This is a genomic window from Paenibacillus sp. FSL R5-0914, assembly GCF_038004525.1.
In the GTDB taxonomy this organism is placed as follows: Bacteria; Bacillota; Bacilli; order Paenibacillales; family Paenibacillaceae; genus Paenibacillus_AQ.
Genome location: NZ_JBBORH010000002.1, coordinates 1268616 through 1383958, shown reverse-complemented (window position 1 = coordinate 1383958; position 115343 = coordinate 1268616). Strand labels below are relative to the sequence as shown.

Here is a 115343-nt window from a genome sequence, read left to right as displayed (position 1 = left end):
TAAGTACATTATCACTATTAACAAATTATAGGAAGTGTGGACATGATCCTATGCGATCTACCATACGGCACAACGCAGAGCCCTTGGGATTCTATCCTGCCGTTTGATCAGCTATGGAAGGCATATGAACGGATCATTAAGGATAACGGGGCAATCGTCTTATTTGCTAAAGCCCCATTTGATAAGGCACTCGCAGCCAGCAATATGAAATTATTTAAATATGAATGGATATGGGAAAAGAACAAGGCAACAGGACACTTAAACAAAGGTCATGCCGCTGCAAGCTCATGAAAACATACTAGTCTTTTATAAAAGGCTGCCGATCTATAATGCTCAAATGAGTTAGGGACATAAACCAATGAATGCAGCGACTAACAACCATAAATCATCTGTTTATGGTGATGAAATTCCGTGGTCAAACGAGGCTGGGAAGACTGAGAGATTGCCGCGCAGTGTCTTGTACTATCCGGTAGTTAACAACGATGATCCTGAACTAATCCATCCAAATCAAAAACCAGTGGAGTTGTGCGAATACCTCATACGCACCTACACCAACCCTGGGGAAACCGTCCTAGACAATTGTGCTGGAAGTTGTACAACGGCTGTGGCTGCATCAAGGACTGGAAGAAAATATATCGCTATAGGGCGTAATGAACGACATGCTGCAGACGGAATGGAACGGTTGAAGAATATGCAATTAACGTTGTTCTAAGGGGCGAAGGCGATCGTCCGATAGCATAAACCCAGCAACAAGGGGGCCGCACCAGATCATTAAGGGAGTAGGAGTATCCCTCCTCTCCCAAAGGTACAGTAGACGCATACTGCGACATAAAAAAAGATAAAAGTGATTATGCACCCTTATCTTTTTCAAGCAATTCTATTATTCTGTCTAATTTTTTCTCTATGCTAGCATTTTTATCTGAAACCTTGTTTTTAGTAAGATAATCTCTTTTTAACAGTAAAACCAAGGGAATCGCCCAAATAAATGCCAATGGTATTAAAAAAATATATTGCAAGATAACACCTCATTAATAGTTATTGTTTTATTATAACAAACTAAAACTAAAAAAAAGAACTTATTTGAAGTTATTTACTGCGCAGTACGAAGATACATGACATTAAGGGATAGAGGAGGTTACAGCACTCCTCACCCAAAGTTTATGACGCAGTAGACGCATACTGTGAAGCAAAAGTATTTACAACTTAGATTTCTCTTTATACTTTGACCAATTTATCCAAGATAAACTTATAAAACCTAACGCCATAAGCAGAATTTGTATTGGATCTCGATAAATATCGAATATAATTCCGATGCCAACAGAGAGAGGTATTAATATAAGACAAATAATAGAAAGCCATTTATTAATATTTTGATTTTCCTTCTTTATGTTATTCATGTTTATCCCCTTTCAAATAAATGATAATTATTTACAAATGTATTATATCATGCCAACTTAGGTTGATGTCCACATGCTGCACAGTACGAAAATACTGGGACAGAGATGGGTTAATAGCCCTCCTCTCCCACAAGGAGGATATAAATGATGGAATTGGCTGTACTGAACTTATAAGGGGGCTGAGACACATGGATAAGCATGACATTGTATACGTTTTGATTAACACGCTGCATGGAAAGGTAGAAATGGCAACGCAAAACGATTCTGAGGCATGGGCATTTTATCGGGATATGAAGGGAATTCGAATACAAGTGTTCATGAACATGAATCTGATTGCAAGTATAGAGCCTACAGTATCAGCGCTGGATTAATTTAGGGGGCTGAGACCCCAATCAAAGGAGACGATACACGATGAATACTTATGAAGTATGGGTCCAGTGGAACGAATGGGATGATCCTTGGTGCAGACGAACAGTACAAGGTGAAACTGCTGGGAAGACTAAGTATTCATTTTGGGAATACCTTCAGGATGGATTGTGGGAAGAGAAATTCGGTACAGTAGTCAAGAAATTGCGCTGCCGGAAGATCGGCGGTATCAAGGTCAGTGACTTGTTCACCAATCCAGCGACCTTCCGGGAGATTTGCGAGCGCCGTGCAATTGACTTCACATATCAAGGAATGAAGATCGAGGTTGACGGGCAATGTGGCGTGATGGTGGGTGGCAATCACTCGGGAAATATTGACGTTTGCTTCGAGGGGAAATACTACGCTGAGAACTGCCATCCCTGGTGGCGTACTAAATACTTTGATCGTAAAGGAAATTTGATTAAAGAATTCTTGGACTAATAGAGGTATAAGGGGGAGAAAAGTATGAAAGAAGTAAATGCAGATTTGTACCATGTGCTCAATGAAAACGAAACTGGCCTATATACTCAGGAATTTCATAAGAACAAAACGGTATATGCCTACGTTCATATTGATTTTTCAGACTTGGAGGACTTCGCAGAAGCCGTAGGTACCTATCCGTTTGAAGAGGGCGGCATGAAAGTCACGATGTTTGAGAGAACAATTTGCATTGACTTGAATGACATCATAGAAGGGTAAGGACATAGCTTGAGTAGTTATAAAAAATGCTTCGAAGAAGACACTTGGGACAGGTACAAAGAGCAGATCGAAGAGATGGAACTTGACTATTAGGCCGAAGGCCATCGAATCAGATCGAATAATTCCAGTAAAATGGGGCCCGGGTAATCATAGATCTTAACCATTAAAGATATACCAAAGTAATCCATAAGCGATTCCGAAGTAAGCAATCACACCCAGTAAAGAGATGGACAAAAGAATAATGATAACTTTCTTACCGTTCATAAAATTCACCTCTTATTTAATATAGCACGGGTTGAGAGAGGAACAAGAGACTTTGATAATCCGAAAGCGAGGAAATCATAATAAGCGATTGGTACTCAGGAATCAAAAGCAAGGAGATTGAATCTACAGGCGGTGGGCAAGGAAAGATTAAGAGATCACAACTCACGGAGGAAGAGAGAGCAAACCTAGATTCGAAATATCCCAAACCTATTGGTAAGGCTGCTGAGCGTCCATTTGTGATAAAGAGATCCGTAGAATGAGATACAAGGACACTCAAAAAGCATTGTCGGACGGGCATAGACAGTTTATCTTTACTGAAAGCCCAAGAAAACCTGTAGAAGTGCTGAAGTGGGGACCGAGTTGGGTTAGATTCAAAGATGCATACAACACATATCCTATCAGTACAATCATGAAGATGTTCTCTGATGGTGGAATGTATTTATACAGAAAAAAGCCCTGATGCGTCAGGCCAATAGCAGCTTTTATCCTCGACCAAATTGTACCACAAAGGGGAATGAGGATGAACATCGCCAATAGCAAGGCTCCTGCAGTAAAGGTAACGGACTTAGCTCCAGCAATTGCCCTAAACTATCGACTCTCCCTTAAAGGCGCGGAGCGAGCATATAGGAAGGCTGATGCTGAAGATAAAAAGGTGATTTCTGGAATGAATCTGACTGTGAGTTTGTCATTGAGTGGCTGAATTCAGGACTGAGACCAGGGAATAAGCGTGGGATAGAAAGGCGAGCAGTATATCAGCGTGAGATACTGATGGACCCTATTCGAATGCAATCATTTATCCAACAAAGTAATGCAGGGAGTCCAAGTAATTTATCAGAGTGGCAAAGATTTCAGATTGAAGATGCATTATCAACATTGAGTCCTCGCGAAAAGGAATGTTATGTATTAGCTTTTGGCAATTGCTACTCGCGTATTCAAATTGCTTATCTTCTTGGAATGAAAAAGGAGAGTGTTAACGAGTATATTGCCCGAGGGCAGGTGGAAGTTGGAAAATCACTTCAAAATAGTTTGTTTTTATGTGATTAAATTGACAACATCTCTTTTGTAACCGATGTATAATTAAGGAATAATTTTCCTATATTTGAATTGATTTCTTCTAGATCTATTTCTATGAACATCATTGCGAGCGCTCGCCTTCAAATGATAGAAATAGAACCTCATCATGAGATTTGATGAAATGGGTATTACTTACTTTTTATCAAAGGAGGCGACAACATTCTAATCGTCTATAATGGAGTTTAATTGGGAGAGGTTGAAATCTGACTAAATGAAAATTAAAGGAGTGGACTTATCTTATGAAACGGTTACTCAATAGGAAATGGTTGATAGCGATTCTGGCACTTGTATTTATTGGATCCGCAGCATCTGCTGCATTTACTCAGACGATGCATGCTGCTGGAACGAACCCTAAAGTCATTATAAATGTAAATAGCAATAAAGCATTGGGAGTCAGTGGATGGGATAAACAAGCGGATGGGGCGCTTATCATACAATGGCACTTTAATTGGAATTCCATTGTTAATGATCAAAAATGGTATTTCGAAGATCTAGGAGACGGCTATTATCACATCAGAAACGTAGAAAGCGGAGATTTACTGGAAGTCAGCGAATCGTCTACATCCGATGGTGCTAATGTGATTCAATGGCCGGATAATGGCGGATGGAACCAGCAATGGAAAGTTGTTCCAACCAATCTGGATAGAGGTGACTCGTCGTATATTATCAACCGAGGTAGCGGCAAGTATTTGGATATATCGGGACAATCGACATCCGATGGAGGACAGGCTATCCAGTGGGATTATAATCGCGGCGCCAATCAACGCTGGTTCATTCCGCCTGCATCGTAACACATATGAAGCTAATGCCACGCCGTTTCTACACATAGAAACGGCGTGGTTTTTTAGATAGAGAAATTCAAGTTGAACATCCGACACGTATAGATAATTATAGATTCGGAATACAAGTGGCGAATACAGTTTTTGAAGACACTCTTTGTTAAATTTCATATCCTCTCTTTATTTGGAATATCGATGTCCGAAGTATAGTCCAGCAAATGCAGCACCGAATGCTCTTGCGCTGTTATATAAGGTGTCAAATTAATGTTCATAAATATCCTCCTTATCTAGTGTTGGTGAATCAAATCTATAACAAAGAAATCAATAAAAACAATGAGATTTTTAATTATTTTGAAAGTTGTCACCCGATAGCCACCTATATATAGGAGGAACCTATTAATTATTCGACTCTTATAATGAATGCTGTGTGAAAAACCCACGCCAGCCGATGAGCTCACGGTTAATTGAGCTCGACAATGATATAATAAAGATGTGGTGACCATAGCTGAATATTATTAAACAAAAAACGGAAAGCATCCTCTTAGGTGTGCTGTTCGTTTTTTTTGTTTATGTTATTTCATTAGCAACGACTTTTACATTCAGCTTCAGCAGCATTAACAGCTAATTTGCAAGCTGCTACCGCAATGGGATTACTTAGATTATTGCAAGCATCTCTACCGGCGTTAGCAGCTGCGGAACATAGATCCTCATAGGCTCCCATCAAGCCTACATCAGAAAAAGTAACTTCGACAATATCGCTAATTATTTGGAGATCAGATGGAGATACCTTTTGTTTAACAATGGAATTGTTTAAAGCTGGATTGTTAATGGTCATTATTTTTCATTCTCTTTAAAGTGTTTTGTATATTTCAGGATTAAGATGCACTTTGTTTGAAGGGATAATACGCAATTTAAATGTGGATAATTTGTGAGGTTATAAAATACTCTTTAAAATTTTCTTATAACCCCATAATCTAAACCCAAAAAGCTGCAGAGGTGACGGTGAAGTAAGGTACATGGGTAAAGATCCTGAATTGTCGGGGGTGGTGATAATGTAATGCCAAGAGCACGTGATCCAAACCGGGACCGCGCACTAGAGATATGGCGTGAGCACGGTGGGGAAATAACAAACAGGCAGATATCCGAGCAACTGCATATTGATGAAAAGAAGGTAGCCGTCTGAAAGCAGCGTGATAAATGGAGTGTTGTACAACAATCATCAAATAATGTTGTACAACAGCCAAAGAAAAAAAGAGTGTTGTACAACAAAAGAAGCCGAAATCCAATAAACAGAAAAAAGAAGTGGCTCGGGGTGATCCACCTGAAGTAGAAGCTGAGCTAACTGACAAGCAAAGAATGTTTGTCCTTGAATATATGCGAGACTTCAACGCAACTAGAGCGGCCTTAGCTGCCGGTGATTCAAAGAGGGCTGCCTATTCCATAGGATGGAAAACCTGAGGAAACCTGAAATACAGGCAGAAATCACAAGGTTGAAGGATCAGATGGTTGGTGAGATCGGGTTGAGCGTTCATCGGGTTATAGCCGAGTATCTTAAAATCGTATTTGCTGATACTTCTGATTATGTGGAATTCAGGTCCCAAGAAGAAACAGTTATGAGTGAATATGGTCCAGTGTTAGATAACGAAGGTGATCCAATTACTAGACCAGTAAGCTATATGTGTTTTAAATCCTCAGAAGAGGTCGACGGAACGTTAGTGAGTGAGGTAAAGCAGGGACGTGAAGGTCTTAGGATCAAGTTTTATGACAAGCTCAAGGCACTGGATAAGCTGGAAAAGTATCTAGGCTACATGGATGAAGAAACTAAGCTTCGCGTTCAGAAACTACAACTTGAAATTAAGGGTATGACTCCTCCAGACGCTAATGATTTGCCAGACGCTGGCTTCATTGAGGCTCTCAAGTCTCAAGCGAGAGGAGTGTGGTCAGATGAAAGTGAAGCGTAAGGATGCAATCTTTAAATAGAAACCATTCTCTAGTAAGCAGATTCAGGTTCTTACTTGGTGGATGTAAGGTGAAAGCCCTCACGCAGATAAAGATGCTTTAATTTTTGATGGTGCAGTCCGCTTTGGTAAAACATCTTCAATGTCCTTTTCATTTATTGTTTGGGCTACTGAAACCTTCAACGGCGAGAACCTGGGGATGGCGGGAAAGACTATAGGTGCTCTTCGACGGAACCTTATAGGGCCGTTGAAGCAAATGCTTAAATCCAGAGGATACACTGTAGTGGATCATAGGGCAGAGAACTATCTTACTATCAGCAGGAGGCCGGTAAGTAAAGACTTCTACTTGTTTGGGGGTAAGGATGAACGAAGTCAAGATTTGATACATGGGATCACGCTTATAGGAATGTTTTTGATGAAGTGGCCTTGATGCCGCGCTCATTTGTAGAACAAGCGACTGCTCGATGTTCTGTAGATGGGGCAAAGTATTGGTTTAACTGTAACCTGTTAAGACAGAGGATCGCCGCTACAGCAAATATCATATATCTCTTGTGACTACAGCACCCAAAACCCGATGACGTTCGGGCTGTCGGGGCTTTTTTCTGGTGTCTGGTACAAGGTGAAAGAATACCACTATGACGGTCGCCAGCAGAGCCAACAGAAGACGGATAAAGAGTACTATCATGATTTGGTTGAATTCGTTGGGGATATATCGCTTCAAAGTCTTATCATTGACCCTTCCGCAGCAAGCTTTATAGCTACTGTAAGAAAATACGGAAAGTTTATAGTGAAAAAGGCAAAAAACGATGTGTTAGAAGGCATCCGCAATGTATCCTCAGCACTGAATACCGGAAAGATTCTCTATAATGATTGCTGCAAGGAAACCTTTCGCGAGTTATCGTCCTACATATGGGATGAAAAGGCAGCTGATTGCGGGGAAGAGAAGCCCATTAAGCAACATGACCACCAGATGCACGGTGACCGCTATTTTGTGAACACCATTGTTATGCGTCCAGCTTCGTTCTCATTTGATTAATAGGAGAGGAGGAAACTAATTGAGCACAACAGAAGAGGTTAACCGGATCATTGAAAAAGGTGCGGCATCCGCTATGACAGACGAGGAGATCGTTAAGCAAGAAATAGATGATTGGTTATCATCCCAGGAACGTAAGGAAAAACTTGCTGGTGAACGCTACTACCGGAATAAGGCTGATATCTTAAAACGTAAGCGAATGACCATTGGAGCAGGTGGGGCGCTGGTAGAAGCTACAAACCTCGCTAATAATAAGATCGTTCACGGATTCTTGCGAAAGCTCGTTGATCAGAAAGCCGGTTATCTGCTGAGTAAGGAAATGAGCATCCAGACAAAGAACAAAGTTTATGATGAACTGTTGACAGGGATTTTTGATAAAGGATTTAAAAGACTATTAAAAAACCTGTTGAAGGAGAGCGTTAAAAAGGGGTGCGCATGGTTGCATGTTTATTTAAGAAGGGAGTGCCCTTTCAGCGATGGCTGTTGAGGCACTCCCTTCTTTTTGAGGATATTCTTGAGCAATAACAAACTTCATTAATTTAGTCGTCTGAATAGGCTTATAGGTTCGCATACAAGGTTGCTATCGGACCTATCGGACCGCGATGCAGTTATTGGCCTGAAAAGTACCCAATTATGCTCTAAAGAAGCAACAAGGTTACTGGAGTCCGAAACCCTGCACAAAAGACGATTATTTTGTAAATAACGTCATCTGAGTCCAAAACTCGAAGAAGAGGACTCTCTCCGTTAGTGGAGAAACTAAGTAGACACCAGAAGGGCTGCAATACCAATCGCCACAAGAAATAGCACCTGAGCACATACCCATGATTCCTCGATTATGTGCATTCTCGTCATACATCATTTTAACTTTTCCAATTAGTAGTGCAGAATAATGTTAGAATATCTTATATATAGATATACAATACTTTCCTGGGAGGAGCACTAATATGCGCATTTTCATATATATAGGACTGGCTTTTTTTGTGATCTCTGGTATATGTGTTGGCGGATTTACGACAGGTACTCAGCAAAGAGGGAATTTTTATTCAGAATCCAAAGAAGACCGTAAAATTAAAAACAAAGTAGCGAATTGGTCTGCTTTAGGAGGGGTTCTTTCCTTGGCTATAGCTGGACTAGTATATTTGTTGTGATATTTACCACACTCAAATTCAAGAGTGGTAAAGAGTGCAATACATGACTTTTTACTAGAACCTTTAGACCCTTGATGTCGTTGCCGTTGATGTTTTTTATATTTATAGTTCTAGTAAAATGGAATTTAATATAACAGTCACAATTATTCTTATCATCTGACATTATTTTATATTTTTCTTGCAAAGGTATATCTTTCATAGGATAATATGGGTATATTTTCCTAGCAAAAGTTGGAAGTGGATATTATCTGAGAGGAAGTAGAATATTGAAAACAAAGAAACCTTTTTTTAAAAAATGGTGGTTTTGGCTTATTATTGTTTTTGTTGTAATAGGGGTGATTGGATCACAGGGGAATGATAGTGAACCTACAGTATCAAAATCAGAACCAGCAGTGGCAAAGGTAGATGATACTGCAGCAACAGAGAAACCGGTCGAAAAGGAAAAGCCTACCAGCAAGCCTACAGAAGAGCCAAAGGAAACGATGATAACTGAAGTTGGACAAACCATCACAACTAAGAATTTTAAGCTTACAGTTGAATCTCTGGAAAAGCCTAAGGGAAATGATTATGTACAACCATCAGAGGGTAATGAGTTTGTAGAAATCGGAATTATACTTGAGAATATTTCCAGTAAAGATTATATGGTAAGCTCTATGCTAATGTTCAATGCATACCAAGACAGCTTCTCCATAAATGAAGATCTCTTGGCTCATACTTTGGATAGTCAAGTAGGAACAATGGACGGCGCTTTAGCTGCAGGAAAGAAAATTCGTGGCAAACTAGCTTACCAGCTTCCTAAGGATTGGAAAGAACTTGAAATCAATACTGATTTTACGGTTTTAAGTTTTAGTTCAGATGGAGAAATCAAAATCGTTCTTCAAAATAAATAGGATATTTCACATATAAGAGTCTCGCCAAAGCTGGCGGGGCTTTTTTTATTATTAAACCTGATAATCTGCATTTACATAAAGTACCAAACCGATTATATTGAAAGAAAAGCGTAATGGATGAGGGGTGTTATATTTGGCGAAGATTTTTAATGAAAATACAGTTTCATTTAAACAAAAGTTATCTCCGATCCCTGAGTTTGCTTGGCATACGAGTGAGAGGTTAGCTGAGATCGCAAATTCTAAACATCTTGTCTTCGACATAAGATCGCTTGATCCAGATAAGTATTCCTTTCCTTATCATTTTCATAGAAACGCTGAAGAAATATTTGTGATTTTGACGGGAAAAGCGATGTTAAGAACTCCCGAGGGTTTTAGTGAGGTTTCTGAAGGTGATGTACTATTTTTTGAAATAGGACCTGAAGGAGCGCATCAACTTTATAATCATACGGATGCCCCTTGCAAGTATCTTGATCTCCGAACGAACCAGGGCATAGATGTTTGCGAATATCCGGACTCAGGTAAAATCAACATTCTCCCCTATCAAGAAATTTATCAGGCGGATCAACAAGCGGACTATTATAAAGGAGAAGAGCAGGTAAGGGAGAAATGGAACGGAATGGAGGATCACACTTGATTCAAGATCGATGGTTCACAGTCACGAAAATTGATCCAATTACTTATGCAATCAGTGAATATGGACATTGGGAAAAGGTGCACTCTTTTTTGTTGTTAGGGAAAGAACAAGCGGTGTTGATTGATACGGGATTAGGCATCGATAATATAAAAAGAATAACGGATCAGTTAACGGATTTACCTATCGCTGTCATCACTACGCATGTGCATGCAGACCATATAGGCAGTCATGGACAATTTGAGACGATCTATGTTCATAAAGAGGATGAGGATTGGCTAATTAATGGAATACGAGGTTTGACCCTTGCCCAGATCAGAAAAGATATGAGCCGAGATATTACTCTTCCTGTTCCTGAGACATTTGATCCTAATAGGTATACGCCTTATCAAGGGAAACCAACAGCTCTATTGCGAGAGGGAGATGTGCTTAATTTAGGCGGGCGTAGATTAGTAATTTACCACACACCGGGTCATTCGCCAGGTCATATTAGCATCTTTGATCATGCCAACGGGTATCTGTTTACAGGGGATTTGTTGTATGATGTTACGCCAATTTATGCTTTTTATCCCTCTACTAGTCCGGCAGATTTAGTGGCTTCTTTAGAAAAGATTGCGCAAATTCCAAATGTATCTCAAGTATTCGGCTCTCATAATACGTTGGGTCTAGATCCAGCTATTTTGCAAGAGGTTATGAAGGCAGTTCGTGAACTACGTGAACGGGATCTTGTCGCTCATGGTACGGGCATTCACCGATTTAACGGATTTAGTGTGCAATTTTAAAATGAATGTTGGATGCAGCGAAAACGGCCCTCTCAAAAGGACCGTTTTTTTGTCTTTCCTTAAGGTTTTCAAAATTTCTAATTGGGAAAGGTAAAGTGAAGTAATAATAGGCGGAAGGGGGGCATTCATTCGGATACGATCGACCTGAAGAAAGCATGTAATTGTTGGACTTGGGAGTAAGCTTCTTTGTATTGATTATCGGATTGTTGAATGGGCAATAAGCCTGGCAAGAAGGAAATACTATACACAGGTATTTCATTGCTGTTCATGTATATTTTAAGCGTAAGTTCCTCAATAACATCAGCCTCTTCGTCAAAGCTATTAACCACATTAATATCCGCACTTGAAGCAGTTGATTTGCTGTTTTGTTGTCGTTTAGATACTTTTGAAAGGGTTAGTGCGTTAACAACAATCTCTGATCCCATTATATTGTCGAACGAGTATAGCTTTGCTATTGCTTTTTTGCTTGTTTTCGGATTGCTGGTACCTATTGCTATTTTTTTATAAGGTTCATTAAGGGCGATCAAGTGAGATTGATTGGGCGGAATGAATGTTTTGGTGAATATAATATTAAAAGATGAGGTTGCGTTTAACAGCTTAGAAAGTTCAGAAGAAGTAGATAGTTTTTTTAATTCTATAATAACGGCACTTAGAATTAAGACTCCTCCTACAATGGCAAACATATACATTAAGAAAATCAGCATGTAATCACACCTCCAATGATCTCAGTAGAGCAAGATTTATTGCTTATTGAAAGATATGCCTGAATTCTCTCTACTAGTATCTGTTAAGAGCGAAAATCGTGGGAATTTAGGAAACGACTACTGATTAGAAAAGAGAAAGCACCCAGAGATCTGCCGATTTTGCAAGCTGAGTGCAAAATTGGGGCAACTGCTGGAGTGCTTTGTTGAGAGCTTTTTAAAATAAATATGTCAAGATCATAAGAAATTGAAGGCTGTGATTTGATCAGTATAAACAATTAGCTGTTTGTATTCGATCGGAGATTCATAGTGAGTATAGGGTCTTACAGAAACATCATTAAGGACTACAAAGTTATAGCTGAAATTTTTATCGGGATGTTCCGCACCTAAATAAGATATGTATTCATCTACAATGACATCATCCATTAGAGATTTTAAGTCAAAAACATCCTCTTTATTGGAGGTGGAAGGGGAGATGGTCCCTTGAATACTGCCGAATGAGGTGAGTAAATTTACTTTTTTTCCACCCGCTTGATCGTTATTTAACAATAAGCCAGAGAGTTTAACAAGTGCATCGACTTTAAAATCGACGAGGGTTCTAATTTTTGAGTTGTTCAAAACGAGACACTTCCTTTCAATTTGAAATCCTGTTAACATTATTCGACATATAACCACATAATTCCTATTAGGTCATCAAAAATACATAAATACAAACACGCCCCCTCCATTGAACCATGAGTGAGGCGTGTTTATCTATAGAGATAGATTTAATTCCTGATCGTTACTCGTGTTCCAATCGGTACAATCGCAGCTAGTGCTAACACATCTTCATTGTACATACGAATACAACCGTGGGATACTTCGTGCCCTATGGATGAGGGATCATTATTTCCATGTATCCCATAGTGAGGCTTAGATAGCCCCATCCAAAAGACCCCAAATGGACCACCTGGATCGGGTTGTTTGTTGATGATTGTGAATTCACCGAGTGGTGATTGAGTTAACATTTTACCGATTCCGACTGGGAAGCCCCTGATCACAATGTCGTTATCAAGAAGATAAAGCATACGCTGCGTCAGATCAACTATAATCCGGTAATTTGGCATTGTGCAACACTCCTTTCTAATTAAGATATGAGGAGGATGCCTAAACGGTTATTCATTAAAAATGGTCATTTTAGCCTATGAGAACAAATGTTCTGTAATTGATAAATGGAGTTTGATAACAATAAAAAAGCTATTCTGCATTTGCAGAACAGCTTTTTTAAAAAAATAAAAGAAAGTATATATTTTTACGATATACCCTATCCTTATACTTCTCGTAGAAACGGATACCGTCCTTTAGGACGGTATCCGTTTTCGCTAGGTAGGAGTGCAAACTTAGTGGATATCTCGAAATAATCCGATAACTCTGCCGAGAATGGTTACGCGATTAAGGCGAAGAGGCTCGTACGCCGGATTCTCCGGCTGAAGACGTATATGATCACGTTCTTTATAAAAAGTCTTAACGGTTGCTTCATCTTCTTCGGTCATAGCTACAACGATATCTCCGTTATCAGCCGTTTGTTGTTGACGAACAATAACATAGTCGCCATTCATAATCCCAGCTTCGACCATACTGTCACCTTGAACCGATAACATAAATACTTTGTTATCTCCAACATAGTGAGTTGGAAGCGGGAAGTAGTCTTCAATATTCTCAGTAGCAGTGATAGGAACCCCGGCGGTAACCTTACCTACGACAGGAATGCGAGCGACGGTTTGCGCGAAATGATGGACATTCTCGGAATCCTCTTGGCCAAGCAATTCTATCGCACGAGGCTTCGTTGGATCTCGACGGATAAGTCCCTTCTTCTCTAGCCGATCTAAATGACCGTGAACTGTGGAGCTGGAAGCAAGACCAACAGCTTCTCCAATCTCCCGGACGGAAGGAGGATAACCCTTGCTGCGGACTTCGCTACGTATAAATTCCAGGATCGCCAGCTGGCGACTTGAAATCTTTGACATTGGAATCAACCCCATATAGTAATGTTTGGGAAAATTATAACATAGAACTACCGTTCGCACAAACATAAGTTCTAACTATTATAAATATTAATTCGAAAGAGTTAATAAATGGTAGTCTTGTATTGATTGCGTTTCCTTCATCTAAACGATAAGAGTGATTCTTTATATGAAGAATATGGTAAATATTAACCTCTGAAAAAAAGAGAACAATTGTTCTAAAATAGTATTGAAGAAAACACATGTTCGTGTTATTATAATTTCAAAAGTAAGAACAAGTGTTTGGAGGATGATATTCATGTTAAAATACAGTACATACCGTAGCATCTACGATAAAGCCCCAGTGGTTGAATCTTTAGGACATAATCCTATTACCCGTTATTCAGCTCAGATTAAAGAGATTACAGAGTTTTTGCTTGAAGGCTTGATGCGTTTGTTCCGTAGAGATTTTGTTATTAAACTGACATTGATCATCGTGCTCGTACTATCAGGACTTACAGTAGTAGGTAATGTATTTGCAGGATCTACTACTTTAATGAAGGATGAGAAGCGCGTAGTGGTTGAACGTGGAGATACACTTTGGAGTATTGCTCTTGAGAATAAACCTTCTGATATGAAAACGGCTGTATATATAGAAGGAATTAAAAAATCCAATGGCATTAAAGGTAGTCAGATTAATGCTGGAGATATTCTCACTTTACCTATATATTAATATTCTAAGAACATAATAAGAGGACATGAAGAGCTTGCAGGGAGTAAACCTTGACAAGCTCTTTTTCTCATGGCAGAGTTAGAATTAATTTATAAGGGGAGGGAAAGTTTTGAATATTGATGAGTTGGTCGCGCGTATTAACGAATTGGCACGCAAACAGAAGAGCGTAGGCCTTAATCAAGAGGAAACGGCGGAACGCGCCAAGCTTCGTGAAATTTATTTGGGGAATATTCGCAATAACTTCCGAGCACAATTGAATACGATTGAATTGGTTGATAATGATGAGCATGAACAAGGTAACAAGGGGCGTAAGCATTAACACCCTGTTCCTTTTCATAGATATTACTGGATGACTAGGGGGAACGCATATGGCCCGTTCTTGGGAAAGAATGGTTCAACGCAACACGCAGCAAATTAATAAGCAAAGAAAGAAACAGGGGAAGGAAACGATTTACGCATCTAAATCTAAATCTCCTGGTAAGAACAGTGAAACCTTTAAAGGCCGTAACATTGCATTTCCATTAGTGTTATTAGTGCTTGGTACTATGTTTTGGATGGTTGGTTCAGTGGACCAGGCCAAAGGTAATGGTATGCTTATGAACTGGCTAGGAGTCGTTTTGTACTACTTACTAGCGGCACTTCTGTTCTTCCGACGTCCGTACTTGAAGGTAGAGAATGCTAGACTATCTACTATAAAATTCAACCGCGAACGTTATCTGCCAGCTTCTGATATTGAGAAAATCATCCTTTCGCGTGGAGCTGTTGTAATTAAGCATAAAGGCAAACGCACGAAATGGATTTTTACCAGACTTATGAATCGTTATGATACCAATGCAATGGGGACTCGACTGGAAGCATTCGCAAAAGCTCACCAAATTGAAGTAGTTCACGAATAGAAATTAACCAGCCATGGGAGAGGGAGACCTGTAATGCCAATTTCCGCCGTACTATTTGACCTTGATGATACACTGCTCTGGGATGATCGGAGCGTTAATGAAGCATTTCGTTCTGCATGTGAAGCCGCTGGGGATACGATTGATCCACAAGAACTGGAACTTGCGGTGCGTAAAGAAGCCATTGGACTATATGAATCCTACGAAACGAACCCGTTTACAAAGATGATTGGGATTAATCCGTTTGAAGCACTTTGGGGGAACTTTACTGCAGGTGAACAGCCGGAATTCCGTCAATTGGAGCAGCTTGCACCGGGATATCGTAAAGAGGCATGGCGTCGTGGTCTTGCAGCACTTGGTGTAGAGGACGAAGCTCTTGCTGAGACATTAGCAGCCAAATTCGCAGCAGAGCGTAGAAATCGACCTTACATCTATGAAGAAACGATTCAGGTGCTTGAAGAACTGAAGGGGAAAGTGAAGCTATTGCTTCTGACTAATGGATGCCCTGCATTGCAACAAGAGAAACTAGATGGCGTACCTGAAATCGTTCCTTTCTTTGATCACATCGTGATTTCTGGAAGCTTCGGCAAAGGAAAGCCGAATAAGGAAATTTTTCTGCATGCCCTAGAACTTTTAGATATTGCACCTGAGCAAGGAGTTATGGTCGGAGATAAGCTTACAACGGATATTCGTGGTGGGCTGGCAACAGGTTTGACTACAGTTTGGATTAACAGAAAAGGCAAACAGCCAGATCCGGAAATTCAGCCGGATTATGAAATCAAACATCTTGGAGAGCTTCTTTCATTGGTCCAATCTTTATAAAATTGAGTAGAAGAGGCTTTCATTCATTTAAGCTTTAAGAAGGCAGTGAGTTCCTAGGTATCTAGGAGACTTACTGTCTTTTTTATATCTACATCATATTTAGTATGTTAGATGAGATTTACTAGTATATGATTTAAGTCACAAGAGTTTAGCTGAATTGATGCGAAATACTGAAAAACCAATAATAATGTGTATAATAGATGGAGAATGTATAACATGAATTGGTAGATTCTTAGTAATCAATTTGACTGGGAGGAATCTAAATGAAGATTTCAAGAACAATAGTTCCTTTATTATTAGGTGCAACACTTTTAGTATTGGGAGGATGTTCATCAGACCAAACCAAACAATCTGGAATACATAATATGAATATGAACATGGACATGTCTATGGAGCCTATCAAGGTCGAGTTACATTGGAGTCCTGAAGAGGTTGTTGTAAATCAGAAGGTGACCTTTGAGGCTGTGGTGACGCAAGAAAACTTAGCTGTGGATGATGCGAAAGAGGTTTTATTTGAAATTGTGAGGAAAGATGATGAGGAACAGAAAATTGAGCTTAAAGGGAAGCTAGTCGGTGATGGAATCTATCAAGCAGAAGGAACACTTGCGAAAGAAGGACAATATATTGTTACATCGCATGTAACTGCTAGAACTCAGCATTCTATGCCTAATAAAGAACTCTCTGTGAAACCATAATTAAAAAGAATAGCAATTATAACCTGTAATTACAGATAATGCAGAGTGGAAAGGAAGGCTTTCCGAAATTCCTTTATTCTGCTAAACTTACTCTAATGTTTTACTGGGGGGACTATACGTTGGCTAAATATACACTTGAGGAAAGCTTACAACAAAGAATATTAATTCTAGATGGTGCAATGGGCACAATGATCCAACAGGTGCCTCTGACAGGTGAGGATTTTGGTGGGGAAGAATTAGACGGCTGTAATGAAATGCTAGTATTAACTCGTCCAGAAGTAATTCAGACGATTCATGAGCAGTATCTTGAAGCAGGTGCTGATCTCATTGAAACGAATACATTTGGTGCAACGTCTGTTGTACTTGCTGAATATGATATTCCGCAGCGGGCTCGTGAAATTAATCTGGTTGCAGCAAAGCTAGCCCGTAATGCCGTTGATAAATATGATACACCAGATCGTCCCCGCTATGTTGTAGGTGCGATGGGTCCTACAACAAAGACACTCTCTGTTACGGGAGGCGTGACTTTCCAAGAGCTCGTTGATAGCTACGAGGAACAGGCAGTGGCATTGATTGATGGTCAAGTAGATGCGTTATTGCTAGAGACCTCTCAGGATACTTTGAACGTGAAGGCTGGAAGTATAGGTATTCGAAATGCATTTGAGAAGACGGGTATCAAATTGCCAGTGATGATTTCGGGAACAATAGAGCCGATGGGTACAACACTTGCCGGTCAGAATATTGAAGCATTCTATATTTCATTAGAACATCTGAAGCCAATCTCTATTGGTCTAAACTGTGCAACGGGTCCTGAGTTCATGCGTGATCATATTCGTTCGCTTTCTGCAATCTCTTCAGCAGCTGTGAGTTGTTATCCGAACGCTGGGCTGCCAGATGAGAATGGACATTATCATGAATCTCCAGATTCTCTTGCACGTAAAATTGCTGCGTTTGCGGAAAAGGGATGGCTTAATATTGCTGGGGGTTGCTGCGGAACGACACCGGAACATATCCGTGCTATGTCGGAGGCACTTTCACAATTCCCACCACGTCCGCTTGCAGGTAATCATCCACCGGCTCTTTCGGGGATTGAACCAATCTACATTGAGAACGACAACCGTCCATACATGGTTGGTGAACGTACGAATGTATTAGGGTCGCGTAAGTTTAAACGTCTTATCGTCGAAGGTAAATATGAGGAAGCCTCAGAAATTGCCCGTGCACAGGTGAAGAGTGGTGCTCAAGTTATCGACGTCTGCGTGCAAGATCCGGACCGTGATGAGATTGAAGATATTAAGCTGTTTCTAGAATTAGTTGTAAAAAAGGTTAAAGTTCCTCTGATGATCGATACTACCGATCCTAAGGTTATTGATCTGGCGTTACAATACTGTCAAGGTAAGGCTATAATTAACTCCATTAACCTTGAAGATGGTGAAGAAAAATTCGAACTGGTCACTCCTTTGATTCATAAGTATGGCGCAGCTATCGTTGTAGGTACGATTGATGAGACAGGACAAGCAATCAAGGCTACGGACAAACTGGAAGTTGCCAAACGCTCCTACGACTTACTCGTGAATAAATACGGATTAGCCGGAGAAGATCTTATTTTCGATACGTTGGTATTCCCTGTAGGAACCGGGGATGAGCAATATATTGGCTCTGCCAAAGAAACCATTGATGGAATTCGTCTAATCAAAGAAGCTCTGCCAGGTGTTCATACGATCTTGGGAATCAGTAACGTCTCCTTTGGATTACCGGAAGCGGGGCGTGAAGTACTGAACTCAGTATTCCTCTATGAGTGCACTAAGGCTGGATTGGATTATGCGATCGTAAATACCGAGAAGGTAGAACGTTATGCTTCTATTCCTGCTGAAGATCGTCGTCTTGCTGAGGAATTGATTTATAATACGAATGACGACACACTTGCTGCTTTTGTAGCCGCCTTCCGTGGGAAGAAGATTGAGAAAAAAGAGAAAATTTCTAACCTGTCGCTAGAAGAGCGTCTCGCTTCATATGTGGTTGAAGGCACCAAAGAAGGGCTTATTCCAGACCTTAATGAGGCGCTTACCAAATCAGGACCTTTGGAGATTATCAATGGCCCGCTAATGGCCGGGATGTCAGAGGTTGGACGGCTGTTTAATAACAATGAGTTGATTGTAGCTGAGGTACTGCAAAGCGCTGAAGTGATGAAGGCTTCGGTTGGTCATTTGGAGCAGTTTATGAAGAAGGATGAGACAGCGGTAAAAGGCAAGATCATGCTGGCAACTGTAAAAGGCGACGTGCATGATATAGGTAAGAATCTGGTGGAGATCATCTTATCCAATAATGGTTATCAGATCATTAATTTGGGTATAAAAGTACCACCTGAGACCATTATCGAAGCGTTTCGTCGTGAAAAAGCCGATGCGATCGGATTGTCTGGACTACTCGTAAAATCGGCACAGCAGATGGTGCTGACTGCGCAAGACCTACGCACGGCTGGGATTGATGTGCCTATTATGGTAGGTGGTGCTGCCTTGACTCGCAAGTTCACCAAAACACGTATCCGGCCGGAATATGATGGGCTGGTATTATATGCTAAGGATGCTATGGATGGACTCGATATTGCTAATCGGCTTATGAATCCTGTTGAACGGGAGAAAATTGCCGAGGAAATTCGAGTGGAAGCAGAATCCGCAGTGGCAGTTGCTCCTAAGCAAGAGCTTCCTACGCTGACTAGAGCTGTACGCTCCAAAATATCTCCAGATGCACCTGTATTTGTTCCACCGGATTTAGAGCGCCATGTCATTCGTAATTATCCATTGGGGCATATTATCCCTTATGTGAACATGCAAATGCTGCTCGGTCACCATCTGGGACTACGAGGTTCTGTAGAGGCGCAATTAGCTGCTGGTGATGAGCGGACTGTGGAGTTGAAAGGTACTGTCGATGACATTCTACATCAAGCGATGCTGGAAGGTACGATTACTCCTCATGCGATGTATCAATTCTTTCCGGCACAATCAAGTGGTAACGATATTATCGTTTATAATCCACAGAATACAGCCGAGATTCTGCATACCTTTACTTTCCCAAGACAAGGTGTTGAGCCTTATCTCTGTCTAGCGGACTTTTTGAAGTCGGTCGACAGTGGAATGATGGACTATGTTGGATTCCTCGTGGTAACTGCGGGACACGGTGTTCGTGAGCTCTCTACAGCCCTTAAGGATAATGGAGATTATTTACGCTCACATGCGTTACAATCTGTAGCGCTGGAAGTAGCAGAAGGATTAGCGGAGCGTGTTCATCACATGATGCGTGATACATGGGGCTTCCCAGATCCTGCAGATATGACCATGAAACAAAGACATGGGGCAAGATATCAAGGGATTCGTGTATCCTTTGGTTATCCTGCATGCCCAGATCTGGAAGATCAGGGACCACTATTTAAACTGTTATCCCCAGAGGATATCGGTGTTCACCTTACAGAAGGCTTTATGATGGAGCCTGAGGCTTCCGTTTCGGCGATGGTATTCGCTCATCCAGAAGCGCAGTATTTTAATGTAGAGAAGCTGTAATTCTTTCATTTATACACCCGGTCTGTAGGGGGATTGTATCCCTTTCAGCGGAACCTCCCGTAACTGGGGGGTTTTTTGCTGGAAGAAGGACGTTTAGAATAGATAAGAGATAGTTCAGTCAATAAGAAGAAGGGAGGAAGAGGGATGGAATTATATTTTTTAGGTACGAATGCAGGGGTACCAACTATACAACGCAATGTAACGTCGATTGCATTAAGACTTCTGGAAGAACGCCGTAGCATTTGGATGTTCGATTGCGGGGAAGGGACTCAGCATCAGGTTCTTCGCTCACCGATTCGCCTAGGGAAGCTGGAAAAGCTATTTATTACACATTTACACGGAGATCATCTATTTGGTCTTCCGGGTTTATTATCTAGTCGTGGTTATCAGGGAGGGACATCTCCTTTAACGGTTTATGGTCCCCCTGGATTGAAGGCATACTTAGATATATCCTTAGCTGTGAGCCAATCCCGAATTCCATACAAGATTGAGATTGTCGAGCATACAGGAGGAACGGTATTTGAGGATGATGGTTTTAAAGTGGAGGCAGCATTATTAGAGCATCGTATTGATAGCTATGGTTACCGGGTAACGGAAAAGGATAGTCCCGGGAGCCTCAATACGGAATTACTAAAGAGTTATGGCTTAAAGCCTGGACCGTTATATGGAAAATTAAAAAAAGGTGAAGATGTTATAACGGATGACGGTGTTCGTATCTGCGCTGCTGATGTTGTTAGAGAACCTAAAAGAGGGCGTATTGTTACGATCTTGGGAGACACAAGACCTTGTTCAGGAGCTTTAGAACTCTCACTTCATGCAGACCTTATCGTTCATGAAGCAACCTTTGCTCATGATCTGGCAGAAATGGCGTATCAATACCATCACAGTACAGCACGTCAAGCTGCAGAGCTAGCAAAGGAAGCCAATGCAGCCCAACTATTGTTGACTCATTTCAGCTCTCGTTACAGTTCGTCTGAAGAGTTGATTCCTTTGCTGGAAGAAGCTGAGCTCATTTTTCCAGAGACATTATTAGCGGAGGAATTCGGCACATATCCAATTTATCGAAGACAAAACGGGCAATTGGGGAAATGATTATTTTCCGGGAAAGCGCAGGAAATGACAGTGCTATGCTAAAAAATGCTGGAAGAGTCTCTCGTTCGATTTCATTCGACGAAGTGTGTTAGATTCAAAGTAATTACAGCGTGAAAGAGGTACGAATGGCTGGAAATCTTGCCGAAAATAAACGGACAATACCACCAAACAAAAAGTATTATTAATCATTCTAAATCCAAGCTGGGCTTAGGTTGAATGTTTATTAATACCATTATTAATTTATCACATTAATTAATTTTTTTATGGAAATAGAGGGATTTATAATGGAACAGATTAAAGGATTATTGATTGACTTAGATGGTACGTTATACCATGGGCATAAAATGATTCCTGGTGCTGATTTACTGATTAAAGGTCTGCGTGAAGCGGGCATTCCTTTTTTATTTGTTACCAACAATTCATCGCGTACAGCGGCTAATGTGGCTGCACATTTATGTAGAATGGGAATCGATGCGAAAGCTGAGGAGGTATGTACCTCATCAATGGCGGCCGCACGTTACATAGCTGAGGAATCACCTGGGGCTACAGTGGCGATACTTGGAGAAGAGGGTTTGCATGTGGCTTGTACCGAAGCTGGGCTCCGCATCGTCACAGACTCACCCGATTATGTACTGCAAGGCATCGATCGCTCCTTCAACTATACGTCGCTCTCGCAAGCTTCGCGCTGGATTCTGGGAGGAGCAAAGTTTGTACTCACTAACCCAGACTTAATGCTGCCATCAGATGATGGCATTATGCCTGGCGCAGGTACGATCGGAGCAGCCATCGAGGCTGCTAGTGGAGTGAGTCCGGTAGTGATTGGCAAGCCGGAATCCCATTTAATCAAATTTGCGACAGATCTTCTTGGTATAGAGCCTGAACATGCAGTGGTTGTCGGTGATAATATGCGTACAGATATAGCAGCTGGAGTAAATGCGGGCTGTCGTACAGTTCTTGTATTTACCGGATTAACCAACGCAGAAAATCTTGACCACTATAAAAACCTTACCGGAATCTCACCGGATGAAATTTGTGCCGATTTAACTGAACTTAAAACGTTTCTCGGTGTATAATAGCTAGGATCTTATTACTTCACCAACCTAGAAGGGACGATGAGCTATGCCGGAATTGCCGGAAATGGAGAATTATAGAAAGCTGCTTAGTCAGCATATTATAAATGTGCCAATATCTGATGTAATCGTGAACAGAGAAAAATCAATTAATATGGAAACAGAAGCTTTTAGAAATGCATTGATCGGTGCGCGTGTTGTTTTTGTTGAGCGGCGTGCCAAGTATATTTTGTTTCATCTTCATGATGGACGAAGACTACTTTTACATTTAATGCTTGGTGGAATACTTTTTTATGGCACGGAGGAAGAACGGCCGGATCGTAACACACAAGTCGAAATCGCATTTGGAGATCATATCCTTTACTTTATTGGACTTCGCTTAGGCTATATACATTTGCTGTCGGTGAAGGAAAGCGAAGCCACAATGGGTAAGCTTGGACCTGAGCTGCTGGATCGTCGGATGACGCTGGAAAGATTCACTGCATTATTAAAGGGACGGAGAGGTGCGCTCAAAAGCCTGTTAGTAAATCAGCATGTGATGGCTGGAGTTGGGAATTGCTACGCCGATGAGATTGCTTTTGAAGCTAGGCTTTTACCTTCTGCACTAGTACAGAATTTAACAACTGAATCTATAGCCCGTCTTTATGAGAGCATCCAAAAAGTACTGACTGAGGCCACTGAAATTGGTGGGTACATGGAAATGCCGTTTATGACTGGGGATACTGTTACAGGTTCATATAATAATCAATGTAAAGTGTATGATCGTGAAGGCGAGTTTTGTCTTCGTGATGGGGGAACAATTATCAAAACAGAGCTATCTGGACGCAAAGTGTTTTATTGCCCAGACTGTCAGCATGACCAATAGTCTTCAAATAGGGGCTCATGTCAGCATTCGTGGCGGATATGGGAGAGCTGCCCGATTCGCTTGGGAGAGCGGTGCAACATGTTTTCAATATTTTCCTAAAAATCCGCGTAGTTTGAAACTTAAACAGGTAGATGTACGAGATACGAGGGATTGTGCGCTCTTTTGCCAAGACAAAGGGATTACTTCGATTGCTCACACACCCTATGGGATTAACATGGCGGCTGGTGTAGATGATCTTACTCCGCGAAAGGTTTATGTAGATTCTCTCTTAAATGATCTAGAGATTGCAGAAGCTTGTGGTTCATTAGGCATCGTTGTTCATTTTGGACATTTTGGTGGAATGGAGCCGTTACAAGGCTATCAAAATATTATACAATGTATGAATGATGTGCTTCAGTCCTGGGATGGTCGTACTAAGCTGCTTATAGAGAATCAAGCGGGCAACCATGGAAATGAAGGGATTACACTTGAAGAACTCGTGAAAGTTCGAGAGCTTAGCCAATTTCCGGAGAAAATAGGATTTTGTTTGGACACCTGTCACGCTTACGCAGCTGGTATCTGGAACCCTGAGCGAACGGAAGACTTCCTTGAACGAGGAGAGCGACTTGGATTTTGGCCACATCTTGTTGCTGTTCATTTAAATGATTCTAAGTTTCCTTTCGACTCAAGACGCGACAGACATGCTGGAATCGGACAAGGACATATTGGAGAGCAGGGGCTGAAAAGCTTATTGTCCTCCGAGCTTTTACGAATCTCAGCTGTTGTCATGGAAACTGAGAAGGGTGCGGATGGCAGTCACCGAAAAGAAATTGCTACTGTGCGTGGTTGGTTTGAAGCGGAGGCGTAATTGTGATTCATATCTATATGGATGATCTTCGAAAGGTACCTAAAGGGTTCGCTCTGGCTCGTTCGACGGAAGAATGTCTTCTAATGCTGCGTGAGTGTGAGGTGGATATTTTATCACTGGATTACGATATGGGGCCGGGTGATTATTCGGGTGGAGAAGTTGCCAGACGGATCGTACTGGAAGGACTGTTCCCCCGAGAAATCTATTTGCACACTTCCAGTCTGTGGGGGCGAAAAGAAATGTATGAGATCTTATATACTGCTAAACCTGAGGGGATGCTTTTGGTAAATGGTCCCCTGAGTTCTGATAAGCTTCGCGATATCGCCGAGGAGACGAACTTGAAATGAAGGTAATGAATGAAGTGGAATTACTGGAGGCGCTCAAGAGTTCAGGAGAACCGCTTGTAGTATTCTTACACACTCCACTGTGCGGTACTTGTAAGGCTGCTGAACGGATGTTAGAGGTGGCGGCTCATCTATTGCCTGCTGAACTTCAAATGGTTGCAGGCAATGTGAACATGCTGCCGAATTTGGTACAACAATATCGTATTACGAGCGTTCCTGCACTACTTGTAGCTTCTGCAGAACGGGAAAATGATCCGAAAGTTTATTATTCCATGGTTTCAGTTGAGCGAGTGCTGGAATACATAAGGAGTGTTATATCATAATCATTTCATTACAACATTTATCTCTCCGCAGGGAAGAAAGCTTAATCTTGGACGATGTGTCGCTAGAAGTTAAAGAAGGTGAGAACTGGGTCATTTTGGGACGGAATGGCTCTGGTAAAACCACAATTTTAGAGATGATGACTGGTTATTTGTTTCCTAGCAAAGGGACTGTAGAAGTGCTGGGTTATAAATATGGACAATGTGATATACGTGAGGTTCGTAAAGAAATTGGCTATATCGGGCCTTCCTTGATGGAAAAGATGTCATTAAATGATCCGGTGTGGGAGGTCGTAGCAACAGGTGCTTACGCTTATTTGCGTTTCTACGAGACGATCCCCTCCGAAGTACAAGAGAAAGCAATCAGCATGCTGGAAGATATGAATCTAGGCAATATGGCATTTCATCCTTTTGGGACCTTGTCACAGGGGGAACGTAAAAAAGCTATGCTGGCAAGATGTCTTATGGCTGACCCTAAGCTATTAATTATGGACGAGCCATGTGCCGGCCTTGATCTATATGAAAGGGAAAAAATGCTGGCTGAAATAGACAAGCTGAGACAGCGTAATGTTTCTGTAGTATACGTAACTCACCATGTGGAAGAAATTGTCCCGCTTTTCACGCATGTTGCATTAATTCGTGAGGGTAAGCTAGCTGGATCTGGACCGAAAGAAGAAGTATTAACGAAAGAAATGATCTTGGCCACTTATGATATTCCTGTTGATGTTGAATGGGATAGCGGTCGTCCCTGGATTAAAATTAGACCTGGAGGCAAAACGATTTGAACGATTTAAGACAAGATACCGAAGAGCAGAACATTGCTCCGGAAGAAGAAGTGTATTCCCGATATATTTGTACAGCTAATCACGGATTTGCGCCTTATGCGCAAGAAGAGCTTCGCCGTTTATTCGGTGCTGTGAAGAGTACCTTGTTACTACCAGGAGAAATCTTTCTGGCTACATTGCAATCTGAACCAGAGGAAGTAACGCGCCTACTCACACAGAATCTTCCCATTTTCCTGCGTCATATACAACCTGTTCAGTTTCAGGATGAAGGAACCATGGAAGCTCTACAGCGTTTGGCAATGTATTTAAGTCGCCACACTGAGCTTGAGGGTGAGAAGGTATCCCTGAACGTTCGTAAAGGTGATCCTTCCTTCTGGCAGGACAGTCCAGGAGAACTTCGTGAATGGCTCCAAGAGCAATTGCAGAGCTTAGGCGCAGAATTTACTGTGCAAGATCCAGCCTGGGTTATTTCAGTCTACGCAGACGGGAATGCCTTATATGCAGGTGTGTCCAGACCAGAAGCGAATTTATCTGGATGGAATGGCGGTGCCATCCGTTTCCGTAAGGAAGATGGACAAATCTCACGTGCCAAGTTCAAACTAATGGAAGCCGAGAAGGAGTTTGATATTCCTTTTTACAGTTTCCGTAATGCGTTAGATATTGGTGCTTCTCCAGGTGGGTGGACTTCTTTCTTACTGGAACGTGGAATGAAGGTTACAGCTGTTGACCCTGCGTTAATGCATGAGTCCCTACGTAATTATCCGGGTTTGAAAATCCTTCGTAAAAACGCTGGAGAAGTGAAATTCCGCGATAATGAATTTGATCTAATCGTATGCGATATGAGCTGGAGTCCTAAGCTGATGGCGAAGCTAGTAACCGGGTTACTACACAGTCTGTCACCGGGTGGGACAGCCATTGTGACCGTAAAACTGATGCATAAGAAACCACTTGCGATGATCAAAGAAATTATTGCGATGTTTGAAGGGGAGCGCATGCAGATTCAGCGTGCAAAGCAGCTATTCCATAATCGTGATGAGATCACACTTTATATGATTAAATACTAATCAAACAAATTTTGAATTTCTAAGGGAAAGCATCCCGTTATTAACGTGACCGTACTTTGCGGTAAGAATGTTAATGGCGGAAGCTTTCTCTTTTTTTTATTGCGAAAAGGAGGAGTTAAATTGCATTTTGAGACGAAGCTTAAGATTGGACAGGTTATTGATGACAGATACAAAATTTCGGGACTGATTGGATCAGGTGGGATGAGTATTGTTTATCTGGCGGATGATTTGCGTCTAAAGGGTAAACGATGGGCTGTAAAAGAAAGCTTATGCTTAGATGAGCTGCATTCGGACATCCAGGCGGAAGCTGATATGTTAATTACACTAGACCACCCACGATTGCCGCGTATTGTCGATTTCTATCTTCCAGATCGAGAAGGGTATTCCTATTTAATCATGGACTATATTGAAGGTGTGAGCTTGAGTCAGCTAATGAAGGATAATCCCGGACCTTTGCCAAGTGACTTCATCATTCAGGCGGCTAAACAGCTTTTAGAAGTCCTTCAATATCTGCATAGTCATCAACCACCGATTATCTATCGTGATCTAAAGCCTTCAAATATCATGTTGACACTGCAAAAAGAACTGATGTTAATTGACTTTGGGATCGCACGAAGCTACAAACACGGTATCTCTGAAGATACGGTTAAGCTTGGTACGGTTGGCTTCGCGGCACCTGAGCAATATGGAAGTGGGCAGAGTCAGCCGGTATCCGATTTATATGGACTAGGAGCATTAATTCTCTATATGGCAACTGGAGGGCAATGTAGTCAATGGGAGTTTGGGATGGAGAATAGGCTTTATAACCATATGCCATCTGGCATTATTCCAATCATAAGACGCTTATTACGACATCACGCTGAGGAGCGTTATCAGAATGCAGAAGCAGTTCTACAGGCACTAATTCGTATGGAATCTGAAATGGATAGAGGAAATGATTTTACTATTTTAGTCCCACATTCTCTAGAAAAGCGAAAAGCGATGGTCATTGCCATACTCGGAGTTGCTTCAGGTCTTGGAACAACACATACTTCATTCGCAGTGAGTAGCTTACTTGTACAGAAGGGGACAACTGCATGGGTTGATTTTTCTCCTGATTCATCGGTTTATGAACGCATTCGCAGCATGTTATACACACAGATTACAACTGTCGCAGCCAAGGATGAGAAATCTGCTTTTTCATGGAAAGGGGTACATTATTGGAAACGTCCTATTCGCGGAAAAATGGCTGATTTGATGAGAGGGGATTATCAATTTGTAGTGTTGGATCTTGGCGTTGGGGAATATGAAGGGGCGCTTGATGAGTTCAAATATAGCGATATGCCGATTCTAATTACTTCTGGTGCAGATTGGCGACTCGAAGATTTACTAGTGTGGCTTAGGCGTAAAAGGTTACAGCCTGAAACGAATTGGAGGGTGGGGTTACCACTCGCAGAACCCTCAACTGTAAAACTGTTGCAAACCGCTATAGGTACAGATAAGATTTATGGACTACCTTTTCAGCAAGATCCATTCAAGCCTAAGGGGAAGTTGGTAGAAGTGATCAATGAAATGTTTGAGGGAATATTAGATGTACCCAGTAAGGGGAAAAGCCGTAGTTTTTTTCAAAAGAAAGGCTGAATAAAGCGGTTCTCTATGCTTCCTCTTTTCACTCAACTAACTTTTAGTTCAGTGTTGCATTAAAGTGTGTTAAAATATATATTTATACGTGTTTTGAAAAATATAAGAAAGTATAAGTTTTACACTATACTTTATCTTTATATTTCTTGCATGAACGCTTACCGTCCTATAGGGACGCCGAAGACGTTTCTGCTTGAAATATAAGAAAGTATAAGCTTCACACTATACTTTATCCTTATATTTTTACGAGAAACGTTTGTCGTCTTTAAAAGACCACAACGTCGTTTCTTCTTATTACGCATTATTTAAGTATAGACAGGAGCTTGCGGAGAATTTATGAGTTTACTTAGTGTAGAAGACGTTTCCCACAATTTTGGGGATCGGACGTTGTTTAAAAATGTTTCTTTCCGGTTGTTACCGGGTGAGCATGTAGGAATCGTAGGAGCAAATGGCGTAGGAAAATCGACGCTTATGAATATTTTGACTGGAAAACTGTTGAAGGATAGTGGAAAAGTAGAGTGGACGCCTCGCGTCCGTTACGGTTACTTGGATCAGCATACGATCTTAACGCCAGGGAAAACCATCCGTGATGTATTGAAGGACGCTTTCTTGCCACTTTTAGAGCTGGAACAGGAAATGCTAACTATAACTGAAAAGATGGGCGACGCTTCTCCTGAAGAGTTAGAGATGTTACTCGAGCAAATGGGGGACATTCAGGAACAGCTGGACATCGGAGATTTTTATCTTATTGATGTAAAAGTGGAGGAAATGGCGAATGGTCTTGGCCTATCCGTTATTGGACTTGACCGTGATGTCGCTTCACTAAGTGGGGGTCAGCGCACAAAGGTTCTGTTGGCGAAGCTTCTACTTGAGAAACCGAATGTACTATTGCTGGATGAGCCTACTAACTATTTGGATGTTGAGCATATTGACTGGTTAACTAACTATTTGAAGCAATATCCATATGCATTTATATTGATCTCTCATGATACGGAATTCATGAATAAAGTCGTAAATGTGGTCTATCACCTGGAGTTCGGCAAACTTACTCGATACACTGCGAACTACGAGAAATTCCTGAATATGGCCGAGATGAATAAGATCCAACACATAGATGCTTATGAGAAACAACAGGATTTTATTAAGAAACAAGAGGATTTCATTCAGCGTAACAAAGCTCGTGCCTCCACATCTGGACGGGCGAAGAGCCGTGAGAAACAGCTGGATCGTATGGATCGAATTGATCGACCAGAAGAAGCTGCAAAACCTACCTTTAAGTTTAAAGAAAGTCGGGCCAGCGGGAAAACAGTCTTCGAAGGCATTGATTTCGAGATTGGTTACGACCGTCCGTTGCTTCCTATGCTGAACATGACCATTGAACGTGGAGAGAAGATCGCTATAACTGGTTGCAATGGTGTCGGTAAATCGACGCTACTGAAGACTATTCTTGGCGTGATTCCTACGTATAGCGGTAAAACCTATCTAGGAGATTATCTGAACTCAGCGTATTTCCAACAAGAAGTGAAAGCAGCTAATCTTACACCTATTGAGGATGTCTGGAATGAATTTTCTAGTCTAACTCAGAATGAAGTGCGTGGACATCTAGCTCGATGTGGTCTGAAAAATGAGCATATTACCCGACCGCTTAGCATGCTGAGTGGTGGCGAACAAGCTAAGGTCCGTCTCTGTAAGCTGTTGATGCGTGAGAGCAACTGGGTTCTGTTCGATGAACCTACCAATCACCTTGATGTTATTGCCAAGGCAGAGCTGAAGCGGGCATTACAAGAATATAAAGGCACAGTCCTGCTCGTCTCCCATGAACCTGATTTCTATGAAGATTGGGTTACGAAAATTTGGGATGTTGAACAGTGGTCAGCAGTACAAGTATAGAATCATCATACTCCCGGGGAATAGCAGACGATCTGCTGTTCTCCGGTTTTTGGATACGGGGAGGGAAACCGAGTGATTCATACAGATGGTCGTGAAGATCGTTATTCTCGTCAGGTGCGATTTGCGCCATTTGGAGCAGAGGGACAAGAAGGGCTCGCGCAGTCTAGTGTTTTAGTAGTGGGAGCAGGTGCGCTTGGTACAGGGATTGCAGAGACGCTGGTACGCTGCGGGGTAGGCAAAATTATTTTAGCTGACCGTGATTATGTAGAGTGGAGTAACCTTCAGAGGCAACAGCTCTATACTGAGGTAGATGCTATTGAACGTATGCCTAAGGCTGCTGCTGCGCAGCGCAGACTTCAACAGATTAATTCTGAGGTCGTTATTGAAGCCTATGTTATAGATGTTCGTGCCGAAGAGTTGGAAGGGCTTGTTTCAGGGGTTGATCTGATCATGGATGGTACAGACAATTTTGATACTCGGCTCATTATTAATGATATGGCGCAAAAGCACGGTATTCCTTGGATCTATGGTGCATGTGTAGGCAGTTATGGAATAACCTATACGATTTTGCCAGGAGAAACTCCATGTCTCCATTGTCTTCTAGGTACAGTACCGCTAGGAGGTGATACCTGTGATACCGCAGGTATACTTCCGCAAGCAGTACAACTAGTTACGGCAAATGCAACGGCAGAGGCTCTGAAACTACTAGGTCAGCGTAAAGATCAATTAAGAAACAAACTGTTAACGTTTGATGTGTGGCGGAATGAATACCATGAAATTGGAGTGAAAGCTGCCAAAAAGAAAAACTGCCCTTCTTGTGGGAGTCATCCGATCTACCCCTATCTAATGGCAGCGAATACCGAACGAGGCGATGTTCTTTGTGGAAGGGATACAGTACAAATTCGACCTGCGAGACCACAGAAGCTTAACTTGCAGGAAACTGCGGATCGTTTGTCTCGTTTAGGAAGCGGAAGCGTGGACAGCAACGTTTATCTGGTTTCTTTTATAGAAGGGCCTTATCGGTTAGTAATTTTTGCTGATGGTAGAGCGTTGATTCATGGAACAAAAGATATTGCTGCTGCTCGAGGCTTTTATCATCGATATTTTGGATAAAGAAGCTGTAAATAGGTGTTCAGGCCATTTCTTAGGAATGGTCTTTTTGTTTTCCGGGAATTCTATACGTACCGCAGTGATGCTGGTGCAAGTCATATGGATATGGGGGAACTTTGTGATTGAGCAAATAATATGGTATATGGCTGATAGCAGTAGTAGAGAAGAAGATCGAACCGTTATAGAAAGTGTGCTACAAGATATTGGACTTGAAGCAACAAAAAGCGAAGATCCCGAGGATCTCCGCTTATCCATATCAAAAGTAGAACCGGTACTGCTGCTTGCTGAGTTATGCGAGGTGGGGACTTGGGAAGGCTGGGACATAATTTCCGCTGTAAGAGCTGAGGGGATGATACTACCGGTAATGGTGATTTCCGGTGAACAATCTGAATCTGGAACTGGGGCAGTTTCGGCGTTCTCAGCCGGGGGTAATGAATATATGACAAAGCCTTTACATACCGGTGAATTCAAACACAGAATTCTAAATTTGTTAACCCTTACTGGACGGCGTCGAAATTTAAATCAAATACTGAGAGTCGATGGTTTAATGCTCGATCCCAGCCGCAGGTTTGTAAGTCGCGACGGGATCGAGTTAAAAATGACACCCAAAGAATTTGATCTATTGTATTATCTCGCTGCGAACCAAGGAATGATATGCTCTCGCATCGAGATACTTAAGGAAGTATGGGGTTACCAATTTCACGCAGATACCAATGTTGTAGATGTTTACATCAGACATATCCGTTTGAAAATGGATAAAGGTCACCGGAACAAGTTGATTCACACCGTTCGCGGAACAGGATATGTAATGAGGGCGCCCGAAGGCGGCACCACATCCTGAGACTATTTCTCTATTATAGTTAGAACTCTACTACAGAGTCGTTGTTTACAGTACGCGGCGAGCCTTTAAATATGTTTTTTTCCAAGTACCGGAGTTAAGATCGGAAATCGTAACACCAGGTTTGCCGTAAGTGTGCAGAATTTTACCATTGCCGGCATAAACAGCAACGTGAGTTACGTTTTTACCAGTTGCTCTGCTACCGCTGGAGAAGAATACGAGATCGCCTACACGAAGATTCGCTTTAGATACGGCTGTTCCTACTTTTGATTGCGCTGCAGCCGTACGAGGCAGTGTTACGTTATATTGTTTAAAGATGTATTTTGTAAAAGAAGAGCAGTCAAAAACTTTAGTAGTAGAAGTGGATGCACCGAACTTGTAAGGCACTCCCATATATTTCTTCCCGAGATTCACTACGCTTTGACCTTTAGATACGGAAGCTGCTTCAACTTTCGTTGCGCCTACGCCTGTTGCCATCATTGTACCCAAGCCCATTGTAGTAACCATACCTATAACAATCGCTTTTTTAATCCATTGTTGTTTATTCATGTTGTATTACCTCCAAGGTGTTAGTCTTTGTTGTTGTGTTTGTCTGTCTTGCTTGCCTGATTCGTAGTATAGCAGGTTATCTATGACATAAAAATTGGAAGAGGTGCAATAAAGTGAGGCTGGGTATGGGTTGTAAGCGTTTTATTAAAAATTCATTAAAAGTTACAAAAAATTAATAATTTGATGTAATAGGATCTTAAAAAAGCCGGAAAACCCTTGGTACAAAAGGGTTTTTACGGCTTTTTCGAATTTGAGATAAAAGTTACAATGATGTTTCTAAACTATAAAAAAGTAGCATTTTTACGTTAAACATGATCTCTATGTATCTAGTCTTTACTCTGAATGATCAGCAACAATCCACTTCGAATGGTAACCGTCCCTGAGGATGAAACCAGTTTGTTACTCACACCAAGTGATTGTCCAAGCTTTAGTGTAGCGTTAGTCAATGGATATTGAAATCCTTCTAAGGTAATACCCGATACTTCTGGGGTTAAAGGCAGTAAAGAAACGTAGGTATAGCCTAAATCGTTGATAACTGCTTGGGATCCTGTAAGGGTTATATAGTTATGCGTGTCCATGACGTAGCAGTTGATTTGACGTTGTAGGGCTCTTGTCATCATTTGAATGCTAGCCAGGGAGTGGTCAATTCGAGTACCTGTAACACCTAATAGTAGAATAGAATCGGGTTGCTGATCCATCGCAATATCTAGCGCCATCTCACTATCTGTCAAATCTTTGTTCACGGCATCACAGGTGATAGTCTTCTTGCTTTTGGATTCAATATCTTGAAGCGCTTCAGGCGAAACGGAATCAAAATCACCTACTGCTATATCTGGTGTATATCCGTGTGAAATGAGAAATAGCGCTCCCTGATCCGCACCGATAATAAAATCATCTTCATCTAATAGGTTGAAATATTCTGGAGACAGTTCTCCACCTGCAAAAATTACGACTCGTTTGGATGACATAACATCCATTCCTCCTCTTAAACCTCTTGTTGAGTATCCTGTCCAGTATAATGCAGATCGAAAGGTTGCACAATTGACCTCGAGAACGCTAAAATGAGAGTGTGCGATCTTTTGAGTATAAATTCACATATAATTAGGTTTAACAACGGGAGGTGAACAAAATCGTAAGAGTACTGTTTGTATGTCTGGGTAATATTTGTCGATCACCAATGGCGGAGGCTGTTCTGCGGCATAAGATTAATGAACGAGAACTATCTGATAAGATTCTTGTAGACTCAGCGGGAACTGGAGATTGGCATATAGGAAAAGAGCCGCATGAAGGAACAAGACGTATCCTTGATCAGAACGACATTAGCTATGAGAACATGTTAGCGCGGCTAGTCGACAGTGAAGATTTTCAAAAATTTGACTATATCGTCTGCATGGACAAGTCTAATGGAGAGAATGTTCGAAAGATTCCAGGTGGGAAAGACGCCGAGCTAATGTTCTTCATGGATTTATTGCCTGAGGAGGAGCTGCGCGAAGTGCCGGATCCGTATTTTACAGGTAATTTTGAACAGGTATATGATTTGATCAACGCGGGCTGTGACATATTGCTGGAAAGAATGATAAGAGAAAAGCTGTAACCCATTCGGATTACAGCTCTCTCTGTATGATTCATATGGTAAATCGAGGGAAATTGCTGAATTTAACTGTAAGCGCAATCAAGTAATCTACATACTGTTCTTTAGATGTTCACTATTTACTACTATCAATAGGTCATTATGCGTTTAAGAAATAGAGTAGAGATTCTGGTAGCTCTTTCTGCCAGAAGCCCCAGAGATGAAGTCCGTCTTTCTCTCGGTAGGATACGGTTGCTCCGCGTAATTCAAGCAATGTTTTTGTTTCTCGATTCATCTGAACAAAATCATAAATGCCAGTATCCGTTTTGTAGTCTGTTTCCTGCAGACCAACGACCATATTAATGTTGAGCCAGGAGAGATCCTCTTCTTTAGCCAGCATGTCGCGGGATTCAGGATAGAATGCACCGGAAAGGCTGATGATACGTGTGAAGATCGCAGGATAAGCAAGTGCAAGATGGAGCGATACACTGCCCCCAAGGGAGTCACCTGCTAAGATTCGTTCGTCCGGAGTACGGCGCACAGGATATTTTTGTTCAATGAAGGGAATAATCTCTTCGGAAAAGCAAGATAAGTACTGCTTGAATCTGTTGCCAAAAGGAGCGTATTCTTGAGTGCGAACAGCGACGTCTACTTCGACACCAACAATGATGAAGGGCTCTACGTCTTCTTCTATAATAAGACGTCCAGCGAGTGTAGCGATACGGCCAAAGTTAAAGAACTCTTCGCCGTCTTGGCAGTACACCACTGGGTAGCTCAAGACTTCGTTGTAGCCGGGAGGAAGATAGATGCGTAATTTACGTTCCTCCTGCAGATGTTTACTCCAAAGCGTTTCTTTTACAATTGTGCGTTTCAGAAAAACAGAATCGCTCATAGTTGCCACGTCACCTTTCTTGTCGAATTTTGCAATACACAACGGTTTGCTCTAAAATGAATAGCTGAGTAACTGTGTGATTAATCATTTACTTGTTCCAAAAGCTTTAAACTGTTATATAAAAATAAATCACCTGTTATACATACAAAATTTAAAGGAATATAAATTTTATAAGTATTTCTTTGACGAAAGTAACCAAACAGGTGTATAATAATATTATAACAGAGGCAGCTGATATTCAAATTTTTTTATTGAGGTGAAGATAATGAGTAAAGTTCCTTATGAAGTGTATACAGAGGACGTCGAGGCTCTAACGGTACTTTCCCCGGATGGAGAAATTATCAACAAGGATAAAATGCCTGATTTAACCGACGATCAACTGAAAGAAATTATGTATCGTATGGTATTTACCCGTACTTGGGATGATCGTGCAGTAAATCTTGGTCGTCAAGGCCGTCTTGGTTTCTACGCACCGGTATCCGGTCAAGAAGCTACTATGATTGGTAGCGAGTACGCTTTGGAGAAAGAAGACTTCTTATGCCCAGGCTACCGTGATATTCCGCAGCTAGTATGGCACGGACTTCCATTGTACCAAGCATTCTTATATTCCCGTGGACACCAACATGGTGGAGCTATTCCTGATGGCGTTAATGTATTGATGCCACAAATTATCATCGGCGCGCAAATCTTGCACGCTACAGGAATTGCAATGGGCTTTAAATTGAAGAAACAAAAGAGTGTTGCAATTACTTACACTGGTGATGGCGGTTCTTCTGAAGGCGACTTCTATGAAGGCTTGAACTTTGCTGGTCGCTTTAAACTGCCTGTTATCTTCTTTGTTCAAAACAACGGTTACGCGATTACGACTCCATTCGCAAAACAAACAGCTTCCAAATCGATCGCCCACAAAGCGGTTGCAGCTGGTATCCCGGGAATTAAAGTTGACGGCATGGACATCTTTGCAGTAATCAGTGCTGTTCGTGACGCTGCTGAGCGTGCACGTAATGGCGAAGGTGCTACATTGATCGAAGCTGTAACTTACCGTTTCCGTCCACACTCCCTTTCTGACGATGCAAGTAAATATCGTTCGAAAGAAGAAGAAGGACAATGGAGCGAAAAGGATCCAATCAACCGTCTTGCCAAGTATTTGGAGAAGAAAGGTCTTTGGACTGAAGAAGATACGCTGCGCGTGAAAGACGAAGCGAAAGCTACTGTTAACGAGCAGATTAAAAAAGCTGAACAAACCGAAAAAATGACTATACCTGGCTTGATCGACAGCATGTTCGAAGTAACACCTAAACATCTGGAAGAGCAAAAAGCCGATTTTGAATAAGGGGGATATCAGGCAATGGCACAAATGAATATGAAAGAAGCGATCCGCGACGCGATGCGCGTTGAACTGAATCGTGACCCTAACGTTCTTATCTTCGGAGAGGATGTTGGTAATGTAGGTGGCGTTTTCCGTGTAACGGAAGGGCTGCAAAAGGAATTTGGCGAAGATCGTATTTTTGATACTCCACTAGCTGAGTCCGCTATCGGTGGTCTGGCATTTGGTCTTGGTGTACAAGGCTTCCGCCCAATTGCAGAAATTCAATTCGTTGGTTTTATCTTTGAAGCACTTGATCAGATCGTTGTTCAAGCGGCACGTCTGCGCTGGCGTTCTGGCGGTAAATATAATGCTCCGATCGTATTCCGTACTCCTTTTGGTGGCGGAGTTAAGGCTGCTGAGCTTCATACAGATTCACTCGAAGGTTTGATTGCACAAAGCCCGGGTATTAAAGTAGTAATTCCTTCAAACCCATATGATGCTAAGGGACTTCTTATCGCGTCTATCCGCGACAATGACCCTGTATTCTTCATGGAGCATTTGAACCTTTACCATGCATTCCGTGCTGAAGTGCCAGAAGGTGAATACACTGTTGAACTTGGCAAAGCTAACGTAGTACGTGAAGGTGCTGATGTATCTATCATTACTTACGGGCTGATGGTACATACAGCTACCAAAGCAGCCGAGCAACTCGAAAAAGAAGGCATTAACGTTGAAATTATTGACCTTCGTACTGTAAGTCCAATCGACATCGACACTATTGTAGCGTCTGTGAAGAAGACTAACCGTGCTATCGTAGTACAAGAAGCTCAAAAGAGCTCCGGTGTTGCTGCTGAGGTTATTGCGCAAATTAACGAAAAAGCATTGCTGCACTTGGAAGCACCTGTTCTTCGGATCGCAGGTCCGGACACAATATATCCATTCGCACAAATTGAAGATACATGGCTTCCAAACCCTGCGCGTATTATTGCAGGCGTGAAGAAAGTTTTGGATTTCTAAAATATTTTTTCTATGAGAAACGGTTGTCATCCTTTATGGATGACAACGTCGTTTCTTCTTCTGAATTCTAACCATAAGGTCAGTCCCAATTTCACAAGGAGGTTTTCAAAGTGGCAAAGTTTGAATACCGATTCCCTGAACTAGGTGAAGGTTTGCATGAAGGTGAAATCATCAAAATGCATATCAAAGCCGGTGACAAGGTAACGGATGATGATATCGTAATGGAAGTTCAAAATGATAAGGCGGTAGTTGAGGTGCCTTGTCCAGTGAACGGTACCGTGTTGGAAGTTTTGACTAAAGATGGCCAAGTTTGCCGTGTTGGCGAAGTTGTAGCTATTATCGAAGCTGAGGGCGACGTGCCTGAGCAAGAAGGTCATGCTGCTGAAGAAGCTCCAGCTGCACCTACACCTGCTGCACCAGCTCCTGCGAATGCTAAATCTGCGAACTTTGAATATCGGTTCCCAGAACTGGGTGAAGGTCTGCATGAAGGTGAAATCATCAAAATGCATATCAAAGCCGGTGACAAAGTAACCGATGATGATATCATCATGGAAGTTCAAAATGACAAGGCAGTAGTTGAAGTTCCTTGTCCAGTGAACGGTACTGTGTTGGAAGTTCTGACTAAAGATGGTCAAGTATGCCGTGTTGGCGATGTTGTAGCTATCATTGCTGCAGAAGGTGACGTTCCTGAACAAGCAGGTCATGCTTCCGCAGAAGCAGATGCAGCAAAAGGAAGTGCAAATACCACTTCTTCCCCTGCAGCAACTAGCCCATCTGATGCTAAACAAGGTGGATCTGTTAGTGCAGCACCAGCGCCTGATCGTGATGTGTTGGCTACACCAAGCGTTCGTAAATTTGCTCGTGAGCAAAAAGTGGATATCTCTAAAGTGAACGGAACTGGAAAAGGCGGCAAAATCACTCGTGAAGACGTTGAAGCATTCTTGAAAGGTGGTTCAGCACCTGCGGCAGCGGCAACACCTGCAGCGGCAGCTTCTGAAGCTCCTAAGGCTGCTAAAACTGAAGCTAAAGCAACATCTGCTGCAGCGAGCGGTAATGTTAGTCTTGAAGAAGAACGTGTACCTTACAAGGGCATTCGTAAAGCGATCGCCAATGCAATGGTTAAATCGGCTTACACTGCACCTCACGTTACAATTATGGACGAAGTAGATGTTACTGAACTGGTAGCATTCCGTACACGTATGAAGCCAATCGCTGAGAAAAAAGGCGTTAAGGTTACTTACCTTCCGTTCATTGTTAAAGCATTGGTTGCAGCTTCCCGTCAATTCCCAGCGCTTAACGCTATGATTGATGAAGAAGCAGGCGAGATTGTTTACAAGAAATACTACAACATCGGTATCGCTACTGATACACCAAACGGCTTGATCGTTCCAGTTATCAAAGATGCTGACCGTAAGAGCATCTGGATGATCGCTAGCAGCATCACTGACCTTGCAGTTCGTGGTCGTGACGGTAAATTGTCTGCTAACGAAATGAAGGGCAGCACGATCTCCATCAGTAACATTGGTTCTGCTGGCGGTATGTTCTTTACTCCAATCATTAACTTCCCTGAAGTGGCTATCCTCGGAACTGGCCGTATCAGTGAAAAAGCAGTAGTTAAGAATGGTGAAATCGTAGTTGCTCCTGTAATGGCGTTGTCACTCAGCTTTGACCACCGTATTATCGATGGTGCGACTGCTCAAAACTTTATGAACTACATTAAATCGCTGCTCAATAATCCTGAGCTGCTGGTTATGGAGGTATAATTATGGTAGTAGGAGACGCTTCTCTAGATATTGACACATTGGTCATTGGTGCAGGTCCTGGTGGGTATGTGGCGGCAATTCGTGCCGCTCAGCTCGGCCAAAAAGTCCTCATCGTGGATAAATCGGAACTCGGCGGTGTATGTTTGAACCGTGGATGTATTCCTTCTAAAGCACTGATTGCTGCTGCACATCAGTTCGAATCTGCTAAGCATGGTGAAGTTTTCGGTGTCACTGCTGAGAACGTTAAAGTGGATTTTGCCAAAACTCAAGAGTTCAAAAACGGCGTAGTTAAGAAAATGACTAGCGGCGTGACTAGCTTGATGAAAGGCAACAAAATTGAAGTATTTAACGGCGAATGCATGTTTATCAGCGACACAGAAGCACGTGTGTTCAATGATCATGAATCCCCACGTTACCGCTTCAAACACTGTATCATTGCAACAGGTTCCCGTCCGATTGAACTGAAACCTTTCCCATTCGGTGGACGCATTCTGTCTTCGACTGAAGCTCTTGAGCTTCCAGAAATTCCGAAGAGCATGATCGTAATCGGTGGTGGTTACATCGGCGCTGAGCTTGGCCAAATGTACTCCAAATTCGGTACTAAAGTAACAATCATCGAAGGTTTGGATACTGTACTTCCAGGCTTTGATAAAGATATGACTCGTCTTGTTGCGAAAAACATGGCTAAAACTGGCATCGAAATCGTAACTAACGCTAAAGCTGAAAGTGCTGTACAGAACGACAAGGAAGTTACCGTGAAATATTCTGTTGGTGGCGAATCCAAAGAAGTTACTGCGGATTACTTGCTTGTAACTGTAGGCCGTCGTCCTAACACTGATGGTGAACTTGGACTAGACCTGATCGGTCTTGAGCTCGACGAGCGTGGATTGATCAAAGTCGATCACCAAGGTCGCACAAGCATTCCTAACATCTTCGCTATCGGCGACGTTGTTCCAGGTCTGGCGTTGGCTCACAAAGCTTCTTACGAAGGTAAGATTGCCGCAGAAGCGATTGCAGGACTTACATCTGTTGTTGACTACAAAGTCATCCCAGCAGTTGTGTTTACAGATCCTGAATGCTCAAGCGTTGGTTTGACTGAGAAAGAAGCGAAAGACAAAGGCTACAAAGTGAAAGCTGGTAAGTTCCCATTTGCAGGGAATGGCCGCGCCGTATCTTTGAACAGCCCAGAAGGTTTCATCAAAATTGTTGCTAACTCCGAAAACAATCTTGTGCTTGGTGCACAAATCGTTGGTATCGAAGCTTCTAACTTGATCGCTGAACTTGGTTTGGCAATTGAAATGGGCGCAACACTTGAAGATATCGCTTTGACTATTCATGCGCATCCAACCCTTGGCGAAATCGTCATGGAAGCTGCTGAACTGGTTGAAGGTCATCCTATTCACGTAATGAAATAATTTCTCTACCCAATTGCTCTAGCAGGCACTGAAAGGCGGAACGCATTTGCGTTTCGCCTTTTTGAGTTTTCCACTTTTTTGAAAAAAGATATAATGGGAGGAGATGAAACAATTTGAGCGAATACACTATAAAATCATTCATCCGTATTTTAAAAACTTATATAGGGAGGACAAATGATGAAACCCAATAAGTTAAAGCCTGGTGATGAGTTGCGAATCATCTCACCTGCCAGAAGTCTGTCGTTAATCGCTGCTGAACAAAGGAAAATTGCCAAAGAACAGCTACAAAAATTAGGTTTTCGGATATCATTTTCCGTAAATTCTTTTGAGAAGGATGATTTTGTTTCCTCATCGATCGATTCTAGAATAGAGGATTTGCACGAAGCTTTTTTAGATCCGAATGTTAAAGGGATTCTTACGACCATTGGAGGCTTTAATAGCAATCAACTGCTACGTTATATCGACTATTCCATCATTGCAGAGCATCCTAAACGATTATGCGGGTATTCGGATATTACTGCTTTAAGTAATGCAATCTATGCTAAAACAGGATTAGTTACATATTCAGGACCACATTTTTCTAGCTTCGCAATGCTTCACGACAATGAATATACCACCGAATATTTCCGTAAGCTGATGATGGACACCAAAGAAATAGTGGTGAGGCCTTCGAAGCATTGGAGTGATGATGAGTGGTATCTGGATCAGGAGAACCGTGTATTTATCAGAAATGAAGGTCCGTTCATTATCAATGATGGAGAAGCGAAAGGGACAATTATCGGTGGGAACCTCTGTACATTAAATCTTTTGCAGGGAACGGAGTATATGCCAAGTTTAAAAAATTCGATATTATTTCTTGAGGATGATTGTGAGTCATCGCCTGCAACCTTTGATAGGGATTTACAATCGCTGATTCATCAACCAGATTTTCAGCATGTTAAAGGATTGGTTATTGGCAGATTCCAACAAGGATCACGTATAACTAAAGAACTGTTGATTAAAATCATAACTTCGAAAGAAGAGCTATCAGACATTCCTGTCATTGCAAACGTGGACTTTGGACATACCTCCCCTATGATTACTTTTCCTGTTGGTGGACAAGCCTCACTTCGTGCTTATGGGGTTAGATTAGAGTTAAGGATATCGGAGTAGTGAATTCCTCAGATTATTAAATAAATTTAAAAAATATCTTACCTTCTACAAAAATCGGATTTTTCAGATATAATATATGAGGTGAAATATTACGGAGGTGCAGTAAATTGAATAATGAGTTAGAACAAACCTATTTGAATTTTTTACAATATATTTTAGATAATGGTGTAAAAAAAGAAGATCGTACCGGAACGGGTACAATTAGTGTATTTGGTTATCAAATGCGATTTGATTTATCAAAAGGCTTCCCATTATTTACAACAAAACGGACTCCGTTCCGTTTAATCGCAAGTGAACTATTATGGTTTATTAAAGGCGACACAAACATCCGTTATTTATTGAAAAATAATAATCATATTTGGGATGAATGGGCTTTCAAAAGATGGGTTGAATCAGACGAATATACAGGTCCAGATATGAGTGATTTCGGGAATCGTTGTTTAATTGATGAAGACTTCAATCAAGTTTATCAAGCAGAGATGAAAGCATTTTGTGATCGTGTCTTAGAAGATGATGCGTTCGCAGCAAAGCATGGTGACCTAGGGAATGTTTATGGTAAGCAATGGCGAAATTGGACATCTTCTACGGGTGAATCCATTGACCAATTACAAGATGTAATTCATCAGATCAAAACAAATCCTGATTCTCGTCGTTTAATTGTAAGCGCATGGAACCCGGAAGACGTTATAAATGCTGGGGCAAAAGGGAGTAAAGCAGCGTTACCACCTTGCCACGTTATGTTCCAGTTCTATGTTGCAAATGGTAAATTAAGTTGTCACTTGCTGCAGCGCAGCGCTGACTCTTTTCTTGGAGCTAACTTCAATATCCCGTCTTACTCATTACTTACACATTTAATAGCACATGAGTGTGGTCTAGAAGTAGGCGAGTTTGTATATAGCATTAGTGATGCACATATCTATTCAAACCATGTTGATCAAGTAAAAGAGCAATTATCAAGAGACCTAAGACCATTGCCTACCTTGGTTATTAATTCAAATAAGAAATCACTTTTTGATATCGAGCTGGAAGACCTTATCATTGAAGGTTACAATCCGCATCCTTCGATAAAAGCGCCAATCGCAGTATAAATTAATGGTTATCAAGATTTTTTGATCTATATAGGTAGGGAGGAACGTGTTTCATGAGTATTAGCTTAATATGGGCAATGGGCACCAATCATGTTATTGGAAAAGATAATGATATGCCTTGGCATTTACCGCTTGATTTCGCTTATTTCAAAGCGGAAACACTGGGGAAGAGAATGCTTATGGGCCGCAAAACTTGGGATTCGCTCGGAGGGAAGCCTCTAAAGGGCAGAACAAGCTTAATTATGACTAGAGATACTGATTATGCTCCTGAAGGTGCAGAGGTTGTACACACGCTTGAGGAAGCTCTCAGCGAGGGTGGAAAAGACGATGAACTGATGGTGATCGGCGGAGCGGAAATTTATAAGCTGATGTTGCCGTATGCTGACAAGTTGATGTTAACGCAAATTGAACAGGATTTTGAAGGAAATACCCGGTTTCCTGATATTGACTGGAGTGTGTGGAAAGAGGTTTCCAATAAGAAGGGAATTCGTGATGAAAAGAATCCGTATGATTACCGTTTTCTTGTTTATGAACGTACGGAATAGCAATAAAACGTTTTCTCTGACATAACATGTGAAATAGTACAAAAAATCAGTAGATTAATCCATTACTGTGCAAAAGTAATGAGTGCTACTATAATTAAAATTAGAAATGATAATCTACAGGTATAGAATGTGCAGGTACTTCATTGCGCTGCTCACGACCATACGAAGCCGCAATATGCTACAATGTACTATACTTCAACACGAAGAGAACGGATGGGGGAAACGTAAACATGTCTACACCTACAGGTTTTATGGAGTATAAACGGCAGCTCCCAGGTGATCGGGATCCTGAGCAGCGGGTAAAAGACTGGGAGGAGTTCCACCATCATTTATCCGAGGACGAGCTTCAGACACAAGGAGCGCGCTGCATGGATTGCGGAACGCCGTATTGTCATACAGGAATTGATATGGCTGGAGGAACCTCGGGTTGTCCAGTTCATAATCTAATTCCAGAGTGGAATAATTTGGTGTACCGCGGACTCTGGAAAGAAGCCCTGGAACGTCTGCATAAGACGAATAATTTTCCTGAGTTTACTGGAAGCATTTGTCCTGCTCCTTGCGAAGGCTCTTGCACAGTGGGTCTAATTGGACAGCCGGTGACCATTAAGACCATTGAGTTAGCTATTATTGATAAGGGCTTTGAAGAAGGCTGGGTTGTACCTAATCCTCCAGAGAAACGTACAGGCAAAAAGATTGCAATCGTAGGCTCTGGACCTGCTGGACTCTCAGCAGCAGCTCAACTTAATAAGGCTGGACATACAGTAACTGTATTTGAACGCAGTGACCGCATCGGCGGACTGCTGACATATGGCATTCCCACTATGAAACTCGATAAGAGAGTTGTTCAACGTCGTGTAGATTTATTAGCTGCAGAAGGTATTAATTTTGTAGTGAATACAGAGATTGGCAAGGATATTCCTGCTCAACAGCTAGTGGATGAATATGATGCGGTTGTTCTGTGTGGTGGCGCTACAAAGGCGCGTCGTTTTAACGTTGAAGGCAGTGAGCTTAAGGGTGTTATGTACGCCATGGACTATTTAAATGGTACGATTAAGAGCTATTTGAATTCCAATCTTGAAGATGGCAACTATGTATCTGCTGAAGGTAAAGACGTGATCGTCTTGGGTGGCGGTGATACTGGATCTGACTGTGTTGCTACAGCACTTCGTCATGGCTGCAGCAGTATCACTCAATTTGGTACACATGAAAAAGCACCTCTTCAGCGTGATCCGATTGCTAACCCTTGGCCACAATTCCCGAATGTATATAGCCTAGACTACGCGCAAGAAGAAGCTAAAGCCATATTTGGGGATGACCCGCGTGAGTTCTCTATCATGACTACTAAATTTGTTGGTGATGATGAAGGTAACTTGAAAGAGCTGCATACTGTACAGATCCGCCGGATCGTGGATGAGACAGGTCGTAAGATCTATCAACCTGTTCCAGGTACCGAAGCTGTATATCCTGCTCAATTAGCTTTGATAGCCATCGGTTTTGATGGGCCAGAACAAGATATTATTCAAGAGCTTGATCTTGAGACAGATCGTCGTTCCAATGTGAAAGCTCGTTATGGTAAATTCAATACGAACGTGGATAAAGTATTTGCTGCTGGCGATATGAGACGTGGTCAAAGCTTGGTTGTATGGGCCATCAACGAAGGACGCGAAGCTGCGCGTGAAGTGGATAAATACCTGATGGGTTCAACCGTTCTTGTTTAAAACGTTAAGATAATAATTGTCTAATAAGCCGTTTCAAAAGCAGTTTACCTGCTGGAGAAACGGTTTTTTAAATCAAGCGATGCTTGACGTAGATATCAGTATCATATAAATTAAATACATTATTCACATGATAAAAGCATTGACCAAGGATCTACGATTCAAGAAGCGTTAGAACAGAGAGGGAACCCACCGGGTGAAAGGTTCCTCAAACACGTGTGAGTGGTATCCTGCCTTGGTAGCTGTAGCGATAGTATCTACTAACCCGCTACCGGAATCGACCGTTATCCGATTTGAGGATTGCCAAATCAGAATGGATTGTATGTTGGAGCTGGCAGTTGAATAAGGGTGGTATCACGACACATTCGTCCCTGACGAATGTGTCTTTTTGCATTTAGAGAGATAATTTCTGGGGAGGGTATTTATGATGCGACAAAGCAATTTATTATTAACAACACTGCGTGAGGTGCCTTCGGAAGCGGAGACAAACAGTCATCAGCTACTGCTGCGTGCGGGGTATATCCGTCAATTAGCTGCTGGAGTGTATACCTATTTACCACTTGGACGGCGGGTTCTTCGAAAGATAGAAGCGATTGTGAGAGAAGAGATGGATCATTCCGGAACGCAGGAGATTTTAATGCCATCCATGCAGCCTGCGGAACTTTGGAAGGAATCAGAACGCTATGATGTTTATGGTAAGGAGTTGATGACTTTTAAGGATCGTCATGAGCGGGAATTCATTCTCGGTCCAACGCATGAAGAAGTAGTAACCACACTTGTGCGGAATGAGATCAACTCCTATCGTAAGCTTCCTGTTACCGTGTATCAAATTCAGACTAAGTTTCGAGATGAACGGCGACCACGTTCCGGATTGCTAAGAGGAAGAGAGTTCTTGATGAAGGATGCGTACTCTTTTGACATAAGCTCAGAAGGACTTGATAAATCATATCACCAAATGTTCGATGCTTATCACCGGATATTTAAGCGATGTGGATTGAAGTTCAGAGCTGTTCATGCAGATTCTGGTGCAATTGGCGGAGAAGGGGGCAGCCATGAATTTATGGCACTGGCTGATATCGGGGAAGATACGATTGCGGTATGTTCCTCTTGCGATTACGCAGCCAATCTGGAACAGGCAGAAGCTGTGCGTCCTGTTAAGAAGGAAATGAATTTCGAAGTACCAGCGATAGAGAAATTCCATACTCCAAATTTACGTACAATTGATCAATTAGAGCAGGAGTTGGTGATCCAGCCAGAGCAGATTATGAAAACATTGATCTACGAAGGTAGCGGACAATTCTTTGCTGTAGTGGTTCGAGGAGATCATGAAGTTAATGAGATAAAAGTGAGTAAATATATCGGAGCGATGGAGATCGGTCTTGCTGACTATGAAGCTGTGAAATCCTTAACGGGTGTAGAGATTGGGTTTGTGGGGCCTGTGGGACTTCAATTAACTGTACTAGTTGATGCCGCAGTTGCTGAGATGACGGAAGGTACGACGGGAGCAGGAGAAAAAAATTATCACTTCCGTAATGTTGTACCTGGTAGAGATTTTGGGCTTGAGCATGTGGGGGATTTTCGCAATGTAGCGGAAGGAGAAGCTTGTCCACATTGCGAGGATGGCGTTCTTCATTTTCATCAAGGCATTGAAATCGGACATGTCTTTAAATTAGGTACCAAATACAGTGAGAAGCTTGGAGCTTCCTTTTTAGATCGTTCAGGCAAAAGTCAGCCTATGATCATGGGTTGTTACGGAATTGGAATCTCGCGTCTATTGTCCGCAATTGTAGAACAGAATCATGATGATCAAGGAATAATGTGGCCAGTTGCATTAGCACCTTATCAGGTTCATATTTTGATGATGTCCATAAAGGACTCGGAGCAACTGGCAGTTGCAGAAGAGCTTTATAATCAACTTACTAAGCTCGGTATTGAGACGCTGCTAGATGATAGGGATGAACGTGCTGGCGTTAAATTTAAGGACTCAAGCTTGATTGGTATACCCGTAACGCTAGTGGTCGGTAAGGAAGCTGCACAAGGTAGGGTGGAGTATCTAGAAAGAGCCTCTGCGGGTAAAGAAGTCTTAGAAAAGTTCGAAGCAGTTTCTCGTATCCAAGAATTCTTTTCGCAGCTGAATTAAACTTCTATAACTCAAACTGAAAGCCATTGTTCAGGGCGGGAAAGTGCTGGAGGTAACTTTGTGAGATCATCACCTATTGCCGCATTAATCTGACCCTGAGTTAGAAAAATGCTCTCTGATAGATCAGCGCCCCTAAGGTCAGTGTCACGGAAATCTGCACCAATAAGATCTGCACCTCTAAGATTAGCGCCTTTAAGGTCAGCGGCAATCAAATAGGCTCCCCTCAGGTTGGCGCCCCTGAGATCTGCATTTTTAAGATTTGCGCCGACAAGGTCAGCACCACGGCTGAAAGTTCTCGATGCTTTTTTTAGTTTACGACGAGCCTCAGTACGCACAAGTTCACTGACTTGCAGCAGTAACAGATTAATCTTTGCTCGATGAGCGTCAACATTCACCTTCTGTAGAGAATCAGGGTTAAGTAAAGTGAGTTGTTCCGTCTCATCGAGTGCTGTTTGCAGCTCAACATGTATTGAATGGGTTATATCTAAGTTCAATGATTCATTTAAGTACCATAGCAATTCGTGCAAATGCCACATGGCCGTAAATACCTCGAACATTTGCTTTGCAGTTTTTGGATTCTTCCGCCAGTCCTCACCGGTATAAGTAACCTGAGAAAGCTTTTGCCCAGCCCCAAAACAGTCATATACAGTACAACCACGAAATCCAAGCGTTCTTAAATCTGTATGTACACCACAGCGAAAGTCTGATTGTAGGTTATGGCACGGCTGGCCAGCTGCTTTATCCATAGCAAAATCCACTGAAGCTGAAAAAGGTAATGCGGAACAGCACAAACCGAAGCAGCTCTCACATTCTGCTTTTAAATAGTGACCGTTTTTGTCCTTATAAGGTTCTGTAAATTTGTGATTTTCAGACACGTTTTGATTCCTCCGATATATAAAACTCGTTTACCAAACTATTCTAATTCATAGAAAAGACAAAGGGAAGTCTGAATTTTACCTAGGCCTACTAACCAATCCATTAAAAAAAACCGAGGTTAATGGTATAATAGAATACTGGACGCATTTTGGACTTAAGAACGAAAAGGTAAGGAGCGATTGTTTTTGAAGACACTCATTATTGCGGAGAAACCGGATATGGGGCGGAATATCGCCGCCGCAATAGAACCGAAGGCCAAAAATTACCGTTCCTATCTTGAAGGGGAGCAGTACATTATTACTTGGGCAATAGGGCATCTAATCGGTTTGGCCGAGCCGGATGCTTATGATGTTAAATACAAAAAGTGGAATATTAATGATCTGCCCATTATTCCAGACCAGTTCAAACTGGTTCCTAATGCGCGGACAATCGACCAGCTCAAGGTAATTGGAGATCTTGCGAAACGTAGCGATCTTCTAGTGAATTCATGCGATGCCGGGCGAGAAGGGCAGCATATCTTTTCACTCATTCAACGACATTTGAAGCTGGAGCATCCTGTGAAGCGGTTGTGGATCTCGGATCTGACGCCAGAGACCATTCGCAAAGGATTCCAGGAGCTGAAGGATGGATCGGAGTACGAGAATCTAACGAAAGCAGCAAAAGCTCGCAGTGAAGCGGATTGGCTCATCGGCATGAACGGATCACGTGCTTTTACTACAAAGCATAATGTGCTGCTGTCCGTGGGTAGGGTTCAAACTCCCGTACTCGCGCTGATTTACGACCGTCAGAAGACGATTGAGGCGTTCTCTTCCCTAAAGTTTTTTGAGGTGGAGGGACATTTTACTCAGAATGAAATGACCTATAAAGGCATGTGGCAGGGGGATCGGCTGACTGATGGGGATAAGGCGGAGGCGCTAGCTGCCAAGGTCAAAGGAAAACCGGGCCGGATTGAGTCTTACGAGGTTAAGGAAACAAAAGAGTATCCGAATAAGCTGTACGATTTGACGCTGCTGCAGCGTGAGGCGAATGGAAAGTACGCTTTTTCCGCAAAAAAGACGCTTGATATTGCTCAAGCGTTATATGAAAAGCATAAGGTGATCTCTTATCCGCGGACGAACTCCAACTATGTTACAGAACAGAATATTCCTGAGATGCATAAGACGTTATCCGCGCTGCAAGGGACGGCGTATGATGAGTGGGTGAAGGGTGCGAATCGCAATCTCGTTCATAAAGGGAATAAATTCATCTGCAACCCCTCGAAGGTTGAGGATCACCACGCGATTTTGCCTACATATCGTAAAGCATCAGGACTTAGTGCAGATGAAGGAAAGCTGTATGATTTGATTGTGCGGCGTTTTTTGTCTCAGTTCTATCCGGCAGCGGAGTATAAAGTGCATACGGTGATGACCGAGGTAGAAGAGGAAAAGTTCAAAACCACAGTCAAGGAATTATTAAGCCTCGGCTGGAAGGTCATTTACGCGGACCAGAAGAAGGATAAAGCGAAGACTTCCAAGGGTAAGAACAAGGATGACGAAGAGGACGAAGAGATCGAAGTGAATGAACCATTTTCTATTGCTCCGGCAGAAGAAGTGGTTTGTAGTGAGGCTATTGTTAAAGAGAAAGATACTCAGCCACCTAAGCATTACACAGAAGGTACGCTGCTTCGAGCGATGGAAAGTGCCGGAAAGCAGATTGAGGATGAAGAGCTTCGCGATGCTATGAAGGATTCAGGGCTTGGAACTCCGGCTACCCGTGCAGCAACGATAGAACGGCTGAAGAATGTCGGATACATCGAAATGCAGGGCAAAAAAATTGCCATCACGCAAAAAGGACGAACAGCCATTGAGCTGATTCGTGGAGCGGGTATTGAGCTGTTGACTTCACCGGAAATGACCGGACAATGGGAACGTCGTTTGAACGAAATATCGAGAGGAACGGCGTCGGACGGGCAGTTTATGGAGAATGTAAAAAGATTCGCCTGCATGATCGTAGACAAAGTACGAGTACAATCTCGGGCGTCCAAAACCTCATTTGAAGGGGAGACGCCTTCTGTCAATACAAGTGCTAAAGGGCGAAGTGCTGGAAGTACATCTCGTAAAACCACCGACAAAACTGCGGCGCCGCGAAAGCGCAAGGCAAGTAGTGAAGAGGAATCTGCCAATTCAGGACCTAAGGTCATTGGAAACTGTCCGCGTCCCGGCTGCGGTGGAATGATTTTTATGGGTAAAAAAGGCTACGGCTGCTCTCATTACAAGGAAGGCTGTAAATTCGTGATTTGGAAAGAGAATCATGGTCGTACACTCACGGATGCACAAGTGAAGGCGTTGATTGAGAAAGGTCGGACGGGCAAGCTAAAGCTTACCAGCGAAGACGGTACACCTCTGGAAGGCAAGCTAGTGCTTCAAAATATGGATACGGGCCAATTAGCAATTGAATCATAGTCGATCAAAAAGAATGTGTGTACGGTAAAAAGGTGTCTCTAGCCATGATGGATACATGGCAGAGACACCTTTTTAATCATGCCTTATAATTATTCAGCGGATTTAGCCAGCTGCGCTTCAATCGCTGCAGTTAACCCTTCATAGGAGGAGTCAGGAAGCAGGGTTCCGTTTACCATAAATTTAGGTGTACCATTAACCCCGTACGATCCCGCGATCTTGAAGTCTTCTTTGACGTCGAACATATAGGTATGATTCTTGAGATCTGTTTCGAATTGAGCGAAATCAATACCTTCAATGTTATCTTTGACGAAATTTAGAATGAACTTCTGTGTGGCCCATATTTTGCTCTCATCGCCTTGATTGGCGTACAGCTTATGGAGATATTCCCAGAACTTCTCGTTGCTTTGCTTATAAATGGCTTCACCTGCACTTGCAGCAAGATAGGAATCTCGATCCAAAAAGGCAAAGTTCATGAAGAAAAGCTCAACTTTTCCAGTATCCACGTAGTCCTTAACAAACGTATCCAGATATTTCTCCGTCCAGTTTTTGCAGGCAGGACATTTGAAATCTGCAAATTCGATGACTTTGATTTTGGCATCAGGACTACCAAGATGAGGTTGCTTTTCATATTTCAGCCCATCAACAACAATGCTCCCCTTCACATCAGTGTAGTTAGGTAAACCCTCTGTACTGTCCGTCTTGTCATTTAGAATGAAGACAATAACAGCGACAAGGATTACAACAACTATACCTAAGAGCATGGGAAGCATTTGTTTGTTAGTTCGAGAATGGTTGGACTTCACTTTCTTGTTCATATCTCATCTCCTACCTCATTTAGGAATTATACAAAAATAGTATAAACATCCCAGAGGTAGAGTAGATATGTCATTTGTAACAATGTCTGAGGTTACTTTGCACCTAGAGTTTCTGCAGGGTAGCAGTACGAATAACAGGAGGCACCTCATGGATGGAGGAAATGGTCTTCACTGCTTGTTGCATTTCTTGCTCCAGTTCAATAAGGTTATAGCTCCATTCATTCTGTTGCTTCAGATAGATACTGTTAATGCCTGCGGTTACTGCCGGTAGTACATCTGTACGTAAAGAGTTACCAATCATCCAGGTGCGTTTGCGGTCAAAGCCTTGCGTAGTCAAAATATTTTCAAGTGCCTCAACATTTTTATGTTGACGAATATAGATCCGGTCATCAAAGTAAGCATCTAGCTTCATTTGCTCAATTTTACGTTGTTGGATCGTATCGTCTCCACCTGTGTACAGGAATAAATGGTGACCATCCTGCTTCAGAGTATCCAACGTTTCAACCATGCCAGGGTAAGCTTCGATTTCTTGATCATAGACGCTTAGTCCAAGCTTGTGTAACTGTTGTTCTTGAAAACGGTCCGTCGGACGATTATATTTTGCGCAGAAATAGCGGTAGGTAGCGATTAGGGATTTAGGGAAATTATCGCTGGCAAGACCACTTGTGTTGACCGTGTGCACGTCAATTTCTATTTGTTTGTCGCGTAGGTCACTGGTGCTCGGGCCAAATTCGTTAAACCAATCAGTCATTAGCTCAAAATATTGCCCTAAAATCAGATCGAAATATTTGTTGCAGTGGACCAGTGTATCATCTAGATCGAAAATCACCTGTTGTGTCATGTATTTCATATCTCTCACTCCTTGGATCTGTATCTGTATAGTGTTCTATAGATAAATATAAGACTCTAGGAACATTTGAAGCTCTGATGCGCCGTCAGGGCGAATACTGAAACGTTCATCTTGTTCACCTCTAAGATGGATGCGGAGTAGGCCGGCTACTCGTAGAATCATAAGGTGATGCATCAGCATTTCTCTGGATTGATTAAGATCTGATTGCATCTCCCACAACGACTTGGGTTCATGTGCGACATAGCGAAGCAATCGAAGTCTGGTGGGGTCGGATAGTGCCTTGGTCATGCGCAAAAGCACCATAGGTGGTTCATTTTCGTCTTCTAAAGGTACATCTACAGGGTATTGTACGATCACCATGGTTTTGTAGAAGCAGTAGGTGTTAATCGGACGATTATGAACAGTTGGTAGTAATACAATCGTTTTTAGATCCGTGATCTCCTCGAAAACTACACCGCCAGACGCGTATTCAATTAGAGAAATGGGATCCATTTTACTTTCAAGCATTTTTTTCTCAGAAGCATCTTCAATTAATAGCGGTAATATTTTGTGCTCCACATGGCGGAAGTATTGCTCGTACCAGAGACGCAAGAGTGGACTATAGCTGCTCCGAATCCGAAAAGCATCTTCAATCGTAAACTCCTGAATGAGCGGAGCGATTTGCTGATAACATTCTTCTATGGAGGCTGAATCCAGATCATCTAAGAAATGCTGCACTGAAGTTGCGGGTCCTCGAATGTAAACCCAGGCATATAGCACATCATAATCCGTAAAAGGCCACTCGGCGGCTTGCATTAAAGCTGTTACCTTATGAGGAGAAATGCGATCTTCCACATCACTTATCCAGTGGGGACCAATGTCCAAATTGGAGATCCATTTTCTAGTTACATATAACATAAAACTGTCCAGCAGTTCATAAACCGGCGATACGTCGATCTTTAATTCGTACTCCATGTCTCATGCACCCCCAGGAAATCCGTAACATCTTCATATTATCTCTTGTTTTGAAGAGGGTTGTCCACTATAATGTTCGGTGTTTGCCAATTGGCGTTAGAACAAATTAGCGTTATTAATCATAGGGGGATATCATCTGTGTCAGACCGGCCAAAATTATCTATTCGAAGTAACAGCAAAATGAATTTCATGATTCTTATTACCGCTACTATAGCGGCTGGACTCAGCCAAGGAATGCTGCTTCCCGTATTATCCATTCTATTGGAGCAGAAAGGAGTTTCCTCTTCGCTTAATGGACTTAATGCAGCTGCTTTATACATAGGATCATTCGGAATGACCTTGATTGCTGAAAGAGTTCTCGGAGCGATTGGATTCAAAAAATTGATTGCTGGCGGGATAAGCTTAGTCTTAGTAAGCTTGCTTTTATTCCCCTTTTTTCCTGGAATCAAAATATGGTTTGTGTTACGTCTACTTGTAGGTGTTGGTGATGCAGCTATCAATTATGCCGCCCAGCTATGGGTGCTGCTAATGACACCTGCCGAGCATCGTGGACGAAATCTTTCCCTGTATGGGATGTCCTATGGTCTGGGCTTTAGCTTGGGGCCACTTGGAATTAGTCTGCTGCGCTTTGGTCAGGCAACACCCTTTATTGTTCTAGCTTTTCTTTTTTTGCTGGTCCTAATACTAGCCGTTACAATGCTTCCGGATTCACGTCCAGATAAAGTTGAGAGTGGAGAAAGTCAGGTACGCCGGTTTGGACGTTGTTACAGTCTAGCGTGGTTTGCTTTAATTCCTGCACTCCTATACGGTTTCATGGAAGCAAGCTTAAACAGTAATTTTCCAGTGTATGGCCTCCGGATCGGATACAGCACGGATCAAATTGCAGCCTTATTGCCTTTTGCGGGCATTGGAGGACTGTTGTTACAATTCCCGCTAGGACTGTGGAGCGACCGTTTTGGTCGAAAGAAGGTATTGATTCTTACTGGGATTGGAGGCGGGATTGCCTTCGCATTACTGCCATTAGCAGGTGACCATTTCAAAGTGACTATGGTGCTGTTGATGATTGCTGGTGGACTTGTAGGCTCCTTTTTCTCGTTAGGGCTTAGTCTGGCTGCGGACATTTTACCACGACATTTACTGCCTGCTGCAAATGTGGTTGCTTCTTTTCATTTTAGTATAGGCAGTATTATAGGTCCAGGGATCGGTGGTTTGCTCATGCAAGTCGGCTGGGGCGGGGGGATTTTATGCTTGATGGGCGCTTTATATATCGCCTTCGGATTGCTTGGGTTATTTTTCTCGCCACGGCAAAAAATTTGAGGTAAGATAAGAACGAGTGCTCGCATGGAAATTCATCTGGCTTTCAGAGTACACTATAGATTATAGATAAAGACAGGGAGAGGCTGAACTATGATCACAGTTGAACACTTAGCCAAGGCAGTTGGGGAAGATAAGAATCCAGTTCTACAGGATATAGGGTTTCAATTAGAACCGGGTGAGTTCGTAGCAATACTTGGAGCTAGCGGTAGCGGTAAGACCACTTTACTGCGCTGTTTAGCGCTGCGTGAGAAGTGGGATAGAGGGAATTTTAGAGTGGACGGTACAGATATAATGGCGAGTGCCTTTACAGGTAAAAGAAAAATCCGCCGCGAGTGGGCATACCTGGAGCAGAATGCAGAGCTCAATCCTAACCGTACTGCATTGAAAAATGTACTGATCGGCCAGTCTTCACAAACGCCGTTATGGCGAATGGTCACTGGGATGGTACGTTCAGATGATTATATGGGTGCAATGGATGAACTGGACGCCCTTGGCCTCCTGGATAAGGCGAAGATGAAGACAAGTCAACTTAGTGGCGGAGAAAGGCAGCGTGTAGCGATTGCTAGAGCGTTGACTCACGGTGCTAAAGTGATTTTAGCGGATGAACCGGTTACGGGATTAGATCCTAAATCCGCGGAGAGTGTCTTGGAAACATTGCGAAAGCTGTGTAAAGAAACCGGTCTTACGGTTGTAACGGTATTACCGATTGAATTAGCGGAACGTTTTGCTACGCGTCTATGGGTACTAGAAGATGGCAGAATTAAGCATGATATAAAGGGGCGTAGATTAACGTTCCAAGAACGTGCAAATCTTTAAATATAGGACACGGATAAGGAAAAGAGTGATGAAGTTGAATATGAGAAGTCTTAGGTGCTTTGTAGCCGCAACGCTGACGTTATCCGTACTGTCGGGTTGTACTTTCATCAGTGATCCTGTTTCTAAGATGAAATCCCCACAATTGTCTGCTGACAAAGCAACACTTATGGCTGCTATTAATTCACTTAAGCCAGCAGGTTCCACGTTGATTCGTCCGACCAATGACGATGATAGTACCATCTTTACTGAGGATCTCAATAAGGATGGAGTTATGGAGACGCTAGTGTTCTATAGGACTCCAGGTGAAGCCGTACAGATTCACGGGATGATACTGGAGAAACAGGGCGACACATGGGTCAAAAAACTTGTATTCGATGGCGACGGGTCTGTGCTGGAATCGGTTGATTTGAAGGATATGACGGGTGATGGGAAGCTTGAAATTGTTACCGGCTATTCACAAGGTGAAGAAAAGGGTCTTGTCGTCTATAGCTATTCCAGCGGAACATTAGAAGAAGTGCTTTCACATCCTTATACTAAATATATGATTGATGATCTTAATGGGGATGGAATTGAAGACATAACCGTTGTTTACTTTAAAAGAAATGAATTTGCAACCATTTCGGTCTATCAGTACAATGATGGCTTTAAGGTACTCGATAAGCTTGATAATATCGATCCTTATTTTAATAATTATTACAATATTATTGCAGGAAAAATCTCAGAGAATAAAGAAGGAATCGTATTGGATGCTGCGGTGGATTCCCAATCTGCCTATACCTCTATTGTCGTTATGGAGAATAACAAGCTGCGTGTGGTATTACCAGGCGATGCGCGGACTTATAAAGATCGTCGGATTGCAAGTGAAGATATTGATCATGATGGCATTATTGAAATTGGATTGCTTGAGGCGCCTAAAGGATGGGAGTATTTCGATCCAGCTGAAATTCCATACTTTACCTCCTATTATAAATGGGATGGGAAAGAAGGTCTGACCTTCGCAACCCAGCTATATCATGATCCATCGGATCGATTCAATATTAATTTTTCTCCGGAATGGCATGGAAAGGTGACAGTTGATACGAAATCGGTTCTGGATAAGAACCTTAAGTTTATCATGTCAGATACCGGTGAGACGGTTGCTGAGGTTTCCTTCTTTTCTCCTTCAGAATGGGATCGCGTAAAAAATGACGGTTGGGATTTGCTTGCACGTGATGCAGACAAGGTCATCGCCTACCGCGGTAAGTTAGAACAAAGTACAACAAAGGAAGGAAGCAATAAAATTGCTTCCCCTATAGAAAGGAAGGGAATAGATGAGTAAAGTACTGATACTGGAAGATGAGGAGTCCATTCGTAGTTTTATTGTCATTAACTTGAAGCGTAATGGGTTCGAAGTGATAGAGGCTGCGGATGGGCATGAAGCTCTTCACAAGTTAACCACGATCCCTGATATTGATATCGCTCTGTTGGATGTAATGGTTCCGGGTATTGATGGATTTGAAGTATGTAGACGGGTCAGAGAAACCAATGAGCGTTTGGGTATTATTTTTCTGACAGCCAAGGTTCAAGAGCAAGATAAAGTGTATGCATTGTCTGTAGGAGCGGATGACCATGTTAGCAAGCCATTCAGCCCGACAGAACTGATTGCTCGAATTCAATCTTTGCTGCGCCGAGTGAACGTTCATCGTGAACAGTCAGCGAAAGTTTCATTCGTTTCAGGGCCATTTACCTTGGATCTTATTTCCAAACATTTTAAACGTGATAATGAAGCGATTGAACTGACGCCAACGGAATTTTCGTTGATTCAATTCTTCCTCGAAAAAGAAAATACACCGCTCAGCCGCGATCTTCTGCTGGATCATGTGTGGGGCAAGGAGTATATGGGTGATCCCAAAATTGTGGATGTGAATATTCGTCGTCTGCGTCAAAAAATAGAGAATAATCCGTCAGAGCCAGAATTTTTGCAAACGGTATGGGGACACGGATATAGATGGAAAGGCCAAGTACAATGATTAAGAAGGGGATGCGCAGACAAATTGTTCTACACTACATTCTTGTAGTTTTTTTGGCGCTTCTCCTCGTAGAAGTTATCTTCCTGCTTGCCATCAGAACGTATTATTATGACAGTGTATATAGCAAGATGAAAAATCACATTACCACGGCAGAGTCGTTTTTTCATAAATACGAGCTAGATGGCGATAACAACTCGAATCAGCTGCAAGTACTGCTGGATAGATTTGAGCTGCCCAATACAGAGCTAGAAGTATTGACCATGAATGGTGACATGATTACCAGTTCGACCGGTTTTCAGCCTGATCGTACGATTACAACTAGTGACGTCCCTGAAGCGGTAGGGGGCAGCATTGGCCGCTGGGTAGGACGCCAGAGTGGTACTAACGAGAGTGTTATGGCTGTGTCCAAGATGCTGCAGGTTCACGGACGTGATACGTATATTCTTAGATATCTTACTTCACTTGAGGGTATCAACAACGATTTGCTTAATCTTACGTTATTGTCAATTGGTATAGGTGCAGCTGTTATGGCTGTAGTTATCGTGTTCAGCTTCGGACTTGCCAATTCAATCGTAAAGCCGCTCAATAACATTACGGCGGTATCAGCCCAAATGGCTAAGGGTAGATTTAATGTGCGGATTAAGGGGAATTACAAATTTGAGATTGGTGACTTGGCTTCAACGCTGAATTATATGGCTCAGGAAATTGTGCGCAGTAATCAGATTAAAGATGATTTCATCTCGTCCATTTCCCATGAGCTTCGGACACCCCTTACTAGTATCAAGGGCTGGAGTGAAACCTTGGTCTCTGGTGGCTATGATCCGGAGGAGACGAAGCTTGGAGTCAGCATCATTTCCAAAGAAAGTGAACGCTTGATTGGTCTAGTAGAGGAGATTCTAGACTTTTCAAAGCTGCAGCAGAACCAAATGAAGCTGTCCATTGGGATTGTTGACGTGAAAGTGTTACTTCAGGAGACTATACTTAATATTTGGGCCAAAGCGGAGAAGAAACGGATTCACCTGCTTCTTGAATGTGAAGACGGGATCTATGTTAAAGGGGATGCCAATCGTCTAAAACAAGTGTTCTTGAATCTGGTAGACAATGCCGTGAAGTTTTCACATGAGGAGTCCAGTATAGAATTGTCTGCGAAGAGAATTTCGGCTACAGAGACTGCTATCATGGTTCGTGATAGTGGGATTGGGATTAGTGAAGCACATATCTCCAGAGTGAAAGACCGTTTCTTTCAAGTGGATGCACTCAATGGAGGAACAGGCTTGGGGCTAGCGATCTCACAGCAGATTGTAGAACTTCATAATGGGACACTTGATATGGTAAGTGAGCTTGGAAAAGGAACGGAAGTTACCGTCATCTTGCCTCTTACAGAACCACAGCCTGAAGTTAACTCAGAAGGGGTAACTCAAATTACAGCTACCTTTCCAGAATTAGATGATTGGGAGGCATGACGTGTGATGGGAGTGACGACGAATTCGATTAGTATAGTTCGTGGAGAGCCAGATCGGGTTAGCGACATCATGAGGCTGCTGCAGGAAGCAGCAAATTGGATGGAACGAAATGGGATTAAGCAATGGACCCCCGGCCAATTTAACGAGAATGATATCACAGGCTATTTCGCTGATAGGCATGTTTATCTTGCGATTGACGATGAAACAGTAGTTGGAATGTTCACGTTACAATTCAGTGATCCTCAATACTGGGGTAGCAAAAACGATGAGTCTTATGCATATTTGCATAGATTAGCTGTAGCGGGTTCACACCGCAGTCAGGGACTTGGTCAGCATATGCTTAAATATGCTGCGGTGCGAGCCAAAGAACTTGGCTGCAGAGGACTCAGATTTGATACCGTCGCACATAACATTAAACTCAATCGTTATTATCAGAGCATGGGTTTTCATTACATGGGTACTAACGATATGGGAAATGGTCGTTTAGTGAACCTGTATGAGCATTTTGAGGAACAACCTGATTCCGATCGTCTGATTCTTAGATTTATTTCTGAATCTGACTTTGAGCACCTGAAACGATGGAGTGTCTCACCTGAGTATCTGAAGCAATGGGCTGGACCTTCACTAACTTTTCCTCTTGACGATGACCAGCTTACTAAGTATTTAGATGGGGCGAATCATCCAGCGAATTCTGATCGCCTTATTTTCTGTGCGGTGCATGAAGCTACTCAGCAGGTCGTGGGACACATCAGTTTTTCAGCCATAGACCGGGCGAATCGATCTGCACGTATTGGCAGAGTAGTAGTAGATCCTGATTATCAGGGTAGAGGCTTTGGAACAAGGATGATGAATGAAATGCTCCGGATCGGATTTGAGAGCTTGGATCTGCATCGTATTTCTCTGGGAGCTTTTGCTTTCAACACCGTTGCCCTGAAAACCTATGAAGCATTGGGCTTTAAGCGGGAGGGTGTAGAGCGCGAATCAGCGCTGTTTGGGGAGCAATTTGTAGATTGTGTGGAAATGAGTATTTTAGATCGAGAATGGTTAGCGCTCCATGAATCATAAAGGTTAACTTCTAACAACCGAAGGGGCTGTTGCTCTGGTCATGTTCGACCAGGACAACAGCCCCTTTTTATAAATATAAGTATATATAGGTTTCACACTATACATTATCCTTATATTTCTCGCATAAACGCTTACCGTCCATTTGGGACGCCGAAGGCGTTTTTGCTTGATAAAGTATTTATATATATAATGGTTTTAAGAAGGGAGAACTTCCCGTAGACGTCCTGTCTTCTCATAAACATCCTGAAACAGACGGGAGGGTTGATTTCGAACCGCTGGCTTAGGAGCTACGGTCTCATTGGGCCCAACAACTACAATATTATTAATACTTCCCTTGACGACAGCACCATCCTTAATAATGGCGCCTTCGCCTATAATGGCATTTTCGATCTGTACTCCACGTCCGATGCGAACGCCAGGCATAATAACGCTTTGTTTAATTTGGCTCATTTTTCCAATTTCCACACCATTGAAGATTACAGAACGTTGCAAGCTACCTTCTTGCGTGCAGAATTCATTCACGAGAGAGTCCGTTGATGGAATCTGAACACGTGGTTTATGAACAGCAAGCTTAGTCCGGCGACTCCGGCTATACATCGGCCAATGAGCTTTGTCGAGCTTCATGCCATTGTTTTTTTGCAGAAGATCCATATGTGCTTCCCAGAGACTACCCACAGTACCTACATCTCTCCAGTATCCTTTGAAGCGGTAAGCGAATAAATCATCATTCTGATCAAGCATCGTTGGTATAACGTCTTTACCAAAGTCATGACTGGAATTCGGATTAGCTGCATCCCGCAACAAGTGCTCCTTCAGATAAGCCCACTCAAACAGATATATACCCATAGAAGCTAAATTACTTTTAGGTACTTTTGGTTTTTCCGCAAACTCAGAGATTTTTAGTTCATCATTTACGTTCATCACTCCAAAACGACTAGCTTCATCCCACGGCACCTCCATTACGGAGATGGTGGCTTTTGCAGCCTTCTCTACATGGTAATCCAACATTTTTCGGTAATCCATATGGTAAATATGATCACCGGATAGAATGAGAACATGTTCTGGATTACGGCTATCGATATACTCAATGTTTTTATAAATTGCATCAGCAGTTCCTGTATAGCTGTCTCTGCCTTCAACACCGGAAGGAAGCAGGGTTACACCTTTATCCTTTTGACTATGTAAGCCCCAAGGCTCACCTTCACCGATGTGTTCATGTAAGGATTCAGCTTCATATTGCGTCAGGACACCTACTGTATCAATTTTAGAATTTACACAATTACTTAGTGGGAAATCAATAATTTTATACTGTCCACCGAAAGGGACTGCAGGCTTAGCCATACTGGAAGTCAAGGGAGCCAATCTGCGGCCTTCCCCTCCTGCCAAGAGCATGGCGATACAATCTTTTTTGTTATTCATTTGTTATCCCTCCCATTTATTTTGTCAATGCTTGATATATAAACTCACGACAAGCACTTGAAACGACATAGGTGAAGTATATTGCTGTGTAAAAAGAAAAATTACAATTAATATTTCTTTATCAGAAAATCTTTTGTTTTCACATCAAATCATTTTCAAAATGGTAATATTCGGTTAATGTAATAGGTACAAGCATTCAAAAAAGGTGGTGTAGAATTGGCTGAAAAAGCAACAATCGATACCCTTCCGTCAGCTGCTGATATTTATTTGTTCCATGAGGGCACCAATTATCGCAGCTATTCTATGCTGGGTGCGCACACTGCCGCTGAAGAAGGCGTTACGGGCGTGCGCTTTACCGTGTGGGCTCCTCATGCGACATATGTAGGACTAGCTGGTGATCATAATGGCTGGGATGGAACGCAGGACATGGACTCGTTATATAAGATACCCGATTCAGGATTTTGGAGTCGTTTTTTTCCGGGAATACAGCCGGGAACTTTTTACAAATACAGGATTGTTGCCAGTGATGGCTCCAGCTTCCTAAAAGCGGATCCTTTTGCCTTCAAAGCTGAGGTTCGACCGGCGACTGCATCCGTTGTTACGGATCTCAGTGGTTATCGTTGGGGAGATGCTGCATGGCGGAGAAAGAGTAAAGCTCCATATCATCAACCGATGAACATTTATGAGATGCATTTTGGAACTTGGCGTCAGAAAGAAGACGGGGAATTTTACAGCTATCAGGAAATGAGTGAATTATTAATTCCTTATTTGGTGGAAATGGGTTATACCCATGTTGAGTTTATGCCGCTTGCTGAGCATCCATACGATTTGTCATGGGGCTATCAAGGGACGGGGTATTTTGCGGCTACGAGCCGATATGGTGAACCCCATGAGTTGATGTATTTAATCGATCATTTGCATCAAGCTGGAATTGGTGTCATTCTGGATTGGGTTCCGGCCCATTTTGCAAAGGATGCACACGGTTTAAGAATGTTTGATGGCTCGCCACTTTATGAATATGCAGATCCAATGTTAGCGGAAAAACCAGGCTGGGGAACCCTATCGTTTGACTTCAGCAAGCCTGAGATTTCTTCGTTCCTCATTTCTAATGCACTCTTTTGGTTTGAGTATTATCATATTGACGGGATGCGTGTAGATGCGGTTACCAGTATGCTACGTCTCGATTTTGAGAAACAAGCTCATCAATATCGACGTAATGTGAATGGTGGTCTGGAGAATTTAGAAGCCATTAAGTTTATTCAGAACCTGAATAAAGCGATATTTCAGTATTTTCCTAAGGCATTAATGATGGCAGAAGAATCTAGTGCTTGGCCGGGAGTTACAGCGCCAGCTCATGAAGGTGGCCTCGGTTTTAACTACAAATGGAATATGGGATGGATGAATGACACCTTGGGTTACATAGAACATGATTTTTGGGGGCGCCCTCATCATCATAATTTATTAACATTTCCAATATGTTATGCTTATGCCGAAAATTATGCATTACCTTTATCACATGACGAGGTTGTACATGGCAAGAAGTCGTTACTGGACAAAATGCCCGGTTCTTATGAACAGAAGTTCGCAGGACTTAGGCAACTGCTCGGTTATCAAATATCCCATCCCGGAAAGAAACTTCTGTTCATGGGAGGAGAATTTGGTCAATTTATCGAATGGAAGGATCAAGAGCAGCTGGATTGGCTACTGCTGGACTATGACAGCCATCGTGGTATGCTAGCTTACACTGCTGCACTTAATAAACTGTATCGCTCGGAGAAAGCCCTGTGGGAGCTTGATCATTCCCAAGAGGGTTATCAATGGATTGATGCAGATGACAATGAACAAAGCGTAATTTCATATCTGCGTAAAGGCAAGAAGCCTGGAGATACGTTGCTTTTTATCATCAATTTTCAACCTGTCCAGCGTCAACAGTATCGTATAGGGGTTCCACGCCCAGGGACTTATGAAGAACTTTTTAGCTCGGAAGATGTAGCGTTCGGAGGTTCGGGTATACACAACTTGCCTCAGAAGAGCAAAAAGTTAGAATGGCATAATCAGGTGAACAGTATAGAGCTAACATTACCGCCTCTTAGCTTCCTGGTGTTTAAGAAAACGTCACGAGTGGGTAAGAGTAAAGAGGCAAATGAGTCATAGATTAAAGAACGAATAGAGAATCCGTACACTTTAAAGGGGGAAATAATCATGAAAGTTTTATTTGCCGCAGCTGAAGCTCATCCATTTATCAAAACGGGTGGTCTGGCCGATGTCATTGGGGCATTACCTAAAGCGCTGAAGGGTGCCGGGGTGGATGTACGAGTGATTTTGCCTAAATATCGTGGGATTCCAGAAAAGTTCACTTCAAAAATGGAGCATTTAACAGAAGTTTATGTGCCAATCGGCTGGCGTAATCAGTACTGCGGAATCGAACATATGGTTTACGACGGTATTCCCGTTTACTTTATCGACAATGAATATTATTTTGGACGGGACGGAATCTACGGATATATGGACGATGGGGAACGCTTCGCGTTCTATAATCGTGCGGTGCTGGAGTGTCTGCCAGCTATTGATTTTCAGCCGGACGTCTTGCATTGCCATGATTGGCATGCGGCTGTAATCCCAATGCTGCTTCAGGGTCATTATCGACACAATCCATTTTACAGCGAAATGCGAAGTGTATTTACCATACATAACCTGTTGTATCAGGGTGTGTTTCCTTATGAGGTACTTGGGGAGCTATTGGGTCTGGACAGCAGTTATTTTGGAGGCGTGGAGTATTACGGGAATGTGAATTTCTTAAAAGGTGGCATTGTATACAGCGACCGTGTCACCACAGTAAGTCCAACCTACTCGGAAGAAATTCGAACACCTTATTATGGTTACGGACTGGATGGATTGTTGAATGCGCGAGCGGATGTTTTAAGCGGTATTGTGAATGGAATAGATACAAAAAGTTATAATCCTGCAACAGATACAAGTCTTGTTACCCGTTATCGTTCTAATCTGGCGAAGAAAACGGAGAACAAATTAGCCTTGCAGGAGGAATTAGGACTACCTGTGGATGCTAATATTCCGATGGTGGCTATGGTTACTCGTCTTGTGGATTCCAAAGGTTTAGATTTGCTTACGCGTGTATTGGATGAGCTATTGTATAAGGATGACATTCAATTTGTTCTGCTTGGAACGGGGGATGAGTCCTATGAGCGGTGGTTTAAGGAAGCGGCTTGGCGTTATCCGACAAAGCTATCTTCACAAATCCTCTTTAATGATGCACTCTCACGCAAAATATATGCTGCTAGTGATATCTTTCTTATGCCTTCCAAGTTTGAACCTTGCGGGATCAGTCAACTTCTCGCTTTACGCTACGGAAGCATACCTGTTGTGCGGGAAACTGGCGGCTTGAATGACACCGTTCAAGCTTATAATGAAGAATCCGGTGAAGGGAACGGCTTTACATTCAGCAATTACAACGCCCACGATATGATGTTTACACTTCGCCGGGCGATCTCATTATACAAGCAGCCTGAACATTGGAAAAAGATTACGAAAAACGCATTCGCTGGCGATTATAGCTGGAATGTATCGGCGCAACAGTACATTGATATTTATATTGAAATTACGGAATAAGGATTCATTAGATTCCGTAATAGGTTAATAAGGGAGTGCACTGAAGTATAACTCATACTTTAGTGCAGTCCTTTTTTTGATGAAAATTAGGGGCGATTTGCCGCATGATTTGGTTAAGTTAGGGAATAGTAAAAATGTATAAAATTATATAAAATTTGAATAAATGTTGAATAATATGTTTCAGAAGAATGAATTCTTTGCTTTGAAACCCAATAAAAGGAAGTTATTGTCACAATTATGCCTTTGCATATTCATGCGTTCTGATTTATAATAAGTCGGTCAAAGAGACAACTTGGATTTTTTTCATACGAATAGGGGAGATATAGAAATGAACAAATGGGGTAAACTTAGTTTAGGTATGTTATTAGCAGTAGGCCTGTTGTCAGGCTGCGGTCAAAATAAAAATGATAGTGATACCGCTGCAAATGGAAATGCAACTAACGGTGGGGCTACTAAGAAGCTTACTATGGGCACAAGTGCAGATTTTCCTCCGTACGAATTCCATAAAGTAGTAGACGGTAAAGATACTATCGTGGGCTTCGATATCGATATCGCTAAGGAAATTGCTGCTGATATGGGTGCAGAACTTGTAATTAAGGACTTGCCATTCGACTCACTATTGAACGAATTGTCCAGCGGAAGAGTAGATATTGTAATTTCTGGACTTAGCCCAACGGAAGAACGTAAAAAAGCTGTTGATCTTTCAGACATTTATTACAAGGCTGAGCAAGCGATTGTTGTGCGCGAAGCGGACAAAGATAAATACACCACTATGGATGCTGTAAAAGGTACCAAAATTGGTGTGCAGACTGGATCCATTCAAGAAGAAATTGCTAAAGGGATCGAGGGAGCGAAAATCACTTCGCTTGGTAAAATCTCCGAAATCGTTCTACAATTGCAATCCAATCGTGTAGATACTGCTATCATTGAAGGGCCCGTCGCCAAATCATTCGTTAAGAATGTTCCTGGTCTTGTAATTACTGATGCTAAGCCAGAAGTTGAAGATGACGGTTATGCTATTGGTATTAAAAAAGGAAATAAAGAGCTACTGGATCAAGTAAACAGCACACTGACACGTTTAAACTCAGAAGGTAAAATTGATGAGTACGTAACGGCAGCTAGTGAGCTTGCAGATAGCACGAAGTAAAGAAACAACGGATATTTTTAAAGTCTGCTAAAGTAAATTGTATGTGTATACAGAAAATAGCGACAATAAGCTATTTTCTATTTTTTTGGAGATGGGAGGATAGGTTATGGACATTACTTTATTTAAAATGGCTTATGATTATCGTGATTTTTTCCTAACCGGTTTGCAGTATACCTTGCTGCTTGCTGTTCTAGGCGTCTTCTTTGGTTTTATTCTAGGGATTATTATTTCCTTGCTACGTATGTCCAAATGGGGTGTGCTTCGCTTCTTGGCAACAGCCTGGGTAGAATTCCTTCGTGGTACACCTATGCTTGTACAACTGTTTCTGATCCATTATGGATTGGCAACATTCGGGATTGAGTTCACACCGATTCAGTCGGGGGCAATCACTTTATCCATTAACAGTTCTGCTTACCTTGCAGAGATTTTCCGTGCTGGGATACAAGGGGTAGATCGTGGACAAATGGAGGCAGCCCGTTCGCTTGGAATGAAGCAAGGGATGACTATGCGCCATATCATACTCCCGCAGGCACTCAAGAGTGTTCTTCCGGCAATTGGAAATGAATTTATCACTATTATCAAGGAATCATCGATTATTTCTTTTATCGGCGTTACGGATTTGATGTTTCAAGCACGTACGGTTACAACGATTTCTTACGATGGTATGACACCACTTGTAATTATCGCATTTATGTACTTTGTGCTGACATTTACGCTATCGAAGATCCTAGGTAGACTGGAAAGGAGGCTGAATACCGATGATCGCCGTTAAGAACTTGCAAAAAAATTACGGAAAGCTGGAAATTCTCAAGGGAATTGACTTGGAGATTCATAAAGGTGAGGTCGTCGTCGTTATCGGACCGAGTGGATCGGGTAAAAGTACCTTTCTGCGCTGTTTGAATCTCCTGGAGCAGCCAACTGGTGGCGAAATTACTTTTGAAGGTGAATCTATTACCTCCAAAAAGCACGATATTAATGTCACACGTGAGAAGATGGGAATGGTATTTCAGCAGTTTAACCTCTTTCCTCACAAAACAGTTCTGCAGAACATTACACTAGCACCGATTAAGGTGAAAAAACAGCAGCAGTCCGAAGCAGATAAATTCGCAATGGAGCTGCTCAAGACTGTAGGCCTTGAAGATAAAAAGGATGCATATCCTGCTCAACTGTCCGGAGGGCAGAAGCAGCGGATCGCGATTGCCCGTGCGCTGGCGATGCAGCCTCATGTGATGCTCTTTGACGAGCCAACCTCAGCCCTTGACCCAGAGATGGTCGGTGAGGTGCTGGAGGTTATGAAGAAGCTTGCAGAAGATGGGATGACAATGGTCATTGTTACGCATGAGATGGGCTTTGCACGCGAAGTGGGCGACCGTATTCTATTTATGGATGGCGGCGTGATTGTAGAGCAGGGTACACCTGCACAAGTATTCGGAAATCCTCAGCATGTACGTACACAGGATTTTTTAAGTAAAGTGTTATAAGTAAGTCAAATTGTAGCGGCGCTCGGGCAAGTTATCCGGGTGCTGCTTTATTTTTTTAACAGTTGCATAATTTGAGGATATAATGGACTGAGTTCATTTATTTATGTAAACCATGTATAATAGATGGTCAATCAACTTGAAAAGGAGTACATACATAATGAGAGATGATCTGCGCCGGATAGGCATTATCGATATTGGTTCTAACTCCATACGTCTTGTAATCTATGATACAACGCCGGAGGGAGGCTATAAGATCATCAAGGAGTGTAAGTACTCTGCACGTCTTAGTGAGAAGATTACGAAGGAAGGTCGACTGGAGCAGAAGGATATGGAGACGATCATCCCAGTCTTGCGCCAGTTTAAGGAGATCTGCAATGCTTTTGATGTAGAGACCATTCGTGCGGGCGCTACAGCGGCAATCAGAAATGCTGCTAACTCCAGTGAAATTATTGCCTTTTTGTCAGAAGCTTCTACCATACCCATTGAGGTTATCAGTGGTCATCAGGAAGCTTACTTTGGCTTCTTAGGTGTCATAAACGCATTTAATGTTGAAGATGGTTATGTCATCGATATTGGTGGCGGGAGTACTGAAATCACACTTTTTCGCGGGCGGCGTTATCAACATAGTATTTCCTTTCCGTTCGGAGCGGTGAATACCAATCTTATGTTTGGTCAAGGCGGGAACTGGAATGGAGAGCAGATTCAGAAGCTGGAGACCTATGTTCTGGGGAGATTGGTAGAGCATGATTGGCTTAACGCAACAGCAGGTCTTCCACTGTTTGGTCTGGGAGGTACGGTTCGTTCTCTAGGTAAGCTGGATCAAAAGACTAGAGCATACTCATTACCTAACTCTCACGGTTACACCATGGCCAGTGAGACGATTGAGCATTTTATGAACACATTACCTTCAATGCCTTATGATAAGCGTAAAGACTTAGATGGGTTGTCTAAGAGTCGAGCAGATATCATCGTATCCGGGTTGATTATTTTCCATACGGTATATCAATATATTGGGGCTAGCCAGGCTGTAATCAGCGGGGAGGGGCTCAGGGAAGGTATGCTACATGATCTACTGAAGCCGGAGCAACCGGTGCGAGACAGTGCGCTTGAATACAGTTTAAATACGATTATTCGGTTTGATATTCGTACTTCTAAACGGTATTTAGATCATATCAACAAGCTTGCGCTAAGTCTGTTTGATGCATTCAAGGATGAAGAGAATAAAGCTGAACATAAGATGTTAATTTACGTATCCATCATGCTACATCGAACAGGGTCTAACATTAACTATTATCAATCTAAACGACACACCCTGTATTGGCTGATGAATTCACCGATTCGTGGACTGACACACCGCCAGCTTATCCTGTGCGCGATGATTGCCTCGTATAGCACAAAAAGCCGGAAGCAGAAATTGTCCCAGATGTATAAGGACATTTTACTGCCTTCCGACGAAGAGTGGATTCATAAGCTCGGATCGCTTGTGCAGCTAAGCATTGCACTAGACAGCACCGAGATCGGGATTGTAAGCGGCCTGAAGGCTAATCTCCACGGCAATACTCTTAATCTGGATCTTGAGGGCGCTTCAGCGCTTCTGATTGGTCTAGAGGACATTGAGAACGCCTTAAAAGCATTTAAGAATGCTTGGGCGGTGAAGGTAAAACTCGATTTTCCTTCCAACGTGTAACATCCATTGCTGCGAACTGGCTCCGGAAAGGGGCCTTTTTGTCGTCTGGTTGCTCGTAATACCCATTAGGCTGTAAGAAGCTGGCCTTCACATTATCTTTAAGGGATAGTTCAAGAATCTTAACGATTTGTTTACGAATATTGCTGTCTCTTACCGGACACATCAGCTCGATCCGTCGGGTTAGGTTTCTAGTCATCCAGTCTGCACTAGATAAATACACCTCAGGCTTCCCGCCATTTTCAAAATAGTAAATTCTTGAATGCTCCAGAAAGCGGTCGACAATACTGCGAACCGTAATGTTTTCGCTCAAACCTTCAATCCCCGGACGAAGACAACAAACCCCCCGAACGATTAAATCGATAGATACACCGGCCTGTGCGGCACCATATAAATCGTCGATGACTTGTTGATTAGAGAGTGAGTTCATTTTGGCAATGATACGTGCAGGTCTTCCAGCTGCAGCATGCTCCGCTTCACGCTTCATCAGCTTTTGTAAGGAAAGGCTCATGTCAGTTGGAGCTACAATGAAGGAATTCCAGTCAAAATCAGCGGAATAGCCAGTCATTTGATTAAACAGCTCGGAAGCATCAAGTCCGATATCGCTTTGAGCAGTAAATAGACTGAGATCCGTATAGACTTTGGCTGTACTGTCATTGTAGTTTCCTGTGCCTACATGCACGTAACGACGTAATTCATGGCCTTCCTGACGGACAATCAAGGTGACTTTGGCATGCGTTTTTAGACCAACAAGACCATAAACGACATGACATCCGGATTTTTCAAGTTGGCGGGCCCAAGCAATGTTACGTTCCTCATCAAATCTGGCTTTTAACTCAACAACGACTGTTACCTGTTTTCCGGATTCAGCAGCATTAGCGAGTGCAGTGATCAGAGGAGAGTTTCCGCTCACGCGGTATAAAGTCATCTTAATGGCCATCACTTGTTCGTCCTCTGAGGCTTGAATGATAAAGTCCGTCATCGCATCAAAGGATTCGTAAGGGTGATAGACCAGGACATCTCGCTCACGTAATACCTCGAAGAAATCCTCGTTCTCTTCAAATTCAGCAGGGTAGACGGGTTCAATACTTGGATAGTTTAAGTAACTAAAGCCCTTAATACTGCCGGCGAAATTACGAAGGAAACTTAGATCTAGCGGACCTTCAATTTCGAATACGAAATCTTCAATTTCAAACTCAGCTTGCAGCTGTTCCAAGGCATATGGATGAATTCCTTTTTGTACTTCAAGTCTTGCTGGAACACCGCGGCGACGCTTGCGCAGCTCCTTTTCAATCTCTTCTAGAAGATCCTCGGCCCCTTCTTCGTCGATCGTGAGATCAGAGTTGCGGGTCAAACGAAATTCACTAACGGCAACGGGCTCATAACCACTAAATAAAGTTTGAATGTGATGACGGATGACATCCTCTATAAATACGAACTGCCGTTTCTTACTGTTAGACCGGTGTGGTAGCGGGATACATCTTGGCAGATTAGATGGAATTTGCAGAATAGCAAAAAAAGGCTCTTCTTCAAGGCCATTCTTACGAGTAAGAACTACTGCTAAATAGATAAATTGGCTATGAACGAGTGGAAACGGTCGACTCTGATCTACAGCCATTGGTGTAAGTACAGGATAAATGATATCCCGGTAATATTGTTCTATGGACTGTTCTTGTGCATGAGTGAGATCCTCATAATCCACAAAAACGATACCTTCTTTATGCAAACTCCGTGAAATATCACGGAAAATCCGGTATTGGTCGGCAACAATTTTGGTAACTCGCTTGATGAGACGTTTGTATAGCCCGGAAGGGGTGTAGCCAGTGAAATCTTTTTTAGTATAGCCTGCCCGGATTTGATCTTGAATTCCTGCCACTCGAACGCTTATGAATTCATCAAGGTTGCTTGAGACGATAGCCAGAAATCTAGCCCGTTCCATTAGCGGATTATCAGGGTCTTGAGCTTCTTTCAGTACGCGTCGGTTAAATTCGATCCAGCTCAAATCTCTATTGAGGTAAGCAGTGGCTGGGCTGCTTTGGTTGTTTTTATTCTCTTCTGTATTCATGGGACCTCCAAATATGATTCGTTGTCTATATCTATTCTATTTATCATATTCTATCATTCTACTATTGGATAAAGCATGAAATGTTAACGCTATGTAAAATCTTCGGGAATTTTATATGATAATTTTAAAAAATGGTGCATGTATCTTTTAATGTAGTTTACATAATGAAAAATATGTTAACCACAATCCGAAAAAATGACAATATTGAAACTTGATTTTTCACAATGGTAACAATTACATAAGCACAGGTTACAAAATTGTGATATATTAAGTCCTGTCAGTTTTACAAAAGACTGCAACACATCAAGAAATCACACACGGGTTGTACATAAGTACTTAAAATGTACACGAGCGTATACGGAAGTGATACCGTTCACGCCCATCTAATGAGGAGGCAATTATGAAGAACAGATTTAGAACAATTAAAACCCTTGCTGCAATTATGGGAATCAGTGCATTACTGCATGCCGTTCCAGCTCATGCAGACAGCGTTCATATCGCTAAGGATGGCAACACTTTTTATACTTTATCCAAGCAATATAATGTAGGTGTGAATGAATTAATGAAAGCAAACCCAAACGTTGCAGCACTTAACATTTACGAAGGTCTTGAAATTACTATCCCTAGTAAGATGCAGGTTGAGTCCGTAACTACAACTGACAAATCACCAGTGATTACACCAAGTCTGAATGTAAACTCAGAGTCCAAAACAGTTGAAGCATGGGGTAAGTCCTTTAATTATGACAAATCGATTCAAGTCAAAGCTTCAGCTTATTCTTCTGCAAGCAGTGAGAACGGCGGATGGGGTGCAGTAGATTATTTCGGAAATTCTCTCAAGCTTGGAACTATTGCTGTTGATCCAAATGTGATTCCTCTCGGTACCAAAGTATTGGTGACAGGCCATTCACATGATGGATTGCCTAAAGATGCATTCTTAGCAACGGCAACGGATGTGGGCGGTGCTATAAAAGGCAATCGTATCGATATCTTTATCCCTGGTAGCCAAAGCTTTGTATCATCATTCGGTTATCAATATGTACAATTATACATTGTTAAATAGAAAGATAAAAATAGAGAGAATACCTATGAGATATGAAAAGTTCTAAAATAAGGTTACACAGGAAACGGAGGGAGTCCTTAGCGGCTGCCTCCGTTTTTTTGCGTATTATTAAATATATATTTTTGGGTAATTTATTTACTTTTGGACACTTGAAGTAATTGAGGAACGGTAACGAATGTATAGCCCCGCTTGCGCATAATAGTGATTACTTCAGGTAAAGCCTGAATCGTTCCTTGTAGATGACTACCTGGACCGCCTCCACCGTGCTGAAGAATAATCGCTCCTCTTCCAATATGGGCTAGAATATTATTTCTGACTTGGTTTTTGGAAAGTCCTTTCCAGTCCAATGAGTCCACATTCCAATTCACGAGCGTGTAGCCATGGCTTTTTGCCCATTTTAGCTGCTGTTCACTGATATCCCCATAGGGTGGGCGAATTAGTCGTGGTTTATATCCGGCCAAGGTTTGTATAATATCCTCGGTCTTTATGATTTGTGATTGAAAATCATTCATCGCAAGCTTCACAAACTGAGGGTGGTTATACGAGTGATTTCCAATCGCATGTCCTTCTCTAATCATTCTTTTCACCAAAGCTGGATGTTTTTTTGCTCTGCTTCCCACCACAAAGAAGGTTGCTTTGACATTATATTTTTTCAGGATGTTAAGCAATTGGGGGGTAAATCTTGGATCAGGAACATCATCAAAAGTAAGTGCTATGACTTTATTCCGAGGTCCACTAGTCTTAAAAGTCTCTGGGTATTTGTGTAACAGCTGACTTAATGTCAGACCCTTAGTGTTTTTATTGCTGTTAAGCGTCGAACTATTTGTAGCAGCGCTACCTGCTGAAATTGCCGTATCTTCGTCTGAAGCGGGTACACTTTGTGTTTGTTCTTGCGGAGTCTTCTGACTCTGTACAGGCGCTGACGCAACCTCTGAAGAATAGGTTGGGAATAGCATAGTTATGATTGTTCCTAATATTACGAGCAGTTTCTGACCTCTCCGTTGAAAATACATCCCCATCTGCCTCCTTTACTACCTGATCACCGTCATATTCTTAATTGTTATCTCCATAGATGGGTAGATTTATGCTGATAACAATACAGTATTGGTTAAGATTTCTTGAAGGAACCAATGCGTGTATACTAATAGAACGGGGAATTCCCGAGTCAATTATAGATTACGGAAGGATGGAGACATGAATGTCTGATTTGTTTGCACCGTATGAATTGAAGGGGTTATCGCTGAAGAATCGTATTGTCATGCCACCTATGTGTCAGTATTCGGTGGATAAAGAGGATGGCATCCCTAATGATTGGCATTATGTTCATTATGTAAGCCGTGCTATTGGCGGTACAGGATTTATTATCGTGGAAATGACTGGCATACATCCAGATGGTAGAATCACTAATCGAGATACAGGAATCTGGAGTGATTCGCAAATTGAAGCTTATCGTAGAATCACGGATGGTGTTCATGCGTATGGATCAAAAATCGCTGTTCAATTAGGACATGCTGGACGAAAAGCTGTGGATGCAGAGCCGCCTGTGGCTCCATCAGCAATTCCTTTTGATGCTAATTTCAAAACGCCACAGGCTCTTTCTAAAAAAGGAATTTCAGAATTAATTGAGGCCTTCCGTGAAGGGGCGCGCAGAGCTATAGAGGCAGGATTTGATACGGTCGAAATTCATGGTGCACATGGTTATTTAATTCACCAGTTTCATTCAACATTGACGAATACCAGAGATGATGAATATGGACAAGATCCTGCGTTGTTCGGCGAACAGGTAGTTAAAGCAGTCCGAGAAGTGGTTCCTGTAGACATGCCATTGATTATGAGAATATCTGCGAAGGAATATGTAGAGGGTGGATATGATGCTGCATACGCTCTGGATATTTGCCGACGGTATAAGAATGCTGGAGTGGATCTGTTCCATGTTTCTTCTGGAGGAGAAGGTCCTATAGGTTCAAATGGAGGGCCCAATGCAGGCCCTGCTTATCAAGTGGATCTGGCAGAGTTTATCCGTAGTGAATTACAGGTGCCTGTAATTGCAGTGGGGCGGCTTGAATCCTTTACTGAGGCACAGTCCATCGTCGCGGAAGAACGGGCAGAGCTGATAGCCGTTGGCCGTGGGATGTTGAGCGATCCCTATTGGGCTTTACATGCGGAAGAGGCGCTTGGAAGCGTACGTAATGTACCCAAACCTTATGAACGCGGGATCTGGAAAAAGGGATAGCGCGCTTTGAATGTGAAGTTTGTCACAGATTTTATGCTCCTTCTAAGGCAATCTTAATAAAGATAAAATTTGAAGGAGCTTGATAACGTGGGGATGGTTTTAAGTAACGATCGGCTAACTGACGGAGTGTACCACCTTAAAGTTGAAACGAATAGCGGCGGTGAAATGGGTCAATTCTACATGTTACGGGCATGGGATGCTTATCCGATCCTTTCCAGACCGTTAAGTATACATGAAGTAAAAGAAGATAGTGTCGAATTTTTATATCACGTAGTGGGGGAAGGCACTGAGATATTTTCACGGTTGACTCCTGGTGACTCAGTGGAGCTTGAAGGGCCTTTTGGCACGGGATTCCCACAGGTCGAAGGCAAGGTTGCACTTATTGGTGGTGGAATCGGAATAGCGCCGCTATATTATTGTGCAAAGCAGCTGCCTAGTTGTGATATCTTTCTAGGTTTTAGTCGGGAAGCTTACCGGACAGAAGCTTTTCGTCCATTAGCAGCCGAGCTTACAGTAGATGTAGGCGGATTTATTTTGGAGCGTGTGGATTTTAGTCAATATGATCATATTTTCGTTTGCGGCCCACATCCTATGCTTAAAGCTGCACAGCTTAAAGGCGTAGCGGCCGAAGAGGCAGGAAGCAATACAAAAGTTTATCTCTCTCTAGAGAACCGAATGGCTTGCGGCATTGGTGCCTGTCTTGTTTGTAGTGTTTCTTGTCGTGATGGTCAGCGAAAAGCCTGTGCAGATGGACCCGTGTTCCTTTCTGAGGAGGTGATTTTTCATGACTAAGATGAGTACAACAATTGCAGGCGTTCATTTTAAAAATCCGATTGTAATGGCTTCAGGAACATTCGGCTTTGGTCGTGAATATGGAAAGCTGTATGATGTATCTTTGCTAGGTGGAATCTCAGGGAAAGGGCTCACCCTCCATCCAAAAGCAGGTAACCCTGGCACTCGAGTTTATGAGACAGCCTCTGGCATGCTGAATAGTGTAGGATTGGAGAATCCCGGTGTAGCTGCGTTCTTGGAAAAAGAATGCCCTTATTGGGAAACACTCGATACAGCCCGTTTGGTGAATCTTGGCGGCGGGACGCTTGAGGATTACGTACTTGGAGCAGAAATGATCCAGCATGATGCAGATCTTCGATCAAGCGCAGGTAAACCAGCTGTTGATATGATTGAGTTGAATATTTCCTGTCCAAATGTAAAAGAGGGCGGAATTGCATTTGGAATCAAGACTTCAGAAGCGCAAAAAGTAGTACAAGCTGTTAGACGTGCCACTAAGCTACCACTTGCGGTAAAGCTGTCTCCAGGTGCTGAGAATATCGTTGAGATGGCGCAAATGTGTGAGGCAGAGGGAGCAGATGCTGTCTCGCTGATCAACACCATTTCCGGGATGAAAATTGATGTGCGACGGAGAAGTAGTGTATTTAATAACTTGTATGCCGGACTGTCCGGACCAGCGATTAAGCCAGTTGCTTTGCGCATGGTGCATCAAGTCGCACAGAACATATCTATTCCAGTAATCGGAATGGGGGGCATCACCACAGCTACTGATATTATTGAATTTATTATGGCAGGTGCTTCGGTAATCCAAGTAGGAACCTACAATTTCATGAATTTGAGAGCAGGTAGCCAGCTTGTTGAAGAGCTTGAGCAATTCATGGTTCAAGAAAATATTCAATCCTTGGATGAAATACGTGGCATTATATAAAGTGGAGTAGTGAGGAGATACTATTGACTTCTAACAAGATTAACCCTGAGGATATTGAGCTGATGGCGACGCCTGTCGGACGTGATCTCTTACTCGTAATTAGTGGGGGCGTTCGTCATATTGGAGCGGCAAGTACTGCGTATTTAAATGGAGAGCGGGTGGAAGTGCAGACCTCTGCGGTTCCTCATCATAAAGAGCATACGATAAGCGAAGATATTGCCATTAGGGTAGCTGAGGCTTTAAACAGGACGGTCACAGTGGTTATGGGCATTCATTACGACGATCTCAAGAAAGAAGGCATTAAAGAGGTCGTTGAGATCGTAAATAATAAAGTAATTCAATATTTAGCGCAACAAATGTGAAACGGGATTGGCAATTCTGCGTAAAAGATATCAAGTGAGTATTTAAATTATCTTTTGGAGGAATGAAACCATGTCTATATTTAAAAGATTGCGCGATTTAACAATGTCTAACGTGAATGCGATTATCGACAAAGCAGAAGACCCGATTAAGATGACCGATCAGTACATTCGTGATATGACCGAAGATTTGGAAGATGCAGAAAAAGCGGTAGCGGCTCAAATCGCTATTGAGAAGAAGTTCAAGCAGCTGTATGAAGAGCAGGAAGCACTTGTTAACAAACGTACGCAACAGGCACATGCTGCAGCTCAAGCTGGTAATGTTGACCTTGCTCGCCGAGCTCTGGAAGAGAAGAAGGCTGCTGAAGCTAAACTGGTAGAATACAAAGCTAGCTTCGATCAGAACAAAGCATCTGCGGATAATCTTCGTGGGAAGCTTGACGAAATGCGTAAGCAACTTACTCAAATGAAGAACAAACGTGAAACCTTGGTTGCTCGTTATAATGCTGCTAAAGCTCAAACCGAAATTAATAAAGCGATGAGTGGTTTCAGCTCTGATTCCGCATCTGCTGGCCTGAAACGTATGGAAGAAAAAATGATGCAAGCAGAAGCTCAAGCCGAAGCTAGCAACGAGATGAGCTCGGGCAACAAATCACTTGATGATGAGTTCGAGAAGTTGAACAAAGATCAAGCAGTAGAAGATGAATTGGCTGCTCTGATGAAACAATACGAGAAGCAATAACATTTGATCTTAGCCGTTTCACGGCTGATGTTCACAGGCGAAGGGGAGACAGGAATATCGTTTCCTCTTCGCTTTATCTATGCTTATGACAGCATGCAAAATGAATAAGCGGGGGCTATTAGAATGGATTTCCATATCCTGGTGTCCATGGTCGTGTGGACAGTGAGCGGCGCGGTGTTGCTGTTTGTGCTGATGTTCGTAGATTCACTCTTCACTCGATACAATGATTTAGAAGAGTTAAAGGCTGGAAATATGGCAGTTACTACACGTTTTGTAATGAAGCTATTGGCACAGGCATTCATTTTATCATCATCGATAGCTGCTTCTAACAGCCTGCCAGATGCTTTGCTGATCTCGATTGTATCTTTTTTTCTTTTGCTTATATTGGAAAGAACGGTCCGTCTCCTCTTGGCTAAATGGGGGAATCTGGATCTGGATCATGGTACACAGCTTGGCAAAATCGGGTACGGCTTATTATCAGGCTCACTGCAAATTACGGGAGCTTTAATTATTTCTGCATTTATGTAGGGGGAACGATCAAGTTGAGTATATGGAAACGTATAGGTAATCTTTTCTCCAAACCAGCGGCTCAGGAAGTTCAGAAAAGTATGCTTAATTTGTCTCCCGGAGACATCTGTGAAGTATCGCTCGTTACCTACGAGGTAACCGGCAGGACCCATAATCGTGGACGAAATGCGGTAGTGCTGACATTAAGAGATGGTAGTCAAATTGCCTATTTGCATATTGAGGAGCGGGAACAGCTGCAATATGGTTTATATAAACCTATTGATGGGCGCTTAGATAATCCTGCTGAGGTTCCAACAACACTTGAACTGGACGATTATACATTTTTTCTGGAGGAAGAGTATGATGGATATGTTGCTGCCCTAGGCCAAACCCCTTTTATGAATGGTGGAGAGCAGCATGTATGGCAATATCAGTCAGATGATTCTCGGCTTCTGCGTGTAGAATGGCAACATGGACGGTTCATGCTGTATGAAGGGGAGAAAGTAATTCCTGGTGATGTGAAGGTAATTAGAGCATCCTAGACATGAATCGTAAGAGATGTGATCTTGAGATCGCATCTTTTTTTTGTAATTACGTAGATGAAATCGGTAAAGGATTTAATGTCGTTTCCACCATTCATTTTACTTCAGGATAGCTCATGTTAAAATAGTACCTATTGTACTGCAAAAAACGGACGATTTAGAGCGGAGGTATGGTATGAAGGATCATAAATTTCAGCGCAGAGCGCTTCAAGTAAAAGAGGCACAGGCCAAAATAATCAAATTTGCTAATCCGCTAGAGTCACAGGAGGTCTCATTGAATGAGGTCTGTGGACGTTATTTGGCTGAGGAAGTGATTGCGCCACATCCTTTTCCCGCGTTTAACCGTTCTAGCATGGATGGATATGCAATTATTGCAGCAGATACCAATCACTGTGTAAATGGACAAGTCATATGGTTAGAAATGGTGGACAATATTCCATGTGGCGCTGTGGCATCGGTAGATATAACTTCGGGAACAGCAGCAAGGATAATGACTGGAGCACAAGTGCCGTCAGGGGCAGATACTGTAGTTATGCTAGAAGTAACGGAGACACGTGAGGAGGAAGGAAAGACTTACGTAGGTATTCGAAAGAAGCAGGAAGCGAAGTCTAATATCACACCGATGGGGCTGGAGTTAAGCTCTGGTGAGCTAGTGCTGCCAGCGGGACGATTAATCTCTGCGGGGGATATAGCTGTTCTGGCAGCGTTTGGCATACATACAGTGAAAGTCTATCGTCGGCCCAAGGTAGCTATCTTTGCGACAGGCACAGAGCTGCTAGAGGTACATGAACCACTACAGCCTGGCAAAATTCGAAACAGCAACTCACCCATGCTCGAAGCTTTAGTCAAAGAGGCAGGTGGGGAGCCCGTGATGCTGGGATCTATTGTGGATGATCTGGAGCTGGCTCGAAGTAAAGTACAGATGGCGCTGGAAACCTATGATTTTGTAATCACTACGGGTGGAGTATCGGTAGGAGATTATGATATTATGGGCGATTTGGTTCGTGAACAGAGTGGAGATATGTTATTTAATAAAGTGACGATGCGTCCGGGGAGTGTAACCACTGCTGCTGTTAGAGGTGGTAAGCTGCTGTTAGCCCTATCAGGTAATCCAGGTGCTTGTTTCGTTGGTTTTCAATTGTTCGCACGTCCGGTTATCAGATTAATGCAGTGTGCGTCACAGCCGTTCTTACCAGAATGGAGCGCCACACTCGGTGCAGATTATAACAGAGTGAATGACTTTACCCGATTTGTTAGAGCGCGATTAGAGATCCGTGAAGGCAGCCTTTATGCCATTCCAGCAGCGATAGACGAATCTTCCGTGATGGTCACGATCAAGGATAGCGATTGTCTGATTGTTGTTCCACCAGAGGATCGAGGCTTATCTGCGGGTGCTAAAGTGACTATTATCAAGCTTCCGGGAGAAATACGGGGATAGGATAAAGGTAAAATGCTTTTTGACATTAACAATAGGACGGAAATAGCTAATTATCTAATATGCCAACGATATTATTTACAACATTTCAATATATGAAAAATTCATAATAGAAAAGCCAATAATTCAACATAATGCTAATCTGATCAGTCTTTCTAAACCATGTAAAAAGAGAGCCGGCCACACCTTTTCCATAAAAATCGGATAGGGTATGGCCAGCTTTTTGCAAAAAATTAACTATCTAAACGGCGTTCAATCGCCTCAGACATCGTTTTGTCTGTGAGATGAGCATAGATCTCGGTTGTTTCTGTCGAAGCATGCCCGAGTTGTTCTTTCGTTTTATAAATATCGTTTTGCAGATAATAGTCTGTTGCAAAAGAGTGCCGAAGTTTATGTACCGTTAGATAGGGCTTACCAAAGCGTTTTGCATATTTAATAATCATTTCTTGAATGGCTCTTTTGGTCATGCGTTTGCCTTCTTGCCGTCCGTTGGGCAAAGCGATAAATAAAGCTTTTTCCTTCTTCGGCGTTTTATAACGGGATTGACGTAAGCTTAAATAAAGAGCTAAATCCTCTTTAGCTTGTTCTCGAAAATAAACAGGGGTTTTGAAGGTTTCATCATTGTTCCCTTTTCGGGTGACATAGATCAGCTTGTTGTTAACATCCAGATCATCCACGTTTAGATTGACTACCTCGGATACACGAAGACCAGAATTCAGAATTAAGCTGGCAATACAGGCATCGCGTTCACGATTTAATTGAAAGGAGTAATAGGCCTGCTTGTTTCCTTCAACATCTCGTCCATATCCTTCGAAAATGTACCCCACGAATTCCAGTAGTTCCTCATCCTCCAGAATCTTGCCCTTTAATTTAGCAGCAGTATCCTTAGGTTTATGCGTTCGTTTAACTTCAACCTTAGCCATAATGTTTCGTTTAAGCAATGGATAGAAGTTCTCGTCCTCAGCGATTTGACTTAAATAATGAAATAAAGAGCGTAATGCGGACAGCTTACGGGACACGGTTACTCGTGTATTGGTTCCCTCAGCTCTGGTAGTGAGGTGTAGGCGGTATCCAACAATACTATCCATATGCAGGGTTTCTAATTCCAGCAGAGTGATCTCTGTATTGGAGTTGGCCTGTGAGAGGCCTTCTGCACGCAGCCATCCAAAAAAGGACTCATAATCCCGAATATACTCCAGGAGGGTGGAAGGGGATAGATCAGGACGCTTATAATCAATAAACTGCTGAACGAACCAAGGCATGAGAGGTAGCTTTAGATCCAGTTTTTTACGGTCATCGTTCTTTTGAACGCTCATGTGATTCACCTTTTCCATAGTTTGCATATCATTTCTTCTTTCTATCTTATCATGTTTTGTCCTCCAATGGGCTTTGATCAAAGCTATTTACTAGTGATGAACTTGCTCCTGAAGTAACTAAGTTATATGATGTGTAGTAAACATAAATGTCAGAGGTGCACTAAATGGAACTTGGAATGGAGCTGGTTCCCAAAGAGCGGAAACAGACGATAAGCAAACTAATGCAGTACTATTTATATGATTTCACCCGTTATCTGGAGCTTGATGTAGATCAAGATGGAGTATATCCAGCTTATCCGGGATTAGAATCATTTTGGAGTAGTGGCAACAATAAATTTGCGTATTTGTTCAAAGTAGACGGGAATATTGCCGGATTTGCTTTGGTAGAACGGTTGTTGTATGATCCCGAAGGGCAATTTTACATGACTGAGTTTTTTGTGATGCAAAAATATCGCCGGAGCGGTGTGGGGACCTGGGCCGCGCATAAATTGTTTGATATGTACCCAGGCGACTGGAAGGTGTCACAGGTACGCGCGAATACGCCTGCCCGTAATTTCTGGCATAGAGTGATTGGAGAGTACACAAATGGTGAATTTAAAGAGCGTTTTAATCCGCCTCAAGGAAATCCGAGTCAATACTTCAACACATTAACTAATAATAAGGTTAATAATTATAAAGGTAACAGTGATGATGTAGTCATGAAAAATTAATGGTTATCTCACGATAATTAAGATAAACGCGGAAATAGTTTACATAATAATTATTATGTAAACAAAAAATGAATAACCTAACAGCCTTAACAGGAATGTTGGGTTATTTTTGTTCATTTCACCCAAGCACAGAGTGGGATTTAGCATATCTTATGGTGTACTCAATTACAAAGGAGGAGTTAAAATGGGCGAATTCGCAGGAGGATATGGTGGATTTACTTCCACAGGAGCGATTCTGGTTCTGTTTATCCTGTTGGTTATCATCACTAAAACTCTTTGTCTGTAATCCTTTAACATCATGAAGTGTGGTTCCGCCAGTCTATAAGGACTGGCGGTTTTTTATGTCTGGATAGGACCTTAATCGTTGGGAGTTGTATGTGACTTACTATATAGAAAAGAACGTTATAAATTATATATATTTAACAGTGTTCAATGACTAAACGATGTTCAAATTATAAGGAGACGTCATGATGACTAAAGAACAACGGCAAATGCGTGAGCGTGAGGAAATGAAGAAAAGAATTTTAGAGGCTGCGGCCTTGTTGATTGCAGAGGAGGGGATTGAAAAGCTTTCTATTCGCAAAATTGCAGAGAAAATCGAGTATTCTCCGGGTATTATTTATCATTACTTTCAGGGTAAAGATGAAATTGTGGTGAGATATTTGCAACAAAAATATACAGATATGGTTGCCGGGCTTCAGTCCGTACAGCGGAAGGTGGAGCATGAACTGCCACCAGAGACGCTTTTGAGACAATCGCTTGAGCAATGGATCAGGATGACCCTTACCACAAGTGTTGAGTACCGTAATGTTATGCTAAATGATACACCGGCTGTTCTTAGTTACACAGCAGTTCTATTCAAGGGAGCTGGTCAGGAGCGTAAAGCGATAGGTATGCTCTGTCAATGTCTATCTAGATTCGAATCGAAAGCACAACATATGGAATCTTCGATAGAGCTCACTGCTCAAGTGATGTGGAGTGCTGCGTTCGGATTAATTATGCGTTTGATTGTGGAAAAGGATTTGCCTGAAGATCAGGTTGAAGCACTGATATCTTGTTATTTGGATTCTATGGTTTCAATAGCAACCAGGGAGATACGTGAGCCTTTAACATAGTAGGATGATCAGAGGGTGGAGGGAAGAATCAGAATGAAGACGATTATTATTTATACTTCTAAATATGGATGTACAGAGAAAGCTGCCTATTTATTGAAAAATCAATTGGATGATGAGACTGAAGTAGTTAATTTAATGCATGCTAAAGAGCCTACATTAGAACGGTACGATACTGTCATCTTAGGTGGGTCTATTTATTTTGGGAAAATACAAAAACAAATGTCGGAGTTTACTTCAAAATATCAAAATGAACTAGCTAAAAAGCGCGTTGGATTGTTTATTTGTGCAGGAGCGAAGGGGGAGCAAGCCATACAAGAATTGAAATCTTCATTTCCAGAGAAGCTGTATAACCAATCAATTACAAAAGAAGTGTTCGGTGATGAGATTTACGAAGAGAAGATGACTGCATTAGATCGAGTGGTTCTGCGAGTGGTAAAAGGGAAGAATAAGAGTGTAAATGGATTATCCCAAGAGACGATAGAACGGTTTGCACTTGCGCTAAAGAAGCGGTGAACGAGTGTGGAAAATCGATTTCCTGAAATCAGTTAACATAATCATTATTATGTTAACTGATTATTGTTTCAGATTCCAATTATCATTAGTTAGGAGGAGGTGGCTTATAAAAAGTATTGATTTTTGATTTTATCGCTATTATTTTCCGTTATTTCATCATGTGAAAAATTCACAATAGATTAATCAAAATCCACTACCGTCTCACCCTAGACACTACACATCAATAAACAATTCACCTCACCCTACAAACAAAACCCATGAAAAAGGATATAACATCCCTTGATCCATTTATACAAGCTTTTTTTCAATGCAAATAGCTAGTTCTATAGCTTGTATCGCATTGTCTAACTCAATTATTGATGAACTACCCTCCACTAGACATTGGAGTGCATACTCCAAACTTTTTTCATAGGGATTAGCTGGTTCTAACAAAAGATCTTGTTTACCTACAGCGGTATATTCAATTAATGAGCTTTCAACAGCTCCATTCATGTTGTCACTCTCTTGATAGACAAGCTTGCCTTGTTCAAAATAAGCTTCATAGCCTAGGGTAAAAGGAAACGAAGCCGGCATTTGTGAAGAAACAACGATCTCTGCGGATACATGAGGTTGTTGAAAAATTGCACGGACTAAGGCTTGATTACTTTTACCACCATCGGATCCCCAAACCGAGTGCGGCTCCATAGACCCCAACATCCAGGTCACAAAATCCAATTCGTGAATCATCAGATTTGTAGCGATAGCGTGTAGACCGAGGTCACCCCACAAAGGAGGCGTTTCTCTTTTTAAGGTAAGAGATAAGAGTTTTCCGTAATTCTCATTATGAGTCGCTTCGTAAAGATATTTGTACGCAGGATCGAATTTAATAAACTGGTTGACGAGAATTCGCGAATTATACAGTTGTTCAGCTTCCTTCATCGCAAGAGCATCTTCTAAGTTGTAGCAAACCGGTGTCTCACAGAATACATGTTTTCCATGCTTAAGCGCATCGACTGCATACTGCCTATGTAAAAAAGAGGGCAAACAGATATCAATCACATCGATGGTGGAATCAAGCATAATATCGTCAATATTGGTAGTTATCTCAACGCCAAAAGATTGTTTTAGCTCCTGCAGCTTAGCTTCGTTCCGACCAAAGATAATTACTTTGTCTACTCGATCCATTGTCGTCCATAACTGCGCATGATAAGCTCCGAATCCAGTTCCCAATACGCCTATATTCATGTGTATCAGCTCCTTTAATGTAATGAACTAATCATAACCTTCTATTGTTGACAACAGCTTGGCAAGAATTATGATGTATACTATAAAAAAAGAAAAACTTGGAGGCTCCCCATGCGCTTGCATCGTTTGATTGCAATTTTATTATTAGTGGAATCAAGAGGGAAGATGAAGGCCAATGACTTAGCTGAAGCCTTGGAAACCTCCGTACGTTCTATCTACAGAGACATTGATGTATTAGCTGAAGCAGGAATACCACTGTTATCCACGCCGGGACCGAATGGTGGCATCTCCTTGATGGAGGGGTATACTGTTAACCTAAATCAGCTTCATGGGGAAGATGTAATCAATCTATTTCTAACAGGAATGGGGATTCATACTGGCGGACATACAGATTCCGGATTAAAGCTAAAGACAACCCTCTTGAAATTAGAAAAATCATTACCCGCTTCCTATCAAAATGATATCCAGAAGGCACAAAGACGTTTTTATTTTGATGATACGCCTTGGTGGACAGAACGCTTAGAGATTCCATGTCTGGAATCGATTCGAACTGCTGTTTGGAGATCTCAGAAACTACAGATTGAGTACCACAAGATTAACGGAATCATCTCGAGCAGGAAATTACAGCCCTATGGTCTAGTTGTGAAAAAAGAAGAGTGGTATCTTATAGCCTACTGTGAAGAAATCGAACAAATCCGCACGTTTAAATGTGAGCGAATCGCCTCTATACAGCTTATAGATGAAGAGTATGCTATCCCTCAGGACTTTTCATTAGAAAGGCACTGGAAGCAGCAGGAGAGGGGATTCAAGCAAGCTTGTAAAGAGGAAGAGATCTACCCAGTATTGATTAGAACGGATAAGAGGAGAGAGGCCTCGCTACACGGGGTGGAGATTATGAATAGAGTAGAGGAAGGAGATCAAATAACCCTTACTGTAAATATGTATAGCTATGATAGTGCATGTACGAATATTTGGGGAATACTTGGACAAGGCGAGATTGTGGAACCTTTGGAACTGAGACAATATGTGAAAGTACAGGCGAATTTGCTACAGGAGGTTTACAATTAGCATGATTTTTTTGTGAAAAAGGGACCGTTTCGATTGCATGTTCTGCAATGAAACGGTCCCGCTCATTTGTGAATAGGCTTTATTCATTCAATAAGTTTACATAATAATTAATATGTTAACTAATTTGGGATTGCCCCATAATAACCTTTAGATTTAAAAAATTTAGCCTTTTATGTGCTAGAGTCTACGCCAAGAGATAACTTCTCTCTAGCAGTAAGCCTCTTGTGCGCTACGAATAGAAAAGGAAGACCTATAGCCGTGGTTAAAGCGAGTGGCAGGAAGATCGTAAGGCCATTCTGAGCTCCATAATGATCCAGCAATACACCGCCGAAGATAGGCGCGATTACACTCCCCAAATTGTTAAAGCCAATCGTTCCAAAGTACGTACCCTTCATTTCTGGCTTCGCGATCCGATCAATTAACATATCCATCATCGTAAAGAGCAGTACTTCCCCTATCGTAAATAGTACGACACTAAACATTAGAAGGGCTACACCTTCAGCTAAACCTACTAAGAGAAGACTAATAGCAACGCAGATATTTCCGAGAATCAATGGAACAATCGGTGAGAATTTGCTTGCAGTACGTACGATAGGATATTGTACCACGAGCACTGTAATGGCATTGAGTGACAACATATAGGAGAATAATTGTCCACCATTTGTGAAATGGGTGTTCATTGCTAAATATTGCGCCATAGTTGAACCAAAATGTCCGTATCCAAGTACACAAAAGATTGTACCAAGTAGAACTGGCAAGAATACACGGTCTCTACCGGTTGTTGCCAAGGCTTCAAGTAAACGTGGTGGTTCAGCTTGCGTATGACTCTGCATGGTTGAACGATGCAATTTAAATTGGATGAATAGTACAAGTCCATATGCAACATATACAATTCCTGCGATCATAAAAGGAAACGTAGATTCGGCAGAACCGAGCTGTACTCCAATAATCGGACCAAAGACAACACCAAGATTAATCGCAGCGTATCTAAGATTGAATACAAGCAGCTTACTTTCAGCAGGGGTAATGTCGGATAAAAGTGCCCGTGATGTGGGCTCAAACACGGATCTGCATAAACCGTTCAGGGTGTTGACCAGGAAGAATACCCACAGATGTTGTGCAACAGAGAATCCGAAGAATACTGCTGCCCAGCCAAATACGGAGATTAACATGACAATTTTGCGGCCTACAATATCCGAGATATATCCTCCGTAGAAGCTGGCCATTACGCCCGCCAGAGAGCTGACGGCTACCGTAATCCCCGTTTGTGTGGGGGTGGCTCCAAGGACTTGGGTTAAATAGATGGATAAGAACGGAATGCTCATTGAAGTTACCAAACGTCCGAACATCGTACCGACGATGATGGTCCAAGCTAGTGGGTGAATATGCCTAAGATACTGGTTCATAATTGAAAAGGTCTCCTAATCTGATAGCTATAATTTAGTACTGCATATTCATTAACGATATATGTATAATTATAATGATAAAAGGGGGAAGTAAAAGTGTAAGAATTACTTACAGTGTTTCACCTTTAAAGGAGTGAACGATCGTGGACCATATTAGTAATCATTTTTTATGTTTAGCAATAGCCATCCCATCCTCAATAGATATAGGGGAAGCTAATCCTGTGACGATAGATAGACTAGCTTCGATTCTGTGCTGCACTCCGCGTAATGTAAAGTTTATTCTGCGAAAACTTGAAGAGCAGGGTTTTATACACTGGCAGCCTGGAAGAGGACGTGGAAATATCTCGCAGCTAACTTTTCTTCGAACGATTGAAGAGGTGCTGGAGGACAACTTTCAGGAACTGATTAATAAGGGGAAGATTAAGGAAGCTATAGAGTTATTAAGTCGTGGTCAGGTTAGCGACACATTAAAGGAACGGTTATTAATGGTGTTAAATAAGCAGATGGGCTTCCGTAGTGAAACGGAGTCGACATCAGGATTGGATGTCTTGCGAATTACACGAAACCGGCATATGGAAGTGCTGGATCCAGCTTATGTATATACCGCGTTTGAATCCTATTTACTCGGACAAATTTATAGCACATTAGTTACCTATGATGCGGCAAGTGATACCTTTCTTCCCGGATTGGCGCATATGTGGGAAGCCAATGAAGATTATACTAGTTATATTTTTTATCTACGGAAAGGTGTGCGATTCCATCACGGCAGGACTATGACCTCTAGAGACGTAAAAGAGACATTTCAACGACTTATAGATTTGAACAGTCCGGCGTTGAGCTTGTACAAAGATATTGAACGAGTAGAGCTTGAAGGAGATCACAGGATCAGGTTTGAGCTGTCTCGTCCGAATCTCTTTTTTCTCCATATGTTCAGTTGTATTCATATGTCGATTCTTCCTCATGACGTAGATATTGTAAATGAAGTGAGTGGAACAGGGCCCTATCGTTTACTAGATCTTAATGAAGATGTGCTAGTCCTCGCGGCATTTGACTATTATTACGGTATACGCCCGCTACTAGATCGTGTAGAAATCTGGTATTTGCCAGAACAAGCTTCAAATGAACGATTGTATGAACTTCCTGAATCTGCTCAGGAAGGTTTGTTACCTAATATCATCTGTAACCACAGTATTGAATACCCTGCCTTGGGATGCCGATATCTCTTGTTCAATTTCCATAAAGACGGAATTCATCAACACCAACTATTCCGGCAGGCTATACGAATCCTTTACAATCGAGAAGCCTTAATTAAGGAGTTAGGAGGGAATCGTAGTTCCCCTGCTGATAGCTTTTTACCTTGGGAGAGCAGTAAGAGAAGTATTATTGAGCCTACTCTGGAACATGCGAGAGAGCTTCTAGTGGCAAGTGGCTACCAGGGGGAGACCTTAAGATTAGCTACAAAAGATAAAAGAGAAGAGCGAGAAGAAGCCCTGTGGCTTCAAGCACGAGCTGCTTCAGTAGGACTGCATATTGAGCTGTATTTATTCAACGAGTTTAACTCAGCAGATATAAAGAACACCTCCGAAATCCTCCTTGCTGAAGAGGTTCTTGAAGATGATTGGCAGTGGGGAATGGTTAACTACTTTAATAATAAACTTAATTATCTTTTTTCTCTGCTGAGAGATGAACAGATCTTGTTATTCTCAGATGTACTTACCGATTTCACGCTATCCTCAAAGGAAGAAAGAATTAAGTTGCTGGATCAGGCAGAAGGTGTGCTTAGGGACAACTACTGGGTGTTATATGGTTGTCATATGAATAAAAAAGCGCAGCTAAATCAAAGCTTGTTTGGACTTCACACCAGTTCATTCGGATTTCTGGATATCTCAAAACTATGGATCAAAACTACTAGTCTTTAAGAAGAGTTCCCTAAATATGCTTGTACAGGAATGTTTTCTTTTGCTATACTTTCCAGGGAGGCTGTATCGATAAATCATCGAATGGTGCTCTAATAGGTTTTAATAAATGAATAGTAATTAACTTGTAGCCATGGAGGTGAACTCGTTGGATTTTGCTCAGATCCGTAAGGACCGAGACAAAAGAACGGTCGATACTTGACTCTTTTTTTGCCTTTCGGACCTGTTTAGCAGATAGCTAAAAGGTCTTTTTGTTTGTTTAAATTAAGGGAAAAGAAGGGGAGACTATTATGCGTTTTCTTATCGTGGGTGCAGGAGCTATAGGTGGATATTTCGGGGGGCGTCTAGTTCAAAAAGGAGAAGATGTTACTTTTCTCGTCCGAAATGCCAAACAGATTCAGTTAGAAGCGGACGGTTTGATTGTAAAAAGTGTTCATGGGGATTTTCAGACTTCTGTACGAACGATTTCTAATAGGGAAGCAGTAGAGCCCTTCGACTGCATTATTATAGCGGTCAAGGCATACCATTTGCCTCAGGTGATGAATGACATTGAACCCTACGTCGGTAAACATACACTGATCCTCCCGCTCCTCAATGGTTATGATCAATTTAGCATTTTGCAGAAGCGTTTTGGCCCAGAACATGTGCTGGGTGGTCTTTGTTATATAGAAACAACTCTAGATTCAGCAGGTACTATCGTTCAAAGCAGTTCGTTCCATAGTATTGTGTTTGGTGAATGGGCAGGTGGTGAGTCAGAACGAACACAGTTGCTTCTGAGTCATTTGGATCATGCTGGATTCACAGTGACATTAAGTTCTGACATTCAGCGCGAAGTGTGGCAGAAATATATATTTGTAGCTAGTCTAAGTGGGATTACCACTTTAATGGATAGCTCTGTTGGGCCTATTTTTGGTTCCCCAAAAGCACGTGCAATCTATGAGCAGCTTCTTCAAGAGATTGTTAGCTTGGCTCAAAATGCTGGAATGCCTGTGGGACCGGAAAATATAGTTTCCACGATGCAAAAGATGCTTTCTGTGTTACCTGAATTTACTTCATCCATGCATCGGGATATGCATAAGCAACTACCTGTAGAAGCGGACCATCTGCATGGGGCACTTCTGGCTATGGCTGTTCCGGGTCAAGGCGCGTATCCGGTTCTCGAAACCGTGTATGCCCGTTTGAAAGTATACGAAAGCGTTAATGATAGGAACTGATCTACTTTAAATCACAATAAGGAACTGGACAATTATGAAGGAAACGAATCAAAAGATCATGACTTTTCTAATGTTCGAAGGTAAGGCAGAAGAAGCTATGAATTTCTATACGTCCTTGTTTGATGATTCCGAAGTTATTAGCATTAAGCGATATGGAGCGAATGAAGCAGGACCTGAAGGGAGTGTAATGCAAGCTTCCTTTTCTATGCATGGACAAGTATTTATGTGTATAGATAGTTATGTTCAGCACGGGTTTACCTTTACTCCAGCGATATCCTTATATGTGAATTGTGAGAGTGAAGCTGAAATTGATCGGGTCTACGAATCATTAGCACAAGGTGGACAGGTCCTAATGCCTCTTGGAAGCTATCCGTTTAGTCCGAAATTTGGCTGGGTAGCGGATAGATTTGGCGTGACCTGGCAATTAAATTTTTTGGGGAATGCGTAGCAAGAAAACTTTGAAGAAGGCCCATATCAGGAATGCCCGGTATTTGAAAGTGATCAATTGATGTATAGATTGGTTCAAGAGGAAGACGCTGAGGACCTACTGGAATGTTATTCAGACGCTGCTTCTATCCCGCTCTTCAATAGCGATAACTGTAATAACGATTTTAACTTTCAAACGATAGAAGAGATGAGTGGCTGTATACGATTCTGGCTGGATGAATATGCAGGGCATGGTTACGTTCGATTTAGTATTGTAGAGAAAGATAGTGATAAAGCTGTTGGTACTGTTGAATTTTTTGCGAGAAGTGAGAGCGTTGAAGGGGTAGGACTGATTGGGGTTCTAAGGCTTGATCTGATCTCGAGATTGGAGAATGAAGGAGTTCTTACAGAGATCCTCTCTATGATTGAGAAGGAGTTCTATGATTGTTTTAGGGTTGATGCGATGATTACAAAGGCCATTCCTACCGCTGAGCAAAGAATCAGCGCACTATTAAATAGTGGTTATTCAAAAATTGTGGGCAACGCACTGGTGTCTTTCAACGACTATTATCTGATCTCGAGGGCTGCAGTTCAGGAGGTATAATCGCAAGCTGCATAAATGAAAGAGGAGGTGAACCTAATAGGGTTTACCTCCTCTATTTTTACGAGAAACGGTTATCGTCTTTAAAAGACGACACTATCGTTTCTTCTTAGAAGAACGGATTTAATTACATTGCTGAACAACAGTTGTGCCCTCATTAGTAATCGTGACAGTTGAATAACCAGATAGATACTCTGTATAACCGCATACAGTTTCTTGGGTGGATTGTCCTTTTGCGTTAGTATACTTAAGGTATATAGAACCTTCACCACTTAAGCTCAGTGTAGGTTTGAACCTTTTCGTTTCACCTTTCTTGATGGGACTTGTAAATAATTCCTTGGAATCCGTATGGATTAAACCTATTTCAATAGAGCTAATATCATCATCCGACTGATTATCTACAGTGAGCAAGAAACTCTTAAATGGACTCAGAATATTGGATATCGTACTGATCCCGAAAGCTATCACAATGCCCATTGAAAATATAGCAATACCTATAAAAAATCGTCTCTTCATCATGCAGTCCCCCTATGTAAGTAAGACAGGGTTCATTCGAATAATGTTACGGTATATAAGAATTAATTATAACTATTCATTAACAAGTGAAATTGGAAGAGTTGTGCTACCCTTAATGTATGCCAAAATTTATATGAAAAGGGGTTTTGTTTTGACAAAATCTACGATTCTTTCATCAGAAGGAATAACGATTCGTCATTTTGAACAAGGGGACATGCCATTACTGGGTGAGTTATATAACTCGGTCACTTCACGGGGGAATGCTGTTTTTTGGTGGGTTGGTGATGAAGAAAACTGGGAGAATGTCTACTGTGCCTTTGAAAATGGAAAAATGGTTGCCAAAGGTCAAGTAGAGATCATAAATATTGTGCCGCCTGGGCGTTCAAAGGAAAGCAGACATTCGATCTATTTGAATTTGAAAACAATACCTGAACGAGAAGAAGACTACGATTTATTAGAGGGCATGTATCAAACGCTCCTCTTGAGAGCACTTGAATTGAAGGAAACTTTATCAACAGCGTACAAAACGACGCTCTGTGTCGGGAATAACGCATCGGAGATCGCAAATACTCAATTTTTTGAAAAAGAAAAGGGCTTCTGTCAATACAATAGCTTATTTAAAATGAAGCATACTCTTAATAATTCCTACACTGTACCTGAACTGAAAAAGGAATTTGAATTTGCGACTTGGATGATGGAGACGCCACAAGAAGAAGATCATTATTTAGAGTTGGAAGCAGAGGTTTGGCCAGAAACCCCACTTGGGAAAGAACGACTATCTCAGTTTAAGCAAAATCCGCTTTGGAACTCTATGGTTGTTCGAGAAGGAGAGAGGGTTGTAGGCAGCTTGATGGTATGGCAGGAAGAGAATAGTGGGTATGTTGAAAATGTTTTTGTTCTTGAGCCGTGGAGAAGATTTGGAATTGCTAGGTACATGCTTTCTCAAGCGTTAAACTATTTCAGAACACATGGACTTGAAGAAGCTTATTTAATGGTGTTAACAGATAATGATTCTGCATTGCATCTTTATGAATCTGTCGGATTCAGTTTATCGAGTGAGGAAAGACGGTATCGTATAGAGCTCCTATAGTTTTTGAAGTGGAGGATTACTAAGCAAAGTGTGATTCAGTTTCATCGAGGTTCGATGACAGGATTGCACTTTTTTAGTAATCCTTTCGCCATGTAATAAATGGTGACTGGAAATCCTCTGAACAATTTTGTTCAGTTACTGTTAGTTACTTGTTTACCCTCGCATTTCTTACACACGTTAACCTTTTCGCCTGAAAGTCCTTTTCCGATGTACAGAAGCTTAATACGAGTGCTGCCGCAGATCAGGCATGTTCCTCTGCCTCGGGATGGCATACGCCAGAGTGCTTTGCCACGCTTGTTTTTGGACATAAATAGCCCACCTTTGCGAGTGATACCCTATCTTATGAGCGAGGGAACTTTAAAGTTCGGAGAATGAAGCTTATAAATTCCTTTGTGATTACAGACAAAATTAAGGATAATAAGGGCGAAAAACGCCCTAAAAAAACAGCGCATAACTTAAATTATACGCCGTTTTAGTTTTAAGGCGTTTTTTTGAGGAGAGATCTCCACTTGGACGAGCAAAAAGGAGGAATTTTAAGGATTTTTTTATAAATAACGGATGTCGATATCTCTAAATTTACCTACTGACATTTTCGGCATTCTGAATTGCAATGATCCTTGTTTATAAGTGCCTCTGCTCTGATCCGGATTGACTGGAATGGGGAGTGGGATGATCTCGCTATGATCTTTTCCGAGACCGCTTAATTTGATTTGTGTTCGGTTGATTTGTGCCCAAATACTTTCGGGGTGAATTCCACTTGGAATACGAATTTTCGTGATCAAATAATTATGTGTGTCTAGATGCTCAAATTGCAGACTTGAGGTTTCGTCCGTCAATGAGGAAGAGGTGGCCGCGGTAGCTTCTCTGATTATTTTTTCAACATAGCCATCGATCTGGCTTGGATCCAGCTTCCATTGCTCTTCAAGCGACTTTAAGGATAACTTTTTCTTAAAAAAGGGATCTTCGTTCATCCAATCTAAAGGGTTCGATTTATTGGGGCTCATGAATGCTGAACCTCCTTCATTTTTTTATCCATTGTATGGGCGTATGACTTATTCAGTGACATCTGGGCGGATATCTACATAGAATAGGTTATCATTCCGAAGGGAGGAGTGGTTTGGTGGTTTCAATCATCGGCAATATTAAAATCAACAGCGTAGGCCCCAGTTCCACAGTCTTAGTAGGAAATACGGCATCTGTTATCTTGAGCAGTAACTCCAAAATCTATGCCGGTGCCAACTCCTTCTCCATAGGTGACTCCATAGGTACAAACATTACGAATAATGCAGCCAGCAGTACGAACACGATGGATTCAGATGTTGTGGATCAAGTATCGCCTCCTTAAGGGTGGGTTTACATGAATATTACGGTGTATCAGTGCATATCGGTCAATCATCTGAAAATTGGTACGATCTCAAATTCATCGGTACTGCAGATCGGTACTTCCGGCCGAATTAATGCCTTGTCTCATAGTTATCAGTCTAGTGACGTTCCGGAATCTCCTCCTGCGCCATCGCCAGCGGTAAGTGATTCACCTCTTGTACCCTTGCCTCCACCAACTGAACTATATACACGCTAGAATTAGGCTCTTATCCTTCGCATACAATAAACCATAGGAGGGGGTTGTATGCACCCGTATTATGTTCAGCAAGTCTTTAATGCACTAAGATTGCAAGCAGAAAAGATTCAACTGCTAGAGAAACAACTCCAAGATTTAAAAGGGGACGTAGACAGCATAAAGAACAATAAAACTGCAAGTATAGGTCCTATAAATTATCATTTTGAACAATTGAAAATCGAGAAGTTGGAAGGCACTTTAAATATAGGCATTACACCAAATGAGGGAAATAATCTGGATGAAGCGATGATCAATGGTAAGCCTATTGGGGAGCAAGAGGGAGGGACACCAACTGCATCTGCATTATCGGATAAAATTCGTCCAGAGATTCTGAAGTATGTGCAAGAGGAAGTTCCTTCTCAATTTTCACGCTTAGAAAAAGAGCAGAACTTAAGTATTGATGAGCAGTATATCCAAATGGTAACCCAGGATCTGCTGAATCAGATGGATGGCCGGATTAACGAGTATGTAAGCCAGCTTTCTGCCGCAGAAGAAGGGCGTGGATACACAGAAGAGGAAAGTGCTTCTATTGTTGAACAAATCAAACGAGATATTGTTACGGCGGTAGAACGGCATTTGGAAATAAACATAACTGGAAGGCGGAAGCCGCATGAAAGTAACCGTGATTAACAGAGACATAAATGTAAACGCAGTAAAAGTGGTTTCGATATCAGGTTCTTCGGTATTTTTAGTAGGGGATACGCAGACGATTAACTGTTCTTCGGCGTCTGACAGCGTGATAGAGTATGCTCCGAGTGCTCCAGATCAAGTCCAAAAAGGCAGTTAATAAATGCACACCTCACGTATACTAGATGTGTATATCAATAATCTGTCTGACAGTTCGATTTTCATATGTGGATCTGTAGAGCGGATTCAGTCTAAATTTGTGGGTTGTAAAGAAAATTACCTATATAACATAAAAGAGATTAATAGCAATAATAGAGAGGCTTCATCCTTAGAGATCCCACTCATGGCATGGCCGAAGCAAGTGAATGAAGATGAAGTTGAGATTTTGAATGATTCCAAGGTATCAACGATTAATATGCAATATATTAGGATTTTATCGATTGGGTCTGGGACGACCTTCCAGATTGGAAATGGTGGCTCAGTTCATCTGGAGAGTCGAACCAGTGAGTTCAAGCGAGAAATAGCTTCAGAAGATGAGGGGTAATTTAGCATATTTGTTGATACTTATTTTATAAAAATAAAATAGTTAACATAATCATTATTATGTTAACTAATATAAGGTACTGTCCTATAAGAAAGTATTTTTCACAAATAAGGGAGTTTCGAGCTACGAAAAGGAGGGCCATCAAAGGTATTCTGCTATAGAAATAGCATTAAACTTATAATTAGAGAAAGCCTGCACATTTGCAGGCTTTCTCTAATTTGGTGAACGGACATATTTATTTAGAAACCTTCGCGAAGCCATGTCGTCGCCAGCTTGATGGCGGCTTTTTTGGCATTGGTTTCAGCTAAAGGATTTAGCATCACGAAATCATGTATGATTCCTTGAAAACGAACTGCCGTGACTGTGACTCCAGCTTCACGTAATTTGGCGGCATAAGCCTCACCTTCATCACGTAGAACATCTGCTTCACCCGTTATGACTAGTGCTTCGGGTAGATCGCGTAACTGATCTACACTAGCTCGAAGCGGGGAGGCTGTGATCTGCTTCCGCTCCTCAGGGTCAGTTGTATATTGATCCCAGAACCATTTCATTCCATCACGCTGCAAGAAATATCCTTCGGCGAACTCATGATAAGATTCGGTATCAAAGGAGGCATCCGTTACCGGATAGAACAAAAGTTGTTTCCCTATCTTCGGGCCACTGCGTTCTTTAGCCATAAGCGTAATGGCGGCTGCCATATTTCCACCGACACTATCACCGCCTATGGATAGCTTGCTAGCATCAAGTGCATGTTCACTACCCTGTGCAGCGATCCATTTCAGAACAGCATAGATTTCTTCAATTGCTGTAGGATATTTAGCTTCTGGAGAGAGGCTGTAATTTGGAAAAACAATGGCAGCCTCCGCTCCGACAGCTAATTCACGGATCAAGCGGTCATGGGTATGTGCATTACCAAACACCCAGCCAGCACCATGAATGTAAAGGATCACTGGCAACGACGCGGAAGAGGAGCTAGGAGGCCGAACAATTCTTATGGAAACATTACCATTAGGTCCTCCTGGCACCATAAGATCTTCAATTTCGACTTCAGGTTTATATATCTCACTGGATTGTACAGTATCTACCGTTTCACGGCCTTTTTCTGGTCCAAGATCAGGAAGGAACGGAGGTTTGGAATTATCATCGGCAAATTTCTGCGCTGCTGGCTCAAGAATGATCTTTGGTTGATTTGACATGATGTATCGTCTCCTTTGTCTGGTCATAGTATAGTTTACCCTCTTCATACCATAACCATCTAAACGAATGCTGAAACGACATGAGTCTTACAATGCTTTTTGTTGATCCTCACGAATTTCACTTTTTAAATCCCTTATTCCGGCAACCGCTTGTTTATGTTTGATACGGAAGATCAAAATAAACATCAAAGTAATAAGTAACGGATACCCTATCGCCCAGCCCGTAAAAGGAAACACAGCAGCGGTAGCTAGAAAAGAGATCCAGCTAATCGTTACGCCTAATCTACTTCCCTTAAGTAGGCGTATCCCCGCAGCACAACCTCCGATATAAGTCAGGATAAATGTCGCATTTGGAAACTGGATCAAAGTAGTGATAGATATCAATCCGCTGCTGTACAGTGACATGACCGTTACAAAACAGAGGAGCAGGAAAGCTATCCCACCGATAGGGGTATGATATGGTTTGGATAGTCTCCCCATCCATTGCGGTGCATAGCCCTGACGTGATAACGCATAAGCCACACGAGAGGCAGCACCGGCATAAGCGATAATGGTGGCTGTACAGATGAAGAGACCTGTAAGTCCTGCGATAAATCCTCCCCAGCGTCCAAGAGGCTGGCTGATGATCCAGACAAGTGAAGTGCTCGACCCACCTTTAAGGTAGCTTTGTGTGCCAACCGTTGCTAAAGCGGATAAGAAATATAGAACACCTACAATAATAGCAGCGATGGTCACACCTTTGACTGCAGCACGTTGTGGATCTTTGAACTCCTCAGAGAGATGTGAGACAGCTTCCCAACCAATAAAACACCAAAATAGGATTGCTGCAGCCTGTCCAATGCTCATCCATCCGTGTGGGGCAAAGGGAGTGAAGTGTTCAACCTCCATCCGAGGAAGCGCGGTAGCAAAGGAGAAGACGAGAACAGCTACAATCGCAATCACTACAGCAATTTGTACCTTTCCCGCCACTTGCATACCAATCCAGTTTGTAATTAGCCCAATGGCCAACATCACCGCAGCGATAGTAATTCTCGCAGGTTCATCCCAGCCCATTGCGGCTGTCATATAACCAGCTCCGGTCAGCGCAGCGACAGGCGCACCAATCGGAACAGACATTAGGAAGAACCAGCCCACTAAAGATCCGGCTTTAGGTCCGAAAGCAAGGGTAACGAAGTGGGACACGCCTCCTGCGTTAGGAAATTTGGCAGAGAGCAGGCCCATCGATAAGGCCATTGGCAAAATCAACAGCGTCATAAATCCCCATGCCAGCAATGAAGCGGGACCAGCCATTTCTGCAGCCAGTCCGGGAACGATTAAGACTCCCGAGCCCAATACAGCGCCGATATAAAGAGCTATGGCTTGCGGCATACCGATGTTTCTTCGTAAAGTGGTAGAACTTGAATCTTTCATGATTTTTAATCCTGCTTTCATTGTCTTTTGTTATAGAGTAGCAGATAATAGATCCATTGGAAAAACAGATATTTTGAATAGTATCCATTCGAAATTCCGATGGGTAACTATTATTCAGGGGGCACGTATGGAATCACGTCATCTTTTTACCTTTATAGTCGTAGTGGAGACGGGTAGCTTCACACGCGCTGCACAGAAGCTTGATTATGCACAATCCAGTATTACCGCACAGATCCAAGCATTAGAGACTGAAATAGGTCAGCCTTTATTTGATCGGATCAGTAAAAAGATCATCCTAACCGATGCAGGCCGCCGTCTGCTCCCATTCGCTCAAGAGATCTCCAGAATGCACTCTCTAGCGCAAGATGCTCTTCGCTCCGAGAGTGAGCTAACAGGGTCTTTACGCATTGGTGCACCTGAATCTCTGGCTGCTTTTCGCTTACCAGGCATTATCAAGGAGTTTCGCGTGAAATATCCAAAGGTCCAAATTCTTCTGAAGCCTGGGGCCTGCTGGGAGCTAACGGATTTAGTTCGATCCGGTGAATTGGATTTGGCCTTCCTACTGCAACCAGAGACGGAAGATAAAGATCTGAATATAGAAACACTGGTGCATGAACAAATGACCCTGATCGCTCCGCCGGATCATCCCTTATTGAGTCTTCCAGTGGTAGAACCGGTTCATCTTAAGGGAGAAACGATATTGCATACGGAAACTGGTTGTAGCTACCGTACTTTATTTGAACATCATTTAAACAGACACGGGGTATTTCCGGACCCTACGTTAGAGTTTTGGAGTATTGAGGCGATCAAGCAATGTGTAATGGCGGGTCTAGGCATCGCTTTTATTCCAATGATTACTGTGAACAATGAATTAGCGGAAGGGAAGTTAGCTAGGCTGAATTGGAATGATGAATCGCAGCGTGTGGCTACTCAAATAGCTTATCATCATAAGAAATGGAAATCTCCTGTTCTAACAGAGTTTTTAAAAGCTGTACAAAAGCATGCTGAAAAATGGTGCAGCTAAGTTTAATTCTTGTAGCTATTCTATGGTACAATAGATTGTCGAAATCAAGGGAGGCTCGAAGCCATGAATGAGTGGAGTGAAGACTACGAAGAGGGGCTTGAGGCTTTTTTAATCTGGATGAAGGATGCCGGTTACACTCCCTATACGCAGAAATCCTATTTAGTGGATGTAAAACAGTTTTTAGAAAGTCTGAATGGCAAAAAGCTAGAGTCCGTAAAGAAGTTACATGTTATTTCTTTTCTTACGTCAGTGCGTGAACGTGGAGTAAGTGATGCTACCCGTAACCGGAAGCATGCCTCAATTAACTGTTTTTTTAAGGCATTAATTGAGCTGGAATTGCTTCTAACCAATCCTGCAGCTGGGATTAAGAAATCTAAAACTGAGATCAATCGCGAACCGGTCTACTTAGATGAAGGTGATCTGGGGCGATTTTTGTCTTCTATAGATGGGAAATACAAAGGTCGTAATTTAGCAGTCTTTTTACTGATGTCCTATATGGGGCTTCGGGTGGGGGAAGTCCACACACTTAATTTAAGTGATTATAATGTAGAAAGACATTCCCTTCGAGTGTTCGGTAAGGGACGTAAATGGCGTAATGTACCGATTCCAGAGGATGTGGTACCTTTTCTCGATCTGGCGATTGAAGAACGTTTAAATCCTTGGCGCAGTAAAGAGGAAGCTATGTTCATTTCACAAAAAGGACGCAGGCTGTCCATACGTGGCATTCAGCAAATCGCTGCGGACACCTTCGATCGTTTCCAAAGGGATGTGCCTGCTGCACAACGTCGACCCTATTCCAGCCATAAGCTACGACATTCCTTCGCTACCATGCTGCTACGAAAAGGTGCGGATCTGAGGACGGTTCAGGAGCTACTGGGGCACTCTTCCATTCAGACAACAACGGTTTACACGCATATCACGAGCCGTGAGAAGGAAGAAGCCATGTCGAAATTGCAAGTCCAGATTTGATAGAATTCAAAGTGCAATTCTTTTCGTGAAAAAGGGGCTATCCCCGGCCATGTATCATGACAACAGGGAGAGCCCCATGTATTCATTTGCTTATAGTTCTAGCTTAGCTATCTCAGCTTTAAGCTTCTCGGCAGATTTCTGGAATAGAGCTCGTTCTGTCTCATTTAATGGAAGATCTAGTACTTCTCGTACACCGGACCGATCTACGACGCAAGGGGCGCCAAGGTAGACATCCGAAACTCCGTTATAATTATTCAATAAAGTAGATACGTTCAATACAGAGCCTTCATTATGAAGAATGGATACTACAATACGATCTAGTGCTAATGCTATTGCGTAAGAGGTTGAGCCTTTGGCATCAATAATTTCATAAGCGGCATTCTTAGTATCCTGGAATATTTCATCTTGTTCTGCTTCGTCAAAACCGAGATCAATCCCGGCAACATTCGCTAGACTCCAAACAGGAAGTTCCGAGTCTCCATGTTCCCCGATAATCTGACCATGAATACTGCGTGGATCAATTTCTTTGTGGCGTCCAATCAGGTAGCGAAAACGTGCACTATCCAGCACCGTTCCGGAACCGATGACTCTTCTGCGATCAAAACCGCTTATTTTCAAAGTGGCATATGACAAAATATCTACAGGATTAGTAGCAATAAGTAGTATCGCATGTTGATTATATTTGGTGATTTTTTGAACGATATCTTTGAAAATTGAAATGTTTTTGCGGAGAAGATCTATCCGGGTTTCACCCGGTTTTTGTGATGCACCGGCAGTTACAATGATGATATCCGCTTCACGGCAATCTTCATATGTACCAGCCCATAGCTTCACACCACCAACAAAGGGCATGCCGTGATTCATATCCAATGCTTCTCCAAGGGCTTTCTTTTGATTAACGTCAATAAGTACGAGCTCAGGCATACGTCTCCGTAGCAGTAATGTATAGGCTGTTGTTGTACCAACTGCTCCAGTACCAATGACTACGACACGATTGGGTTTCGGGGGGGCCATGATTCCATCTCCTCAGTAATTAAAATTTTTAGCTTTTAATCTTGTCCATCATAATCGCTAACGATATTGTTTTCAAGCAGGTCTTATTTAATGCATTACCCCATTTTGGGCATACTTAATAGAAATTCTCTAATCAATTTGACAACAAGACTAGACAGGAGAGAATGTAAGAATGGATTTATTTCGCAAAAAACCGCTAATCGCACCTTCAAACTCGGGTGCAACCAAGTTAAACAAAACACTTGGTGCGCTGGATCTAACCATGTTAGGTGTAGGAGCGATTATTGGTACTGGTATTTTTGTAATGACAGGAGTAGCGGCAGCAGAACACGCTGGTCCTGGCCTTGTCATTTCATTCCTGTTAGCCGCGTTTGCTTGCGTGCTGTCAGCCCTTTGTTATTCAGAGTTTGCATCGACCATCCCGGTCTCCGGAAGTGCCTATGCTTATAGTTATGTAGCTTTTGGAGAATTACTCGCTTGGATTTTGGGTTGGGACCTTGTGTTAGAGTATGGCGTTGCAGCAGCTGCAGTAAGCAGTGGATGGTCAGGCTATTTGCAGGGACTTTTAGAGGGCTTTGGTATCCATATTCCTACAGCACTATCCGGGGCGTATAATGCGGAAGCAGGTACCATTATTAATTTACCAGCAGTAATAATCATTTTACTAATTTCCTACTTACTAACTCGGGGAACTAAAGAGACTGCTCGTTTTAATGCGATTATGGTCGTTATCAAAATAGCTGTAGTGCTTTTGTTTATCGTAACTGGATTTTTCTATGTTAAACCAGAGAACTGGACTCCATTTCTACCCTTTGGCTATCAAGGTGTTGTAAACGGTGCGGCAACTGTCTTCTTTGCCTACATAGGTTTTGATGCGTTATCGACTGCTGCAGAAGAAGTAAAGCAGCCACAGCGCGATTTGCCTATAGGGATTATTTCATCCCTTGCTATATGTTCTGTATTGTATATCCTAGTTTCACTTGTATTAACAGGTATTATACCGTATACGGATCTCAATGTTAGTGATCCCGTTTCTTATGCGCTTCGTGTTGTAAATCAAGATATGATAGCGGGTCTAATCTCTGTTGGAGCTATTGCGGGAATGACCACCGTACTGCTCGTAATGCTGTTCGGTCAAACCCGACTGTTATTCGCAATCTCACGTGATGGTCTTTTACCACGAGGATTGTCTAAGATCAATGCTAAAACACAGACACCTATTCGTAGTACGTGGATGGTTGGGATCATTATAGCTGTATTAACGGGCTTTATTCCTTTGGATCGATTGGCTAACTTAACAAGCATTGGAACACTGTTTGCCTTCTTTGTCGTTTCTTTGGGGGTAATTGCCCTGCGTGTTATTCATCCCAATATGAAAAGAGGGTTCAGAGTACCCTGGGTACCCTTCATTCCATTGCTAAGTGCGGCAACATGCGGATATTTGATGTATAATCTAGGAAGTGAGACATGGATTGGGTTTCTGATTTGGACGAGTCTTGGACTTCTGATCTATTTTCTATACGGCTACCGTAATAGTAAGTTATATCATAAATAAGATTCCAATTGAGAGGAGAGAGGGCATTGACATCTAGAACCGCTGGATTGAAAACTCTAAGAATGTTTATGATGCTATTTTTTTTAGCGTGGATAGTCTCAGCATGTTCTTCACCACCACCGGAGCCTTCTCCACAGCCACAGCCTACAGAAGCACCGGAAGAAGGACAGACGATTACTCTGATTACACCACCAAGTAACAATACTAACAAAGAGAGTGGCCCGAAATATCAGGTTCAAACTCGAATTACGGGTTTTCATCTGCTTAGTGAGACAGAGGGCATGGTATGGGGGGTAACAAAAAATGAACTTCGTTTGTACGTTACCCATAATAACGGGGCGACCTGGGCTAATATTTCTCCTGCACCCAATGTGCAGTTCCTGTCCACACCTGTTTATGGAAAAGGCATCTTTTTTACTGACTCTAACCATGGTTGGATTATAAGAAGTGCTTTTGGTACGACAGAGAATATAGTGCTACGAACCACAGATGGAGGGAAAAGCTGGAAAATCTCTTCATTAGGTGATGATAATAATGTATCTTCCGTTTATTTCAATTCACCAACACAGGGATGGCTAATGACCTCTGCGAACGCTACTCCTAATAAGGAAAGCAAGGCGATTTATTCAACGTCAGACGGTGGGGCCACATGGGAAGAAGTGATGCAGAATGAACAGTATAATCCGAACCTTCCCAATCATTCGATCCCGTTCACAGGTGTAAGTACTGGAATGATCTTCAAGAGTCGTGTAGAAGGATTTGTGACTTTGCAGACCGGTGCCCTTCCTAAGATCTTTATAACTAAGGACGGTGGTCAGAGTTGGAATCCAGGACAGCCTTTTCTGGTAAATGAACAACTGGAAAGCTGTGATAGAGTAATTACTGGCAAACCAGAGTTCTTCGATGTTAGTAAGACTAATGGTTGGATGTCTGTGGGCTGCCAAAATGATAAAGATAAGACGATTACTTACCACGGTTACTTTACCGCTAATGGTGGAGATAACTGGAAATTTACACCTTTTGAATTAAAGAGTCCAACCGGAGGGAATCATCAGAGCGCTCCGACGTTTCTGAATTCGCAAGTTGGTTGGGCCATTATTGGTGATACTCTTTACCATACCGCTAACCAAGGGAAAACTTGGCTCCCTCTTAAGGAGAGCAGTGTTCTGCAGTCTAAGCTTGAGGAATATCCTGAGACGATTAAGATGCAGTTTATTTCCACAGAGGTGGGATGGCTTTTACTTGAGAAAAAAGAACAGAAACGCTCGCTCCTCTTACAAACTACAAATGGTGGGATTAGTTGGCGTGTGATGTAAAGTGAAGCTGTTTCAAAAGTAGAGGATGATACTTTTGAAACAGCTTTTTTTGAATAAGAATGAACGTCTAAATCAATATGTTTTTGATTGATTGAATATAAGGAAAAAACTTAATTAAAATTTTCTTTATAGATGTGAAAAAAATCACATGACATTTAAATGATCGTGTGATATATTTAACACATAGAACAAGTTCAAAATTTCACAAACTTAACTTTCGAATAGGAGAGATTACAATGAAAACTTTTGAAACAGATTATATGACAAGAAACCTGCTGCAACTTTGCTACAACTGTGATGACGCTCACCTGTGTGAAACGGAAGAACAATGCAGAGCATGCTGGGCAGACAATGGTATGTTAGATGTTGAGACTGACGAAACGAAGCAATTGCTAGACCTCGTTCATGCTTAATCTGATCACTCAAAATTATGATTAAAGACCACTCGATTTCTTGATTTCTAAGAAAACGAAGTGGTCTTTTTGCATGAAGTCTCACTAATTTAATGCTTTCTGGACTAGAAGAGGCATATACATGTACAGAAGTGCCTGAAGCTAAGTTTAGGGTTGAATTAATGGGTATGAAGGGGGAAAATGTCATGGGAATGGGCCCGGATCTTTCATGGATGTTTGATTTCTCTGGAACAGTGATGCCAATATTTCTCATTGTAATGGTTGGTATTCTTGCAGTATCAGCAGGCAGGGGTTTGCTTCAATGGAGCCGGAACAATAGCTCACCCATGCTAACCATCCCTGCCCGTATCGTCAGCAAGCGGAGTGAAATAAGACAGCAGCAGGTTCAAGAAGATAATGGTTCAAGTCGTACGAGTACAACCTACTACTTAACGTACGAATTGAATGGGGGCAGTCGAATTGAATTTAAAGTAGATGGCCATGAATATGGAATGAGTGCAGAAGGCGATAAAGGCATGCTTACTTATCAAGGAACCAGATATCACGGATTTGAGCGACAACCACACTACTCCACAGCGGAGTAGTCATTAGCTATACATTCATTCTTAAACCATTCTTCTGTTCCATTCAACGGAGCAGAGAGAATGGTTTTTATTTGCGGACTATTAAGAACCTAACGGAAAGCAAATGGCTTTAAAATTAGGTTGGAACTGTCACCTCTTGGGCTAATGCACATACAATACACCATGCAGTTAAGAACGAGGTTGTTTACGAAGCAACCCCAAGGAGGAGACAGCGTGGCCGTCATCAAAACGAACTCGGAAGATGTGAAGGTGCTAGCGCGGTTGATGAGAGCGGAAGCTGAGGAAGATGGAGATCTCGGTATGCTTATGGTCGGCAATGTTGGTGTCAACCGGATTCTTGGCAATTGCCTTGATTTTTTGAACATTCGTAATGTGAATGACATGGTCTATCAAAGTCCAGGAGGATTCGAAGCCCCGCAGAAAAGCTACTTCTATCAACGAGCAAGAGAAGCAGACATTCGTCTTGCTAAACGTGCAATTGCAGGTGAAAGAACATGGCCAGCGACCAATGCTTTATGGTTCTTCCGTCCTGTAGGAGATTGCCCTCCAACCTGGTATAACCAACAAAACACAGGCCGTTTTAAAGCTCATTGCTTCTTCACTCCGACTGGAGAAGATTGCCCGGCTGTATTTATTGGTAATTAACAGGGTAACTGTGTTAAAGAGAATTACTCATAATTATGAGTAATTCTCTCAGTAAGCTAGTGTAAATGTTCTTTTGTGTCCAAAGGGAGCAACTGCTCCGATAAACATTTAGGAGGTTTCATTAAATGATCGTTCAACCATACCGTCCCGTCACTTATACTATTGGTAGTGTTTCTTCTTCAGGTATGCAAATGCCAATGTCTACAGGAATGCAAGGAATGCAAGGAATGCAAGGCATGGGTAGCATGCCGCCACAAGTTAGCAGCGGAAGTCCGATGACACCAGGAGGGGTTGTAGTTCAAAACCCACCTCAACAGTTTGAACAATCGTATATCGAAAATATTTTCAGACTGAATTTAGGCAAAGTAGGTACATTTTATTTTACTTATGAAAATAACAAAGAGTGGAATGCCAAAGTTTACAAGGGTGTGCTGGAAGCTGCGGGCCGTGACCACATTATTATTAGTGACCCAGTAACTGGTCAACGTACTGTATTACTTATGATTTATTTTGATTATGCTACATTTGATGAGCCCCTTACTTACCAGTACCCTGGAGTGATCGGTAATCCTCCTACAACAAGAAACTGTCGCTAATCAAGTCCTTATATTTCTGGATGAACCCCAACACTTAACGGTGAGGGGGTTTTCTTTATACATACTGATATTTTGGAATAATAAGGGGAATAAAGACCCATTTTTTTTCGAAAGGACACGCATGCTTGCGGTTTGCCCCAATATATTAATATAATAAAGTATATATTCAAAAACGTGATTCCAGACTGGAGATGAAACCATTGGGAAATTGATACTGAAAGGAACAACTGGCAAGCTTCTTGCCGATACTCTGAAAAAACGAAGGAGGTGGGCCTATCCATCCGTACGGAGAATGATGGATAGGATTATAAATTGAGCGACCCTTTACCCGGTATATTACACGTAGGTCTTATTATTCTGTTGGTATTATTAAATGGATTTTTTGTTTCAGTCGAATACGCAATGGTGAAAGTACGAAGCGGTAGAATTGATACCCTTATTGAAGAAGGTAGTAAAAAAGCTTTAAAAGCGAGAAGCATCGTACGCAACTTGGAAGGTTATCTATCCGCCTGTCAGCTTGGTATTACATTGGCTTCACTTGCGCTAGGATGGTTGGGGCAACCCGCTATAGCTAACCTTGTTGGGCCCTTATTAGGAAGTATAGGTTTTGGAGTAACCGCTGTTAATGTTGTATCTTTGATTATTGCTCTAATGTTTATCACTATCTTGCATATCGTACTAGGAGAACTTGCACCTAAGACTATTGCAGTTAACAAGGCTGAATCTGTCCTTTTGCTAACATCTGGGCCGATGAATGTGTTTTACAAGATCATGTATCCAGTGATTTGGATCGTAAATGGGCTGGCACGTGGTTTATTACGGATCTTCCGTTTATCCCCTGCTTCAGAGCTGGGAACGGCGCATACGGAAGAAGAAATCCGTATTATCATGCAAGAAAGTAATAAAAGCGGCTTTATTGATAATACCGAAATGGCGCTGGTTGACAATATTTTTGAATTTGTGGACACAATGGCCCGTGAGATCATGATTCCTCGAACAGAAATGATTTGTCTGAATAATCATCTTTCAACGGAAGAGAACCTTGAGATTGCTTTTGATGGAATGAGGACGCGTTATCCAGTCTGTGATGGTGATAAGGATCATATCCTAGGCTTCATTCATATCAAGGACTTAATTAGGGATCGTGAACAAAGCTATAATAAATTGATTCGTCCTATACTAACCGTACCAGAATCTATTCAGATTAGTGCTCTGCTGAAAGTCATGCAGCGCGCAAAGACACAAATCGCCATTCTGATTGATGAGTACGGTGGAACATCAGGAATGGTTACGCTGGAAGATATCATGGAGGAAATTGTAGGAGAAATTCAGGATGAGTTCGATGAAGAACGTCCTGGTGTTGAGAAGCTGGGGGAGGATGAACACTCCATCGACGGCTTGATGCTTATTGAAGAGATCAATGATCTTTTGGGGCTCCATATGGATACTGAGGATTATGATACGATAGGCGGTTGGCTGTATTCTAAATTGGAGGTTAATCCACCTCAAAAAGGACAGTCTGTAGAATTTGATGATCATCTGTTTATTGTGGAAGAAACGGATAATAAGCGGATTTCTCGAATTAAGCTGCTGAAGTTACAGCTATTGACTGAAGAAGCTGGTGCATAACGAACTTATTAGTAATTATTAGGACACAGTGCTATAGCGCTGTGTCTTTTTTACAGCGTTTTTACAGTATTGTTTGCCAAAAAGAGATTAAAAATTATATAATTTTAAATGTATATGATAAAAACTACATTAGTCCACAGAGGACAGAAAGGAACTCTCCTTGAGTAAACCTAATAAAAGTACAAGCGTTCCCCAGCTTAGCAAACAAGAGAAACGGCGGGTAGAACAGGAGCAGCAAAAGCAGAAGACGAGAATTTTAATTATTAGTTCAATAGCTTTAGTAGTCATCATTTTTGTTGGATTGTTTATGTTAGCTTCGAAAGATGCCGCAAAAAATGCCACTTCGGGAGAACCAGTAGCATTCAATTACAGTGAGCTACCTAGAGTCGGTAAAGAGGATGCACCTGTTAAAATTGTTGAATTTGGAGACTTAAAATGTCCAGCGTGTTCCCAGTTTGCAACTTCAGTTAAACCGAAAATTGTTCAAGATTTTGTCAACGAGGGAAAAGCAGCGCTCTACTTTGTAAATATGGCTTTCGTTGGTCCAGACTCTGAAACTGCCTCACTTGCTGCATTATCTGTTTACCATCAGAATAATGATGAATTCTGGAAGTTCTATGATGCTGTATATGCTCAGCAAGGTGATGAGAGCGAAGAATGGGCGACTGAAGATTTCTTAGTAAGCCTTGCGGAGAAAGAGAAGTTAGCTATCGATTACGAACTGCTTCGTAAAGATATTAAGGATCGTACGTATGCAGATGAGCTGAATAAGGGTATGCAGTTAGCTAGTGAAGCTGGGGTGACGACTACACCATCCCTTTATATCAATGGAGTAATGACTACGGATCCATTTAACATTGAAGCGATTTCAACTGAAATTAACGACGCCGCAAAAGCTGTGGAGGCAAAGTGACAAAGTTCCTATCTTTTTGCAAGCGTAACTGCCTGTATCTGGCCTGGTTCGTCTCTTTAGTTGCTGTTGCTGGTAGCTTGTATCTGAGCGAAGTATTGAAATATGAACCTTGTAAGCTTTGCTGGTTCCAGCGAATTTTTATGTATCCTCAGTTATTCCTCTTGGGAATTGCAACCTTTCGAGGGGATAAAAGGATTATCCCATATGTACTTCCACTAAGCTTGATTGGTGGCAGTATCTCGATCTATCATTATGCGGAGCAGAAGATTCCTGCGTTAAGTAAAGTGCTTCCTTGTACAATTGGTGTTCCTTGTAATAAGGATTACTTGAACTTTTTTGGATTCATTACGATTCCTTTCCTTGCATTAATCGCTTTTGCTTTAATTAGCATTTTACTTTGGTACGGACGCAAGGAAGAAGAAGTGATGGAGTTAGATACAGAGGAAAGTTTAGGATTTTGATTTTTTAATTTTAAAGGATCCGAAAAAATGTGAAAAGTGATTAAAAACACGATCCAGAGGGATAATTGAAGAGAATGAAAGAGAGCATCCAATAAGACGCTGTATTTGCGCTTACTGGATGTTTTTTCATTCTTTTTTCATTTTTTTCAACGCTTTACTGTATACGCTTTGTAGACTAATATTAGACCTTGTGAGAAGTTGAATATGCGCTGAATTTTCTTAGGAAAAACGGGGGAACCAAACTTGGCATATGTGCCAATGGGGTGAATCGGAATGGGTCGATTAGACTTATACCGTAGGGCTAAACCACAGCCCGAATCCGCCAGCTAACCTCGTAAGCAAAGGTGGGATAATGACCATGCATAGCATGCGGATCATTTCCGTATGCTATTTTTAGTGTCTGCATTTATGAAATCCACCAATGAAAACAGCGCGCGGAAATTCCGTTTCAGCTCCCAAAGAAAGGAACTGTATCCACCATGGTAAGCAAGGTAAAACGACTATTGATCGGGCGTCCGATGAAGTCGAACGAACTCGATCATGAAAAGTTATCCAAGGTTAAAGCACTGGCTGTCCTGTCTTCTGATGCGCTCTCGTCTGTAGCCTACGGAACGGAACAAATTTTGATTGTACTGGTGGCTGCGGGGTTTACTGCCATCTGGTATTCCCTGCCAATTGCATTAGCCGTATTGGGCCTGCTGGCCATCCTGATTTTATCCTATCGGCAGACGATTTACGCTTATCCTCAGGGAGGCGGAGCTTACATCGTTGCCAAGAGTAATCTTGGTGTTCCGACAGGGCTCTTAGCAGGAGGGTCTTTGTTAGTGGATTACATTCTGACCGTAGCTGTTAGTGCGTCGGCAGGGACGGATGCGATCACATCGGCTTTTCCAAGTCTTCATAATCACACCGTTCTTATTGCAGTATCAGTTATTATTTTACTTACTTTGATTAATCTTCGCGGAGTTACAGAATCAGCTTCATTCATCGCAATCCCAGTGTATTTGTTTGTAGTGTCGATTGTAGTGTTGATTATCTCCGGTATTATTAAATATGCAGCAGGTGGCGTACATGCGAATGTCCCTGAAATTGGCTCTGCTGTTTCTAATGTTAGTTTGTTTCTACTATTAAAAGCCTTCAGTTCTGGCTGTTCGGCACTTACGGGTGTAGAGGCTGTATCTAATGCCATTCCAAACTTTAAAGCACCAGCTGAAAAGAACGCAGCCAAGACCTTAATGGTTATGGGGGTTATACTTGGATTTATGTTTACAGGTATCACACTACTGGCGTATTGGTACGGCATAGTGCCTGATGAAAAGGCAACGGTTGTTTCACAGATCGCTGAATCGACCTTTGGCCGCGGAACCTTATATTTTTTCATTCAAGGTATCACAGCAGTAATTTTGTTCTTGGCAGCTAATACAGCTTACTCAGCGTTCCCGCTGCTCGCATTTATGTTTGCAAAAGATAAATATATGCCACATGCTTTTATGGTTCGTGGAGACCGTCTAGGTTTCTCTAATGGTATTATTTTTCTAGGTGTTCTGTCTGCTGTGCTTGTAGCTGCATTCCACGGAAATACAGAAAGCTTGATTCCACTTTATGCGGTTGGTGTATTCATTCCTTTCACATTGTCACAGCTAGGAATGATGGTTCATTGGTTTAAAACAAAACCAGCGGGATGGAAAAAAAGATTTGTTGTAAATACCATCGGTATGCTGACTACATTGACGATTACTCTTATTTTTATCATCACTAAATTCTCAAGCGTATGGATGGCTTTCATTTTCTTACCTGCTGTAATGTTCGTGTTCCACCGGATTCACAAGCACTATTTGAACACTGCAGATCAGCTTCGTATATGCCCGAGTACAGATAAACCTTTGATTAAAGGCAGTACAGTTGTTGTTCCTGTTGCGGGTGTAACACGTGCTGTACTACATTCCATCAGCTATGCCAAGTCTCTAACGGATAATGTTGTAGCCGTGTATGTTGGCTTTGATGAAGAGGACATTCAAAAAATGGAGCAACGGTGGGAGGAATGGAATCCGGGTGTACGCCTGATTGTACTTCGTTCCAGATATCGCAGTATTATTCGTCCGTTAGTGAAATTTATTGATACTGTTGAGTGGAAGACCGCAGCGACGGATCATATCACGATTCTGATTCCACAGTTTATAACTAAGCATTGGTGGCAAGCTGTACTTCATAATCAGACCAGCTTTTTAATCCGTTCGTATCTAATGAATTCAAAAGATGTTGTAGTTGCGACTGTCCCATATCATTTGAATAAATAATGGATCATTAAGGAGAGGCTATATCCGGAACGTTCGGAATATAGCCTTTTTTTGTATTTTTGAGAAGGAAATTATTACAAATCCACAAAATTTAAAATTTATATGTTGACATAGAGAATGAGAATCAATATCATTTAAAAGTGAGACTGAGGTAGTCAACACCTTTGAATAACATAGGATGTACACACTAGGAGGGTATTTAATGTTTTTGTTTAACAGAATAAGATTTGGAAGCATGAAATTAACGATGATCGGATTAATGGTGATGGTGCTATTCTTATCCGCTTGCGGTAATAATAATCCCGGTAACGCTTCAAACGCAGGAACAGACAAAGCGACGGCACCTACTGCTGAAGCTACAGAAGCTCCTGCAGCTGCTAAGACGTTAACGGATGCAATGGGACATGAAGTAACGATTCCAGCTAATCCACAACGTGTACTGGGTTCTTATTTGGAGGATGCTTTGGTAACTCTAGGTGTGACTCCAGTAGCGCAATGGTCCGTGACTAATGGTATTCAAGATTATCTGTCCACTGAATTGAAGGATGTTCCTACGATCAGCTACGATCTTCCGCTCGAGGCAGTAACCAGCTTCGCTCCGGATCTTATCCTCATCCCATCGGAGTCATCTGTACAGAATGGTATCTATGACCAACTGAATAAGATTGCACCGACTTATGTGATTGGGGATAAGCTAAATCAAGATTGGCGTAAATCGCTACTCAAGATTGGTGAAATTCTGAACAAGACACCTGAAGCAGAGAAAGCCATTAAAGATTATGAAGACAAGGCGGCTGCAGCGAAAGAAAAGCTTAAAGGAGCTATTGGAGATGAGTCCGTGGCGATTTTATGGTTGGTACAAAAGAACTTCTATATTGTAGACGAAACCCGCAGCAGTGGTGCTGTATTATATACAGACCTTGGTGTAAAGCTGCCTAACTTAGTAACAGAAATTCCTGTTGGTACAAGAGCTACTTGGAATCCAATTTCGCTAGAGAAGCTTTCTGAGCTGACAGCAGATCATATTATCCTTGTAAATAGTGATAAGACTGAGGGTTCGGAGATTCTGGACAGTGCAATTTGGAAAGGAATCCCGGCTGTAAAAGCTGGTAATGTACATGAAATGAGCTCAACAAGCAGTTGGCTATACAGTGGTGCTAACGCTGGTGGCAAAATTATTGACGATGTGTTAAAAAGTTTTGTGAAATAAAGAGTCGTAATTCACCATGAATGAGACTGATCATTTGGGTGAGGAAGGGCGTGCAGATCAAGTATCTTAGGATACTTAGATCTGCACCATTTTTTTATAAACCATTCCTGTATTACTGAAAAATAACTCCTACAATTGTACAACCTAATTTTTTTTGCGATAATGAGAATGATTGTTGTTATCATATAGACCATTGTAACTATCGATTAAGGAGACGACTCATGGTTTCACCCTCAGATTTCGCACATCGTAATAAAAATGATACACAAAAAGCTATACATACCCGACCGGCAGCTGCAATGGGTATTCTAGTGATTGGACTCGCTGCCATTGCCTTTGGACTGGCACTTTCGGTCTCAGTGGGTGCGGCAGATATCAAGCTAGCTACGGTATGGGAAGCAATATTTCATTTCAATCCAGATGTACAAAAACATCAGGTGATAAGAGAACTGCGATTTCCACGCGCGATAGCAGGTGCTTTGGTCGGTGCTTGCTTCGCAGTAGCAGGGGCAATCATGCAGGGGATGACAAGGAACCCTCTTGCGGATTCAGGTCTGTTAGGCTTGAATGCGGGAGCAGGTGTAGCGCTGGCCATAGTTTTTGCTTTTGCACCTTCGATCTCATTTACTTCACTTATGTTGTTTTGTTTTATAGGTGCTGCTATAGCGTCTTTTATCGTATTTGGAATCGGGTCGCTATCTTTTAATGGCCTTACCCCTTTACGTTTGACGCTGGCAGGTTCCGCGGTTAGTGCACTACTGGTTGCTGTTAGTCAGGGCATAGCTATTCTTTTTAACTTATCCCAGGATATAGCCTTCTGGTTGGCTGGCGGAATGGGTGGGGCAAGCTGGACTCAGATCAAGATTATCTTCCCTTGGGTGTTCGTGGCACTAATCGCAGCGATGATGTTATCGCGGTCAGTCACCTTGCTCAGCTTAGGAAGAGAAGTTGCAGTTGGTCTGGGGCAGCGGACAAGATTAGTACAGTTGGCATGTATGATTGTTGTAGTAGTTCTTGCCGGAAGTGCAGTCTCAATGGTTGGCCCGATTGCTTTTGTAGGACTAATTATTCCACATGTAGCACGTTATTTCGTTGGAGTAGATTATCGCTGGATCATTCCTTGCTCGGCAGTTCTTGGAAGCTTATTGATCATCTTTGCGGATATCGCCGCTAGAATGATAAATGCCCCTTATGAGACGCCGCTAGGCGCATTAATTGCCATCATCGGTGTACCTTTCTTTATTTACTTAGCGAGTAAGCGGAAGGGGGAGCTGTAATGCACAGAACAACCCTTTCTCCCAATGACAATGAACGCCGTACACGTGCTATTACAGTGTTATCACTCCTTGCCATATTGATCGTTGTTGTTTTTATTGTCAGTATGAATACAGGATTTATGCGTCTATCCCCACGGGAGGTATTACATACACTGCTGGGTGATGGAACTCATCAGCAAAAGCTTATTTTATTTGATTTCAGATTACCTCGCATCGTAATTTCATTGTTGGTTGGAGCGGGCTTTGCAGTGTCAGGCTGTATTTTACAAAGTCTCGCAAGAAATGCACTTGCTGAACCGGCTACGCTAGGCATAAGTGCGGGTGCTGGTTTTGCGGTAATCATTTTTATCTCGTTTTTTCCGGCTACAACAGCAGCTCCGGTATTTGTCTTGCCGCTCTTAGCGCTTGGAGGGGCTAGCTTAACCGCCGCTTTAATCTATATTCTTGCTTATAGAAAAGCAGATGGTCTATCTCCAACAAGGTTGATCCTTATCGGGATTGCAGTCGCTGCCGGAATTAACGCTTGCCAGCTGGTGTTGGCACTTCGGCTTGATCCTAATAATTATCAGTTTGTAGCGACTTGGATCGCCGGGAAAATATGGGGTGGCGATTGGAGATTCGTCCTTGCTCTGCTACCTTGGATAGCGATTCTGTTACCGTTCGCCTTCTATAAAGCCCGTATTCTTAATGTATTGAATCTAGGGGACCATACTTCAGTAGGACTTGGAATGCGAGTGGAGAAGGAGCGTATTCTCCTTCTAGTGACAGCAGTTGCGCTTGCCGGCTCCTGCGTTGCTGTAAGTGGAGGAATTGGCTTTGTCGGCCTAATTGCACCACATCTTGCCCGCAAGCTTGTGGGACCC

At 42.2% G+C, this 115343-nt stretch carries 121 protein-coding genes, 1 pseudogene and 1 riboswitch (1 of these 123 only partly in view); of the genes and pseudogenes, 97 read left to right on the top strand and 25 right to left on the bottom strand.

Going from position 1 to position 115343, the window contains the following annotated elements; translation table 11 throughout:
* Positions 1-42: 42 nt before the first annotated feature.
* Both MKX60_RS22305 and MKX60_RS22300 read left to right on the top strand, forming a co-directional pair.
* Entirely contained in the window at positions 43-291 is a 249-nt protein-coding gene (locus MKX60_RS22305; protein ID WP_256716243.1) for a hypothetical protein, read from the top strand.
* 67 nt (positions 292-358) lie between these two features.
* Positions 359-712 (top strand): DNA methyltransferase, encoded by a 354-nt coding sequence (locus MKX60_RS22300; RefSeq protein ID WP_256716242.1) that lies wholly within the window; start codon positions 359-361, stop codon positions 710-712.
* Between the two features lie 136 nt (positions 713-848).
* Here the strand turns inward: MKX60_RS22300 and MKX60_RS22295 are convergent, their stop codons facing one another.
* Positions 849-1016 carry a DUF4083 family protein gene (locus tag MKX60_RS22295; protein ID WP_234541773.1) on the bottom strand — a complete coding sequence of 56 codons (168 nt, stop codon included), beginning with the start codon at positions 1014-1016 and terminating at the stop codon, positions 849-851.
* A gap of 569 nt (positions 1017-1585) precedes the next feature.
* Here MKX60_RS22295 and MKX60_RS22290 point away from each other — a divergent pair.
* The 6 genes from MKX60_RS22290 to MKX60_RS22265 all read left to right on the top strand — a co-directional run bounded on the left by MKX60_RS22290 (position 1586) and on the right by MKX60_RS22265 (position 4630).
* Positions 1586-1768 (top strand): hypothetical protein, encoded by a 183-nt coding sequence (locus MKX60_RS22290; RefSeq protein WP_076298766.1) that lies wholly within the window; start codon positions 1586-1588, stop codon positions 1766-1768.
* Positions 1769-1808: 40 nt separating this feature from the next.
* On the top strand, positions 1809-2243 hold the full coding sequence (locus MKX60_RS22285; RefSeq protein ID WP_076298765.1) for a hypothetical protein: 435 nt from the start codon (positions 1809-1811) through the stop codon (positions 2241-2243).
* A 24-nt stretch (positions 2244-2267) separates the two neighbouring features.
* Positions 2268-2501, top strand: coding sequence for a hypothetical protein (locus MKX60_RS22280; protein WP_076298764.1), 234 nt, complete (start codon positions 2268-2270; stop codon positions 2499-2501).
* Positions 2502-3285: 784 nt separating this feature from the next.
* Positions 3286-3465 (top strand): hypothetical protein, encoded by a 180-nt coding sequence (locus tag MKX60_RS22275; protein ID WP_256716241.1) that lies wholly within the window; start codon positions 3286-3288, stop codon positions 3463-3465.
* 83 nt (positions 3466-3548) lie between these two features.
* Positions 3549-3809, top strand: coding sequence for a sigma factor-like helix-turn-helix DNA-binding protein (locus MKX60_RS22270; protein WP_341061004.1), 261 nt, complete (start codon positions 3549-3551; stop codon positions 3807-3809).
* A 269-nt stretch (positions 3810-4078) separates the two neighbouring features.
* A complete protein-coding gene (locus MKX60_RS22265) occupies positions 4079-4630 on the top strand; it encodes an RICIN domain-containing protein (RefSeq protein WP_076298762.1) in 552 nt (183 codons plus the stop codon).
* A gap of 568 nt (positions 4631-5198) precedes the next feature.
* Here the strand turns inward: MKX60_RS22265 and MKX60_RS22260 are convergent.
* Entirely contained in the window at positions 5199-5453 is a 255-nt protein-coding gene (locus MKX60_RS22260) for a hypothetical protein (protein WP_076298761.1), read from the bottom strand.
* Positions 5454-5675: 222 nt separating this feature from the next.
* Here MKX60_RS22260 and MKX60_RS22255 point away from each other — a divergent pair, with 222 nt between their 5' ends.
* The 9 genes and pseudogenes from MKX60_RS22255 to MKX60_RS22220 all read left to right on the top strand — a co-directional run bounded on the left by MKX60_RS22255 (position 5676) and on the right by MKX60_RS22220 (position 11060).
* Positions 5676-5801, top strand: a complete 126-nt coding sequence (locus tag MKX60_RS22255; protein WP_256716239.1) for a phage terminase small subunit-related protein — start codon at positions 5676-5678, stop codon at positions 5799-5801.
* A gap of 119 nt (positions 5802-5920) precedes the next feature.
* Complete coding sequence (locus tag MKX60_RS31745; protein WP_081382779.1) at positions 5921-6076, top strand: terminase small subunit; 156 nt, start codon at positions 5921-5923, stop codon at positions 6074-6076.
* A complete protein-coding gene (locus tag MKX60_RS22250; protein ID WP_076298760.1) occupies positions 6064-6579 on the top strand; it encodes a terminase small subunit in 516 nt (171 codons plus the stop codon). The genes MKX60_RS31745 and MKX60_RS22250 overlap by 13 nt, the downstream gene beginning before the upstream one ends.
* Before the next feature lie 40 nt (positions 6580-6619).
* A pseudogene (locus tag MKX60_RS31740) lies at positions 6620-7612 on the top strand (PBSX family phage terminase large subunit).
* 19 nt (positions 7613-7631) lie between these two features.
* Positions 7632-8096, top strand: a complete 465-nt coding sequence (locus MKX60_RS22240) for a phage portal protein (RefSeq protein WP_076298759.1) — start codon at positions 7632-7634, stop codon at positions 8094-8096.
* A gap of 457 nt (positions 8097-8553) precedes the next feature.
* Positions 8554-8757 carry a DUF5316 family protein gene (locus MKX60_RS22235; RefSeq protein WP_076298758.1) on the top strand — a complete coding sequence of 68 codons (204 nt, stop codon included), beginning with the start codon at positions 8554-8556 and terminating at the stop codon, positions 8755-8757.
* A gap of 266 nt (positions 8758-9023) precedes the next feature.
* On the top strand, positions 9024-9647 hold the full coding sequence (locus tag MKX60_RS22230; protein ID WP_076298757.1) for a DUF4352 domain-containing protein: 624 nt from the start codon (positions 9024-9026) through the stop codon (positions 9645-9647).
* Positions 9648-9780: 133 nt separating this feature from the next.
* The gene (locus tag MKX60_RS22225) at positions 9781-10281 is read left to right on the top strand and encodes a cupin domain-containing protein (protein ID WP_052404320.1); all 501 of its coding nucleotides are present in this window, start codon (positions 9781-9783) and stop codon (positions 10279-10281) included.
* A complete protein-coding gene (locus MKX60_RS22220) occupies positions 10278-11060 on the top strand; it encodes an MBL fold metallo-hydrolase (RefSeq protein ID WP_371916508.1) in 783 nt (260 codons plus the stop codon). The genes MKX60_RS22225 and MKX60_RS22220 overlap by 4 nt, the downstream gene beginning before the upstream one ends.
* Before the next feature lie 125 nt (positions 11061-11185).
* On the opposite strand, the gene MKX60_RS22215 is transcribed toward MKX60_RS22220, so the two are convergent.
* The 4 genes from MKX60_RS22215 to lexA form a co-directional block, all read right to left on the bottom strand.
* A complete protein-coding gene (locus MKX60_RS22215; protein WP_076298755.1) occupies positions 11186-11764 on the bottom strand; it encodes a hypothetical protein in 579 nt (192 codons plus the stop codon).
* Between the two features lie 234 nt (positions 11765-11998).
* Positions 11999-12379, bottom strand: a complete 381-nt coding sequence (locus tag MKX60_RS22210; RefSeq protein WP_076283533.1) for a hypothetical protein — start codon at positions 12377-12379, stop codon at positions 11999-12001.
* A 149-nt stretch (positions 12380-12528) separates the two neighbouring features.
* On the bottom strand, positions 12529-12867 hold the full coding sequence (locus MKX60_RS22205; RefSeq protein ID WP_042188851.1) for a L,D-transpeptidase: 339 nt from the start codon (positions 12865-12867) through the stop codon (positions 12529-12531).
* A 273-nt stretch (positions 12868-13140) separates the two neighbouring features.
* The gene (gene lexA / locus MKX60_RS22200; protein WP_042188849.1) at positions 13141-13767 is read right to left on the bottom strand and encodes a transcriptional repressor LexA; all 627 of its coding nucleotides are present in this window, start codon (positions 13765-13767) and stop codon (positions 13141-13143) included.
* 295 nt (positions 13768-14062) lie between these two features.
* Between lexA and MKX60_RS22195 the strand changes: the two genes are divergently transcribed.
* The 18 genes from MKX60_RS22195 to MKX60_RS22110 all read left to right on the top strand — a co-directional run bounded on the left by MKX60_RS22195 (position 14063) and on the right by MKX60_RS22110 (position 32291).
* Positions 14063-14476 (top strand): LysM peptidoglycan-binding domain-containing protein, encoded by a 414-nt coding sequence (locus MKX60_RS22195; RefSeq protein WP_076283534.1) that lies wholly within the window; start codon positions 14063-14065, stop codon positions 14474-14476.
* Between the two features lie 109 nt (positions 14477-14585).
* Positions 14586-14795 (top strand): DUF896 domain-containing protein, encoded by a 210-nt coding sequence (locus MKX60_RS22190; protein ID WP_042188845.1) that lies wholly within the window; start codon positions 14586-14588, stop codon positions 14793-14795.
* Positions 14796-14844: 49 nt separating this feature from the next.
* The gene (locus tag MKX60_RS22185; protein WP_076283535.1) at positions 14845-15372 is read left to right on the top strand and encodes a hypothetical protein; all 528 of its coding nucleotides are present in this window, start codon (positions 14845-14847) and stop codon (positions 15370-15372) included.
* 33 nt (positions 15373-15405) lie between these two features.
* Positions 15406-16191 carry an HAD family hydrolase gene (locus MKX60_RS22180; protein WP_076283536.1) on the top strand — a complete coding sequence of 262 codons (786 nt, stop codon included), beginning with the start codon at positions 15406-15408 and terminating at the stop codon, positions 16189-16191.
* Between the two features lie 263 nt (positions 16192-16454).
* Complete coding sequence (locus MKX60_RS22175) at positions 16455-16886, top strand: FixH family protein (RefSeq protein WP_076298754.1); 432 nt, start codon at positions 16455-16457, stop codon at positions 16884-16886.
* 179 nt (positions 16887-17065) lie between these two features.
* Entirely contained in the window at positions 17066-20443 is a 3378-nt protein-coding gene (gene metH, locus MKX60_RS22170; RefSeq protein ID WP_371916531.1) for a methionine synthase, read from the top strand.
* Between the two features lie 144 nt (positions 20444-20587).
* Complete coding sequence (gene rnz / locus MKX60_RS22165) at positions 20588-21535, top strand: ribonuclease Z (protein ID WP_341061002.1); 948 nt, start codon at positions 20588-20590, stop codon at positions 21533-21535.
* A 284-nt stretch (positions 21536-21819) separates the two neighbouring features.
* Positions 21820-22608, top strand: coding sequence for an HAD-IIA family hydrolase (locus MKX60_RS22160; RefSeq protein ID WP_076283540.1), 789 nt, complete (start codon positions 21820-21822; stop codon positions 22606-22608).
* 46 nt (positions 22609-22654) lie between these two features.
* Positions 22655-23470 (top strand): Fpg/Nei family DNA glycosylase, encoded by an 816-nt coding sequence (locus MKX60_RS22155; protein ID WP_341061001.1) that lies wholly within the window; start codon positions 22655-22657, stop codon positions 23468-23470.
* On the top strand, positions 23460-24317 hold the full coding sequence (locus MKX60_RS22150) for a deoxyribonuclease IV (protein ID WP_076283542.1): 858 nt from the start codon (positions 23460-23462) through the stop codon (positions 24315-24317). The genes MKX60_RS22155 and MKX60_RS22150 overlap by 11 nt, the downstream gene beginning before the upstream one ends.
* A 2-nt stretch (positions 24318-24319) precedes the next feature.
* The gene (locus MKX60_RS22145) at positions 24320-24664 is read left to right on the top strand and encodes a cyclic-phosphate processing receiver domain-containing protein (protein ID WP_076283543.1); all 345 of its coding nucleotides are present in this window, start codon (positions 24320-24322) and stop codon (positions 24662-24664) included.
* Positions 24661-24984, top strand: coding sequence for a thioredoxin family protein (locus MKX60_RS22140; RefSeq protein WP_231573284.1), 324 nt, complete (start codon positions 24661-24663; stop codon positions 24982-24984). The genes MKX60_RS22145 and MKX60_RS22140 overlap by 4 nt, the downstream gene beginning before the upstream one ends.
* Positions 24984-25766 (top strand): ABC transporter ATP-binding protein, encoded by a 783-nt coding sequence (locus MKX60_RS22135; protein WP_076298749.1) that lies wholly within the window; start codon positions 24984-24986, stop codon positions 25764-25766. The genes MKX60_RS22140 and MKX60_RS22135 overlap by 1 nt, the downstream gene beginning before the upstream one ends.
* Positions 25763-26830, top strand: coding sequence for an SAM-dependent methyltransferase (locus tag MKX60_RS22130; RefSeq protein ID WP_076298748.1), 1068 nt, complete (start codon positions 25763-25765; stop codon positions 26828-26830). Before MKX60_RS22135 ends, MKX60_RS22130 begins: the two co-directional genes overlap by 4 nt.
* Positions 26831-26950: 120 nt before the next feature.
* Positions 26951-28450 carry a serine/threonine protein kinase gene (locus MKX60_RS22125; protein ID WP_341061000.1) on the top strand — a complete coding sequence of 500 codons (1500 nt, stop codon included), beginning with the start codon at positions 26951-26953 and terminating at the stop codon, positions 28448-28450.
* Between the two features lie 336 nt (positions 28451-28786).
* Positions 28787-30340 carry an ABC-F family ATP-binding cassette domain-containing protein gene (locus tag MKX60_RS22120; protein ID WP_042188823.1) on the top strand — a complete coding sequence of 518 codons (1554 nt, stop codon included), beginning with the start codon at positions 28787-28789 and terminating at the stop codon, positions 30338-30340.
* A gap of 72 nt (positions 30341-30412) precedes the next feature.
* Positions 30413-31453, top strand: coding sequence for a ThiF family adenylyltransferase (locus tag MKX60_RS22115; RefSeq protein ID WP_076283547.1), 1041 nt, complete (start codon positions 30413-30415; stop codon positions 31451-31453).
* On the top strand, positions 31398-32291 hold the full coding sequence (locus MKX60_RS22110; protein WP_076283548.1) for a response regulator transcription factor: 894 nt from the start codon (positions 31398-31400) through the stop codon (positions 32289-32291). Before MKX60_RS22115 ends, MKX60_RS22110 begins: the two co-directional genes overlap by 56 nt.
* A gap of 45 nt (positions 32292-32336) precedes the next feature.
* On the opposite strand, the gene MKX60_RS22105 is transcribed toward MKX60_RS22110, so the two are convergent.
* Both MKX60_RS22105 and MKX60_RS22100 read right to left on the bottom strand, forming a co-directional pair.
* A complete protein-coding gene (locus MKX60_RS22105) occupies positions 32337-32837 on the bottom strand; it encodes a C40 family peptidase (protein WP_076283549.1) in 501 nt (166 codons plus the stop codon).
* A gap of 326 nt (positions 32838-33163) precedes the next feature.
* Positions 33164-33805 (bottom strand): thiamine diphosphokinase, encoded by a 642-nt coding sequence (locus MKX60_RS22100; RefSeq protein ID WP_076283550.1) that lies wholly within the window; start codon positions 33803-33805, stop codon positions 33164-33166.
* Positions 33806-33966: 161 nt separating this feature from the next.
* Here MKX60_RS22100 and MKX60_RS22095 point away from each other — a divergent pair, with 161 nt between their 5' ends.
* Complete coding sequence (locus MKX60_RS22095; RefSeq protein ID WP_076283779.1) at positions 33967-34431, top strand: low molecular weight protein-tyrosine-phosphatase; 465 nt, start codon at positions 33967-33969, stop codon at positions 34429-34431.
* A gap of 136 nt (positions 34432-34567) precedes the next feature.
* Here the strand turns inward: MKX60_RS22095 and MKX60_RS22090 are convergent, their stop codons facing one another.
* Positions 34568-35299 carry an alpha/beta hydrolase gene (locus tag MKX60_RS22090; RefSeq protein WP_076283551.1) on the bottom strand — a complete coding sequence of 244 codons (732 nt, stop codon included), beginning with the start codon at positions 35297-35299 and terminating at the stop codon, positions 34568-34570.
* A gap of 265 nt (positions 35300-35564) precedes the next feature.
* Between MKX60_RS22090 and pdhA the strand changes: the two genes are divergently transcribed.
* The 9 genes from pdhA (at position 35565) to MKX60_RS22045 (ending at position 47443) form a co-directional block, all read left to right on the top strand.
* Entirely contained in the window at positions 35565-36632 is a 1068-nt protein-coding gene (gene pdhA / locus MKX60_RS22085; protein ID WP_042188812.1) for a pyruvate dehydrogenase (acetyl-transferring) E1 component subunit alpha, read from the top strand.
* A 15-nt stretch (positions 36633-36647) separates the two neighbouring features.
* Positions 36648-37625: an alpha-ketoacid dehydrogenase subunit beta gene (locus MKX60_RS22080; protein WP_076298744.1), complete on the top strand. Its 978-nt coding sequence runs from the start codon at positions 36648-36650 to the stop codon at positions 37623-37625.
* A 110-nt stretch (positions 37626-37735) separates the two neighbouring features.
* Complete coding sequence (locus MKX60_RS22075) at positions 37736-39388, top strand: 2-oxo acid dehydrogenase subunit E2 (protein WP_076298743.1); 1653 nt, start codon at positions 37736-37738, stop codon at positions 39386-39388.
* A 2-nt stretch (positions 39389-39390) separates the two neighbouring features.
* Positions 39391-40803 (top strand): dihydrolipoyl dehydrogenase, encoded by a 1413-nt coding sequence (lpdA, locus tag MKX60_RS22070; RefSeq protein WP_042188806.1) that lies wholly within the window; start codon positions 39391-39393, stop codon positions 40801-40803.
* A gap of 177 nt (positions 40804-40980) precedes the next feature.
* Positions 40981-41955 carry a S66 family peptidase gene (locus MKX60_RS22065; RefSeq protein ID WP_076283553.1) on the top strand — a complete coding sequence of 325 codons (975 nt, stop codon included), beginning with the start codon at positions 40981-40983 and terminating at the stop codon, positions 41953-41955.
* A 107-nt stretch (positions 41956-42062) separates the two neighbouring features.
* Positions 42063-43043, top strand: a complete 981-nt coding sequence (locus MKX60_RS22060; RefSeq protein WP_076283554.1) for a thymidylate synthase — start codon at positions 42063-42065, stop codon at positions 43041-43043.
* A 53-nt stretch (positions 43044-43096) separates the two neighbouring features.
* Entirely contained in the window at positions 43097-43588 is a 492-nt protein-coding gene (locus tag MKX60_RS22055) for a dihydrofolate reductase (protein ID WP_076283555.1), read from the top strand.
* Positions 43589-43818: 230 nt separating this feature from the next.
* Complete coding sequence (locus tag MKX60_RS22050) at positions 43819-45306, top strand: glutamate synthase subunit beta (RefSeq protein ID WP_076283556.1); 1488 nt, start codon at positions 43819-43821, stop codon at positions 45304-45306.
* A 424-nt stretch (positions 45307-45730) separates the two neighbouring features.
* Entirely contained in the window at positions 45731-47443 is a 1713-nt protein-coding gene (locus tag MKX60_RS22045) for a proline--tRNA ligase (RefSeq protein ID WP_341061146.1), read from the top strand.
* An 11-nt stretch (positions 47444-47454) separates the two neighbouring features.
* Here the strand turns inward: MKX60_RS22045 and MKX60_RS22040 are convergent, their stop codons facing one another.
* On the bottom strand, positions 47455-48318 hold the full coding sequence (locus tag MKX60_RS22040; RefSeq protein WP_076298740.1) for a pentapeptide repeat-containing protein: 864 nt from the start codon (positions 48316-48318) through the stop codon (positions 47455-47457).
* 186 nt (positions 48319-48504) lie between these two features.
* Between MKX60_RS22040 and MKX60_RS22035 the strand changes: the two genes are divergently transcribed.
* A complete protein-coding gene (locus tag MKX60_RS22035) occupies positions 48505-50760 on the top strand; it encodes a type IA DNA topoisomerase (protein ID WP_341060998.1) in 2256 nt (751 codons plus the stop codon).
* 89 nt (positions 50761-50849) lie between these two features.
* On the opposite strand, the gene MKX60_RS22030 is transcribed toward MKX60_RS22035, so the two are convergent.
* The 3 genes from MKX60_RS22030 to MKX60_RS22020 form a co-directional block, all read right to left on the bottom strand.
* The gene (locus MKX60_RS22030) at positions 50850-51575 is read right to left on the bottom strand and encodes a DsbA family protein (RefSeq protein ID WP_341060997.1); all 726 of its coding nucleotides are present in this window, start codon (positions 51573-51575) and stop codon (positions 50850-50852) included.
* Positions 51576-51678: 103 nt separating this feature from the next.
* A complete protein-coding gene (locus MKX60_RS22025) occupies positions 51679-52425 on the bottom strand; it encodes an HAD family hydrolase (RefSeq protein WP_076283560.1) in 747 nt (248 codons plus the stop codon).
* Between the two features lie 36 nt (positions 52426-52461).
* Positions 52462-53379: an ArsR/SmtB family transcription factor gene (locus tag MKX60_RS22020; RefSeq protein ID WP_076283561.1), complete on the bottom strand. Its 918-nt coding sequence runs from the start codon at positions 53377-53379 to the stop codon at positions 52462-52464.
* A gap of 162 nt (positions 53380-53541) precedes the next feature.
* Between MKX60_RS22020 and MKX60_RS22015 the strand changes: the two genes are divergently transcribed.
* The 6 genes from MKX60_RS22015 (at position 53542) to MKX60_RS21990 (ending at position 60049) form a co-directional block, all read left to right on the top strand.
* Positions 53542-54696 carry an MFS transporter gene (locus tag MKX60_RS22015; RefSeq protein WP_341061145.1) on the top strand — a complete coding sequence of 385 codons (1155 nt, stop codon included), beginning with the start codon at positions 53542-53544 and terminating at the stop codon, positions 54694-54696.
* Positions 54697-54786: 90 nt separating this feature from the next.
* On the top strand, positions 54787-55512 hold the full coding sequence (locus tag MKX60_RS22010) for a phosphonate ABC transporter ATP-binding protein (RefSeq protein WP_076283562.1): 726 nt from the start codon (positions 54787-54789) through the stop codon (positions 55510-55512).
* A 28-nt stretch (positions 55513-55540) separates the two neighbouring features.
* On the top strand, positions 55541-56830 hold the full coding sequence (locus MKX60_RS22005; RefSeq protein ID WP_341060996.1) for a hypothetical protein: 1290 nt from the start codon (positions 55541-55543) through the stop codon (positions 56828-56830).
* The gene (locus MKX60_RS22000; protein ID WP_042128265.1) at positions 56823-57521 is read left to right on the top strand and encodes a response regulator transcription factor; all 699 of its coding nucleotides are present in this window, start codon (positions 56823-56825) and stop codon (positions 57519-57521) included. The genes MKX60_RS22005 and MKX60_RS22000 overlap by 8 nt, the downstream gene beginning before the upstream one ends.
* Positions 57518-58984 (top strand): sensor histidine kinase, encoded by a 1467-nt coding sequence (locus MKX60_RS21995; protein ID WP_341061144.1) that lies wholly within the window; start codon positions 57518-57520, stop codon positions 58982-58984. The genes MKX60_RS22000 and MKX60_RS21995 overlap by 4 nt, the downstream gene beginning before the upstream one ends.
* 6 nt (positions 58985-58990) lie before the next feature.
* Positions 58991-60049, top strand: coding sequence for a GNAT family N-acetyltransferase (locus MKX60_RS21990; protein WP_341061142.1), 1059 nt, complete (start codon positions 58991-58993; stop codon positions 60047-60049).
* A 195-nt stretch (positions 60050-60244) separates the two neighbouring features.
* On the opposite strand, the gene MKX60_RS21985 is transcribed toward MKX60_RS21990, so the two are convergent.
* A complete protein-coding gene (locus tag MKX60_RS21985) occupies positions 60245-61468 on the bottom strand; it encodes a glucose-1-phosphate adenylyltransferase (RefSeq protein ID WP_076283564.1) in 1224 nt (407 codons plus the stop codon).
* A 216-nt stretch (positions 61469-61684) separates the two neighbouring features.
* On the opposite strand from MKX60_RS21985, the gene glgB reads away from it, so the two are divergent.
* From glgB to MKX60_RS21955, 6 genes are all read left to right on the top strand, one after another.
* The gene (glgB, locus tag MKX60_RS21980) at positions 61685-63622 is read left to right on the top strand and encodes a 1,4-alpha-glucan branching protein GlgB (RefSeq protein ID WP_081382774.1); all 1938 of its coding nucleotides are present in this window, start codon (positions 61685-61687) and stop codon (positions 63620-63622) included.
* Between the two features lie 48 nt (positions 63623-63670).
* Entirely contained in the window at positions 63671-65095 is a 1425-nt protein-coding gene (glgA, locus tag MKX60_RS21975) for a glycogen synthase GlgA (protein ID WP_341060995.1), read from the top strand.
* A gap of 328 nt (positions 65096-65423) precedes the next feature.
* On the top strand, positions 65424-66242 hold the full coding sequence (locus MKX60_RS21970) for a transporter substrate-binding domain-containing protein (protein ID WP_341060993.1): 819 nt from the start codon (positions 65424-65426) through the stop codon (positions 66240-66242).
* Between the two features lie 106 nt (positions 66243-66348).
* On the top strand, positions 66349-67014 hold the full coding sequence (locus MKX60_RS21965; protein WP_060623393.1) for an amino acid ABC transporter permease: 666 nt from the start codon (positions 66349-66351) through the stop codon (positions 67012-67014).
* Entirely contained in the window at positions 67001-67723 is a 723-nt protein-coding gene (locus MKX60_RS21960; protein WP_042188767.1) for an amino acid ABC transporter ATP-binding protein, read from the top strand. Before MKX60_RS21965 ends, MKX60_RS21960 begins: the two co-directional genes overlap by 14 nt.
* A gap of 157 nt (positions 67724-67880) precedes the next feature.
* On the top strand, positions 67881-69410 hold the full coding sequence (locus MKX60_RS21955) for a Ppx/GppA phosphatase family protein (RefSeq protein ID WP_341060991.1): 1530 nt from the start codon (positions 67881-67883) through the stop codon (positions 69408-69410).
* Here the strand turns inward: MKX60_RS21955 and ppk1 are convergent.
* Complete coding sequence (ppk1, locus tag MKX60_RS21950; protein ID WP_339265039.1) at positions 69358-71472, bottom strand: polyphosphate kinase 1; 2115 nt, start codon at positions 71470-71472, stop codon at positions 69358-69360. The genes MKX60_RS21955 and ppk1 overlap by 53 nt on opposite strands.
* 400 nt (positions 71473-71872) lie before the next feature.
* Between ppk1 and MKX60_RS21945 the strand changes: the two genes are divergently transcribed.
* Positions 71873-72532 carry a 3D domain-containing protein gene (locus MKX60_RS21945; protein ID WP_341060990.1) on the top strand — a complete coding sequence of 220 codons (660 nt, stop codon included), beginning with the start codon at positions 71873-71875 and terminating at the stop codon, positions 72530-72532.
* A 131-nt stretch (positions 72533-72663) separates the two neighbouring features.
* On the opposite strand, the gene MKX60_RS21940 is transcribed toward MKX60_RS21945, so the two are convergent.
* Positions 72664-73545, bottom strand: coding sequence for a polysaccharide deacetylase family protein (locus tag MKX60_RS21940; protein WP_339796117.1), 882 nt, complete (start codon positions 73543-73545; stop codon positions 72664-72666).
* A gap of 185 nt (positions 73546-73730) precedes the next feature.
* Between MKX60_RS21940 and MKX60_RS21935 the strand changes: the two genes are divergently transcribed.
* From MKX60_RS21935 to MKX60_RS21900, 8 genes are all read left to right on the top strand, one after another.
* On the top strand, positions 73731-74765 hold the full coding sequence (locus tag MKX60_RS21935) for an NADH:flavin oxidoreductase/NADH oxidase (RefSeq protein WP_341060989.1): 1035 nt from the start codon (positions 73731-73733) through the stop codon (positions 74763-74765).
* An 87-nt stretch (positions 74766-74852) separates the two neighbouring features.
* Entirely contained in the window at positions 74853-75557 is a 705-nt protein-coding gene (locus tag MKX60_RS21930) for a dihydroorotate dehydrogenase electron transfer subunit (protein ID WP_341060988.1), read from the top strand.
* Complete coding sequence (locus MKX60_RS21925; protein ID WP_341060987.1) at positions 75550-76482, top strand: dihydroorotate dehydrogenase; 933 nt, start codon at positions 75550-75552, stop codon at positions 76480-76482. The genes MKX60_RS21930 and MKX60_RS21925 overlap by 8 nt, the downstream gene beginning before the upstream one ends.
* 23 nt (positions 76483-76505) lie before the next feature.
* Positions 76506-76844, top strand: a complete 339-nt coding sequence (lpdD, locus tag MKX60_RS21920; RefSeq protein WP_341060986.1) for a prenylated flavin chaperone LpdD — start codon at positions 76506-76508, stop codon at positions 76842-76844.
* A 70-nt stretch (positions 76845-76914) separates the two neighbouring features.
* Complete coding sequence (locus tag MKX60_RS21915) at positions 76915-77583, top strand: PspA/IM30 family protein (RefSeq protein WP_076283572.1); 669 nt, start codon at positions 76915-76917, stop codon at positions 77581-77583.
* 123 nt (positions 77584-77706) lie between these two features.
* Entirely contained in the window at positions 77707-78111 is a 405-nt protein-coding gene (locus MKX60_RS21910; protein ID WP_094869154.1) for a DUF350 domain-containing protein, read from the top strand.
* 14 nt (positions 78112-78125) lie between these two features.
* The gene (locus MKX60_RS21905) at positions 78126-78632 is read left to right on the top strand and encodes a DUF4178 domain-containing protein (RefSeq protein WP_149647342.1); all 507 of its coding nucleotides are present in this window, start codon (positions 78126-78128) and stop codon (positions 78630-78632) included.
* 175 nt (positions 78633-78807) lie between these two features.
* Positions 78808-80070, top strand: coding sequence for a molybdopterin molybdotransferase MoeA (locus tag MKX60_RS21900; RefSeq protein WP_341060983.1), 1263 nt, complete (start codon positions 78808-78810; stop codon positions 80068-80070).
* A 230-nt stretch (positions 80071-80300) separates the two neighbouring features.
* Here the strand turns inward: MKX60_RS21900 and xerS are convergent, their stop codons facing one another.
* Entirely contained in the window at positions 80301-81383 is a 1083-nt protein-coding gene (gene xerS / locus MKX60_RS21895) for a tyrosine recombinase XerS (protein WP_341060982.1), read from the bottom strand.
* 164 nt (positions 81384-81547) lie between these two features.
* On the opposite strand from xerS, the gene MKX60_RS21890 reads away from it, so the two are divergent.
* The 4 genes from MKX60_RS21890 (at position 81548) to MKX60_RS21875 (ending at position 83721) form a co-directional block, all read left to right on the top strand.
* On the top strand, positions 81548-82093 hold the full coding sequence (locus MKX60_RS21890) for a GNAT family N-acetyltransferase (protein WP_339265023.1): 546 nt from the start codon (positions 81548-81550) through the stop codon (positions 82091-82093).
* A 184-nt stretch (positions 82094-82277) separates the two neighbouring features.
* Positions 82278-82379, top strand: a complete 102-nt coding sequence (locus tag MKX60_RS21885; protein WP_197069683.1) for a sporulation protein YjcZ — start codon at positions 82278-82280, stop codon at positions 82377-82379.
* A 181-nt stretch (positions 82380-82560) separates the two neighbouring features.
* Positions 82561-83208, top strand: coding sequence for a TetR/AcrR family transcriptional regulator (locus MKX60_RS21880; protein WP_341060981.1), 648 nt, complete (start codon positions 82561-82563; stop codon positions 83206-83208).
* Positions 83209-83241: 33 nt separating this feature from the next.
* On the top strand, positions 83242-83721 hold the full coding sequence (locus MKX60_RS21875) for a flavodoxin domain-containing protein (RefSeq protein ID WP_341060979.1): 480 nt from the start codon (positions 83242-83244) through the stop codon (positions 83719-83721).
* Between the two features lie 288 nt (positions 83722-84009).
* On the opposite strand, the gene MKX60_RS21870 is transcribed toward MKX60_RS21875, so the two are convergent.
* The gene (locus MKX60_RS21870; protein ID WP_341060977.1) at positions 84010-84945 is read right to left on the bottom strand and encodes a Gfo/Idh/MocA family protein; all 936 of its coding nucleotides are present in this window, start codon (positions 84943-84945) and stop codon (positions 84010-84012) included.
* A 111-nt stretch (positions 84946-85056) separates the two neighbouring features.
* Between MKX60_RS21870 and MKX60_RS21865 the strand changes: the two genes are divergently transcribed.
* Positions 85057-86013 (top strand): helix-turn-helix transcriptional regulator, encoded by a 957-nt coding sequence (locus MKX60_RS21865; RefSeq protein WP_341060976.1) that lies wholly within the window; start codon positions 85057-85059, stop codon positions 86011-86013.
* Positions 86014-86183: 170 nt separating this feature from the next.
* On the opposite strand, the gene MKX60_RS21860 is transcribed toward MKX60_RS21865, so the two are convergent.
* On the bottom strand, positions 86184-87419 hold the full coding sequence (locus tag MKX60_RS21860; protein ID WP_341060974.1) for an MDR family MFS transporter: 1236 nt from the start codon (positions 87417-87419) through the stop codon (positions 86184-86186).
* A gap of 143 nt (positions 87420-87562) precedes the next feature.
* Here MKX60_RS21860 and MKX60_RS21855 point away from each other — a divergent pair, with 143 nt between their 5' ends.
* From MKX60_RS21855 to MKX60_RS21840, 4 genes are all read left to right on the top strand, one after another.
* Positions 87563-89338 carry an ABC transporter substrate-binding protein gene (locus MKX60_RS21855; protein WP_341060973.1) on the top strand — a complete coding sequence of 592 codons (1776 nt, stop codon included), beginning with the start codon at positions 87563-87565 and terminating at the stop codon, positions 89336-89338.
* A 287-nt stretch (positions 89339-89625) separates the two neighbouring features.
* On the top strand, positions 89626-90549 hold the full coding sequence (locus MKX60_RS21850) for a ketopantoate reductase family protein (protein ID WP_341060971.1): 924 nt from the start codon (positions 89626-89628) through the stop codon (positions 90547-90549).
* Positions 90550-90583: 34 nt separating this feature from the next.
* Entirely contained in the window at positions 90584-90997 is a 414-nt protein-coding gene (locus tag MKX60_RS21845) for a VOC family protein (RefSeq protein ID WP_076283581.1), read from the top strand.
* A 60-nt stretch (positions 90998-91057) separates the two neighbouring features.
* Positions 91058-91579 carry a hypothetical protein gene (locus tag MKX60_RS21840; protein ID WP_341060969.1) on the top strand — a complete coding sequence of 174 codons (522 nt, stop codon included), beginning with the start codon at positions 91058-91060 and terminating at the stop codon, positions 91577-91579.
* A 120-nt stretch (positions 91580-91699) separates the two neighbouring features.
* Here the strand turns inward: MKX60_RS21840 and MKX60_RS21835 are convergent, their stop codons facing one another.
* Positions 91700-92095 carry a hypothetical protein gene (locus MKX60_RS21835; protein ID WP_143759354.1) on the bottom strand — a complete coding sequence of 132 codons (396 nt, stop codon included), beginning with the start codon at positions 92093-92095 and terminating at the stop codon, positions 91700-91702.
* A 148-nt stretch (positions 92096-92243) separates the two neighbouring features.
* Between MKX60_RS21835 and MKX60_RS21830 the strand changes: the two genes are divergently transcribed.
* Entirely contained in the window at positions 92244-93182 is a 939-nt protein-coding gene (locus tag MKX60_RS21830; RefSeq protein ID WP_341060968.1) for a GNAT family N-acetyltransferase, read from the top strand.
* Positions 93183-93313: 131 nt separating this feature from the next.
* Here MKX60_RS21830 and MKX60_RS21825 read toward each other — a convergent pair whose 3' ends face one another.
* Together MKX60_RS21825 and MKX60_RS21820 are read right to left on the bottom strand one after the other, a co-directional pair.
* Positions 93314-93490, bottom strand: a complete 177-nt coding sequence (locus tag MKX60_RS21825; RefSeq protein ID WP_167348469.1) for a hypothetical protein — start codon at positions 93488-93490, stop codon at positions 93314-93316.
* Positions 93491-93727: 237 nt separating this feature from the next.
* Positions 93728-94186 carry an Hsp20/alpha crystallin family protein gene (locus MKX60_RS21820; protein ID WP_341060967.1) on the bottom strand — a complete coding sequence of 153 codons (459 nt, stop codon included), beginning with the start codon at positions 94184-94186 and terminating at the stop codon, positions 93728-93730.
* A gap of 116 nt (positions 94187-94302) precedes the next feature.
* Between MKX60_RS21820 and MKX60_RS21815 the strand changes: the two genes are divergently transcribed.
* The 5 genes from MKX60_RS21815 (at position 94303) to MKX60_RS21795 (ending at position 95971) form a co-directional block, all read left to right on the top strand.
* A complete protein-coding gene (locus MKX60_RS21815) occupies positions 94303-94527 on the top strand; it encodes a spore germination protein (protein WP_036687577.1) in 225 nt (74 codons plus the stop codon).
* A 12-nt stretch (positions 94528-94539) separates the two neighbouring features.
* On the top strand, positions 94540-94761 hold the full coding sequence (locus MKX60_RS21810; protein ID WP_076283585.1) for a spore germination protein GerPB: 222 nt from the start codon (positions 94540-94542) through the stop codon (positions 94759-94761).
* A 48-nt stretch (positions 94762-94809) separates the two neighbouring features.
* The gene (gene gerPC, locus MKX60_RS21805; protein ID WP_341060965.1) at positions 94810-95430 is read left to right on the top strand and encodes a spore germination protein GerPC; all 621 of its coding nucleotides are present in this window, start codon (positions 94810-94812) and stop codon (positions 95428-95430) included.
* Positions 95411-95587 (top strand): spore gernimation protein GerPD, encoded by a 177-nt coding sequence (locus tag MKX60_RS21800; protein WP_341060963.1) that lies wholly within the window; start codon positions 95411-95413, stop codon positions 95585-95587. The genes gerPC and MKX60_RS21800 overlap by 20 nt, the downstream gene beginning before the upstream one ends.
* 183 nt (positions 95588-95770) lie before the next feature.
* Positions 95771-95971, top strand: coding sequence for a hypothetical protein (locus tag MKX60_RS21795; protein ID WP_341060962.1), 201 nt, complete (start codon positions 95771-95773; stop codon positions 95969-95971).
* A 239-nt stretch (positions 95972-96210) separates the two neighbouring features.
* Here MKX60_RS21795 and MKX60_RS21790 read toward each other — a convergent pair whose 3' ends face one another.
* Both MKX60_RS21790 and MKX60_RS21785 read right to left on the bottom strand, forming a co-directional pair.
* Positions 96211-97167, bottom strand: coding sequence for an alpha/beta hydrolase (locus tag MKX60_RS21790; protein WP_339264992.1), 957 nt, complete (start codon positions 97165-97167; stop codon positions 96211-96213).
* A gap of 87 nt (positions 97168-97254) precedes the next feature.
* Complete coding sequence (locus tag MKX60_RS21785; protein ID WP_341060960.1) at positions 97255-98577, bottom strand: APC family permease; 1323 nt, start codon at positions 98575-98577, stop codon at positions 97255-97257.
* Positions 98578-98704: 127 nt separating this feature from the next.
* On the opposite strand from MKX60_RS21785, the gene MKX60_RS21780 reads away from it, so the two are divergent.
* Together MKX60_RS21780 and MKX60_RS21775 are read left to right on the top strand one after the other, a co-directional pair.
* Positions 98705-99601, top strand: a complete 897-nt coding sequence (locus tag MKX60_RS21780) for a LysR family transcriptional regulator (RefSeq protein WP_341060959.1) — start codon at positions 98705-98707, stop codon at positions 99599-99601.
* A 63-nt stretch (positions 99602-99664) separates the two neighbouring features.
* The gene (locus MKX60_RS21775; RefSeq protein ID WP_076283590.1) at positions 99665-100570 is read left to right on the top strand and encodes a tyrosine-type recombinase/integrase; all 906 of its coding nucleotides are present in this window, start codon (positions 99665-99667) and stop codon (positions 100568-100570) included.
* A 90-nt stretch (positions 100571-100660) separates the two neighbouring features.
* Here the strand turns inward: MKX60_RS21775 and MKX60_RS21770 are convergent, their stop codons facing one another.
* Positions 100661-101584: an L-lactate dehydrogenase gene (locus MKX60_RS21770; protein WP_042188714.1), complete on the bottom strand. Its 924-nt coding sequence runs from the start codon at positions 101582-101584 to the stop codon at positions 100661-100663.
* A gap of 172 nt (positions 101585-101756) precedes the next feature.
* Here MKX60_RS21770 and MKX60_RS21765 point away from each other — a divergent pair, with 172 nt between their 5' ends.
* From MKX60_RS21765 to MKX60_RS21705, 13 genes are all read left to right on the top strand, one after another.
* Positions 101757-103139: an amino acid permease gene (locus MKX60_RS21765; RefSeq protein WP_341060958.1), complete on the top strand. Its 1383-nt coding sequence runs from the start codon at positions 101757-101759 to the stop codon at positions 103137-103139.
* A gap of 26 nt (positions 103140-103165) precedes the next feature.
* Positions 103166-104455: a WD40/YVTN/BNR-like repeat-containing protein gene (locus MKX60_RS21760; protein ID WP_081393018.1), complete on the top strand. Its 1290-nt coding sequence runs from the start codon at positions 103166-103168 to the stop codon at positions 104453-104455.
* 236 nt (positions 104456-104691) lie between these two features.
* On the top strand, positions 104692-104868 hold the full coding sequence (locus MKX60_RS21755) for a hypothetical protein (RefSeq protein WP_179085723.1): 177 nt from the start codon (positions 104692-104694) through the stop codon (positions 104866-104868).
* A gap of 191 nt (positions 104869-105059) precedes the next feature.
* Entirely contained in the window at positions 105060-105452 is a 393-nt protein-coding gene (locus MKX60_RS21750; protein ID WP_341061141.1) for a DUF2500 domain-containing protein, read from the top strand.
* A gap of 213 nt (positions 105453-105665) precedes the next feature.
* A complete protein-coding gene (locus MKX60_RS21745) occupies positions 105666-106097 on the top strand; it encodes a cell wall hydrolase (RefSeq protein WP_076283592.1) in 432 nt (143 codons plus the stop codon).
* A 185-nt stretch (positions 106098-106282) separates the two neighbouring features.
* Positions 106283-106693 (top strand): spore coat protein GerQ, encoded by a 411-nt coding sequence (gene gerQ / locus MKX60_RS21740; protein WP_371916527.1) that lies wholly within the window; start codon positions 106283-106285, stop codon positions 106691-106693.
* A gap of 312 nt (positions 106694-107005) precedes the next feature.
* Positions 107006-108322, top strand: a complete 1317-nt coding sequence (locus MKX60_RS21735; RefSeq protein WP_042188644.1) for a hemolysin family protein — start codon at positions 107006-107008, stop codon at positions 108320-108322.
* Between the two features lie 160 nt (positions 108323-108482).
* Positions 108483-109235: a DsbA family protein gene (locus tag MKX60_RS21730; RefSeq protein WP_341060957.1), complete on the top strand. Its 753-nt coding sequence runs from the start codon at positions 108483-108485 to the stop codon at positions 109233-109235.
* Positions 109232-109696 (top strand): disulfide oxidoreductase, encoded by a 465-nt coding sequence (locus MKX60_RS21725; RefSeq protein WP_042128176.1) that lies wholly within the window; start codon positions 109232-109234, stop codon positions 109694-109696. The genes MKX60_RS21730 and MKX60_RS21725 overlap by 4 nt, the downstream gene beginning before the upstream one ends.
* 197 nt (positions 109697-109893) lie before the next feature.
* A riboswitch (cyclic di-AMP (ydaO/yuaA leader) is annotated at positions 109894-110052 on the top strand.
* Between the two features lie 123 nt (positions 110053-110175).
* A complete protein-coding gene (locus tag MKX60_RS21720; RefSeq protein ID WP_076298722.1) occupies positions 110176-111993 on the top strand; it encodes an APC family permease in 1818 nt (605 codons plus the stop codon).
* Between the two features lie 202 nt (positions 111994-112195).
* Complete coding sequence (locus MKX60_RS21715; protein ID WP_341060956.1) at positions 112196-113203, top strand: ABC transporter substrate-binding protein; 1008 nt, start codon at positions 112196-112198, stop codon at positions 113201-113203.
* A 221-nt stretch (positions 113204-113424) separates the two neighbouring features.
* Positions 113425-114480 carry a FecCD family ABC transporter permease gene (locus MKX60_RS21710; protein WP_341060954.1) on the top strand — a complete coding sequence of 352 codons (1056 nt, stop codon included), beginning with the start codon at positions 113425-113427 and terminating at the stop codon, positions 114478-114480.
* A protein-coding gene (locus MKX60_RS21705) for a FecCD family ABC transporter permease (RefSeq protein WP_340969887.1) crosses the window boundary here: on the top strand, positions 114480-115343 show its 5' portion. Its footprint extends 171 nt past the window's final position; only the first 864 of its 1035 coding nucleotides appear in the window; its start codon is at positions 114480-114482; its stop codon lies beyond the right edge, outside the window. Before MKX60_RS21710 ends, MKX60_RS21705 begins: the two co-directional genes overlap by 1 nt.

Coding starts and splice junctions, on each gene's coding strand:
- MKX60_RS22045 (WP_341061146.1), top strand. CDS start 45,731: ATGCGACAAAGCAATTTATTATTAACAACACTGCGTGAGGTGCCTTCG.
- MKX60_RS22020 (WP_076283561.1), bottom strand. CDS start 53,379: ATGGAGTACGAATTAAAGATCGACGTATCGCCGGTTTATGAACTGCTG.
- MKX60_RS21775 (WP_076283590.1), top strand. CDS start 99,665: ATGAATGAGTGGAGTGAAGACTACGAAGAGGGGCTTGAGGCTTTTTTA.
- MKX60_RS22120 (WP_042188823.1), top strand. CDS start 28,787: ATGAGTTTACTTAGTGTAGAAGACGTTTCCCACAATTTTGGGGATCGG.
- MKX60_RS21840 (WP_341060969.1), top strand. CDS start 91,058: ATGTATAGATTGGTTCAAGAGGAAGACGCTGAGGACCTACTGGAATGT.
- MKX60_RS21870 (WP_341060977.1), bottom strand. CDS start 84,945: ATGAATATAGGCGTATTGGGAACTGGATTCGGAGCTTATCATGCGCAG.
- MKX60_RS22030 (WP_341060997.1), bottom strand. CDS start 51,575: ATGAACAAGAAAGTGAAGTCCAACCATTCTCGAACTAACAAACAAATG.
- MKX60_RS21780 (WP_341060959.1), top strand. CDS start 98,705: ATGGAATCACGTCATCTTTTTACCTTTATAGTCGTAGTGGAGACGGGT.
- lexA (WP_042188849.1), bottom strand. CDS start 13,767: ATGTCAAAGATTTCAAGTCGCCAGCTGGCGATCCTGGAATTTATACGT.
- MKX60_RS22005 (WP_341060996.1), top strand. CDS start 55,541: ATGAAGTTGAATATGAGAAGTCTTAGGTGCTTTGTAGCCGCAACGCTG.
- metH (WP_371916531.1), top strand. CDS start 17,066: ATGGGCACAATGATCCAACAGGTGCCTCTGACAGGTGAGGATTTTGGT.
- MKX60_RS22090 (WP_076283551.1), bottom strand. CDS start 35,299: ATGAGCGATTCTGTTTTTCTGAAACGCACAATTGTAAAAGAAACGCTT.
- MKX60_RS22160 (WP_076283540.1), top strand. CDS start 21,820: ATGGAACAGATTAAAGGATTATTGATTGACTTAGATGGTACGTTATAC.
- MKX60_RS21860 (WP_341060974.1), bottom strand. CDS start 87,419: ATGAACCAGTATCTTAGGCATATTCACCCACTAGCTTGGACCATCATC.
- ppk1 (WP_339265039.1), bottom strand. CDS start 71,472: ATGAATACAGAAGAGAATAAAAACAACCAAAGCAGCCCAGCCACTGCT.
- MKX60_RS21880 (WP_341060981.1), top strand. CDS start 82,561: ATGATGACTAAAGAACAACGGCAAATGCGTGAGCGTGAGGAAATGAAG.
- MKX60_RS21885 (WP_197069683.1), top strand. CDS start 82,278: ATGGGCGAATTCGCAGGAGGATATGGTGGATTTACTTCCACAGGAGCG.
- MKX60_RS22080 (WP_076298744.1), top strand. CDS start 36,648: ATGGCACAAATGAATATGAAAGAAGCGATCCGCGACGCGATGCGCGTT.
- MKX60_RS21965 (WP_060623393.1), top strand. CDS start 66,349: ATGGACATTACTTTATTTAAAATGGCTTATGATTATCGTGATTTTTTC.
- MKX60_RS21785 (WP_341060960.1), bottom strand. CDS start 98,577: ATGAAAGATTCAAGTTCTACCACTTTACGAAGAAACATCGGTATGCCG.
- MKX60_RS21715 (WP_341060956.1), top strand. CDS start 112,196: ATGTTTTTGTTTAACAGAATAAGATTTGGAAGCATGAAATTAACGATG.
- MKX60_RS22100 (WP_076283550.1), bottom strand. CDS start 33,805: ATGTCATCCAAACGAGTCGTAATTTTTGCAGGTGGAGAACTGTCTCCA.
- MKX60_RS22105 (WP_076283549.1), bottom strand. CDS start 32,837: ATGAATAAACAACAATGGATTAAAAAAGCGATTGTTATAGGTATGGTT.
- MKX60_RS21900 (WP_341060983.1), top strand. CDS start 78,808: ATGAAGGATCATAAATTTCAGCGCAGAGCGCTTCAAGTAAAAGAGGCA.
- MKX60_RS22065 (WP_076283553.1), top strand. CDS start 40,981: ATGAAACCCAATAAGTTAAAGCCTGGTGATGAGTTGCGAATCATCTCA.
- MKX60_RS21720 (WP_076298722.1), top strand. CDS start 110,176: ATGGTAAGCAAGGTAAAACGACTATTGATCGGGCGTCCGATGAAGTCG.
- pdhA (WP_042188812.1), top strand. CDS start 35,565: ATGAGTAAAGTTCCTTATGAAGTGTATACAGAGGACGTCGAGGCTCTA.
- MKX60_RS22185 (WP_076283535.1), top strand. CDS start 14,845: ATGGCCCGTTCTTGGGAAAGAATGGTTCAACGCAACACGCAGCAAATT.
- MKX60_RS21795 (WP_341060962.1), top strand. CDS start 95,771: ATGGCATGGCCGAAGCAAGTGAATGAAGATGAAGTTGAGATTTTGAAT.
- MKX60_RS22235 (WP_076298758.1), top strand. CDS start 8,554: ATGCGCATTTTCATATATATAGGACTGGCTTTTTTTGTGATCTCTGGT.
- MKX60_RS22250 (WP_076298760.1), top strand. CDS start 6,064: ATGGAAAACCTGAGGAAACCTGAAATACAGGCAGAAATCACAAGGTTG.
- MKX60_RS21925 (WP_341060987.1), top strand. CDS start 75,550: ATGACTAAGATGAGTACAACAATTGCAGGCGTTCATTTTAAAAATCCG.
- MKX60_RS21985 (WP_076283564.1), bottom strand. CDS start 61,468: ATGAATAACAAAAAAGATTGTATCGCCATGCTCTTGGCAGGAGGGGAA.
- MKX60_RS21875 (WP_341060979.1), top strand. CDS start 83,242: ATGAAGACGATTATTATTTATACTTCTAAATATGGATGTACAGAGAAA.
- lpdA (WP_042188806.1), top strand. CDS start 39,391: ATGGTAGTAGGAGACGCTTCTCTAGATATTGACACATTGGTCATTGGT.
- MKX60_RS22010 (WP_076283562.1), top strand. CDS start 54,787: ATGATCACAGTTGAACACTTAGCCAAGGCAGTTGGGGAAGATAAGAAT.
- MKX60_RS22265 (WP_076298762.1), top strand. CDS start 4,079: ATGAAACGGTTACTCAATAGGAAATGGTTGATAGCGATTCTGGCACTT.
- MKX60_RS21995 (WP_341061144.1), top strand. CDS start 57,518: ATGATTAAGAAGGGGATGCGCAGACAAATTGTTCTACACTACATTCTT.
- MKX60_RS21850 (WP_341060971.1), top strand. CDS start 89,626: ATGCGTTTTCTTATCGTGGGTGCAGGAGCTATAGGTGGATATTTCGGG.
- MKX60_RS21940 (WP_339796117.1), bottom strand. CDS start 73,545: ATGTATTTTCAACGGAGAGGTCAGAAACTGCTCGTAATATTAGGAACA.
- MKX60_RS21710 (WP_341060954.1), top strand. CDS start 113,425: ATGGTTTCACCCTCAGATTTCGCACATCGTAATAAAAATGATACACAA.
- MKX60_RS21810 (WP_076283585.1), top strand. CDS start 94,540: ATGAATATTACGGTGTATCAGTGCATATCGGTCAATCATCTGAAAATT.
- MKX60_RS22280 (WP_076298764.1), top strand. CDS start 2,268: ATGAAAGAAGTAAATGCAGATTTGTACCATGTGCTCAATGAAAACGAA.
- MKX60_RS21990 (WP_341061142.1), top strand. CDS start 58,991: ATGGGAGTGACGACGAATTCGATTAGTATAGTTCGTGGAGAGCCAGAT.
- MKX60_RS21960 (WP_042188767.1), top strand. CDS start 67,001: ATGATCGCCGTTAAGAACTTGCAAAAAAATTACGGAAAGCTGGAAATT.
- MKX60_RS22260 (WP_076298761.1), bottom strand. CDS start 5,453: ATGACCATTAACAATCCAGCTTTAAACAATTCCATTGTTAAACAAAAG.
- MKX60_RS22195 (WP_076283534.1), top strand. CDS start 14,063: ATGTTAAAATACAGTACATACCGTAGCATCTACGATAAAGCCCCAGTG.
- MKX60_RS21825 (WP_167348469.1), bottom strand. CDS start 93,490: ATGTCCAAAAACAAGCGTGGCAAAGCACTCTGGCGTATGCCATCCCGA.
- MKX60_RS22175 (WP_076298754.1), top strand. CDS start 16,455: ATGAAGATTTCAAGAACAATAGTTCCTTTATTATTAGGTGCAACACTT.
- MKX60_RS22205 (WP_042188851.1), bottom strand. CDS start 12,867: ATGCCAAATTACCGGATTATAGTTGATCTGACGCAGCGTATGCTTTAT.
- MKX60_RS22215 (WP_076298755.1), bottom strand. CDS start 11,764: ATGCTGATTTTCTTAATGTATATGTTTGCCATTGTAGGAGGAGTCTTA.
- MKX60_RS21820 (WP_341060967.1), bottom strand. CDS start 94,186: ATGAGCCCCAATAAATCGAACCCTTTAGATTGGATGAACGAAGATCCC.
- MKX60_RS21910 (WP_094869154.1), top strand. CDS start 77,707: ATGGATTTCCATATCCTGGTGTCCATGGTCGTGTGGACAGTGAGCGGC.
- MKX60_RS22110 (WP_076283548.1), top strand. CDS start 31,398: ATGGAACAAAAGATATTGCTGCTGCTCGAGGCTTTTATCATCGATATT.
- MKX60_RS22300 (WP_256716242.1), top strand. CDS start 359: ATGAATGCAGCGACTAACAACCATAAATCATCTGTTTATGGTGATGAA.
- MKX60_RS21935 (WP_341060989.1), top strand. CDS start 73,731: ATGTCTGATTTGTTTGCACCGTATGAATTGAAGGGGTTATCGCTGAAG.
- MKX60_RS21770 (WP_042188714.1), bottom strand. CDS start 101,584: ATGGCCCCCCCGAAACCCAATCGTGTCGTAGTCATTGGTACTGGAGCA.
- MKX60_RS22150 (WP_076283542.1), top strand. CDS start 23,460: ATGACCAATAGTCTTCAAATAGGGGCTCATGTCAGCATTCGTGGCGGA.
- MKX60_RS22275 (WP_256716241.1), top strand. CDS start 3,286: ATGAACATCGCCAATAGCAAGGCTCCTGCAGTAAAGGTAACGGACTTA.
- rnz (WP_341061002.1), top strand. CDS start 20,588: ATGGAATTATATTTTTTAGGTACGAATGCAGGGGTACCAACTATACAA.
- MKX60_RS22290 (WP_076298766.1), top strand. CDS start 1,586: ATGGATAAGCATGACATTGTATACGTTTTGATTAACACGCTGCATGGA.
- MKX60_RS22305 (WP_256716243.1), top strand. CDS start 43: ATGATCCTATGCGATCTACCATACGGCACAACGCAGAGCCCTTGGGAT.
- MKX60_RS21865 (WP_341060976.1), top strand. CDS start 85,057: ATGCGCTTGCATCGTTTGATTGCAATTTTATTATTAGTGGAATCAAGA.
- MKX60_RS21835 (WP_143759354.1), bottom strand. CDS start 92,095: ATGATGAAGAGACGATTTTTTATAGGTATTGCTATATTTTCAATGGGC.
- MKX60_RS21790 (WP_339264992.1), bottom strand. CDS start 97,167: ATGTCAAATCAACCAAAGATCATTCTTGAGCCAGCAGCGCAGAAATTT.
- MKX60_RS21955 (WP_341060991.1), top strand. CDS start 67,881: ATGAGAGATGATCTGCGCCGGATAGGCATTATCGATATTGGTTCTAAC.
- MKX60_RS21845 (WP_076283581.1), top strand. CDS start 90,584: ATGAAGGAAACGAATCAAAAGATCATGACTTTTCTAATGTTCGAAGGT.
- MKX60_RS22285 (WP_076298765.1), top strand. CDS start 1,809: ATGAATACTTATGAAGTATGGGTCCAGTGGAACGAATGGGATGATCCT.
- MKX60_RS21915 (WP_076283572.1), top strand. CDS start 76,915: ATGTCTATATTTAAAAGATTGCGCGATTTAACAATGTCTAACGTGAAT.
- MKX60_RS22025 (WP_076283560.1), bottom strand. CDS start 52,425: ATGAAATACATGACACAACAGGTGATTTTCGATCTAGATGATACACTG.
- MKX60_RS21890 (WP_339265023.1), top strand. CDS start 81,548: ATGGAACTTGGAATGGAGCTGGTTCCCAAAGAGCGGAAACAGACGATA.
- MKX60_RS22050 (WP_076283556.1), top strand. CDS start 43,819: ATGTCTACACCTACAGGTTTTATGGAGTATAAACGGCAGCTCCCAGGT.
- glgA (WP_341060995.1), top strand. CDS start 63,671: ATGAAAGTTTTATTTGCCGCAGCTGAAGCTCATCCATTTATCAAAACG.
- MKX60_RS21765 (WP_341060958.1), top strand. CDS start 101,757: ATGGATTTATTTCGCAAAAAACCGCTAATCGCACCTTCAAACTCGGGT.
- MKX60_RS22270 (WP_341061004.1), top strand. CDS start 3,549: ATGCAATCATTTATCCAACAAAGTAATGCAGGGAGTCCAAGTAATTTA.
- MKX60_RS21945 (WP_341060990.1), top strand. CDS start 71,873: ATGAAGAACAGATTTAGAACAATTAAAACCCTTGCTGCAATTATGGGA.
- xerS (WP_341060982.1), bottom strand. CDS start 81,383: ATGAGCGTTCAAAAGAACGATGACCGTAAAAAACTGGATCTAAAGCTA.
- MKX60_RS22155 (WP_341061001.1), top strand. CDS start 22,655: ATGCCGGAATTGCCGGAAATGGAGAATTATAGAAAGCTGCTTAGTCAG.
- gerQ (WP_371916527.1), top strand. CDS start 106,283: ATGCAAATGCCAATGTCTACAGGAATGCAAGGAATGCAAGGAATGCAA.
- MKX60_RS21800 (WP_341060963.1), top strand. CDS start 95,411: ATGAAAGTAACCGTGATTAACAGAGACATAAATGTAAACGCAGTAAAA.
- MKX60_RS22140 (WP_231573284.1), top strand. CDS start 24,661: ATGAAGGTAATGAATGAAGTGGAATTACTGGAGGCGCTCAAGAGTTCA.
- gerPC (WP_341060965.1), top strand. CDS start 94,810: ATGCACCCGTATTATGTTCAGCAAGTCTTTAATGCACTAAGATTGCAA.
- MKX60_RS22255 (WP_256716239.1), top strand. CDS start 5,676: ATGCCAAGAGCACGTGATCCAAACCGGGACCGCGCACTAGAGATATGG.
- MKX60_RS21970 (WP_341060993.1), top strand. CDS start 65,424: ATGAACAAATGGGGTAAACTTAGTTTAGGTATGTTATTAGCAGTAGGC.
- MKX60_RS21750 (WP_341061141.1), top strand. CDS start 105,060: ATGGGCCCGGATCTTTCATGGATGTTTGATTTCTCTGGAACAGTGATG.
- MKX60_RS22000 (WP_042128265.1), top strand. CDS start 56,823: ATGAGTAAAGTACTGATACTGGAAGATGAGGAGTCCATTCGTAGTTTT.
- MKX60_RS21755 (WP_179085723.1), top strand. CDS start 104,692: ATGAAAACTTTTGAAACAGATTATATGACAAGAAACCTGCTGCAACTT.
- MKX60_RS22180 (WP_076283536.1), top strand. CDS start 15,406: ATGCCAATTTCCGCCGTACTATTTGACCTTGATGATACACTGCTCTGG.
- MKX60_RS22055 (WP_076283555.1), top strand. CDS start 43,097: ATGAGTATTAGCTTAATATGGGCAATGGGCACCAATCATGTTATTGGA.